This window comes from Kitasatospora aureofaciens, assembly GCF_019192735.1.
In the GTDB taxonomy this organism is placed as follows: domain Bacteria; phylum Actinomycetota; class Actinomycetes; order Streptomycetales; family Streptomycetaceae; genus Kitasatospora; species Kitasatospora aureofaciens_A.
The window spans coordinates 112,900-223,750 of record NZ_JAHTKP010000005.1 but is presented as its reverse complement, the minus strand read 5'-3'; the positions used below and the strand labels follow the sequence as shown (position 1 = coordinate 223,750).

Annotated in this window: 109 protein-coding genes and 4 pseudogenes (2 of these 113 running past the window's edge); 43 read left to right on the top strand and 70 right to left on the bottom strand. The window is 73.8% G+C overall.

Annotated elements, in window-relative coordinates; genetic code table 11:
• From KV557_RS42365 to KV557_RS08140, 7 genes are all read right to left on the bottom strand, one after another.
• Positions 1-455, bottom strand: partial view of a DoxX family membrane protein gene (locus tag KV557_RS42365; RefSeq protein ID WP_308129805.1) — the 5' portion only. The gene continues 1,234 nt to the left of window position 1, outside the view; only the first 455 of its 1,689 coding nucleotides appear in the window; the start codon lies at positions 453-455; its stop codon lies beyond the left edge, outside the window.
• A gap of 217 nt (positions 456-672) precedes the next feature.
• Positions 673-1,662, bottom strand: coding sequence for a 23S rRNA (guanosine(2251)-2'-O)-methyltransferase RlmB (rlmB, locus tag KV557_RS08165; protein WP_218199080.1), 990 nt, complete (start codon positions 1,660-1,662; stop codon positions 673-675).
• 134 nt (positions 1,663-1,796) lie between these two features.
• The gene (cysS, locus tag KV557_RS08160) at positions 1,797-3,191 is read right to left on the bottom strand and encodes a cysteine--tRNA ligase (RefSeq protein ID WP_218199079.1); all 1,395 of its coding nucleotides are present in this window, start codon (positions 3,189-3,191) and stop codon (positions 1,797-1,799) included.
• 69 nt (positions 3,192-3,260) lie between these two features.
• Entirely contained in the window at positions 3,261-3,656 is a 396-nt protein-coding gene (locus tag KV557_RS08155; RefSeq protein WP_218199078.1) for a PPOX class F420-dependent oxidoreductase, read from the bottom strand.
• 161 nt (positions 3,657-3,817) lie between these two features.
• On the bottom strand, positions 3,818-4,339 hold the full coding sequence (ispF, locus tag KV557_RS08150; RefSeq protein WP_218199077.1) for a 2-C-methyl-D-erythritol 2,4-cyclodiphosphate synthase: 522 nt from the start codon (positions 4,337-4,339) through the stop codon (positions 3,818-3,820).
• Between the two features lie 19 nt (positions 4,340-4,358).
• On the bottom strand, positions 4,359-5,114 hold the full coding sequence (gene ispD / locus KV557_RS08145) for a 2-C-methyl-D-erythritol 4-phosphate cytidylyltransferase (RefSeq protein WP_256177118.1): 756 nt from the start codon (positions 5,112-5,114) through the stop codon (positions 4,359-4,361).
• A gap of 256 nt (positions 5,115-5,370) precedes the next feature.
• Positions 5,371-5,853 carry a CarD family transcriptional regulator gene (locus tag KV557_RS08140; protein ID WP_030244332.1) on the bottom strand — a complete coding sequence of 161 codons (483 nt, stop codon included), beginning with the start codon at positions 5,851-5,853 and terminating at the stop codon, positions 5,371-5,373.
• Between the two features lie 447 nt (positions 5,854-6,300).
• Here KV557_RS08140 and KV557_RS08135 point away from each other — a divergent pair, with 447 nt between their 5' ends.
• A complete protein-coding gene (locus KV557_RS08135) occupies positions 6,301-7,005 on the top strand; it encodes a DUF461 domain-containing protein (RefSeq protein ID WP_218199075.1) in 705 nt (234 codons plus the stop codon).
• Positions 7,006-7,108: 103 nt separating this feature from the next.
• On the opposite strand, the gene KV557_RS08130 is transcribed toward KV557_RS08135, so the two are convergent.
• Positions 7,109-7,804, bottom strand: a complete 696-nt coding sequence (locus tag KV557_RS08130) for a response regulator transcription factor (protein ID WP_218199074.1) — start codon at positions 7,802-7,804, stop codon at positions 7,109-7,111.
• A 2-nt stretch (positions 7,805-7,806) separates the two neighbouring features.
• Positions 7,807-9,213 carry a sensor histidine kinase gene (locus KV557_RS08125; protein ID WP_218199073.1) on the bottom strand — a complete coding sequence of 469 codons (1,407 nt, stop codon included), beginning with the start codon at positions 9,211-9,213 and terminating at the stop codon, positions 7,807-7,809.
• A 305-nt stretch (positions 9,214-9,518) separates the two neighbouring features.
• Between KV557_RS08125 and phoU the strand changes: the two genes are divergently transcribed.
• Both phoU and KV557_RS08115 read left to right on the top strand, forming a co-directional pair.
• Entirely contained in the window at positions 9,519-10,199 is a 681-nt protein-coding gene (gene phoU / locus KV557_RS08120; protein ID WP_218199072.1) for a phosphate signaling complex protein PhoU, read from the top strand.
• A 183-nt stretch (positions 10,200-10,382) separates the two neighbouring features.
• A complete protein-coding gene (locus KV557_RS08115) occupies positions 10,383-10,562 on the top strand; it encodes a hypothetical protein (RefSeq protein WP_218199071.1) in 180 nt (59 codons plus the stop codon).
• 124 nt (positions 10,563-10,686) lie between these two features.
• On the opposite strand, the gene KV557_RS08110 is transcribed toward KV557_RS08115, so the two are convergent.
• Together KV557_RS08110 and KV557_RS08105 are read right to left on the bottom strand one after the other, a co-directional pair.
• Entirely contained in the window at positions 10,687-11,274 is a 588-nt protein-coding gene (locus KV557_RS08110; protein WP_218199070.1) for a lytic polysaccharide monooxygenase auxiliary activity family 9 protein, read from the bottom strand.
• 259 nt (positions 11,275-11,533) lie between these two features.
• Positions 11,534-12,292, bottom strand: coding sequence for a phosphoglyceromutase (locus KV557_RS08105; RefSeq protein ID WP_218199069.1), 759 nt, complete (start codon positions 12,290-12,292; stop codon positions 11,534-11,536).
• A 149-nt stretch (positions 12,293-12,441) separates the two neighbouring features.
• Here KV557_RS08105 and KV557_RS08100 point away from each other — a divergent pair, with 149 nt between their 5' ends.
• The gene (locus tag KV557_RS08100) at positions 12,442-13,785 is read left to right on the top strand and encodes an MDR family MFS transporter (protein ID WP_218199068.1); all 1,344 of its coding nucleotides are present in this window, start codon (positions 12,442-12,444) and stop codon (positions 13,783-13,785) included.
• A gap of 7 nt (positions 13,786-13,792) precedes the next feature.
• Here the strand turns inward: KV557_RS08100 and KV557_RS08095 are convergent, their stop codons facing one another.
• Positions 13,793-14,305, bottom strand: coding sequence for a YbjN domain-containing protein (locus KV557_RS08095; protein ID WP_218199067.1), 513 nt, complete (start codon positions 14,303-14,305; stop codon positions 13,793-13,795).
• A gap of 60 nt (positions 14,306-14,365) precedes the next feature.
• Positions 14,366-15,736 (bottom strand): D-inositol-3-phosphate glycosyltransferase, encoded by a 1,371-nt coding sequence (gene mshA, locus KV557_RS08090; protein WP_374106603.1) that lies wholly within the window; start codon positions 15,734-15,736, stop codon positions 14,366-14,368.
• A gap of 232 nt (positions 15,737-15,968) precedes the next feature.
• Between mshA and KV557_RS08085 the strand changes: the two genes are divergently transcribed.
• On the top strand, positions 15,969-16,799 hold the full coding sequence (locus KV557_RS08085; RefSeq protein WP_218199066.1) for a class I SAM-dependent methyltransferase: 831 nt from the start codon (positions 15,969-15,971) through the stop codon (positions 16,797-16,799).
• 205 nt (positions 16,800-17,004) lie between these two features.
• Here the strand turns inward: KV557_RS08085 and KV557_RS08080 are convergent, their stop codons facing one another.
• Positions 17,005-17,580 carry an O-acetyl-ADP-ribose deacetylase gene (locus KV557_RS08080; RefSeq protein WP_218199065.1) on the bottom strand — a complete coding sequence of 192 codons (576 nt, stop codon included), beginning with the start codon at positions 17,578-17,580 and terminating at the stop codon, positions 17,005-17,007.
• 235 nt (positions 17,581-17,815) lie between these two features.
• Here KV557_RS08080 and KV557_RS08075 point away from each other — a divergent pair, with 235 nt between their 5' ends.
• The gene (locus KV557_RS08075) at positions 17,816-19,312 is read left to right on the top strand and encodes a PP2C family protein-serine/threonine phosphatase (RefSeq protein WP_218199064.1); all 1,497 of its coding nucleotides are present in this window, start codon (positions 17,816-17,818) and stop codon (positions 19,310-19,312) included.
• 111 nt (positions 19,313-19,423) lie between these two features.
• On the opposite strand, the gene KV557_RS08070 is transcribed toward KV557_RS08075, so the two are convergent.
• The 9 genes from KV557_RS08070 to KV557_RS08030 form a co-directional block, all read right to left on the bottom strand.
• Positions 19,424-19,777 carry a DUF2516 family protein gene (locus KV557_RS08070; RefSeq protein WP_218199063.1) on the bottom strand — a complete coding sequence of 118 codons (354 nt, stop codon included), beginning with the start codon at positions 19,775-19,777 and terminating at the stop codon, positions 19,424-19,426.
• A 119-nt stretch (positions 19,778-19,896) separates the two neighbouring features.
• Positions 19,897-20,424, bottom strand: coding sequence for a hypothetical protein (locus KV557_RS08065; RefSeq protein ID WP_218199062.1), 528 nt, complete (start codon positions 20,422-20,424; stop codon positions 19,897-19,899).
• Positions 20,425-20,442: 18 nt separating this feature from the next.
• Positions 20,443-20,859 carry a helix-turn-helix domain-containing protein gene (locus tag KV557_RS08060; protein WP_218199061.1) on the bottom strand — a complete coding sequence of 139 codons (417 nt, stop codon included), beginning with the start codon at positions 20,857-20,859 and terminating at the stop codon, positions 20,443-20,445.
• Positions 20,847-21,545, bottom strand: coding sequence for a deaminase (locus KV557_RS08055; RefSeq protein WP_218199060.1), 699 nt, complete (start codon positions 21,543-21,545; stop codon positions 20,847-20,849). Before KV557_RS08055 ends, KV557_RS08060 begins: the two co-directional genes overlap by 13 nt.
• Positions 21,546-21,590: 45 nt before the next feature.
• Positions 21,591-22,742: a DNA polymerase III subunit beta family protein gene (locus KV557_RS08050; protein ID WP_218199059.1), complete on the bottom strand. Its 1,152-nt coding sequence runs from the start codon at positions 22,740-22,742 to the stop codon at positions 21,591-21,593.
• A gap of 34 nt (positions 22,743-22,776) precedes the next feature.
• Positions 22,777-23,679 carry an RNA polymerase sigma-70 factor gene (locus KV557_RS08045; RefSeq protein ID WP_218199058.1) on the bottom strand — a complete coding sequence of 301 codons (903 nt, stop codon included), beginning with the start codon at positions 23,677-23,679 and terminating at the stop codon, positions 22,777-22,779.
• Complete coding sequence (locus tag KV557_RS08040; RefSeq protein ID WP_218199057.1) at positions 23,676-24,233, bottom strand: carboxymuconolactone decarboxylase family protein; 558 nt, start codon at positions 24,231-24,233, stop codon at positions 23,676-23,678. The genes KV557_RS08045 and KV557_RS08040 overlap by 4 nt, the downstream gene beginning before the upstream one ends.
• A gap of 140 nt (positions 24,234-24,373) precedes the next feature.
• Positions 24,374-24,592, bottom strand: coding sequence for a hypothetical protein (locus KV557_RS08035; RefSeq protein ID WP_218199056.1), 219 nt, complete (start codon positions 24,590-24,592; stop codon positions 24,374-24,376).
• Positions 24,589-27,771 (bottom strand): DEAD/DEAH box helicase, encoded by a 3,183-nt coding sequence (locus KV557_RS08030; protein WP_218199055.1) that lies wholly within the window; start codon positions 27,769-27,771, stop codon positions 24,589-24,591. The genes KV557_RS08035 and KV557_RS08030 overlap by 4 nt, the downstream gene beginning before the upstream one ends.
• Before the next feature lie 184 nt (positions 27,772-27,955).
• On the opposite strand from KV557_RS08030, the gene KV557_RS08025 reads away from it, so the two are divergent.
• Positions 27,956-28,561 (top strand): YceI family protein, encoded by a 606-nt coding sequence (locus KV557_RS08025; protein ID WP_218199054.1) that lies wholly within the window; start codon positions 27,956-27,958, stop codon positions 28,559-28,561.
• Between the two features lie 166 nt (positions 28,562-28,727).
• Here KV557_RS08025 and KV557_RS08020 read toward each other — a convergent pair whose 3' ends face one another.
• A complete protein-coding gene (locus KV557_RS08020; RefSeq protein ID WP_218199053.1) occupies positions 28,728-29,693 on the bottom strand; it encodes a LysR family transcriptional regulator in 966 nt (321 codons plus the stop codon).
• A gap of 125 nt (positions 29,694-29,818) precedes the next feature.
• Here KV557_RS08020 and KV557_RS08015 point away from each other — a divergent pair, with 125 nt between their 5' ends.
• A complete protein-coding gene (locus KV557_RS08015) occupies positions 29,819-31,072 on the top strand; it encodes an MFS transporter (RefSeq protein WP_218199052.1) in 1,254 nt (417 codons plus the stop codon).
• A gap of 9 nt (positions 31,073-31,081) precedes the next feature.
• The gene (locus KV557_RS08010) at positions 31,082-31,561 is read left to right on the top strand and encodes a macro domain-containing protein (protein ID WP_218199051.1); all 480 of its coding nucleotides are present in this window, start codon (positions 31,082-31,084) and stop codon (positions 31,559-31,561) included.
• A 10-nt stretch (positions 31,562-31,571) separates the two neighbouring features.
• Here the strand turns inward: KV557_RS08010 and KV557_RS08005 are convergent, their stop codons facing one another.
• Positions 31,572-32,108, bottom strand: coding sequence for a GNAT family N-acetyltransferase (locus KV557_RS08005; RefSeq protein WP_218199050.1), 537 nt, complete (start codon positions 32,106-32,108; stop codon positions 31,572-31,574).
• Positions 32,109-32,291: 183 nt separating this feature from the next.
• Here KV557_RS08005 and KV557_RS08000 point away from each other — a divergent pair, with 183 nt between their 5' ends.
• Positions 32,292-33,131, top strand: coding sequence for a TetR/AcrR family transcriptional regulator (locus KV557_RS08000; RefSeq protein WP_374106602.1), 840 nt, complete (start codon positions 32,292-32,294; stop codon positions 33,129-33,131).
• 81 nt (positions 33,132-33,212) lie between these two features.
• Here KV557_RS08000 and KV557_RS07995 read toward each other — a convergent pair whose 3' ends face one another.
• On the bottom strand, positions 33,213-34,493 hold the full coding sequence (locus tag KV557_RS07995; protein ID WP_218199049.1) for a GNAT family N-acetyltransferase: 1,281 nt from the start codon (positions 34,491-34,493) through the stop codon (positions 33,213-33,215).
• A 79-nt stretch (positions 34,494-34,572) separates the two neighbouring features.
• Here KV557_RS07995 and KV557_RS42360 point away from each other — a divergent pair, with 79 nt between their 5' ends.
• Complete coding sequence (locus KV557_RS42360) at positions 34,573-34,695, top strand: hypothetical protein (RefSeq protein ID WP_256177076.1); 123 nt, start codon at positions 34,573-34,575, stop codon at positions 34,693-34,695.
• 45 nt (positions 34,696-34,740) lie between these two features.
• Here the strand turns inward: KV557_RS42360 and KV557_RS44420 are convergent, their stop codons facing one another.
• From KV557_RS44420 to KV557_RS07965, 6 genes and pseudogenes are all read right to left on the bottom strand, one after another.
• The gene (locus KV557_RS44420) at positions 34,741-35,988 is read right to left on the bottom strand and encodes a C40 family peptidase (RefSeq protein ID WP_218199048.1); all 1,248 of its coding nucleotides are present in this window, start codon (positions 35,986-35,988) and stop codon (positions 34,741-34,743) included.
• A 321-nt stretch (positions 35,989-36,309) separates the two neighbouring features.
• Positions 36,310-37,431: a hypothetical protein gene (locus tag KV557_RS07985; RefSeq protein WP_218199047.1), complete on the bottom strand. Its 1,122-nt coding sequence runs from the start codon at positions 37,429-37,431 to the stop codon at positions 36,310-36,312.
• A gap of 78 nt (positions 37,432-37,509) precedes the next feature.
• Positions 37,510-39,360 (bottom strand): threonine/serine exporter family protein, encoded by a 1,851-nt coding sequence (locus KV557_RS07980; protein WP_308129803.1) that lies wholly within the window; start codon positions 39,358-39,360, stop codon positions 37,510-37,512.
• A gap of 119 nt (positions 39,361-39,479) precedes the next feature.
• Positions 39,480-39,851: pseudogene (locus KV557_RS07975) on the bottom strand (VTT domain-containing protein); the annotation flags it as partial.
• A gap of 33 nt (positions 39,852-39,884) precedes the next feature.
• Complete coding sequence (locus KV557_RS07970; RefSeq protein ID WP_218199046.1) at positions 39,885-42,242, bottom strand: hypothetical protein; 2,358 nt, start codon at positions 42,240-42,242, stop codon at positions 39,885-39,887.
• A gap of 70 nt (positions 42,243-42,312) precedes the next feature.
• Positions 42,313-44,229 (bottom strand): ATP-binding protein, encoded by a 1,917-nt coding sequence (locus tag KV557_RS07965; RefSeq protein WP_218199045.1) that lies wholly within the window; start codon positions 44,227-44,229, stop codon positions 42,313-42,315.
• A gap of 332 nt (positions 44,230-44,561) precedes the next feature.
• Here KV557_RS07965 and KV557_RS07960 point away from each other — a divergent pair, with 332 nt between their 5' ends.
• Complete coding sequence (locus tag KV557_RS07960) at positions 44,562-44,885, top strand: hypothetical protein (protein WP_218199044.1); 324 nt, start codon at positions 44,562-44,564, stop codon at positions 44,883-44,885.
• 105 nt (positions 44,886-44,990) lie between these two features.
• Here the strand turns inward: KV557_RS07960 and KV557_RS07955 are convergent, their stop codons facing one another.
• Positions 44,991-46,154, bottom strand: coding sequence for a TetR/AcrR family transcriptional regulator (locus KV557_RS07955; protein WP_218199043.1), 1,164 nt, complete (start codon positions 46,152-46,154; stop codon positions 44,991-44,993).
• A gap of 192 nt (positions 46,155-46,346) precedes the next feature.
• Between KV557_RS07955 and KV557_RS07950 the strand changes: the two genes are divergently transcribed.
• Positions 46,347-47,504 (top strand): acyl-CoA dehydrogenase family protein, encoded by a 1,158-nt coding sequence (locus tag KV557_RS07950; RefSeq protein WP_218199042.1) that lies wholly within the window; start codon positions 46,347-46,349, stop codon positions 47,502-47,504.
• Positions 47,505-47,585: 81 nt separating this feature from the next.
• On the opposite strand, the gene KV557_RS07945 is transcribed toward KV557_RS07950, so the two are convergent.
• Positions 47,586-47,855, bottom strand: coding sequence for a hypothetical protein (locus KV557_RS07945; protein WP_218199041.1), 270 nt, complete (start codon positions 47,853-47,855; stop codon positions 47,586-47,588).
• Positions 47,856-47,963: 108 nt separating this feature from the next.
• On the opposite strand from KV557_RS07945, the gene KV557_RS07940 reads away from it, so the two are divergent.
• The gene (locus tag KV557_RS07940; RefSeq protein ID WP_218199040.1) at positions 47,964-48,326 is read left to right on the top strand and encodes a cupin; all 363 of its coding nucleotides are present in this window, start codon (positions 47,964-47,966) and stop codon (positions 48,324-48,326) included.
• Here KV557_RS07940 and KV557_RS07935 read toward each other — a convergent pair.
• Complete coding sequence (locus KV557_RS07935; RefSeq protein WP_218199039.1) at positions 48,316-48,906, bottom strand: TetR/AcrR family transcriptional regulator; 591 nt, start codon at positions 48,904-48,906, stop codon at positions 48,316-48,318. The two genes, KV557_RS07940 and KV557_RS07935, sit on opposite strands and share 11 nt — an antisense overlap.
• Before the next feature lie 110 nt (positions 48,907-49,016).
• On the opposite strand from KV557_RS07935, the gene KV557_RS07930 reads away from it, so the two are divergent.
• Positions 49,017-50,567 carry an MFS transporter gene (locus tag KV557_RS07930; protein WP_218199038.1) on the top strand — a complete coding sequence of 517 codons (1,551 nt, stop codon included), beginning with the start codon at positions 49,017-49,019 and terminating at the stop codon, positions 50,565-50,567.
• An 81-nt stretch (positions 50,568-50,648) separates the two neighbouring features.
• Here the strand turns inward: KV557_RS07930 and KV557_RS07925 are convergent.
• Positions 50,649-50,756: pseudogene (locus KV557_RS07925) on the bottom strand (prevent-host-death family protein); the annotation flags it as partial.
• Positions 50,757-50,869: 113 nt separating this feature from the next.
• Between KV557_RS07925 and KV557_RS07920 the strand changes: the two are divergent.
• The gene (locus KV557_RS07920) at positions 50,870-51,505 is read left to right on the top strand and encodes a class I SAM-dependent methyltransferase (RefSeq protein WP_218199037.1); all 636 of its coding nucleotides are present in this window, start codon (positions 50,870-50,872) and stop codon (positions 51,503-51,505) included.
• Between the two features lie 218 nt (positions 51,506-51,723).
• Positions 51,724-52,008, top strand: a complete 285-nt coding sequence (gene tatA / locus KV557_RS07915; RefSeq protein ID WP_218199036.1) for a Sec-independent protein translocase subunit TatA — start codon at positions 51,724-51,726, stop codon at positions 52,006-52,008.
• 213 nt (positions 52,009-52,221) lie between these two features.
• Here the strand turns inward: tatA and KV557_RS07910 are convergent, their stop codons facing one another.
• The 4 genes from KV557_RS07910 to KV557_RS07895 are packed head-to-tail and all read right to left on the bottom strand — an operon-like array spanning position 52,222 to position 53,244.
• A complete protein-coding gene (locus KV557_RS07910) occupies positions 52,222-52,395 on the bottom strand; it encodes a hypothetical protein (protein ID WP_218199035.1) in 174 nt (57 codons plus the stop codon).
• The gene (locus KV557_RS07905; protein WP_218199034.1) at positions 52,392-52,637 is read right to left on the bottom strand and encodes a hypothetical protein; all 246 of its coding nucleotides are present in this window, start codon (positions 52,635-52,637) and stop codon (positions 52,392-52,394) included. The genes KV557_RS07910 and KV557_RS07905 overlap by 4 nt, the downstream gene beginning before the upstream one ends.
• The gene (locus KV557_RS07900; protein WP_218199033.1) at positions 52,625-52,879 is read right to left on the bottom strand and encodes a hypothetical protein; all 255 of its coding nucleotides are present in this window, start codon (positions 52,877-52,879) and stop codon (positions 52,625-52,627) included. Before KV557_RS07900 ends, KV557_RS07905 begins: the two co-directional genes overlap by 13 nt.
• Complete coding sequence (locus tag KV557_RS07895) at positions 52,879-53,244, bottom strand: ATP-binding protein (protein ID WP_218199032.1); 366 nt, start codon at positions 53,242-53,244, stop codon at positions 52,879-52,881. The genes KV557_RS07900 and KV557_RS07895 overlap by 1 nt, the downstream gene beginning before the upstream one ends.
• Positions 53,245-53,489: 245 nt before the next feature.
• Between KV557_RS07895 and KV557_RS07890 the strand changes: the two genes are divergently transcribed.
• Positions 53,490-54,353, top strand: a complete 864-nt coding sequence (locus tag KV557_RS07890) for a helix-turn-helix domain-containing protein (protein WP_218199031.1) — start codon at positions 53,490-53,492, stop codon at positions 54,351-54,353.
• Positions 54,346-54,537: a DUF397 domain-containing protein gene (locus tag KV557_RS07885; RefSeq protein WP_218199030.1), complete on the top strand. Its 192-nt coding sequence runs from the start codon at positions 54,346-54,348 to the stop codon at positions 54,535-54,537. The genes KV557_RS07890 and KV557_RS07885 overlap by 8 nt, the downstream gene beginning before the upstream one ends.
• Positions 54,538-54,816: 279 nt before the next feature.
• Here the strand turns inward: KV557_RS07885 and KV557_RS07880 are convergent, their stop codons facing one another.
• The 6 genes from KV557_RS07880 to KV557_RS07855 all read right to left on the bottom strand — a co-directional run bounded on the left by KV557_RS07880 (position 54,817) and on the right by KV557_RS07855 (position 62,041).
• Complete coding sequence (locus tag KV557_RS07880) at positions 54,817-55,188, bottom strand: VOC family protein (RefSeq protein WP_218199029.1); 372 nt, start codon at positions 55,186-55,188, stop codon at positions 54,817-54,819.
• A gap of 27 nt (positions 55,189-55,215) precedes the next feature.
• Positions 55,216-56,727 carry a protein kinase domain-containing protein gene (locus KV557_RS07875; protein WP_218199028.1) on the bottom strand — a complete coding sequence of 504 codons (1,512 nt, stop codon included), beginning with the start codon at positions 56,725-56,727 and terminating at the stop codon, positions 55,216-55,218.
• Positions 56,728-56,739: 12 nt separating this feature from the next.
• Positions 56,740-58,902 (bottom strand): bifunctional polysaccharide deacetylase/glycosyltransferase family 2 protein, encoded by a 2,163-nt coding sequence (locus KV557_RS07870; RefSeq protein WP_218199027.1) that lies wholly within the window; start codon positions 58,900-58,902, stop codon positions 56,740-56,742.
• 222 nt (positions 58,903-59,124) lie between these two features.
• Positions 59,125-59,874, bottom strand: a complete 750-nt coding sequence (locus KV557_RS07865) for a hypothetical protein (protein WP_218199026.1) — start codon at positions 59,872-59,874, stop codon at positions 59,125-59,127.
• Between the two features lie 305 nt (positions 59,875-60,179).
• The gene (locus tag KV557_RS07860; RefSeq protein ID WP_218199025.1) at positions 60,180-61,226 is read right to left on the bottom strand and encodes a hypothetical protein; all 1,047 of its coding nucleotides are present in this window, start codon (positions 61,224-61,226) and stop codon (positions 60,180-60,182) included.
• Positions 61,223-62,041 carry an RNA polymerase sigma factor gene (locus KV557_RS07855; RefSeq protein WP_256177110.1) on the bottom strand — a complete coding sequence of 273 codons (819 nt, stop codon included), beginning with the start codon at positions 62,039-62,041 and terminating at the stop codon, positions 61,223-61,225. Before KV557_RS07855 ends, KV557_RS07860 begins: the two co-directional genes overlap by 4 nt.
• A 531-nt stretch (positions 62,042-62,572) precedes the next feature.
• On the opposite strand from KV557_RS07855, the gene KV557_RS07850 reads away from it, so the two are divergent.
• Together KV557_RS07850 and KV557_RS07845 are read left to right on the top strand one after the other, a co-directional pair.
• Entirely contained in the window at positions 62,573-63,310 is a 738-nt protein-coding gene (locus tag KV557_RS07850) for a VC0807 family protein (RefSeq protein WP_256177075.1), read from the top strand.
• Between the two features lie 106 nt (positions 63,311-63,416).
• Entirely contained in the window at positions 63,417-64,154 is a 738-nt protein-coding gene (locus KV557_RS07845; protein WP_218199023.1) for a tyrosine-protein phosphatase, read from the top strand.
• Between the two features lie 94 nt (positions 64,155-64,248).
• On the opposite strand, the gene KV557_RS07840 is transcribed toward KV557_RS07845, so the two are convergent.
• Complete coding sequence (locus tag KV557_RS07840) at positions 64,249-64,842, bottom strand: GNAT family N-acetyltransferase (RefSeq protein ID WP_256177074.1); 594 nt, start codon at positions 64,840-64,842, stop codon at positions 64,249-64,251.
• A gap of 105 nt (positions 64,843-64,947) precedes the next feature.
• Between KV557_RS07840 and KV557_RS07835 the strand changes: the two genes are divergently transcribed.
• On the top strand, positions 64,948-65,703 hold the full coding sequence (locus KV557_RS07835; protein WP_218199022.1) for a Clp protease N-terminal domain-containing protein: 756 nt from the start codon (positions 64,948-64,950) through the stop codon (positions 65,701-65,703).
• Between the two features lie 61 nt (positions 65,704-65,764).
• Here the strand turns inward: KV557_RS07835 and KV557_RS07830 are convergent, their stop codons facing one another.
• On the bottom strand, positions 65,765-66,256 hold the full coding sequence (locus KV557_RS07830) for an NUDIX domain-containing protein (protein WP_218199021.1): 492 nt from the start codon (positions 66,254-66,256) through the stop codon (positions 65,765-65,767).
• A gap of 174 nt (positions 66,257-66,430) precedes the next feature.
• Between KV557_RS07830 and KV557_RS07825 the strand changes: the two genes are divergently transcribed.
• The gene (locus KV557_RS07825; protein ID WP_218199020.1) at positions 66,431-66,757 is read left to right on the top strand and encodes an STAS domain-containing protein; all 327 of its coding nucleotides are present in this window, start codon (positions 66,431-66,433) and stop codon (positions 66,755-66,757) included.
• Here the strand turns inward: KV557_RS07825 and KV557_RS07820 are convergent.
• The 5 genes from KV557_RS07820 to KV557_RS42350 all read right to left on the bottom strand — a co-directional run bounded on the left by KV557_RS07820 (position 66,653) and on the right by KV557_RS42350 (position 70,267).
• A complete protein-coding gene (locus tag KV557_RS07820) occupies positions 66,653-67,642 on the bottom strand; it encodes a sigma-70 family RNA polymerase sigma factor (protein WP_218199019.1) in 990 nt (329 codons plus the stop codon). The genes KV557_RS07825 and KV557_RS07820 overlap by 105 nt on opposite strands.
• A gap of 69 nt (positions 67,643-67,711) precedes the next feature.
• Positions 67,712-68,938 carry a serine hydrolase domain-containing protein gene (locus tag KV557_RS07815; protein WP_218199018.1) on the bottom strand — a complete coding sequence of 409 codons (1,227 nt, stop codon included), beginning with the start codon at positions 68,936-68,938 and terminating at the stop codon, positions 67,712-67,714.
• A 194-nt stretch (positions 68,939-69,132) separates the two neighbouring features.
• A complete protein-coding gene (locus tag KV557_RS07810) occupies positions 69,133-69,405 on the bottom strand; it encodes a hypothetical protein (protein ID WP_218199017.1) in 273 nt (90 codons plus the stop codon).
• 178 nt (positions 69,406-69,583) lie between these two features.
• On the bottom strand, positions 69,584-69,850 hold the full coding sequence (locus KV557_RS07805) for a UBP-type zinc finger domain-containing protein (RefSeq protein WP_218199016.1): 267 nt from the start codon (positions 69,848-69,850) through the stop codon (positions 69,584-69,586).
• A 150-nt stretch (positions 69,851-70,000) separates the two neighbouring features.
• A complete protein-coding gene (locus KV557_RS42350) occupies positions 70,001-70,267 on the bottom strand; it encodes an MmyB family transcriptional regulator (protein WP_308129802.1) in 267 nt (88 codons plus the stop codon).
• A gap of 110 nt (positions 70,268-70,377) precedes the next feature.
• Between KV557_RS42350 and KV557_RS44415 the strand changes: the two genes are divergently transcribed.
• A complete protein-coding gene (locus tag KV557_RS44415; RefSeq protein WP_218199015.1) occupies positions 70,378-72,978 on the top strand; it encodes a lysylphosphatidylglycerol synthase transmembrane domain-containing protein in 2,601 nt (866 codons plus the stop codon).
• A gap of 26 nt (positions 72,979-73,004) precedes the next feature.
• On the opposite strand, the gene KV557_RS07790 is transcribed toward KV557_RS44415, so the two are convergent.
• The gene (locus KV557_RS07790; protein WP_218199014.1) at positions 73,005-73,202 is read right to left on the bottom strand and encodes a hypothetical protein; all 198 of its coding nucleotides are present in this window, start codon (positions 73,200-73,202) and stop codon (positions 73,005-73,007) included.
• Between the two features lie 198 nt (positions 73,203-73,400).
• On the opposite strand from KV557_RS07790, the gene KV557_RS07785 reads away from it, so the two are divergent.
• From KV557_RS07785 to KV557_RS44820, 7 genes and pseudogenes are all read left to right on the top strand, one after another.
• The gene (locus KV557_RS07785) at positions 73,401-73,868 is read left to right on the top strand and encodes a carboxymuconolactone decarboxylase family protein (protein WP_218199013.1); all 468 of its coding nucleotides are present in this window, start codon (positions 73,401-73,403) and stop codon (positions 73,866-73,868) included.
• A gap of 136 nt (positions 73,869-74,004) precedes the next feature.
• Positions 74,005-74,646, top strand: a complete 642-nt coding sequence (locus tag KV557_RS07780) for a class I SAM-dependent methyltransferase (protein ID WP_218199012.1) — start codon at positions 74,005-74,007, stop codon at positions 74,644-74,646.
• Positions 74,643-75,212: a TrmH family RNA methyltransferase gene (locus KV557_RS07775; RefSeq protein ID WP_218199011.1), complete on the top strand. Its 570-nt coding sequence runs from the start codon at positions 74,643-74,645 to the stop codon at positions 75,210-75,212. The genes KV557_RS07780 and KV557_RS07775 overlap by 4 nt, the downstream gene beginning before the upstream one ends.
• A gap of 127 nt (positions 75,213-75,339) precedes the next feature.
• A complete protein-coding gene (locus KV557_RS07770; RefSeq protein WP_218199010.1) occupies positions 75,340-76,260 on the top strand; it encodes an ABC transporter ATP-binding protein in 921 nt (306 codons plus the stop codon).
• Entirely contained in the window at positions 76,254-77,918 is a 1,665-nt protein-coding gene (locus KV557_RS07765) for an ABC transporter permease (RefSeq protein WP_218199009.1), read from the top strand. Before KV557_RS07770 ends, KV557_RS07765 begins: the two co-directional genes overlap by 7 nt.
• A 169-nt stretch (positions 77,919-78,087) precedes the next feature.
• Complete coding sequence (locus KV557_RS07760) at positions 78,088-78,585, top strand: hypothetical protein (protein WP_218199008.1); 498 nt, start codon at positions 78,088-78,090, stop codon at positions 78,583-78,585.
• Positions 78,586-78,606: 21 nt separating this feature from the next.
• Positions 78,607-78,723: pseudogene (locus KV557_RS44820) on the top strand (RICIN domain-containing protein); the annotation flags it as partial.
• 104 nt (positions 78,724-78,827) lie between these two features.
• Here the strand turns inward: KV557_RS44820 and KV557_RS07750 are convergent.
• From KV557_RS07750 to KV557_RS07705, 10 genes are all read right to left on the bottom strand, one after another.
• A complete protein-coding gene (locus tag KV557_RS07750; RefSeq protein WP_218199007.1) occupies positions 78,828-80,138 on the bottom strand; it encodes a hypothetical protein in 1,311 nt (436 codons plus the stop codon).
• A 10-nt stretch (positions 80,139-80,148) separates the two neighbouring features.
• Positions 80,149-80,913 carry a hypothetical protein gene (locus KV557_RS07745; protein WP_218199006.1) on the bottom strand — a complete coding sequence of 255 codons (765 nt, stop codon included), beginning with the start codon at positions 80,911-80,913 and terminating at the stop codon, positions 80,149-80,151.
• Positions 80,906-82,840 (bottom strand): hypothetical protein, encoded by a 1,935-nt coding sequence (locus KV557_RS07740; RefSeq protein WP_218199005.1) that lies wholly within the window; start codon positions 82,838-82,840, stop codon positions 80,906-80,908. The genes KV557_RS07745 and KV557_RS07740 overlap by 8 nt, the downstream gene beginning before the upstream one ends.
• Positions 82,821-83,144, bottom strand: a complete 324-nt coding sequence (locus tag KV557_RS07735) for a hypothetical protein (RefSeq protein ID WP_218199004.1) — start codon at positions 83,142-83,144, stop codon at positions 82,821-82,823. The genes KV557_RS07740 and KV557_RS07735 overlap by 20 nt, the downstream gene beginning before the upstream one ends.
• A gap of 157 nt (positions 83,145-83,301) precedes the next feature.
• Complete coding sequence (locus tag KV557_RS07730) at positions 83,302-85,041, bottom strand: lantibiotic dehydratase C-terminal domain-containing protein (protein ID WP_218199003.1); 1,740 nt, start codon at positions 85,039-85,041, stop codon at positions 83,302-83,304.
• 95 nt (positions 85,042-85,136) lie between these two features.
• Positions 85,137-87,098 carry a TOMM precursor leader peptide-binding protein gene (locus KV557_RS07725; protein ID WP_218199002.1) on the bottom strand — a complete coding sequence of 654 codons (1,962 nt, stop codon included), beginning with the start codon at positions 87,096-87,098 and terminating at the stop codon, positions 85,137-85,139.
• On the bottom strand, positions 87,095-88,762 hold the full coding sequence (locus KV557_RS07720; protein WP_218199001.1) for a hypothetical protein: 1,668 nt from the start codon (positions 88,760-88,762) through the stop codon (positions 87,095-87,097). Before KV557_RS07720 ends, KV557_RS07725 begins: the two co-directional genes overlap by 4 nt.
• A complete protein-coding gene (locus KV557_RS07715; protein WP_218199000.1) occupies positions 88,759-89,910 on the bottom strand; it encodes a hypothetical protein in 1,152 nt (383 codons plus the stop codon). Before KV557_RS07715 ends, KV557_RS07720 begins: the two co-directional genes overlap by 4 nt.
• Positions 89,907-92,585, bottom strand: a complete 2,679-nt coding sequence (locus KV557_RS07710) for a lantibiotic dehydratase (RefSeq protein WP_218198999.1) — start codon at positions 92,583-92,585, stop codon at positions 89,907-89,909. Before KV557_RS07710 ends, KV557_RS07715 begins: the two co-directional genes overlap by 4 nt.
• A gap of 133 nt (positions 92,586-92,718) precedes the next feature.
• Positions 92,719-92,895 (bottom strand): thiazolylpeptide-type bacteriocin, encoded by a 177-nt coding sequence (locus KV557_RS07705; RefSeq protein WP_218198998.1) that lies wholly within the window; start codon positions 92,893-92,895, stop codon positions 92,719-92,721.
• A gap of 423 nt (positions 92,896-93,318) precedes the next feature.
• On the opposite strand from KV557_RS07705, the gene KV557_RS07700 reads away from it, so the two are divergent.
• Genes KV557_RS07700 through KV557_RS07685 form a run of 4 tightly spaced genes read left to right on the top strand, consistent with a single transcriptional unit; the run spans position 93,319 to position 96,356 of the window.
• Entirely contained in the window at positions 93,319-94,260 is a 942-nt protein-coding gene (locus KV557_RS07700; RefSeq protein ID WP_218198997.1) for an ABC transporter ATP-binding protein, read from the top strand.
• Positions 94,261-94,315: 55 nt separating this feature from the next.
• Positions 94,316-95,053, top strand: a complete 738-nt coding sequence (locus KV557_RS07695; RefSeq protein WP_218198996.1) for an ABC transporter permease — start codon at positions 94,316-94,318, stop codon at positions 95,051-95,053.
• Between the two features lie 2 nt (positions 95,054-95,055).
• On the top strand, positions 95,056-95,754 hold the full coding sequence (locus KV557_RS07690) for a sensor histidine kinase (RefSeq protein WP_218198995.1): 699 nt from the start codon (positions 95,056-95,058) through the stop codon (positions 95,752-95,754).
• Positions 95,751-96,356, top strand: coding sequence for a response regulator transcription factor (locus KV557_RS07685; RefSeq protein ID WP_218198994.1), 606 nt, complete (start codon positions 95,751-95,753; stop codon positions 96,354-96,356). Before KV557_RS07690 ends, KV557_RS07685 begins: the two co-directional genes overlap by 4 nt.
• A gap of 90 nt (positions 96,357-96,446) precedes the next feature.
• Here the strand turns inward: KV557_RS07685 and KV557_RS07680 are convergent, their stop codons facing one another.
• From KV557_RS07680 to KV557_RS07660, 5 genes are all read right to left on the bottom strand, one after another.
• Complete coding sequence (locus KV557_RS07680) at positions 96,447-97,151, bottom strand: response regulator transcription factor (protein ID WP_218198993.1); 705 nt, start codon at positions 97,149-97,151, stop codon at positions 96,447-96,449.
• Entirely contained in the window at positions 97,151-98,296 is a 1,146-nt protein-coding gene (locus KV557_RS07675) for a sensor histidine kinase (protein ID WP_256177073.1), read from the bottom strand. Before KV557_RS07675 ends, KV557_RS07680 begins: the two co-directional genes overlap by 1 nt.
• 220 nt (positions 98,297-98,516) lie before the next feature.
• Entirely contained in the window at positions 98,517-100,790 is a 2,274-nt protein-coding gene (locus KV557_RS07670; protein ID WP_218198991.1) for a TOMM precursor leader peptide-binding protein, read from the bottom strand.
• Entirely contained in the window at positions 100,787-100,981 is a 195-nt protein-coding gene (locus KV557_RS07665; RefSeq protein ID WP_218198990.1) for a hypothetical protein, read from the bottom strand. Before KV557_RS07665 ends, KV557_RS07670 begins: the two co-directional genes overlap by 4 nt.
• A gap of 580 nt (positions 100,982-101,561) precedes the next feature.
• The gene (locus KV557_RS07660) at positions 101,562-102,317 is read right to left on the bottom strand and encodes a GbsR/MarR family transcriptional regulator (protein ID WP_218198989.1); all 756 of its coding nucleotides are present in this window, start codon (positions 102,315-102,317) and stop codon (positions 101,562-101,564) included.
• Between the two features lie 262 nt (positions 102,318-102,579).
• Here KV557_RS07660 and KV557_RS07655 point away from each other — a divergent pair, with 262 nt between their 5' ends.
• The 5 genes and pseudogenes from KV557_RS07655 to KV557_RS07635 all read left to right on the top strand — a co-directional run bounded on the left by KV557_RS07655 (position 102,580) and on the right by KV557_RS07635 (position 105,821).
• Entirely contained in the window at positions 102,580-103,242 is a 663-nt protein-coding gene (locus KV557_RS07655) for a DUF4097 family beta strand repeat-containing protein (RefSeq protein WP_218198988.1), read from the top strand.
• A gap of 337 nt (positions 103,243-103,579) precedes the next feature.
• Positions 103,580-104,584 (top strand): annotated as a pseudogene (locus KV557_RS07650) (serine hydrolase domain-containing protein); the annotation flags it as partial.
• A 114-nt stretch (positions 104,585-104,698) separates the two neighbouring features.
• Complete coding sequence (locus tag KV557_RS07645; RefSeq protein ID WP_308129810.1) at positions 104,699-105,202, top strand: cupin domain-containing protein; 504 nt, start codon at positions 104,699-104,701, stop codon at positions 105,200-105,202.
• A complete protein-coding gene (locus KV557_RS07640; RefSeq protein ID WP_218198987.1) occupies positions 105,199-105,597 on the top strand; it encodes a VOC family protein in 399 nt (132 codons plus the stop codon). The genes KV557_RS07645 and KV557_RS07640 overlap by 4 nt, the downstream gene beginning before the upstream one ends.
• Positions 105,576-105,821 (top strand): hypothetical protein, encoded by a 246-nt coding sequence (locus KV557_RS07635; RefSeq protein ID WP_218198986.1) that lies wholly within the window; start codon positions 105,576-105,578, stop codon positions 105,819-105,821. Before KV557_RS07640 ends, KV557_RS07635 begins: the two co-directional genes overlap by 22 nt.
• A 438-nt stretch (positions 105,822-106,259) precedes the next feature.
• Here the strand turns inward: KV557_RS07635 and KV557_RS42340 are convergent, their stop codons facing one another.
• The gene (locus tag KV557_RS42340; RefSeq protein ID WP_256177132.1) at positions 106,260-106,394 is read right to left on the bottom strand and encodes a hypothetical protein; all 135 of its coding nucleotides are present in this window, start codon (positions 106,392-106,394) and stop codon (positions 106,260-106,262) included.
• Positions 106,395-106,495: 101 nt separating this feature from the next.
• Here KV557_RS42340 and KV557_RS07630 point away from each other — a divergent pair, with 101 nt between their 5' ends.
• The 3 genes in view from KV557_RS07630 to KV557_RS07620 are tightly spaced (each overlapping or abutting the next) and all read left to right on the top strand, a layout consistent with a single transcriptional unit that may run on beyond the window.
• A complete protein-coding gene (locus KV557_RS07630; protein ID WP_218198985.1) occupies positions 106,496-108,103 on the top strand; it encodes a TIGR02677 family protein in 1,608 nt (535 codons plus the stop codon).
• Entirely contained in the window at positions 108,100-109,278 is a 1,179-nt protein-coding gene (locus KV557_RS07625) for a TIGR02678 family protein (RefSeq protein WP_218198984.1), read from the top strand. Before KV557_RS07630 ends, KV557_RS07625 begins: the two co-directional genes overlap by 4 nt.
• Positions 109,275-110,851: the start of a TIGR02680 family protein gene (locus KV557_RS07620; RefSeq protein ID WP_218198983.1), read on the top strand. Its footprint extends 2,557 nt past the window's final position; the window shows 1,577 of its 4,134 coding nt (coding positions 1-1,577); the start codon lies at positions 109,275-109,277; the stop codon falls past the right edge of the window. The genes KV557_RS07625 and KV557_RS07620 overlap by 4 nt, the downstream gene beginning before the upstream one ends.

Here is a 110,851-nt window from a genome sequence, read left to right as displayed (position 1 = left end):
GCCTCGGCCAGGCCGACGCCACCGCCTCCCGAGGGAGGACCGGTCAGCCGGACGGCCTCCAGGAGCCGGGTGGCCGCGAGGTCCCCGGGGGGCGCCTGGCCGGTCCAGGTGACGGCGGTGACCCGGCCCTTGCGGCGCGGCCCGCCGGCCCCGGCGGCCCCCGCCATCGCCGGGACGGCGGAGGCGGGCACGACGACCTGCGGGGTGACCAGCGGACGGCGGATCAGGCCCTGGCTCGCGTACGGGTCGCCGAACGCGGCACCGGTGGACAGCAGTCCGGCCGGGGCCTCGATCAGCGGCGCGACCGGGCCGCCGAGCCGGAGCCGGAAGCTCGCCTGGGTGCTGCTGAGGCGCGAAGGGTCCGACGGCACCTTGACGGTGTTGAGGCCGGGGCCCGCGTCTATCCCGGTGCTGCCGTCGCCGAACAGGGGGCGCCGAGGTGTTCTGGTGTCCACGCCCGTCTAACCGGGTGACGGCCGCTTAGGACACTCTCCCGAGTGGATATCCGGCGCCCACTTGAAATGATCATGAGAAAAGCGATCGGACCCGGTCGGGCCCGATCGCTTTTCACCCGGATTGCGGAGAATTCAGAAGATCTCCTGCGCCCCGGCCACTACCTGTGCTCTCGCTACCGAGCCGCTTCGGCTACCGAGCAGCTGCCGCTCCCGCGCCTCAGCGCTTGGCGCGCAGCCGCGCGGCCTCGTACAGCACGATGCCCGCCGCGACACCGGCGTTCAGCGACTCGGTCAGGCCCGACATCGGGATCCGCACCCGCATGTCGCAGGTCTCCGAGACCAGCCGGGACAGGCCCTTGCCCTCGCTGCCCGCGACGATCACCACCGGGCCGGTCAGCAGGTCCAGGTCGCCCAGCTCGGCCTCGCCGTCGGCGGCCAGGCCGACCACCATCAGACCGGCCTTCTGGTAGGCCTCCAGGGTGCGGGTCAGGTTGGTGGCGCGGGCGACGGGCAGCCGGGCCGCGGCGCCCGAGGAGGTCTTCCAGGCACCGGCGGTCATACCGGCCGCGCGGCGCTCGGGGATGACCACGCCGTGCGCGCCGAAGGCGGCGGCGGAGCGGACCACGGCACCGAGGTTGCGCGAGTCGGTGACACCGTCCAGCGCGATGATCAGCGCGTCCTGCCCGGCGTCGGAGGCATCGACCAGGAGGTCCTCGGGGTGCGCGTACTCGTACGGCGGCACCTGGAGCACCAGGCCCTGGTGGTTGAGCCCGCCGGTCATCTGGTCCAGCTGCGCGCGCGGGGCCTCCATCAGCGGGATGCCGCGGTCGTTGGCGGCCTGGAAGGCGTCGCGGACCCGGTCGTCGGTGTCGATGAACTGCATGACGTACAGCGCGTTGGCCGGCACGTCGCCCTGCAGGGCCTCGACCACCGAGTTGCGGCCGAAGACCAGCTCGGCGCTGCCCGCCCCGCCCCGGCCGCCGCGGCCGGCCCCGGCGCGGCGCATGCCGGCGCGAGCCTTGGCGTCCCGCTCGCGCTTGACCGCGGCGTTGGCGGCGCGCTGCTTCGGGTGGCCCTTGCGCGCCTCGCCGGGCGGGGTCGGGCCCTTGCCCTGGAGCGCCTTCCGGCTGTGGCCGCCGGTACCGACAGACGCGCCCTTCTTCGATCCGGGGTTGCGGCGGTTCCTGCGTGCACTGTTGCCGGCCATGGCTGTACTTCCTGTCTGTCCGGCATGCCCGGCCGCCCCGCTCTGGCGGCGGCGGCCGATGGCATGCGCTACGTCATGCGGGAGGGCCGCACCGGTCCGGTACGGCCCACCCTCACCCCGATCGTCAGATGGGGTTACTGGCTGTTGATCGTCCAGCGCGGGCCGGACGGGGTGTCCTCGATCGCCAGCCCGGCCAGGCCGAGCTGGTCGCGGATGGCATCCGCGGTGGCGAAGTCCTTGCGTTCGCGGGCGGCCTGCCGCTGGTCCAGGACCAGGCGGACCAGCGAGTCGACCACACCGTGCAGGTCGTCGCCGCGCTCCGTCCCGGCCCAGTGCGGGTCGAGCGGGTCGAGACCCAGCACTCCGAGCATCGCACGGACCTCGGCCAATCGCGCCACCGCGTTCTCCTTGTCGTCCGCGTTCAGGGCGCTGTTGCCCTGGCGGACGGCGGTGTGCACGACGGCCAGCGCCTGCGGCACACCCAGGTCGTCGTCCATCGCCTCGGCGAAGGCCGGCGGCACCTCGGGCGCCGCGTCGACCGGGCCGCAGCGCTCGACGGTGCGCTGGATGAAGCCCTCGATCCGGCCGAAGCCGGCCTCGGCCTCGCGCAGCGACTCCTCGCTGTACTCGATCATCGAGCGGTAGTGCGGGGCTGCCAGGTAGTAGCGCAGCACGATCGGCCGCCAGCGCTGGACCATCTCGGAGACCAGCACCGAGTTGCCGAGCGACTTGCTCATCTTCTCGCCGGCCATGGTGACCCAGGCGTTGTGCACCCAGAACTTGGCGAAGTCGTCGCCGTAGGCCTTGGACTGGGCGATCTCGTTCTCGTGGTGCGGGAAGATCAGGTCGAGCCCGCCGCCGTGCACGTCGAAAGCCGGGCCGAGGTACTTGTGGGCCATCGCCGAGCACTCCAGGTGCCAGCCGGGGCGGCCACGGCCCCACGGGGTGTCCCAGCTCGGCTCGCCCGGCCTGGCGGCCTTCCACATCGCGAAGTCGCGCGGGTCCCGCTTGCCGGTCTCGCCCTCGCCCTCGGGCTGGCGCAGGTCGGCCAGCTTCTGGTTGGAGAGCGCGAGATAGTCCGGGTACGACTTCACGTCGAAGTAGACGTTGCCGTCGGCCGCGTAGGCGTGCCCCTTCGCGATGAGCCCCTGCATCATCTCGATCATCTCGGGGATGTGCCCGGTGGCCCGCGGCTCGACGGTCGGCGGCAGGCAGCCGAGCGCGTCGTAACCGTCGTTGAACGCGCGCTCGTTCTCGTAGGCGATCTGCCACCACGGCGTACCGAGCTGGCGTTCCTTGGCGATGACCTTGTCGTCGATGTCGGTCACGTTCCGGGCGAACGTCACCTGGTAGCCGCGGTGGGCGAACCACCGCTGCATGATGTCGAAGTTGAGCCCGGACCGGATGTGCCCGATGTGTGGCGCCGACTGGACGGTAGCGCCGCACAGGTAGATCGAGACACAACCCGGTACAAGCGGGACGAAGTCGCGTACCTGGCGGGTGCTGGTGTCGTACAGGCGAATGCTCACAGCGTCAAGCGTAGTGGGCACGAGGGGGTGCCCCGCGACATTCCCGGGGAATGGCAGGCCCGACGACGGTCAGATGCTGCCGACCACCTTGCGCGGGGTGATTCGCACGACGACGCGGACGTCCTCCGGGCCGTCCCAGTTGTAGACCTCCTCGCCGCGGTACTTGAGCGCGAGCTCGTTGATCAGCTCACGGCCGCCCTCGGTGGTCAGACTGACCTCGCCGCGCACCTCGAAGTACTCGTACGGGCTCTCCGGAGGGTTGACCACGAGCGTGATGCGCGGGTCCTTGACCAGGTTGAGGTGCTTGCGGCGCCCCTCGACGGTGGAGAACAGGATGTCCTCGCCGTCCCGCTTGACCCAGACCACCGAGGACTGAGGGCTGCCGTCGGGCTGGATCGTGGAGACCACGGCGAAGCTCTTGCCGTCGATCAGGGCCTTGGCACGGTCGGAGAGTTGGGCGCTCATCGGGAACCTCTTCTCGTCAGCGTGGGTACGGACCCAGCGGAGGACAGTCTGCGTGGGCCCGCGCCGAACACTATCGACTCGGGCCCTCGCGAAGCCTGTTGAACACTCGTCAGCCGCGGGTTATTCCCGACCGACCGAGCGACCGACCGAGTGGTCCGGTGTCAACGCCGTTCGTACACCAGGGCGGTGGCGATCGCCGCCAGCCCCTCGGCCCGGCCGGTGAGGCCCAGGCCGTCGGTGGTGGTGCCGGAGACCGACACCGGCGCGCCGGCCGCGGCCGACAGCGCGGCCTGCGCCTCGGCCCGCCGCTTGCCGATCTTCGGGCGCACGCCGATCACCTGGACCGCGATGTTGCCGATCTCGAAGCCCTCCTCGCGCACCAGCCGGGCCGCCTCGCCGAGCAGCTTCACCCCGGACGCACCGGCCCACTCCGGGCGGTCGGTGCCGAAGTGCGCGCCCAGGTCGCCGATTCCGGCCGCCGAGAACAGCGCGTCGCACGCGGCGTGCGCGGCCACGTCGGCGTCCGAGTGCCCGGAGAGCCCGAACTCGGCGTCCGGCCACTCCAGTCCGGCCACCCAGAGCGGGCGCCCGGCCTCGAAGGCGTGCACGTCGGTGCCGACCCCGACGCGGGGGATGATCGGGCCAGTGGGCAGCGGATCGGCAGGCAGCGGATCAGTCGACATCGGATCAGCAGGCAGCGGATCAGTAGGCATCGGCGGCCCTCCGGCGGGCGAGTACGGCCTCGGCGAGCACGAGGTCCAGCGGACGGGTGACCTTGAACGCCTCCTCGTGGCCGGGCACCACGACGACCTTGCCGCCGAAGCGCTCGACCAGACCGGCGTCGTCGGTGACCGGCGGTGCGCCGGTACCGCCGGCGGCCTCCTCGGCCAGCGCCTTGGCGTGCACCTCGACGAGGGTCGCCCGGCGGAAGCCCTGCGGGGTCTGCACCGCGCGCAGGGTGGACCGGTCGGGCGTGTCGAGGACCGGCTCGGGGCGGCCCGGGTTCGGCTCGACCCGCTTCACGGTGTCGGCCAGCGGCACCGCCGGCACCACCGCCTCGGCCCCGGCCCGGACGGCGGCCGCGACGGCGTCCACCACCTCGACCGGGACGAGCGGACGGGCCGCGTCGTGCACCAGGACGATCTCCACGTCGGCCGGGATGGCGGCCAGGCCGAGCCGGACCGACTCCTGCCGGGTCGCGCCGCCGGCCACCACGCGGATGTCCTTGCCGTCCAACCCGTGGCTGTCCAGCAGGGCGACCACCTCGGCGACCCCGTCGGCCGGCGCGGCCACCACGACCAGGCCGACCGCCCGGCTGCGGGCCAGCGCCCGGACGGCGTGCACCAGGAGCGGCACGCCGCCCAGTTCCCGCAGGGCCTTCGGGGCGCCGGGCCCCAGCCGCTCACCGCGTCCGGCGGCGGGCACCACTGCTGCTGCGACTGCTGCTGACGCGTTCAGGTTTCACTCCTTCGGGGAAGTGGGTATGGCCATGGCGTGCACGACGGGCGCACGGACCCCTTCCGAAGAACCACCGGTCCCTGGCCCCCAGAGTTCCGCAGAAACGGTCTTGCAGGCCTGGACCGGCTCGGGCGGGAGGTGTCGTCCGGACACGCCTCAGCGCCCGAAGTGCCACTGCACCACTCCCGGAGGATTCCTCCAGGGAGCGGCGCGCCGGCACCGGGCGCTGTGAGCGATGGGCGGCAGCCCGACTGCACTACGAGGCGAGGACCTCGTCGAGCAGCGTCTCCGCCTTGTCCTCGTTGGTGTTCTCGGCCAGCGCAAGCTCGCTGACGAGGATCTGGCGCGCCTTGGCGAGCATCCGCTTCTCGCCGGCCGAGAGGCCGCGCTCGCGCTCGCGGCGCCAGAGGTCGCGCACAACCTCGGCGACCTTGATAACGTCACCCGAGGCGAGCTTCTCCAGGTTCGCCTTGTAGCGACGGGACCAGTTGGTCGGTTCTTCGGTGTACGGTGCGCGCAGCACCTCGAAGACCCGGTCCAGACCTTCCTGGCCGACTACATCGCGCACGCCGACGAACTCCGCGTTCTCGGCGGGCACGCGGAGCGTCAGGTCTCCCTGCTGCACCTTGAGCACCAGGTAGGTCTTGTCCACACCTTTGATCTGGCGAATTTCGATGGCCTCGATCAGCGCGGCCCCGTGATGGGGGTAGACCACCGTGTCGCCAACCTTGAACGTCATGTGACAGGACCCCTTCCGTGGCTTTCCAGAATAACACGCTTTTCGGCGCACCCGAAGGGCGTTTTCGCAGGTCAGGGCAGGTCTCGGGGCTTGACAAGGACCCCCATGACGTGCTGCGACCGGTGTTCGAGAGAGGCTTCCCGCAGGTCGGAGGCGGTTCCGGCGCCCGGCGAAACCTTGCACAGCAGTCCCGAAACCGTGATTGGATCTTGAGTTTTCACCGTTTATCGGGCCGTATCCGCATCGTTATTCGATCTTGGTCGAAGCTTGTCCTTCGCGTGGCCCGGACACGTCAGGAGTGCGGCCGGACGGACCCCCGGTCGACCCCGGGAGTGCGACACGGGGACCACCCCGTGAGGAGCGCATAAGTGAGGTCGATAATCTGAGTCCTGACCTACCGATCCGAGACCTGACCAACCGACACGTGACCTAGGAGAAGCCGCCGCCGTGAGCCGCAGCCTTCGACGCGGCAGCATCGCCGCCCTTGCCGCCCTCGCCATCGCCTCGCTGTCCTCCTGCGCGGCCGGCACCCAGCCGGACACCCTGCAGATCAAGCCGGACACCGCTGCGGCGACGCTCGGCACGAACGTCCGACTGAACAACATCGTCGTCGTCACCGGAACCGACACCTCGGGCGACAGCACCGGCCCGGCCAACGTGACGGTGAACATCGCCAACACCGGGGCCGACGCGGTCGAGCTGCAGTCCATCGCCGTCGGCAGCGGCGGCACCGCCACCTTCGCCGACGCCGCGGGCGCCCCGCTCAGCAGCATCGTCGTCCCGGCCGGCAGCGCCGTGCTGATCGGCGGCGACGGCAACCCGTCCGCCAAGATCGCCTCCGTGGGCGTCAAGGTCGGCGGCGTCGTGCCGACCACCTTTTCCTTCAAGGACGGCCAGAAGGTCGACGTGCAGGCCGGCGTGAGCCCGGACAAGGGCCTGTTCAAGGGCTTCGGCCCGACCCCGACCCCGATCGCCGTGCCCACCAAGAGCGCCTCCCCGGCGGCCACCACCCCGGGCGCCACCACCCCGGCGGCGGGCGCCACCGGTGCCGCCACCCCGGCGGGCACCACCGCCCCGGCGACCCCGGTTGCCGGCGCCACCGGTGCCGCCACGCCGTCCGGTGCGGCCACGCCGTCCGCCGGCACCCACTGACGCACCACAGAGCGTCTGCCGGGCCCGCCAGGCCCGGCAGGCGCAACCGCGAAGGCCCCCTTCGGCAACTGCCGGAGGGGGCCTTCCGCGTGTCCTTCGCGGTTTACGGCTCGAACTTGTAGCCCAGGCCGCGGACCGTGACCAGGTAGCGCGGGGCGCCCGGGTCCGGCTCGATCTTCGCGCGCAGGCGCTTCACGTGGACGTCCAGGGTCTTGGTGTCACCGACGTAGTCCGCGCCCCAGACCCGGTCGATCAGCTGCATCCGGGTGAGCACCCGGCCCGCGTTGCGCAGCAGCATCTCCAGCAGGTCGAACTCCTTCAGCGGCAGGTCGACCTTGGCGCCGTCCACCGTCACCACGTGCCGGTCCACGTCCATCCGGACCGGGCCGGCCTCCAGGGCGCCCGGGCCGCCGCCGTTGTCGCCGGCGCCGCCGTCCTCGCCGCGGCGCCGCAGCACCGCGCGGATCCGGGCGACCAGCTCACGGGTGGAGTAGGGCTTGGTGACGTAGTCGTCCGCGCCTATCTCCAGACCGACGACCTTGTCGATCTCGCTGTCCTTGGCGGTCACCATGATCACCGGGACGCTGGAGCGCACCCGGAGCTGGCGGCAGACCTCGGTGCCCGGCAGGCCCGGCAGCATCAGGTCGAGCAGGACGAGGTCGGCACCGTTGCGTTCGAACTGCTCCAGCGCGTCGGGGCCGGTGGCGGCCACGGCCACCTCGAAGCCCTCCTTGCGGAGCATGTACGAGAGGGCGTCGCTGAACGACTCCTCGTCCTCGACCACCAGTACTCGGGTCACGATCAGGCCTCCGGGGCAAGCTGGGTTGTCTTTGACAGGGGTGCTTCCCGCTCCCCGGCGGGGAGCGACCGGTCCGTACGGTCCGTACGGTCCGTACGGTCCGTGATGTGGGTTCGGGGTGCTGTGGCGGGCTCAGCGGCGTCGACGTCGGGCTCGTCGATGTCCGGCTCGTCGACGTCGGGCTCGTCGTCGGCGGGTGCCTGTCCGGCGGGCAGGCGGACGGTGAAGGTCGAGCCCTGGCCCTCGACGCTCCACACCGAGACGGTGCCGCCGTGCGAGGCGGCCACGTGCTTGACGATGGAGAGGCCGAGGCCGGTTCCGCCGGTGGCCCGGGAGCGGGCCGGGTCGACGCGGTAGAAGCGCTCGAAGACCCGCTCGCGGTCCTTCTCGGAGATGCCGATGCCCTGGTCGGTGACCGAGATCTCGATCAGCTCGCCGTCCGCCTCCCCGAGCGCGGCGGCGCTGGAGATCCGGCGGGTGGCGATCGCCACCCGGGTGCGGGGCGGGCTGTAGTTCACGGCGTTCTCGACCAGGTTGCCGAGCGCGGCGGCGAGCTGGCCGCGGTTGCCGTGCAGATAGAGGCCGGCGATGCCGCCGGCGGCGATCAGGATCTGCTTGGCGGCGGCCTGCTGGCGGCAGCGGTCGATCGCCTCGGCGATCAGCTCGTCCACCGCGACCGGCTCCGGGTCGACCATCAGCCGGTCGTCCTGGACCCGGGAGAGGTCGATGATCTCCTGGACCAGGCTGGCCAGCCTGGTCGCCTCGATCTGCATCCGGCCGGCGAAGCGCTGGACCGCCTCCGGGTCGTCGGCCGCGTCCGCGACCGCCTCCGAGAGCAGCGACAGGGCGCCGACCGGGGTCTTGAGCTCGTGGCTGACGTTGGCCACGAAGTCCCGGCGGACGGCCTCCACCCGGCGGCGCTCGGTCTGGTCCTCGACCAGCACCAGGACCAGCCGGGAGCCCAGCGGGGCGACCCGGACCGAGACCGCGAGCGGCTCGGCCGCGCGGGCCGCGCCGGGGCGCGGCACATCCAGCTCGACCTGGCGGATCTCGCCGTCCCGGCGGGTGGCGCGGGCCAGCGCGAGCATCTGGTCGACGGCGACCGCGCCGCCGCGCACCAGGCCCATCGCGTAGGCCGCCGAGCTGGCCTTGACGACCTCGTCGGCCTCGCCGAGCACGATCGCGCAGGAGCGCAGCACGGAGAGCACGGTGTCGACCCCCGGCGGCAGCGGGGGTTCCTGGGCGACTGCGCCCAGATTCTGGTGCCGTCCGTAGTTCCTGCCGTTGGTGCCGCTGTACCTGCCCTTGGCCTGCTCGCGCTCACTCCAGCGGAAGGCGATGGAGGCCGTGAGGCCGACGCCGAGCCCGGCTATGGCGCAGGCAGCGGCGGCGGCCACGTTCACGTCCATGTGGCCAGCGTAAGCGCATGGCCTGGGCCTTCCCCAAGGGTCGGATGAAGGCATCGGCCTGGCGTTGCCGAGAATTCACCTTCACGTAGCTGCCGATTCACCGCACGGGTCGTGCGTGGTCGCCCTGGCGACGGAAAGTTGGCCACGCAGCCCGTGTGGGAGTGGGCGGCGTGCCGAACCCGCAGCCGCCGCCCCGGGGTGCGCGTACCATTCGCGCACCAGCAGCGGTCATACGTACGACGTGCAGACGGTCGGACGGGATGACCGGTCGGCACCGCCACCGACACAGCTACTGAGGAGAGAGCATGCGCGACGCGTACCACGAGGAACTCGATGCGATCGGCGACAGCCTGATCGAGATGGCCCGGCTGGTCGGCTCGGCCCTGGGCCGGGCGACCACCGCACTCCTCGACGCGGACCTGGCGCTGGCGGAGAGCGTGATCGCCGCCGACGAGAAGATCAACGACCTCCACCACGAGCTGGAGAACCGCGCGATCGACCTGCTCGCCCGCCAGCAGCCGGTCGCCACCGACCTGCGCATCGTCGTCACCTCGCTGCGGATGAGCTCCGACCTGGAGCGCTGCGGCGACCTCGCCCGGCACGTCGCCAAGGTCGCCCGGATGCGCTACCCCGAGTCGGCGGTGCCGAGCGACCTGCAGTCCACCGTGCTGGAGATGGGCCAGCTCGCCCAGCGCCTGGTGGCCAAGGCCGGCCTGGTGATCGCCACCAAGGACGTCGACAAGGCCCTGGAGATGGAGCAGGACGACGACGCCATCGACACGCTCCACCGCGAGCTGCTGTCGCACCTGATCGACGACCGCTGGGACCACGGCATCGAGACCGCCGTCGACATCACCCTGGTCGGCCGCTACTACGAGCGCTTCGCGGACCACGCCGTGTCGGTCGCCAAGCGCGTCGTGTACCTGGTGACGGGTGAGCACGTCGCGGACTTCATCGCCTCCTCGGAGGCCGCGGCCGCGGAGTGAGCCTCCGTGACCCGGCGCTGCGCTCACCCCGAAGGGTGAGTAAACCTCGGACGAGGGTGGTGCGGGCGCACGGTTCTCCGAACGTCCCACCACTGCACGCCTGTTGACGCTCCCTCCGAACGGCAGGTTCACTCGAAGCTGTAGGCACCGGAAGTGTGCCCGTCACAAGGAGGGTTCAGCACGATGAAGGCCAACCCGACCCGACCGGCGCCGGCACACGACACCGTCGAGCCGCCCACCCCGAAGCTGCTGCCCGTCCTCGCGGCCGGGTGCGGCTGCGGCCCGGGCTGCGGCTGCGGCTGCCAGTCCGGCGCGCCCTGCCAGTGTGGCGGCGCGGACGGCGGCTGCTGCGGCGGCCACTGAGGCATCGCCGTGGTGCCCGGCCGCTCGTGACGGCGGCCGGGCACCACGGTTCTCGGAACTTTCAGTCCTGTCAGAACTGTCCGAACTGTCCGAGCCGCCAGTACTGCCAGATCTGTCCGAGCTGTCAGAACTGGACGTCGGTGCAGGAGTAGAAGGCGTTGCCGGTGTCCGCGATCTCCCAGACCGACACGACCACCTGGTGGCCGGTGCGCCCGCTCGGCAGGGTCGCGGTGTGGCTGACCGTGCTGGGCACCTGGGAGCCGTCGTAGGGGACGGTCAGGAACGGCGTCAGGTCCAGATCGGCCCGGGTGACCGGGCGGCTCGGGTCGTAGCCCTGCTTGGTCAGGTAGTACGTGAAGCCCGTGGTCGCGTGCCGCGCGGTGAACGTCCACGTGAACGTGAGGTCCTGCCCGGCCGCCACCGGCGTGGTGGGCCAGGTGCCGCCGCGCGGGTCGTCCAGCTCGGCGAAGCGCCCGTTGCCGCCGGCGCAGATGGTGCCGTCGGCCGGACCGCCGCCCGGGAAGCCCTTCGGCCCCTCGACGCTCTGCGGCTCCCACTGGATCTCGCCGCAGTCCTGGACCGCGCCGGCGCCGCAGAGCGCGGCCCGGCTGGGGGGCGTCGAGATGTAGCCGTGGGACTGCGCCGGCAGCGCGAAGGTGAGCGGGATCGCCAGCGCGGCGACGGCCGCCCCGACGAGATGACGTTTGCGCATGGTGCTCCTCCGTGGGGGTGGATGGAGTGCGCCGGGCGCAGACGCGCGCGTGGGGGTGCGCGGCCGGACCGGGGTCCTTGGCATGCCTGCGCCAGCCCGATGCCCACACCGTAGGAGCGCCCACCCATGCCCGTCAATGGTCTGAACCACTTTCGGGGCGCCGAACTCCCTTGCCGAGCAGGCCGGTTGGGCGGTTACTGAACAGCAGAAGGCCCCGCCGCCCGGCGAGCCGGGCGACGGGGCCTACGTGCGTTCGGGCTTACTTCTTGCCCTGATTCTTGACCGCCTCGATGGCGGCGGCGGCGGCCTCCGCGTCGAGGTAGCGGCCACCCTTGGCGACGGGCTTGAAGTCGGCGTCGAGCTCGTACACCAGCGGGATGCCGGTCGGGATGTTCAGGCCGGCGATGTCCGCGTCGGAGATGCCGTCGAGGTGCTTGACCAGCGCGCGCAGGCTGTTGCCGTGGGCGGTGACCAGGACGGTCTTGCCGGAGGCCAGGTCCGGGACGATCGCGTCGTACCAGTACGGGAGCATCCGGTCGACGACGTCCTTCAGGCACTCGGTGCGCGGACGCAGCTCGCTCGGGATGTCGGCATAGCGGGCGTCGCCGGCCTGCGAGTACTCGGCGTCGTCGGCCAGCACCGGCGGCGGGGTGTCGTAGGAGCGGCGCCAGAGCTGGAACTGCTCCTCGCCGAACTCGGCCAGGGTCTGGGCCTTGTCCTTGCCCTGGAGCGCGCCGTAGTGCCGCTCGTTCAGACGCCAGCTGCGGCTGACCGGGATCCAGTGGCGGTCGGCCTTGTCCAGGGCGATCTGCGAGGTGCGGATCGCGCGGCGCAGCAGCGAGGTGTGCACCACGTCGGGCAGCAGACCCTCGGCGGCCAGGAGCTCGCCACCGCGGGCGGCCTCCTTCTCGCCCTTCTCGTTGAGGTCGACGTCGACCCAACCGGTGAACAGGTTCTTCTGGTTCCACTGGCTCTCGCCGTGGCGGAGGAGGATGAGTCGGTACGTCGTGTCAGCCATGGCGCCCAGCTTAGTGGAGCCCGGAAAACCGCTGGTGGGGACCTTCCACCGTGTGTAATGTGTGCCACGCGCAATTGCCACTTACACCTGTCGGCTGAGCGGACCTGCCCTTGCCGCTCGGCGGACGCCTGCCCTCGGGAGCCCCCCACATGCTCTTCCACGTGCTCGCCAACCCCCGGTTCCGAAGAATGTTGCGGGAGACGATGGGCGGGCTGCCACGGCAGTTCTGGTGGCTCTGGACCTCGACGCTGATCAACCGGCTCGGCGCATTTGTGGTCACGTTTTTGGCCCTGTACCTGACCAGTGATCGCGGCTACTCGGCGTCCTACGCGGGCCTGGTGGCCTCGCTGTTCGGCCTCGGCTCCGCGATCGCGGCCCTCGGCGCCGGGGTGCTGACCGACCGGATCGGGCGCCGCCCGACCCTGGTCGCGGCCCAGCTCGGCACCGCGCTGTTCACCGCCGTACTCGGCTTCACGGACGGCCAGGTGGCGATCGCGGTGGTGGCCTTCCTGGTCGGCCTCTGCAACAACGCCTCCCGGCCGGCCACCTCGGCGATCATCGCCGACCTCGTCCCGGCCGAGGACCGGGTCCGCGCCTACGCGCTGAACTACTGGGCGATCAACATCGGCTTCGGCCTCTCCGCCGCCGCGGCCGGTCTGATCGCCACCCACGGTTACCTCACGCTCTTCCTGCTGGACGCGCTCACCACGCTGGTCTGTGCGGTGGTGATCTTCATCCGGATCCCGGAGACGAAGCCGGAGGCCGATGCGTCGGGTTCGGGTTCGGCCGCGGGTTCGGGTTCGGGTTCGGCCGCAGCGAAGGAGCCGGCCATCGGCCTCGGCGCGGTGTTCCGGGACGGCCGGTTCATGGTGGTCGTCGCGCTCAACCTGCTGCTCGCCCTGGTCTTCCAGCAGGGCAGCACCACCCTGGCCGTCGACATGGGCGGCGCGGGCATCACGACCACCGAGTACGGGCTGGTCATCGGCCTGAACGGAGTGCTGATCGTGGTGCTGCAGATCCCGCTCACCCGGTGGATGGAGGGCCGCTCCCGGACCGGCCTGCTGATCGCCAGCTGTCTGTTCGCGGGCTGGGGCTTCGGGCTGGCGTCGCTGGCCGGGTCGTCCGCCTGGATCTTCGCCGGCTCGGTGGCGGTCTGGACGATCGGCGAGATCCTCAACGCGCCGACCATGATGAGCCTGGTCGCCGAGCTGGCGCCGACCCACGCGCGCGGGCGGTACCAGGGCGTCTACTCGCTCTCCTGGTCGCTCGCCTCGTTCCTCGGCCCGGCGGCCGGCGGTGTGCTGCTGGAGCATGCCGGCCCCTCGGTGTTGTGGGGCGCATGCGCGGTCTGCGGCAGCGTCGCGGCGCTCGGACACGTGGTGCTCGGCCGGCGGACGCGTGCGGCGGCAGCGGTGGTGCCGGAGGTGTCAGAGGTGCAGGAGGTGCGGCCGTCGGAGCCCGCCGGGGCCGCGAAGGCTCCGGCGGGCTCCTGAGGTCCGGCTACTCGGCCGCCGGGGCGGCCAGGTGGGAGAAGGCGGCCAGGTTGCGGGTGGACTCTCCGCGCTTGGTCCGCCACTCCCACTCGCGCCGGATCGCCGAGGCGAAGCCCAGCTCCAGCAGCGTGTTGAAGGGCTCGTCGGCGTTCGCCAGCACCGTCCCGAGCAACCGGTCCACCGCGTCCGCGGTCAGCGCCGCCAGCGGCAGGCGACCGGCCAGGTAGACGTCACCGAGCGGGTCGATCGCGTAGGCGACGCCGTAGAGCCGGGTGTTGCGCTCCAGCAGCCAGCGGTAGACGGCCTCGTGGTTCTCGTCCGGGCGGCGGATCACGAAGGCGTTCACCGAGAGGGTGTGGTCGCCGACCCGCAGGGCGCAGGCGGTGCTCAGCTTGCGGGTGCCCGGGAGCGTCGCCACCAGCGTGTACGGGTCGGTGGCGGCCGGCTCCCAGGCCACCCCGGCGTCGTCCAGGGCGGTGCGCAGGAGGGTCAGGGCCTCGTCCTTGGTGCGGGTTGCCATGGGGGTGACGTTACTCGGCGGTACCGGTGCGCGCAGCAGGCGGTGTCGGGCCGGGCGGTGTCAGGCCAGGCGCCGCCGGGCCGCGGCCAGCCGCCCCGCCGGGCGGGCCAGACTGCCGGCGTACACCTCGACGGTGGTCGCCGCCGCGGTCTCCCAGCCGAAGCCGGCCGCGTGCCGGGCCGCCGCCGCACCCTGCCGGGCGACCAGGCCCGGGTCGGTGACGTACGGCTCCAGCGCGTGCGACCAGTCCCGCGGGTCGTGCCCGCGGACCAGCGTGCCGGTCACGCCGTCCCGCACCGCAACCGGCAGCCCGCCGACCGCGGCGGCCACCACCGGGGTGCCGCAGGCCTGCGCCTCCAGGGCGACCAGCCCGAAGGACTCGCTGTACGAAGGCATCACCAGGGCCGTCGCGGCCTGGTACCAGTCGGCGAGCTGCGCCTGCCCGACCGGCGGGTGGAACCGGACCACGTCGCAGATGCCCAGCTGGGCGGCGAGCTTGTGCAGGCTCTCCGGCCGGGAGAGCCCGGTGCCGGACGGCCCGCCGACCACCGGGACGACCAGCCGCTCGCGCAGGCCGGGGCGACGGTCCAGCAGCTCGGCGACGGCGCGCAGCAGCACGTCGGGCGCCTTCAGCGGCTGTATTCGGCCGGCGAAGAGCAGTACGGCGGCGTCCTGCGGCAGCCCCAGCCGGGTACGGGCCGCCGCCCGCACGTCCGGCCGGCCCGGGCGGAAGACGTCCAGGTTGACGCCGGGGTGGACGACGGCGAGCTGGTCCGGCCGGGCGGCGTAGTGCAGCGCCAGCTCGGCGGCCTCCTCGGTGGTGTTCGCGATCAGCCGGTCGGCGGCCTCGACCACCTGGGTCTCGCCGATCACCCGGGCCGCGGGCTCGGGTGTGTCGCCCTCGGCCAGCGCGGCGTTCTTCACCTTCGCCATGGTGTGCATGGTGTGCACCAGCGGCACACCCCAGCGCTGCGCGGCCAGCCAGCCGACCTGCCCGGAGAGCCAGTAGTGCGAGTGCACCAGGTCGTAGTGGCCGGGGCGGTGGCCCGCCTCGGTCCGCAGCACGCCGTGGGTGAAGGCGCACAGCTGGGCCGGCAGGTCCTCCTTGATCAGGCCCTCGTACGGCCCGGCGGTGACGTGCCGCACCAGCACGCCCGGGGCCAGCTCGACGGTGGGGGCGTCGTCCGAGCAGGTCGCCCGGGTGAACACCTCGACCTCGACGTCGAGCGCGGCGAGGCGCTTGGCCAGCTCCACGATGTAGACGTTCATCCCGCCCGCATCCCCGGTGCCGGGCTGGTGCAGCGGCGAGGTGTGGACGCTGATCATGGCTATCCGGCGCGGGCGGCGGCGGCCCGTGACGAGCGACTGGAACCGGCCGCGCCCGGGCGCGGCCGACTGGGCACGGCGTACCGAACGGACGGGGTGCTGGATCACCTGGCTGAAGCCTCCTCGTGTGCGGCCCGTCTCCCGGCGGCCCGCGCACGGCCCGCCCGCTGTCCGGTGTGCGCTGCCCCGTCCGGGCACACATCACCGCCAGTGTGCCAACCACCCGGCCGATGTTCGGCATTCCCGGATCGGCGGACCGGATCGCCGGCCGGGCATCACCGCAGGTGGGAGATGGTGGCCGAACCCCGGGGGCGCCCTTCTCGGTACCCTTCTCGGCATGGCTGCCTCCTTCGACTCCGCGACCACGCCCGCCCGTGGGCGGACCGGGCGGCCGGTGGGGACGGTCACCCGGGGGACCACCAACACCAACCGGCTGCGGCGGATGGACCGCTGGATCGCCCACACCCTCGGCCGCGCGCTGCGCGCCGCCGCCCGGCCGCCGGTGGCGGTCGACCTCGGCTACGGCGCCGCGCCCTGGACGGCCGTCGAACTGGCCGGGCGGCTGCGCGCGGTGCGGCCGGACGTCCGGGTGGTCGGGATCGAGATCGAGCCGGAGCGGGTCGCCGCGGCCCTGCCGTACGCCGAGCCGCCGCTGCTCACCTTCCGGCGCGGCGGCTTCGAGGTGCCGCTGGACGGCGGCGCGCCGGCCCAGCTGATCCGGGCCGCCAACGTGCTGCGGCAGTACGACGAGTCGGCGGTCGCCGCGGTGTGGGAGCGGCTCTGCGCGCGGCTGGCGCCGGACGGGCTGCTCGTCGAGGGCACCTGCGACGAGATCGGGCGGCGGCACGTCTGGGTCGCGCTCGGCCCGGAGGGGCCGCGGACGGTGACCTTCGCGGCCCGGCTGGGCGGCCTCGGCCAGCCGTCGGACCTGGCCGAGCGGCTGCCGAAGGCGCTGATCCACCACAACGTGCCGGGCCGGCCGGTGCACCGGTTCCTGGCCGACTTCGACCGGGCTTGGGCGGCCGCCGCGCCGTACGGGGCGTTCGGGGCGCGGCAGCGCTGGGTGGCCGCGTGCACGGCGCTGGCGGGCGACTGGCCGCTGGTGGACGCCCGCGGCCGGTGGCGGCAGGGCGAGGTCACGGTGCCCTGGACGGCGCTCGCGCCGTAGGACGGGGCTCGCGGGGCCGTGCTTCTACGGTGCTCGCGGGGCCGTGTTTCTGCGGTGCCGGCTGGGCAGTGGTCGTGGTCCGACAGCGACCCGCCGGTTTCACTCGAACGAGTTATCGAATTCCTCTGGCGCGTTGACGCCCCGTCACGCCACGATGGAGGCCACCGAACGGCGATCACCACCGCCGCCCGGCGTTCGCCCTGCCTCAGCCCTCGCCCGCCTCCCGCGGCTCCCGCAGCACCTGCCACGCCCGCTCGAACACCTCGTACATCTCTGCCCCGAACAGCACGAACCGCACCTCGTCCAGCCCAGCCCCGGCCCGTTCGTCACCGCCGTCCGCCACCTCGGCGACGGTGGAGAGCGCGATCCGGGCCGCGTCGGCCGGCGGCCATCCGTAGATTCCGGCCGACACGGCCGGGAAGGCCACCGTGCGCGCACCCAGCTCCGCCGCCGTCCGCAGCGCCTCGCGATAACAGGAGGCCAGCAGCTCCGCCTGCTCCTCGTACTCCTCCGCCCGGTACACCGGCCCGACGGTGTGCATCACCCACCGGGCCGGCAGCCGCCCGGCCGTCGTCGCCACCGCCCGCCCGGTGGGCAGCCCCTTGCCCCAGTGCGAGGCGCGCAGCCGGCGGCACTCCTCCAGAATCTGCGGCCCGCCCTTGCGGTGGATCGCACCGTCCACCCCGCCGCCGCCCAGCAGGGACGAGTTGGCGGCGTTCACCACGGCGTCCACCTGCTGTTCCGTGATGTCACCCTCGACCAGGGTGATCCGTGTCACCATCGTGTACCCCTCTCCCCGCCCACCCCGGCAGCCGCCGGGAACGGGCCCGAGCCGTCGTCCGAGTCCGATCACCACACCGCCACCGGCGTGGCACCAACCACAACGGTGCCGGTGGGTCAGAGAAATCCCCGGAGATCACGTTATGGTCGCGAGAAGTTCCCCGACGCAGGGTGCCAGGCGGGCACTGCGGACGGACCTCGGCCGTTACGCACTCGGGGAAAGGGAGGAACCACCGATGCCCGCAACGGGAGACGGGCGGGCACCTGGTGCCGCGGACCCGGCGGGCGCCCTCGACGGCGCCCTCCCCCGCCATGCCCTCGGCCGCCCGGCCACGGCCGTCCCGCTGACGGACGCTCCCCCGATACCTCACCCCCGGTCGCAGGCGGGAAACGTTCCGGCACCCGGCGAGGCCTCCACCGGCGCCGCGCCGCTCAAGCTCCTGGTGATCGAGGACGACGCCTCCGACGCCCAGCTGATCAAGGCGGCGGTGGCCGACAGCGGGGCCTCCATCGAGGTCCACTGGGTCCGCGGCCTCGACCAGGCCACCGGCCTGCTGGCCCCCGCCCCGAACGGAAACCGGCGCGGGCGCTCCCGCACCAACGAGTTCAGCTGCGTCCTGCTCGACCTCGCCGCCCCGGCCGACCTGCCGCACCCCGAATGGGGGCACCGCCCAGCCGCCAAGGCTGGGGGCCCCTCGGACGGGCTGGAAGGGCTGCACGAACTGCTCCGCCGCGCCCCGCACACCGCCGTCGTCGTGCTCACCGACGCGGCCGGCGCCGAACTGGGCGCCGCCGCCGTCGCCGCCGGTGCCCAGGACTTCCTGATCAAGCACGAGACGGACGGCCCGCTGCTGGCCCGCGCCCTGCGCTACGCCGTCGAGCGCAAGCGTGCCGACGAATCGCAGCGCCGCCTGGTCGAGGCCGAACTCCGCGGCCAGGAGAACGCCCGACTCCAGCGCCACCTGCTGCCCACCCCGCTGCTCGACGGCGCCGGCCTCTCGTTCACCCGGCGCTACCGTCCCGGCCGCCGCCGCGCCCTGCTCGGCGGCGACTTCTACGACGCCGTCCGCACCGACGACGGCACCGTCCACGTCGTGATCGGCGACGTCTGCGGCCACGGCCCCGACGAGGCCGCGCTCGGCGTCGCCCTCCGGATAGCGTGGCGCACCCTCGTCTTCGCGGGCCTCACCGGCGAGGCCCTGCTGACCACCCTCCAGCACGTCCTTGAACACGAGCGGCGCAGCGACGAGATCTTCGCGACGCTCTGCATGCTCGTCATCGAACCCGGCGGCGACTGCGGCGAACTCGACGCGCTCGGCGCCTGCGAGCGGGCCCGTCTCTATCTCGCCGGACACCCGGCGCCGCTCCTGCTCGGCCGGGACCACCAGCCGATGTCGCTGCCCTCCGACCTCGCCGGGCCCGCGCTCGGGCTCCTCCCGTGCGACGACGGGCAGGCCGCCTGGCCCGCCCACCGCCTCGAACTCCGGCCCGGCTGGCGGCTGTTGCTCTACACCGACGGGCTGATCGAGGGCCGGGTCGGGGCGGGGTCGCGGCGCCTCGGGCAGGACGGGCTGGCGGACCTGGTCGGCGACCACCAGTCCGCCGGGCTGACCCGCGGCCGGCTGGTCGACAGCGCCATCGCCGAGGTCGAGGAGCTGAACGGCGGCGCGCTGACGGACGACGTCGCGGTGCTGCTGCTGGAACGGAACCCGGTGCAGCTGATCCTCGGGTGAGGGCGTCGTGCGGGAACGACCCCGCCCGGGCAGGTGCTTCACCTGCCCGGGCGGGGTCGTTCTGTCGGCGGTCGTTCTGTCCGAGCTCGTGCTGTCCGTGCGGCTCGCGGTCTACCAGGGTCCGTACGGCCCCATGTTGTTCCGGCCGCCGCCCCGGCCGCCGCGGTTGGTCAGCTCCCGGATCGCCGGGCGCACGTCCACCATGTAGACGATCGAGGCGACCAGGCCGGCGAGCGTCCCGATGCCGGTGAAGAAGTTCGCCCCGAACAGCAGGTCCCAGCCGAACGCGATCGCCAGGATCGTCAGCCAGAACGGCTTGGTCTTCTTGTCCGCCGCCCGGTAGGCGTCCTCGCGGCGCGAGGCGCCGTCGAGCAGGGCGAACAGTTTGAAGCCCAGGATGGCGACGGACAACCACCAGATCGGGTTCAGATAGGCCAGGTCCAGAATCTGGGCCACTCCGCCCATCGCGGTCTCCTCTGTCTCTCGGCTCCGGCGTGTGGGCCGCCGTCCATCCTGGCACGGCGAACCGTTCGCCCAGGTGTCAACGTTCCGCGGTCACCGGATGTGCCCCGTTCGGCGGCGCTTCACTCGCCGCCGTCGACGCCCTTCCGGGCCCGGGCGTTCTTCTTCGGCACGGGCTCGGCGTCGGCCTCGACCACCTCGTCCTCGGCCATCTCGTCCGAGACCACCTCGGCCTCCAGCAGCTCGGGCTCGGCGGGCACGTCCGGCGAGCCCGGGCGGGTGCGCTCGACCACGACCTTGCCGCGCTCGGCCAGCTCGTCGTACGTCTCCTTCGCCTTCACCGCCAACTCGACCGCGCGGCCCACCTGCTGGAGGGCGAAGTCCTGGGCGCGCTCCTGCAGGGCCTTCAAGTCGGTGGGGAGCATGGTGACGGTGTCCGTGACCCTGGCCTGCGCCTCGGCCAGCTTCGCCTGCGCCTCCTGGAGCTTGGCGCCGGCCTTCTCCTGCGCGCCCTTGCGGTCCGCGGCCAGCGCCTCGACCCTGCCCGGCACCTCGCGCAGTTTCTCGTAGGCGAGGTCGCCGGCGCCGGCGAGGGCGTACAGCGGGGTCGGGTCGGTGAGGGTCTTCTTGATCTCGTCGGTGATCGGCATGACCGGTCCTCCCGGTGTCTAGGTGGCTGAGCCGTCGGTCGGAGTGGCGGTGTCGGCCGCAGGTTCGGCGTCGGCCACCGTGCCCCGCAGGGCGGCGTTCTCCTTGAGAAAGGCGTCGTAGACCGCGAGCAGCGCCTGCTTCTGCTGCTCGTTGATCAGCGGATCGGCCAGGATCGAGGCCCGCAGCTCCAGGCCCTCGCCCCGCCGCTCCTCCAGAATCCCGGCCTGGACGTACAGCGTCTCCGCGGAGATCCGCAGCGCCTTCGCGATCTGCTGGAGGATCTCCGCACTCGGCTTGCGCAACCCTCGCTCGATCTGGCTGAGGTAGGGGTTGGACACGCCGGCGGCCTCCGCCAACTGCCGCAACGAGTACTGCGCGTTCCGGCGCTGCTCGCGGATGTACTCGCCCAGCGAGCCGACGTTCAGTGAGGCCATACCCACAGCGTGCAACACAGCGCTTGCAAATGCAAGCAGGCCGCTAGCAGCAGCAAACGGGTCCTGGACCCTAGCGGGTGGCGGCCTCGGTGATGCGGGGCCAGAGGGTGGTGAGGAGGGTCGGGAGGTCGGGAGGAAGGTCGGGGGTGGTCGCCGGGTGATGGCCAGGCGGGTGGTCGGTGGGTCCGCGGCGAGGGCGGGGCCGGCGGTGCGGACGGTGTCGGCGAGGGAGAGGGCGGTGGCCACCACCGCCGTCCAGCGGTCCTCGGCGGGGCCGAGGAGGGGGACGGCGGCGGTGGGCCGGTGGCCGGCGGCGACGGCCACGGGTCGTCGGCGAGGTAGCGGACCGTCCCGACGCCGGTGAAGGCGGCCGCCGCCGCACACATCGCGCAGGGGCGGTGGCTGCTCCACAGGGTGTGGGTGGCGAGGTCCCAGCCGGTCCGGGCGCGGGCGAGCGCGTTCAGTTCGGCATGCGCGGGCGGGGTGCCCTGGAGGGGGTCCGGCCCGCCCGGGGGGTCGTAGGCGCGGTTGCGGCCCTGGGTGACGATCGCGCCGGCCGCGTCGGTGAGCACCGCGCCGACCGGCAGGCCACCGTGGCACCAGGCCTGGTGGGCGAGTTCCAGGCAGCGGCAGGCGGCGGGCGCGAGTGCCGCCCAGGCGGTGACGGAGTCCCCCGGGGTTCCCATGCCGACGAGCCCAGGAAGTACCGGACGTCCGGATCACTCGGCGGATCACACGAGTTCGGGCACCCGGACCGGCATCAGGATGGAGAAGGTGCCATCCCGGCCGGGCGTGCGGATCGCCAAGGGGGCGATCGGGCCGCCGAGTTCGAGGACCAGCTGCTCGGGCCGGCCGGCCCGCAGGGCGTCCAGCAGGAAGTCCCGGTTGACCGCGACCCGGACCTCGCCGGGTGCGGGCTCGGTATCCGCCGGGGCGACCGCGAGACGGCCGTCCGGGCCGAGGGCGAGGACGGTGACCACGCAGTCCTCGCCGTGCGGGCCGGACGGCAGGGTGCGGGTGGCGCCGGACTCGACGGCGCCGCGCAGGGCGGCGGCGGGCAGGCCGACCCGGTGCTGCGGGTCGAGCCGGGTGAGGACGCGGTAGTCGGGGTAGTCGAGGTCCAGGGTGGCGCCCTCGATCCGGTGGCCGCCGGTCCCGGCGCGGAATTGGCCGCCGCCGAGGGTCAGTTCGGCCTCGGCGGCGCCCGCACCGAGCAGGGCGCGGAGGGCGTCCACCAGGGCCGTGGGGACGATCGCGCCGGCGGGCGGCGCGGTGTCGGGCACAGCGGTGTCGGGCACAGCGGGGAGAGGCACGGCGGGGAGAGGCAGTTCGGGGAGGGGCACTTCGGCGAGCGCCATCCGGTACCGGTCGGTGGCGACCAGGCGCAGCACCGCACCGTCCAGGTCGAACAGCACCCCGGCGAGGACCGGGAGTTCGGGGTCGGCACCGACCGCGTGGCGGACCGCGTCGAGGGCGGCCGCCAGGTCCTGGGCCGGGACGGTGAGCCGGAGTTCGGCGGGGGCGGTGGTCATCGGGTTCTCCCTCTGGTCGATCAGCGTGCGGATCAGGGAGAGCTCGCGGCGGGCGTCGGCGAGGCCGTCCTCCAGGCGGCGCAGGTGGGCGTCCACCACCCGGTGGGCCTCGCCGGAGCCGGGGGCGGCGCCGAGCACGGCGCGGATCGCGGCCAGCGGCAGGCCGACGCGGCGCAGCCGGGCGAGTAGCCGGGCGTCGGCGAGCTGCCGGGGCCCGTACCAGCGGTAGCCGGTGTGCGGGTCGACCCGGGCGGGGGTGAGCACGTCGGCGCCGTCGTAGTAGCGCAGGGTGCCGACGCCCAGGCCGCTGGCGCGGGCCAGTTCGCCGATGCTGTGCAGGTCGCTCTCCATGCCGGTGACTCTGGTGGCTCGACCAGGTCGAGGGTCAAGCCCCGCTTCCGCCGGTGGTGAGGTGCGTGAGCTTGTGCGGGTTGCGGACGGCACGCATCGCGGCGATCCGCGGCTCGCCGTCGGGTCCTTCGACGAAGTCGAACACGGTGACGGAGTCGACCGCGCCGTCCAGGGTGAGCAGCAGGCCGGGCTGGCCGTTGACGAGGACCGGGCGGGCGGCGGCGTGCTCGCCCAGCTTGCGGAACAGCCCGAGGATGAAGCGGGCCACCTGGTCGGCGCCGTGGATCGGGCGGCGCGCGGCCTGGACGACGCCGCCGCCGTCGGTCCACGAGGTGACGTCGGGGGCGAGCAGTTCCAGCATCCGGTTGAGGTCGCCGCCGACGCAGGCCGCGAGGAACTCGTCGGTGGCCCGGCGGCGCAGCTCCGGCGGGGCGTCGTAGCGCGGCCGGCCGGCGTGGACGTGCGCCTTGGCGCGGCTGCCGACCTGGCGGCAGGCGGCCTCCGTGCGGTCCAGGGACTCGGCGATCTCCTTGTAGGAGAAGCCGAAGACCTCCTTGAGTACGAAGACCGCCCGCTCCAGCGGGGAGAGGCTCTCCAGCAGCACCAGCACGGCCAGCGAGACCGTCTCGGCCCGTTCGACGTCCTCGGTCGCATCGGGCTCGCTGACCAGCGGCTCGGGCAGCCACGGGCCGACGTAGGACTCGCGGCGGACGGCGGCCGAGTCGAGCCGGTTGAGGGCGAGGTTGGTGACCGTCCGGGCCAGGTAGCCGCCCGGGTTGGCGACCGGGCCGGTGACCTGGCTCCAGCGCAGCCAGGTGTCCTGGACCAGGTCCTCGGCGTCGGCGATGCTGCCGAGCATCCGGTAGGCGATGCCGAAGATCATTCGCCGGTGCTGCTCGAAGGCCTGCAGATCGGGTGCGCTGGAGGTGTCCGTCACCCGGCCGACGGTACCGCACAGGCATCGGAGAAGCCCTGGCTGGTGAGGCCGAGGGCGCTGTTCATCCGGGAGCGGAGGTTCTCCAGGGCGATCATGACGGTCAGTTCGACGAAGGCGGCCTCGCCGAGGCAAAGGAGCAGTTCCTCAGCCAGCGCGTCGGTGACGGCCGGTTCGGTCTCGCACATCGCGTCGGCGTACTCCAGCACCAGCAGCTCCAGCGGGCCGAAGGCGTCGCGATGCTCGCGCCACTGCGGCACCTTGGCGATCTTCTCGGGGGACAGGCCGAGCTGCGTGCCCTCCCAGTAGCCGAAGTCCATGCACCAGGAGCAGTTGATCCGGGCGGCGGCGGCCATCACGGCGAGGTGCTTGAGCCCGGGGTCGAGCGCCTTCCAGCCGGCGGCGCGGCGCTCCAGGGAGAAGTAGTCGCGCAGCACCCGGGGGTTGTGGCCGAGGGCGAGGCCCGGGTCGAGCACCTTGCCGTAGGAGCGGCGGGAGTACCACTCGGCGAGGCGCAGCAGCGGAGTGCGGGGCGGGGTGAGCGAGATGCGGGCCATGGCGGATCTCCTCGGTCGTCGCGTGGGCCCACCCGGTGGTGGGCTCTCACCTGGACGACCGGGCGGCGGCTGCGGATGTGACATCCGGGCGGGGGCTGCGGGAGCGGAGGGTGTTGTAAGCCCTGTCGAGCAGGGCGGGGTCAGCCGCGGAAGGTGTCATACGCGGGGGCGAGCAGGGCCGCGAGGTCGCGTCCGCGCACGGTGATGCCGGACGGGCCGAGGCGGCGCAGCGAGGGTTCGCCCTCCTCCTCCGGCTCCTCCGCGCGCAGGGTGAAGTCGCCGCGCCAGTAGGCGGCGACGTTCACGGCGGCGACGTTCACGGCCGGGGCGTTCACGGCTGCGGGGTCGTGCTCGGTCATCCGTCCTCCTCCTCGGCCACCGCGTCGTCGCGGGTGAGCTCGACCAGTTCGCGCAGTGCGTCGGCGGGCAGGTCGGTGAGCCAGCGCTCACCCTCCCCCACCACCGTGTCGGCCAACGAGCGTTTGGCGGCGAGGAGTTCGTCGATCCGCTCCTCGACCGTGCCGACGCAGACCAGCCGGCGGACCTGGACGTCCCGGCGCTGGCCGATCCGGAACGCGCGGTCGGTGGCCTGCTCCTCGACCGCCGGGTTCCACCAGCGGTCGAGGTGGATCACCTGGGTGGCGGCGGTCAGGTTGAGGCCGGTACCGCCGGCCCGCAGCGAGAGGATGAACACCCTTGGCCCGTCCGGGGATTGGAACCGCTGGACGAGTTCCTCGCGGCGGCCCCGGGAGAGCCCGCCGTGCAGGTAGAGCACCTCCTCACCGAGCCGCCGGGCCAGGTACGGGCGGAGCATCGCGCCGAACTCGGCGTACTGGGTGAAGACCAGCGTGCGATCACCCTCGGCGAGCGCCTCTTCGAGGAGTTCGGCCAGCCGGGCGACCTTGCCCGAGCGCTCGCCCAACGCCGAACCGTCGTGCAGCAGTTGGGCCGGGTGGTTGCACACCTGCTTGAGCTTGCCGATCGCGGCCAGCACCGTGCCGCGCCGCTCCACGCCCTTGATGCCCTCGACTCGCTGCAACAGGTCGGCCACCACCGCCTGGTAGAGGCCGGCCTGTTCGGCGGTGAGATTGCACCAGACGGTCATCTCCTGCTTGGCGGGCAGCTCGGCCGCCAACGCCGGGTCGGTCTTGAGCCGGCGCAGGACGAACGGGCCTGTGCGGCGCCGGAGTTCGGCGGTGCGGTCGGGGCTGCGGTGCAGCTCGACCGGGATCGCGTAGCGCTCCTTGAAGCGCTCGGCCGGGCCGAGCAGCCCGGGGTTGGCGAAGTCCAGGACGGCGTGCAGCTCGGACAGCCGGTTCTCCACCGGGGTGCCGGTCAGGGCGATCCGGTGGACGGTGACGGGCAGCGCGCGGATCGCCCGGGCCTGGGCGGTGCCGGCGTTCTTGACGTGCTGCGCCTCGTCGGCGACGACCCGGCGCCAGCGGACCTTCCGGAGGGCGGCGAGGTCGCGCTGGACCAGGCCGTAGGTGGTGATGACGAGGTCGGTGTCGCGGACGGCGGCGGCGAGTTCGTCCGGTCCGAGGCGGCCGGAGCCGTGGTGGACGTACCGGCGCAGGCCGGGGGCGAAGCGCTCGGCCTCGCGCTGCCAGTTGCCGACCAGGGACATCGGGCAGACCAGCAGGGTCGGGCCGTGGCCGGTGCCTTCGGCTCGGTCAGTGCGCTCGGCCTGCTCGGTGCGTTCCGCCTGCTCGGCGGCCAGCAGGGCGAGGGTCTGGACGGTCTTGCCGAGGCCCATGTCGTCGGCCAGGACGGCCCCCAGGCCGAGCCCGGCCATCGTCCGCAGCCAGGCCAACCCCCTTTCCTGGTACGGACGGAGGGTCGCGCGGAAGTCCGGCGGGAGGACGGGGGCCGGGGCGGGGGCGGACCGGCCCGCGAGCAGGTCGCCGAGCGGGCCGTCCGCCCGGACGGCGGTGACGGGCAGCCCGGCGACCGTGGCCTCCGGGTCAAGTGCCAGCCGCAGCACCTGTGTTGTGGCGAGGGCGCCGTCCCGCTGGTGGCTGAGGAAGGACAGCGCAGCGGCGATCTGCGCCGGGTCGGCCTCCAGCCAGGTGCCCCGCACCCGCACCAACCCCTGCTTGGCGGCAGCGAGTTCGGCGAGCTCCCGCTCGCTGAGCGGATCGCCGTCCGGGCCGAGCGCGGCCTGCCAGCGGAACGCGACCACGGCGTCCCGGTCCACCTGGCTGGTGACGGCCAGCGAGCCGGGCGCGGGCGGGGTGGTGACGCGCAGGGCGAGCCCGAGCCGGGGCTTCCGGCGCCACCAGGCGGGCAGCAGCACACCAAAGCCGCTCTCCGCCAGGGCTGGGGCGGCCACGCGCAGGAAGTCCAGCGCCCCGGCCCGGTCGAGCGGGAGGCCGGACGGGCGGGAGCGGTGGCGCAGCCCGTCCAGCTCGGGCCATCGGTGGGCGGCGCGGGCGAGTTCGGCGGCCAGTACGCCGGCCGGATCCTCGGCCTTGCGGGCGAGGGCGGCGAGCGCGGCGCCGCCCTCGTGCAGGTCGGCGGCGCGGACCAGCAGGGAGGGCTCGTCGACGGCCTGGAGCAGGAACTCCACCTGCCAGGCGTCGTCGGACGGGCGGCCCTCGGGGTCGTCCGCGTCCGGCCCGAGGGGCTCCAGCAGGCGGAAGCAGAGCCGCAGCGCGGGGTCGGCGGGCTCGGCGGCGGCATACCAGGCGGAGATCCGGCGGTGCAGTTCGGCGAGGTCCTCCGGGTCTGCGGTGAACGTGCCGTCCGGGGTGGACAGGGCCGTCAGCCAGTGCTCGGCCGCGCCCGTCGCGGTGGCGGCGCCGCGCAGCAGCGGCGGCGCGGCGGCGAGGGCGGCCCTGGCCTCGGCGTCCGCCAGGGCGGTCAGCGCGGCGTCCACCAGCGCCTCGCCGGTGACATCGGTGGCGGGCCACTCCCCCAGCGCGAGCGGCGGACAGCCGGCCGCGAGGGCGGCGGCCTCGCGGCGACCGGCGGGCGTCAGGTCCGGCCGCCAGCGCGCCTGCGGGGCACCGTCCGCCACGACCGGCAGCGGCAGCACCCGGCCGCCGCCGACCGTCCGCCAGGCGAGGTCGTGCACCCCGGTGAGCCAGCGCAGCGACGGCCCGTAGATCACCTCGACACGCCCGGCGCCGGGCAGATCCGTGCCGGTCACGGCCCAGTGCGGGTCGAAGACCTCACCCAGCAGCTGGGCCGCCGCCCCGGCGTCGAAGACCAGCGCGGGCACCCGCCAGGGCGCGAGCGCCGCCCCGCCGCGCACGGGAGCGACCGACAGGTCGGGCGAGGGCGCGGGCAGGCCGCCGACGGTGGGCAGCAGCAGGGTGGCCCAGCGCTCGGGCGCCTGGCCGGCCAGCCAGCCGAGGCCCGGCCCGATCCCGCCGAGCACGGCGGCCACCTCGGTGGCCGGGCAGGCGTAGGGGTGGGCGCGCGGGGCCGGCCGGGCGGGCGGCTCGCCGGCCGTCGCGGTGGGGTAGCGGCGGGCGTCCTCGGCCCAGAGCGCCAGCCGGCCGTCCGCGCGCCAGAGCGCGTGCAGGACGAACATGGGCGGGCCTCTCTCGGGGGCGGCTGGGCGGGGGGCAGCGGGGCGGCGGGGGCGTCCTCGAAGACTAACTGCGGGGTCCGACACGTCCGAGCTCCGATGTGGTTGAAGTTTGAACGAAGTGGGTCTATGGTGGAGTCCAGAAAGTTGAAGCCTAAACAAGTGGCTTCGAACCCGAGGAGGAGCCATGGGCCTGTTCAACCGCACCAAGACCACCACCGTCGCCGTCGCCGAGACCCCGGCCGGCCCGACCCTCGCCCACCTGACCGGCGACTGGGCGATCGACACCACGCACAGCGAGATCGGCTTCTCGGTCCGCCACGCGATGGTCACCAACGTCAAGGGCCGCTTCACCGACTACGACGGCAAGTTGCACCTGGACGGCACCACGCCCGGCAATTCCTCCGCCGAACTGGTGATCAAGGTCGCCAGCATCGACACCAACCAGGCCCAGCGCGACGAGCACCTGCGCACCGGCGACTTCTTCGCCGCCGACTCCTTCCCGGAGATCCGCTTCCGCAGCACCTCCACCGAGCGGCTGCGCGGCGACTCCTACCGGATGAGCGGCGAGCTGACGATCAAGGACACCACCCGCCCGATCGTCCTGGACCTCGACTACACCGGCAGCGCCACCGACGCCTACGGCGCCGAGCGGGTCGGCTTCGAGGGCACTGCCGTCGTCGACCGCACCGACTTCGGGCTGACCTACAACGCGGCGCTGGAGACCGGCGGCGTGCTGATCGGCGAGAAGGTGAAGCTCAGCTTCGACATCTCCGCCGTCAAGGCGGCCTGACCCGGCCACCCACTGCCGCCACCCCGGCGTACCCGCACCGCCCCTGCCGCCCCCCGAGCGGCAGGGGCGGTGCGCGTCTCCGGGCACAACAACCGCCGGGGGCCCGGTAATTCCGATGCGGGGGGGCGCAGGGCGGGCGGCGGCGCGGGGGCAGCGCCGGCCGGGCTCAGCCCGGGAGCAGCGCCGCGTCCGCTGTCGGCAGCCAGCTGCCTGCGGGGCGGCGCAGCCAGGCCTCGGCTGCGCCGAGGGCCGCTGCCGCATCGGCCAGTGCGGTCAGGCCGGGGTGCCGCAGGCCCGGGCGGTGGACCAGGCTGACCAGGCTGAGCGGGACCGGTTCGACCAGGGGCACGTTCACCGCGCCCGGGATGTGCGGGCCGCCGACCGTGGTCAGCATCGGGTCGCCGTGCCGGGCGAGGTACCGGGCGGTCTCGTCCACGCCCACCGGCGGCACGTACGGCGCCGCCGCCGTCAGGCCGTGCTCGCGCAGCAACCGGGCGCCGAGGTCGGCCCACTCGGTGGTGGCCGGGTTGCCCGCGCAGATGTCGACGGGGTGCCCGGCCAGGTCGGCGAGGCGCAGCACCGGGCGGCCGGCCAGCGGGTGGGTGTCCGCCATCATCACCGACATCCGCTCCAGCCGGACCGGCAGCTGGGCGAGTTGGCCGCGCAGCTCGGCGGTCAGCCCGGCGAAGCGGCCGAACGAGACGTCCAGCCGGTGGGCCAACAGTTCGACGGCGGCCGCCGCGAGGCCGCCGTGGAAGCGGGCCAGCAGGTCGCCCTCCGGCCGGGCGGCGCGGGCCCGGGCGAGGACCCGGTCGGCGGTGAGGTCGGGGCCGGTGACGTCGCTGTTGAGGTCCAGCAGCAGCGGTCGCTCGGCGGCGCCCGCGACGATCTCGTCGTGCAGGGCGAGGAGTTGGCGGGCTTGGGGCAGCAACCGCAGCCCGGCCGGGGTGAGTTCGACGCTGCGGGTGGTGCGGGTGAACAGGGCGTCGCCGAGCAGCCGCTCCAGCATGCGGACGTCCCGGCTGAGCGCCTGCTGGGCCACGTGCAGCCGCCCGGCGGCCCGGCCGAAGTGCAGCGTCTCGGCGGTCGCGACGAAGCCGCGGAGCAGGCGGGGGTGCAGGTCGACGGGCATGGCGGCAGATTAACAACGCGGCGGATTGACAACACCGTGTTGTCAGTGCGGCGGAACAGGTGTTGGACCGGCGGCGGACGGCCGGGCGAGGCTGGGGGCATCCCCCACGTCTCCCCAGGAGCCCCATGCCTTCGCATGCCCTTTTCGCGTCCTACCGGCGGCTGTTCGCGGCCCCCGGCACCGCCGCCTTCACCCTGGCCGGGCTGCTCGGCCGGCTCGCGCTCTCGATGACGGGCGTCTCGCTGGTGGTGCTGATCGCCGAGCGGCGCGGCTCGTACGCGCTCGCGGGCACCGTCGCGGCGGCCGGGCTGGCCACCGGCGCGATCGGGATGCCGCTGCTCGGGCGGCTGGTCGACCGGTACGGGCAGGCGCGGGTGACCGTCCCGGCCACGCTGTACAACGCCGTACCGCTCCTCTGCCTGCTGCTCTGCGTCCGGCTCGGCGCGCCCGACTGGACCCTCTACGCCTGCTGGGCGGCCGGCGCGGCGGCGCCCAACCTGGGCGGCATGGCGCGGGCCCGCTGGGCGCACCTCTACCGGGCCGACCCGGCCGCCCGGCACCTGGCCAACTCCTTCGAACAGTCGCTGGACGAGCTCTGCTTCATGGCCGGGCCGGCCCTCGGGATGCTGCTGTGCACGACGGTCGCGCCGGAGGCCGGACTGCTCACCGCCGGGACGATAGGCACCACCGGCGCCCTGCTGTTCGCCGCCCAGCGCCGCACCGAACCGCCCCTGACCGGACTCTCCCCGCAGGGACGCCAGGGCTCGCCGCTGCGCGTGCCCGGGCTGCGCGTCCTGGTGCTGACCTTCCTCGCCACCGGCGCGGTCTTCGGCTCGATGGAGATCACCACCGTCGCGTACGCCGACGCGCTCGGCCACAAGCCGGTCGCGGGAGGGCTGTTGGCGCTGGTGGCGGCCGGTTCCTGCGTCGCCGGGCTGCTGTTCGGGCTGCTGGCGCCGCGCGGGGCACCGGGCAAGCGCTTCCTGCGCGGGGTCGCGGCGATGGCCGCGCTGCTGCTCCTGCCGCTCGCCGCCGGGCTGGGCGGAGCCGGCCTCGGCCTGCTCGGGGTTGCGCTGTTCGCGGCCGGCACGGGCACCGCGCCGACCATGGTTACCGGCATGACTCTGATCCAGGAGCTGCTGCCGCAGCGGCAGTTGAACGAGGGCATGGCGGTGGCGGTGTCCGGCATCGTGGTCGGCATCTCGGCCGGCGCCGCGCTCGCCGGGACGGTCGCCGAGCACGCCTCGCCCGGCACCGGCTACGTGCTGCCCGCCGGGGCGGCCGTTCTCGCCGTGCTGATCGCCCTCGCCGGGCGGCGCCACCTGACGGGCTCCCGGGCGCTCGGAAATTCCGAACGAACTGTCGGCGTGGCGCGTTAGCGTTCGAGCATGTCGACGATCACGTACGTCCGAGGCGACGCCACCGCGCCCCAGGCCAAGGGCGTCAAGGTGATCGCGCATGTCTGCAACGACCTCGGCGGCTGGGGCAAGGGCTTCGTCGTCGGGATATCGAAGCGCTGGCCCGAGCCCGAGGCGGCGTACCGGCGCTGGCACCGGGAGCGGGCGCGGAACGACTTCGGGCTGGGCGCGCTCCAGCTGGTGCGGGTCGAACCGTACGTCTGGGTGGCCAACATGGTCGGCCAGCGCGGTATCCGGACGGCGCGTTCGACGGGCGTGCCGGTGCGGTACGAGGCCATCGACGCCGCGCTGACGGCCCTGGGCGAGCGGGCGCTCGAACTCGGCGCCTCCGTCCACATGCCGCGCATCGGCTGCGGCCTGGCGGGCGGGCGCTGGGAGCGGGTCGAACCGCTGGTCGCGGCCCGGCTGGTGGAGCGGGGGGTGCCGGTGACGGTCTACGACTACAACTGATGACGCCTGACTACGGCTGCGCCGCCGGCCAGGTGTACACGTACTCGGGCAGCAGGTGGCCGCCCGGGAACGCGCCCTCCTGCGTCGCCGTCCGCCGGCCGCCCTCGCGCTCGTAGAAGGCGACCGCGCGGGTGTTGTCCTGCAGCACCTCCAGGTACAGCTCGGCACCCGGGTGCCGCTCCGCGACGTGGGCGCGGGCCTCGGCCAGCAGGGCGCGGCCGATGCCGCCGCCGGTGCGACCGGGGTGGACGTGCAGGTTGTCGAGCAGCACCCGGCCGTCCCACTGCGGGACGAGGTACGCGAACCCGACGACCTCCCCGGCCTGTTCGGCGATCAGCAGCTCGGGCGTGTTGGCCGGGTCCCCGTAGTCGGCGGCGAGCCGCAGAGCCCACAGCTCGCGCCGCTCGGCGGCCAGCCCGTCACCGATCGCCTCGGCGGGGACGATGTCGCGGTAGGTGGTGCGCCAGCTGAGGGCGTGCAGGTCGGCGACGGCCTCGGCGTCGTGCACCCCGCCGCGCCGGATGGTGGTCTCATCGGAACCGATCATGTGACGAGCCTCCCACACACCCGGAGTTGAACATGTTCAATCCAACGCGCTACAGTTCCGGCATGCTTTTGAACACGTTCGAAATGAACGGGGGCGGAGCGGCAGCACCGGATGCGGAGGGGGCATCCGGTGCTGCGCGCACCGACACCGGCTGGAGTCTGGTCTCCGGCTAGGCTCGTGCTCGTGGACGACCTGGAAGCGACGAACGGACCGAACGGAACGGACGGCACGAGCGGCACGGCCGAGGCGGCAGCCGCACCCGGCACGGAGAGTGGCGCGGCGGCGACAGCGGTCGCACCGCCCGTCGAGCCCCGGGGCAGCCGCGCCCAGCCGAAGACCGACAAGAGCGAGGCCACCAGGGCGCTCATCCTGGAGACCGCGATGCGCCTCTTCCGGGAGCGCGGCTACGACAAGACCACCATGCGCGCCATCGCCGCCGAGGCGGGCGTCTCGGTCGGCAACGCCTACTACTACTTCTCGTCCAAGGAATTCCTGATCCAGGGGTTCTACGACCGGATGACGTACGAGCACGCCGCCGACGCCCGGCGACGGCTGGCCGGCACCCGGGACTTCGCGGAACGTCTGGAGATCGCCGTCGCCTCGTGGATCGACTGCGCGACGCCGTACCACGAGTTCGCCGCCCAGTTCTTCCGCACGGCGGCCGACCCGAACAGCGCGCTGAGCCCGTTCTCCAACGAGTCCCACCCGGCGCGGGCCACCGCCGTCGAACTGTTCCGCGAGGTGCTCACCGGCTCCGACCTGGCCCCCAAGCTGGACGCCGAACTCGCCGAGCTGCTGCCCGATCTGCTCTGGCTGAACCTCATGATCGTCGTCCTGTACTGGGTGTTCGACCGCACCGAGGACACCGAGCGCACCCGGCAGTACGTGCACCGCTCGACGCCGATGGTGGCCCGGATCATCAACCTCTCCCGCTACCGGGTGTTCCGCCCGATCGTCCGGGACGCCAAGGGGCTGATCCAGGACTTCATCCTGCCGACCATCGGCAAGACGGCCGTCAAGTAGGCACTGGGCGCGGTACGTTGAGAAACGCCGAGAGCCGGCCCGCAGCTCAGCGGGCCGGCTCTCGGCGCAAGGCGGGAAACCTCAGAAGTTGTCCGGGTTCCAGGCCAGCAGCGGTGTGCGCAGCAGCAGGTCCGCCGCCGCGGCCGCGCCCGGGCGCAGCTCGGTGATCAGGCCGGCCGCGGCCAGCCGCGGGACGGTCTCGCCGCCCAGGTAGAGCGTGCCCAGCCCGGAGGCGTCCAGGGCGAGGTCGGCCGCGTCCTCGGTGGGGGTGCAGCGGCCGGTGCCGTCGGCCGCGACCTCGATCGCCCAGCGACCGGCCGCGAAGCCGAGCCGGTCCTCGACGGCCAGCACCACGCGCCCGGGCGCGCCGTACGTCCGGGCGTTGAACGCGGCCTCGACGTCGAGCACCCGCAGCCAGGTGAAGTCGGCGTTGTCCACGTACGGGGTGGCGGCGCGCGGGTCCTGGAGCAGCAGGGGCAGCGGGTCGTCCGGGCCGAGGTTCTCGACGACGACCTTGCGCACCCAGTCGACGGAGAGTACGAACCGCCACAGCTCGGCGGCCGAGGCCCGGTCGAGGGCGAGGAAGTCGACCACGGTGAGGGTGCAGTTCGGGTAGCTGCCGTCCCAGGCGTCGTCGACCCGGTAGGCCACCGCGCCGGTGGCGGTGCCCTCGGCGTCCCGGTGGACGGCCACGAACGGCTCCTTGAACTCGAAGCCCGGCACCCTGACCTCGCCGGTGTTGCGCTTCCACCACAGCTCGTCGCGGGCGAGCGCGCCGGGCTGGGTGAGCCGCCAGCGGTCGTGCAGCTCGGCCCCGGTCTTGCGGGCCTCCTCCATGGTGACGAAGTCGATCCGGCCACCGGGCACCGTGGGCAGGCCGTCGCGCAGGCCGCGGGTGCGGTTGAGGTCGACGTTCCAGCCGTGGCCGCGGGTGGCCGGGCCGAAGCCGTACCGGCCGTAGATGTTGTACTCGGCGGCGATCAGGACGGCCACCGCCGAGCCGCGCCCGCGGGCCTCGGCCAGGTCCCGCCGCATCATCGCGCTGAGCAGACCGCGCCGGCGGTGGGTGGCGCTGACCGTGACGGCGGTGATGGCGTCGGCCTGGACGGTGGCCCCGCCCGGGACCGTCAGCTCGACGTCGAAGCTGCGGAAGGTGGCGATGCAGCGGCCCTCGTCGAAGCCGCCGAGCACCCGCCCCGGCTCCCACTGCAGGCGGCGGTAGTCGGCTGCGCTCTCGGCGTGCGAGCGCAGGAAACCGAGGGCGAGCGCGCGGTCCCACGCGGCGACCTCGTCCTCGTCGATGGCACGGATCCGGATCCCGTTGACCGTCTCGACGGCCCCGTCATCGGTTGTGTTGCCCATTGGGCCACCGTACGACCGGCTCCCGATGACGTCATCTCATTTATTCGTTCCCGACCCGACGTTGAACTGCGACGACCGCATGGCCACGCGGACCCGCGAGGCGGTCTGTGTCTCCGTCCTGACGCTCCCGCTCTCCGCCGCCTGGATCTGGAGCGGAATCCTGCTCCGCACTCGCCGGGAGGAGCCGGCGTCCTACAACTGACCAGGACCGGCCCGATGGTGGCCGCCCCGTTCGAGGCGCTGACCGCTACGGACGGGCGTAGAAGTCGGGAGTGCCCATGATCCAGAGGCTGGCCTTTTTGATCGGCATGCCGACGCGGGGCGCCTCGATCATCTGGTCGTCGCCGATGTAGAGGCCGACGTGGTGGATGTCGGCGGCGCGGCCGGTGTCGGTCCAGAAGACCAGGTCGCCGGGGCGCAGGTCGCGGTAGCGGATCGGGGTGCTCTGGGCGTACTGGTCGGCGGCGAAGTGGTTGAGCTGTCTGCCGCCCTCGCGCCAGGCCATCATGGTCAGCCCGGAGCAGTCGTAGCCGGCCGGGCCCTCGCCGCCCCAGATGTACGGCAGGCCGATCTTGGACCGGGCGAAGGCGACGGCGGCGGCCGCGCCCTCGGCGGACCAGGGGCGGGCGGGCGGAGCCGCCGGACCGGCCTGGGCCGCAGCGGCGGCAGCGGCTTCGGCGGCGGCCTGTTCCGCCGCCGCCTTCTCGGCGGCGGCGCGGGCGGCGGTCGCCTCCAGGGCCTCGCGGCGCTGCCGCTCCAGCTCGACGGTGGTGTGCCGTGCGGCGGCCAGATCGGCGAGCAGCTGTTCGCGGCGGCGGCCGATCGCGGCCACCTCGCTCTGCTGCGCTGCCAACCGCGCCTCCGCCCGGCCCTTGGCCGCGCCGACCTCGACCGCTGCCTTCCCCGCTGCCTCGGTGGCGGCCCGGGCGGTGCCGGAGGCCCGGCTCGCGGCGGCGGCCGTGGAGGTGGCGGCGTCGAGGATCTGCCGGGTGCGGTCGCTGGCGACGCCGACCACGGCGGCGCGGCGGCCGGCCTCGCGCGGCCCGTGCGCGCCGAGGAGGGCGTTGAGCGCGGACAGTTCGGCGCCGGCGCCCTGCCGGTACGTTTCGGCGGCGAGCTGGGCGGCGGCGTCGGCCGCGGCGACCCGGTCGGCCTCGGCCGCGGCGGCCCGCCGGGCGGCGGCCGTCTCCTCAGTGCGGGCGCGGGCGAGGGCGAGCTGGGCGCCGTTGTAGGCCTCGACGGCCTGTTCGGCGCTCCGTCCGGACCGGTCCAGCTCGCCCCTGGCGGCGGTGAGCCCGGCCTCGATGCCGGCGATCGAGGCCGCCTTCAGGTCGGCCTCGGCCCGGGCCCGGTCGACGTCGTCGGCGGAGGGGTACGGGTCGGCGGCGGGGCCGGCGGCCGGTTCGGGGTCCGCCGGGGCGGCCTGGGCGGCGGGGAGCAGCCCGAGCAGGGCGGTGAGGGAGAACAGGAGGGTCGGCAGGAGCCTGCGCGCCACGAGACTTCCCTTCTCACGGGTCGGACGGGTCACGCGGTGGGACGGGTCATTGACCGGGAGCGGCAGCGACCGGGCAGTGGCAGCGACCGGGCAGCGGCAGCAACCGGGTAAGGCAGCGGCCGGGCGGTCCGCGGCACTCGGTGAGGAGGCGGCCGGGCGGGTGGTCCGACGAAAGTGTCCTATTGCGTGACAGAACGGTCACTCATCGCACATGGTCTCAAGTCCGGCGCTTTTCACACCCGGAACGCGCTCCACCAGCCGGGTGACCATCGGATGATCCGACCGGAACTCAACTCCGGCCGGGCGCACAAGGTATACGAACTACCGGCGGATCCGGGGGGTGTGCGTCCGCACGTGGGGGTGTCGCTCGGACCGGGGCTCCAGCCCGGTCGGCCGGACCGCGTACGTCCGACTGCGCCCGGCCCGGACCGTCCGGCGGCGCTGCTGCGCCCGGCGCCCCCGGCCGTGCCCGCTCCCGGACACCCCGTAGCTCCCTGACGCCCCGTAGCCGGAGCCCTCGTGCGGGGCAGCCTGGCCCTGCCCGGCCCCGGCCGGCCCGGCGGCACCCGCGGCGGCGGCCGAACGCCGGTCGGCCAGCCGCGCGGAGCGCCGGGCCAGCGCCCGAGCGGCGTGGGCGTCGAGGTGGGCGGTGGCCCTGGCGGCCATCTGCTCGGCCACCCGGTGGGCGGCGGGGTGGTTGGCGGACACCTTGTCGGGCGCGCCGGCGATCAGGTCGAAGAGCCAGGTGCGGGCCCGGTCCGCACGCCGGTGCAGCAGGCGCTCACGCCGGAGCGCACGCGCCCGGCGGCGGGGTCGCGTGGCGTACCGCCAACGGGCCCACGGGCTGGTCGGCCGGGCCAGCCGGACCGCGCCGATCCAGGACAGGCCCGGGACCATGATGCCGAGCAGGCCGCTCCACACCTTGCCCTTGAGCAGGGTGATCACCGAGGCCAGCGCGTTGACCGAGATCACGGTGATCAGCCCCCACCGGGTCTCCTCCCCGGGCACCACGCCGAGCGGCACGTACCCGACCAGCAGCAGGGCGGTGAACAGGATGCCGAAGATCACCGCGTCCACCGACTTGCGGCCCTGCTCGCTCCAGTAGACGTCGTCCAGGTGCAGGATCAGCGCGAACTCGTCCAGCACCAGGCCGCAGCCGATGCCGAAGAGCAGCCCGAACCAGTCGATCCACGGGTGCCCGCCGTAGGTGGCGAACACCCCGACGCCGCCGGCCAGCAGGAAGCCCAGGCCGAACACCATGTGGTGGATGTGCAGGCCGCCGGGGGTGACGTTGCCGGGCCACCAGCGAACCTGGGCACGGATCATCCGCACGCTGAACCGGATGAAGACGAAGGAGGTGATGAATCCGACCAGCAGCAGGAACAGCGGCTGTTTGTGCGCGGCGATGATGTGCTCGCGGTAGCCGTCCAGCAGTGTGGTCATGGGTCTTACCTTCGTTCCTGGTCCTGCGTCCTGCCTGCCGCGACATGGACCGGAGCCCAACACCGGTCCAACGCGCGGTCAGAAGCCCCGGGTGCGCTTGGCGGCCCGGCGCGGGACGACCGGGTACAGCGAGGGACGCTCCGCGCTGACCGGCAGCTTCATGAACAGCCGGGCGATCTCGCCACCCAGGTTCACACCGATGGCGAGCGCCATCGCGATCGCCGCCGCCCGGGAGACCGAGACCAGGCCGGCGCTGGAGTGCCCCTGGGCGAAGGAGAGCATCCCGAGGTAGAGCGCCGAACCGGGCATCAGCGGGCCGATCGCCGCCGTCACGTACGGCAGCGCGGAGCCGTTGCGGTAACGCGCCATCAGCTGGCCGAAGAGGCCGACCAGGCCGGCCGCGACCCCGGTCGCGACGATCGGGGACAGGCCCCCGTTGTAGGCCAGCACGCCGTAGCTGGCCCAGCCGATGCCGCTGTTCAGGGTGACCAGGGCGAGCGAGCGGCGGTCGGTCTGCAGCAGCATCGCGAACGCGAGGGTCAGGAGCATCGCGGCCACCATCTGGACCGGCGGATAGCTGATCCCGACCAGGCTCTCGTCCGGCCGGAGCTTCGCCTCGAAGCCGACCCCCAGGTAGAGGATCAGCATCACGCCGATCACGATGCCCGCGACCAGGTAGATCACTTCCAGCAGCCGGGCGGCGGCCGTGATGTAGAAGCCGGTCAGGCCGTCCTGGACGGCGGCGACCAGGGCCCGTCCGGGCAGCAGCGCGAACAGCCCACCGGTGATCACGACCGAGCCGCGCAGGCCCCAGTCGTTGAAGGACAGGACGATCCCGGAGGCGGCGGCCGGCATCGCGGCCGCGACGAACTGGTAGAACTCCGGCAGCCGGCGCCGGGCGAGCGCGGAGGCCAGCCGGTCGCCCAGCACGGCCGCGATGAACGCGCTCGCGAAGACCAGCCAGGCCTTGTCGTCGATCCGCCCGCCGACCAGGAACGTCGCCGCGCCGGCCAGCAGGCCGGTGGTCAGCGCGAGCACCCAGGCCGGGTACGGGTGCCGGTTGCGGCGGATCAGGGCGAGCCGGCGGTAGGCGTCGTTGACCGAGACCTTCTCCGCGGTGATGTCCGCGACCAGCTCGTAGACCGCGCTCAGCCGGGTGTAGTCGGAGGTGCGGCGGCGCACCACCCGGTCCGCGGTGATCGGCGGCTCGACCAGCGACGGCTGGTGCGAGATGCCGATGAGGGTGAAGGTCACCTGCGGCTCGCAGTGGTCCAGCCGGTAGGCGTGCGCGATGCCGAGCATCGCCGCCTCGACGTCCTCGGCGGCCTCGCCGGTGGCCAGCAGCAGCTCGCCGATACGCAGCGTCAGGTCGAGGATGCGGGGGACGTTCCGGGCCGCCGAGGGGTGCAGCTCGCGGGCGGTGCGTTCGAAGGCGGGGCGCTCGGACATCGGGGTGCGCAGCAGCGTGCGCATCCGGTCCGGCCAGGGCGCCTCGCCGGGCGCGCCGGGCATCAGCTCGGGGGCCGGGATGCCGGTGGGCGGGGTGTAGCCGGCGGCCCGCCACTCCTCGGGGGTGAGGGTGTCCTCGGCGACCGAGCGGCGGTACGGGGACGCGTCCTCGGGCGGCTGGTCGGTCGCCTGCTCGGACGCCTTTCCGCCCTTCACCGTCGACGGCAGCGCCAGGGACGGCGACAGCTGCGGCTCGGGCGTGGGCTCCGGGGCCAGCAGGCCCTTGGTCTCCACGATGGGCGGGGCGAGCGGGACGACGGTGGTCGGCTCGACGACCGGGGCGGGGTGGCCGAGCAGGCCCTCGGTGGGCGGCGCGTCGGCGGGGTGGACCGGCCGCGCCGGCGGCGTCTGCCGCGCCTGACGGACCGCCCGGCCTCCCCTCGCCCGCTTGCCTCCGCCCGGTCGGCCCCGCTTCGGCACTTCCGCTCCTTGCCACCCCTGGTGGCTCCGGGCCACCGTTCGATCTCCGGTTACACCTTGCCTGATCGAACTGCCGAACGCACATGTACGTGACGTCCGGTGACGGGGGCGGCGGACGCCTACCCGGCGCGGTGCCGGGCGCGGGCCGCCGCGCCGGAACGGCGGGCCCGCAGCAGTTCGGCCGCCACGGGGATCACCGAGACCAGCACGATGCCGACCAGGATCGCCTCGATGTTGTCCCGGACGAAGGGGATCCGGCCGAGGAAGTAGCCGAGCACGGTGACGCCGGCGCCCCACAGCACGCCGCCGACGAGGTTGAAGATCACGAAGCTGCGGTAGTTCATCCGGCCCACCCCGGCGACGATCGGGGTGAAGGTCCGCACGATCGGCACGAAGCGGGCCAGCACGATCGCCTTGGGGCCGTGCCGGTCGAAGAACGCGGCGGCCTTTTCGACGTTCTCCTGGTGGAAGAGCCGGAGCCCCGGGGAGCGCCCACGCCCGGTGGGGGCGAGGGCGCCCGCCGGTCAGAGGCCGTAGCGCTCGGCGATGTCCTCGTGCCGCGCGACGTCCGTGCCCGCCGCCTCGGCCAGGCCGAGCCAGGCGAGCGGATGCGGCCAGTCGGCCGTCAGGCGGTGCAGCAGCGCGTCGGCCTCGGCGGCCGAGGCGGTCGGGGGCACCCCGACGGCGGCATAGATGCCCGGCAGCAGACCGTCCTCCTCCGCCGGGTCGGTGACGCTGTACTGCTCCCCGCTGTACGCCCACACCGCGTGGCCGGACTCCCGCAGGCCCTCCCGCAGGGCGGCCCAGGCCTCGTCGCCGGGCCAGGCGCCGTCCATCCAGTACGTCGTGTACCCGGCCGGGTCGAGCAGCGTCAGCATCTCGAACGCCGGCCGCCAGCGCACCCGCTCCGCCTCGGGGGCCTCCTCTCCCGGCGGGTCCTCCAGCAGCGCCGGGGCGAAGACGACGACGTCGCCGTGGTTGAGCGTCAGGTCGTCGCCGAGCACCGGCAGGAGCCGGGCGGTGGCCGGGCCGGTGCGGAGGGCGGGCAGGTCGGCGGTCGCGCCGTTGGTCCGGGTGGCGCGGACGGTGACCAGCTGCCACTCCTCGTCCACCGGCCCCTCGGACTCGTCGAACTCGATGCCGAGCAGCTCGCCGGTGGAGCGGACCACGGCCCAGTCCCGGTTGGCGGTGGCCGCGGTGACCAGGTGCCAGAGGTCGGGCTGCTGGACCGTCCGGTGGAGCTGGTCCTCGGGGGTGCCCTCGGTGGGCAGGGCGTGCTCCAGGATCTCCTGGTACAGCCGCTGCGCGGTCGCGTGGTCGCCCAGCTCGGTGGCCGCGGCGGCGGCCAGCCGGCGGGTGTTGATCCGGTCCGGGTGGTCGGCCAGGATCGCCGCGCAGTGCTCCACCACCTCGGCCCAGCGGCTCTCGGCGGCGGCGAAGCGGGCGCGCACCCAGTGCCCGTCGGCCGGGCTGGTCGAGGCCAGCCGGTCGGCGAAGCGGCGCACGCCCTCGCCGTCCCCGGCGTCGATCAGCAGGGCGCCGAGCACGCCGGTCAGCAGCTCACTGGCCGGGTCCGCGTCCAGGCGCTCCCACAGCAGGTCGGCGGCGGCCCGGGAGTGGCCGAGGCTTCCGAGTGCGGCGGCCAGGTCGACCGCCAGCTCGGTGGCGCCGGCCTGCTCACCCCGGTACCGGTCCAGGGCGACGGAGAGCAGGTCGGCGCCGGTCTCGTGGGGCACCTGCGCCTCGGCGAGGTGCGCCGTCAGTTCGCCCGGCGGGACGGGCAGCTCGGGTGCCGGCAGTGCCTCGGCGGCGGCCCGCAGTGCGGCGATCTCCCCGGCCACGCCGTCGGTGCGGCGCAGCTGGGCGAGTTTACGCTCACCGGTCGCGGCCAGGGTCAGCGCCACCGTCCGGGCTCCGCGGGCCAGGGCGAGCCGACCCGCCGCCAGCAGCAGGTCGACGCACGGGCGGTGGGCGCCGGTGCCGTCGAGGTAGCCGACCCAGCCGGCCAGGACGGCGCCGAGCTCGGCGTCGTTCTCCCTGGCGCCGGCCGCGACCAGCAGCTCGACCGTCTCGGTCCAGTTCGCCCGCAGGTCGGCGTGGCGCTCGGCGTCGTCCCGGGCGGGCAGCAGCGCCAGCGCCTCCTCCGCGCGGCCGAGCGCGGCGAGCGCGCGGGCCCGCAGCAGGGCGCCCCAGAGCCGGTCGTTCTCGCCCAGGTCGCGCCCGCCGGCGCGGGCGGCCTGCTCGGCGGTGTCGAGCAGCGCGAGGACCTCCTCGTACCGGCCGAGCTTGTGCAGGGTGCCGGCCCGGGAGTGGTGGAACTCCAGCGAGAGCCGCTCGCCGGCCGCCTGCATCCGGGCGGCGGCGGTGTCCAGGTGGGCCAGCGCCTCCTCGGCACGGCCGTCGTCCTCCAGCGCGTCGGAGTACTCACGGGAGAGGCAGTCGAAGCAGGAGCGGGCGGGCTCGATCCGCTCCAGCGTCTCGCCGAGCACCGCGAGCCGCTCCGGCGCGTAGCCGGGACCGTCGACCCGGGCGTGGCAGATCGCGAAGTCCTGCACCACGCAGACGGACTGCGGGCAGCCCGCGGTCTCCTCGCGGTGGGCGAACTCCAGCAGGTCGACCGCCTCGGGCAGGGCCTGCTCGCCCTGGTGGCGCTTGTTCAGCAGGTTCTGCATCCGCCAGTGCCGCAGGTAGACCTCGACCCAGGGCAGGCCGAGCGAGCGGGCGGCGGCCAGCGCTTCCGGGAAGGCGGCGTCGAGCTGCTCGTTGCGCCCCTCGTTGGCGTGGCCGGGGAGCTCGTAGATGGCGTCGGCCAGCCGCCCGTGGCCGGCCTCGGCCAGCTGCTGGTGGGCGTCGTGCACCCAGGCCCAGATGTCGGTCGTCATCGTGTTCCCCCCTGCGTCGTGCTGATGAAGAGTCTGCCGCCTGCCACTGACAATCCGTCCGGGAGGCCGGTCACGCTTCCTCCGAGAGGGCGCCGGGGGTGTCCGGGACGTCCGGCAGGCCGGCCGGGACGGCGGCGGTCAGCGCGGAGACCGCGGTGCCGACGCCGGACAGGGCGGCGGTCAGGTCCCCGCCGGACGAACCCGACGTGCCCGCCGGACCCGCCGCGGCCATGATCACCTTGAGCGAGCGGAGCAGCCCGGCCGCGGTGGCGCTGCCGGTGTGCCCGGCGCGGTAGGCGGCGAGCAGGTCCTGGACGGCCGGGCAGGACAGGTTGAGGTAGAGCCGGGCCCGGACCTCGCCGTCGGTACGGGCTGTGAACGCCCGGGCCAGCCGCAGCGCCGCGGACGGGATGCGGGCGTCGGCCCGGTCGTCCTCGATCCGCGCCTTCCGCTCGGCCTCCCGGTCCGGCACCAGGACCAGCGGCAGGCCCGGCGGGTCGAACCGCGCCGGGACCAGCTGCTCGCCCGGGTCCGCGAGGGCGCCGGCCAGCCAGGCGGCCTCCTCGGCGGGCAGCGGGCGCTCCGGGTCGCGGAACATCGCGCGGTCGCCGTGCTCGCTGCCCAGCTCGACCAGGCGGCAGCCGCGCAGCCGGGCGTACCGGCGCAGGAACGGCAGGACGGCGTACCGGTCGCCGCGCGCGATCGGCACCTGCATCGCCCGGTACAGCATCTCCTCGAAGCCGCCGCCGCTGCCGAGCGCGACGTGCACCGCTCCCCCGCCCGCGGCCCGCAGCGCGCCCGCCGTCAGGTCGCCCTGCGAGGTGGGCACCGGGACGTCGTCGGCGAGCAGGGTGAACAGCCGCTCGTCGCAGAGCGCGGCGCCGAGGAGGTCCTGGCCGTGCCGGGTGAGGATGCGGCGCCACGTGGCGGGCCGCAGCCGGGCGGTCTCGTACAGGCCGTCGACGATGGCGTCGGTGAGGGTCTGCCGGAGCGCGCGGTAGTGCTCGTCGCGCTGGAGGTCCTCGCGGCTGGCGGTGGGGGTGAGCCGGCTGGACTCGACGACGCCGCCGATGAACCCGGCCCAGCCGGGCAGCAGGTCGCGGGCGTCCTCGGCGAGCAGCATGCCGCGCAGGTAGACGGCGAGGTCGCGGTTGTCGCTGCTGCCGTAGGTGCCGCCGTCCTGGACCCAGAGCAGGCCGATCGCGTCGGTGCCGCCCTCGACCGGGTTGACCGGGAAGGCGGTCAGCGGCTCGAAGCGGCGGCCGAAGGCGGTGGCGAAGCGCATCCGGGCCTCGTGCGGGTCGCCCTCGGGATGCTGGCGCCAGGGCACCTCGACGGCGTTGACGGGTTCGTCGTCGTCGCCGACGAAGACCGGGATCGGCAGCAGCACGCAGTACCGGCCGAGCACCGCGCGCAGGGCGTCCTCGTCGGCGAGGTGGGCGTGTTCGGCCTTGAGCGTCAGCTCGACGACCGTGCCCGGCTGCGACCTGGCCGGCACCGGCTCGACCAGGTACTGCTCGCCGCCGCGGCTGCGGTAGCGGTGGCCGAGCCCCGGTTCGCGGTGCGAGGTGGTGGTGACGACGACCTCGTCGGCCACCGAGAACGCGGAGAGGAAGCCGAGCCCGAAGGCGCCGATCAGCTCCTGGTTGCCGGTGAGTTCGCGCAGCATCCGGGTGTAGCCGGTGCCGACGGTGGCGAGGTAGGCGTGGATCTCCGGCTCGGTGAGGCCGGCCCCGGTGTCCTCGATGCCGACGGTCCGCCGGGCGGCGTCGCCGCGCACCCGGATCAGCGGGCGGTGGTCGCCGTCCGGGTCCTCCAGCAGCCGGCGGGTGTGCGAGTCGTGGGCGTTCTGAACGAGTTCGCGCAGGGCGACCAGCGGGGTGGAGTACAGGTGGGTGGCGAGGACGCTCACCAGGCCGCCGAGATCGACCTCGGTCGTACGCAGATCCTCGGCGGGGACGGGCTCGGGCGGGAGACCTTGAGACATGGGAACCCAGTGTGCCAGTGCGACTATCCGGCGACCATTTCTTTCTCTCTGACGACCCTCGGTCAACTCGGTATTGACAGTCGGGGTTTGTCGACACCATTCGACTCCCCCTCCAACTCTCCACTCTTCACGGACACTTGACCTTCACTGCCGGAAGTCGCACGAACCCCGGATATGCCCGCGCCATGACACCATCGGGCGAATTGCCACCCATTCGGTGGAGTTCGTCCACATCGGTGGTGAATGCTGATCGTGCGACGTCAGGCAACGGCGCCACGGAGCGGCCACTCCGGATCGCGCCACATTTCGCACTCCAGCTCAGGGAGACCAGCGTGTCCCGTATTCGCGCAGCCGCCGCCGTCACCGCCCTCGGGGCCTTCCTCCTCGTCGGTGTCGGTGCCGCCACCGCGCACGCCGACAACGGCGCCGGTGCCATCGACCACTCCAACAGCAGCGTCGTGAGCAACACCGGCTCCAACAACATCATCGGCAACGTCCATGGCAACGTGGTCAGCACCCAGCAGACGGCCACCGGTTCGGGTGCGAGCAACCAGAACAACGGCCTCGCCGCGACCGGCAACGGCGGCAACATCGGCGCCGTGCAGGGCAACGGCAACTTCGACGCGCGCGTGTACTACCCGCACGTCCTCTACTAGGCCGCGCCCTGCCCCTGGCGCAGCCTCACCCCCACGGGCCGGGTGCCCGCCCCACCAGCGCGGGGCGGGGGCCCGGCCCGGCGGCGCGTCAGGAGAAGCCGCACGTCAGGACAGGCCGAGGACGGCCCGGGCGAGGCGCAGGAGGCAGTCGCCGAGGTCCGGGCGGGCGCTGTGCGGGCGGTTCCGGACACCGTCGTTGACCACGGCGAACAGGGCGTGCACCCGGATCCGGGCCTCCACCGCGTCGTACTCCGGGCGCACCCGGCGCAGCAGGCCCACCCAGGTCCGCAGGAAGTCCCGGCGGAAGTCCACCGCGACCCGCCGGTCGGGCGGGGCCAGCCGCTCCGTCTCGCTGAGCATCGCGCCCAGATAGTCGCCGTTGCGCCGGGCGAAGCCGACGTACGCCGCCAGGCCGGCCGCCAGCGCCGCGTCCGGGTCGGGCGCGGCCGAGATCGCGCCGTCCACCTCGTGCCACAGGCGCTCGCGGCTGCGCACCAGCGAGGCCGCGAGCAGCTGCGCCTTGCTGTCGAAGTGCCGGTACACGCTGGGGCCGGAGATGCCGACGGCGGCGCCGAGCTGGTCGGTGCTGACGTTGTCGAAGCCGCGCTCGTGGAACAGCCGGACGGCCGCCGCGAGCAGCTCCTCGCGCCGCGCCTGCGGCCGGGGCCCGGGGACGGCGACGCGCGGCTGCGGGCCGGCAACGGTGCCGGCGCCGGTGCCGTCGAGGGAGACCGCGAGGACGGCCGCGACCACCTCGCGCAGCACCGCCTCCGCGCGACGGGGCTGCGGCGCGGCCGACTGGTAGGAGAGCCCGGCGCAGGCCGAGAGCGCCGACCAGCAGAGCAACTCCACGTCTTCGCAGGACAGTTCGGGACGCTCCGCGCGCAGGACGGCGACCATCAGCGCCGCGTCCGCGCGCAGTTCGCGGCGCAGGGCCGCCCGCCGGGCCGGCGGCAGCAGCCGCGCGTCGCGCTGCACCAGGGTGCCGAGCGGGCGGTGCCCGACGGCGACGGCCGCCAGGGCCTCGCCCAGCCCGTCCGTGGAGTCGGCCGCGCGGAGCCCATCGGCCAGCGCGTCCAGGCCGAGCCGGACGGCGCGGTCGAGGAGTTCGGGCTTGCCGCGGAAGTGCCGGTAGAGGGCGGGCGCGGTGATGCCGACCCCGGCGGCCACCTCGGTCATCGAGACCTGGTGGTAGCCGCTGCGGTGGAAGCGGTCGGCCGCCACCGCGAGGATCTGGGCGCGCCGCCCGGGCGGCCGTCGGACCACCATGCCATGCCCCTCCCGGTTCGCGCCGCTTCGCCGAACGAAGGCTAGCAAGGATTCACTTGTCCCGGCTCGGGACCGGTGATCACCGGACTGTTCCGGGAGCGCCGACCCTGGACAGCCGAAGCTACCCGGGATTAACTTGTGAGGCCACCACCTGGCCGGATCACCGCTGGTACCACCGAAGGGAGCGCCGCCGTGCGCCGCACCGTGTTCACCGAGGACCACGAGGCCTTCCGGGAGACCGTCCGGGACTTCATCGCCAACGAGGTCGTCCCGGTCTACGAGAGCTGGGAGGCCGACGGCCACCCCCCGCGCGACTTCTACCGGCAGCTCGGCGCGCTCGGCGTCTACGGCATCGAGGTGCCCGAGGAGTACGGCGGCGCGGGCGAGAGCGGCTTCAAGTACCAGGCGGTGATCGCCGAGGAGACCGCCCGCGCGGGCGTCAGCTTCGGCTCGTCGGGCGTGCACACCGGGCTGGTCCTGCCGTACCTGCTGGAGTACGCGACCGAGGAGCAGAAGCGGCGCTGGCTGCCCGGCTTCGTCTCGGGCGACATCATGACCGCGATCGCGATGACCGAGCCGGGCGCCGGCTCCGACCTCGCGGGCATCACCACCACCGCACGGCTCTCCGAGGACGGCACCCACTACGTCCTGAACGGCGCCAAGACCTTCATCACCGGCGGCGTGCTGGCCGACCTCGTCCTGGTGGTGTGCCGCACCTCCCCGTACGACCCGGAGAACCGCCGGGCCGGGCTGTCCATCCTCTGCGTGGACACGGCCTCCGAGGGCTACACCGTCGGCCGCAAGCTGCAGAAGATCGGCCTGCGCACCTCGGACACCGCCGAGCTGGCGTTCAGCGACGTCAAGGTGCCGGTGGAGAACCTGCTCGGCGAGGAGGGCAGGGCCTTCTCCTACCTGACCCACAACCTCGTGCAGGAACGGCTGGCGATCGCGGTCAGCGCGTACGCGGCCGCCGCGGCGGCGGTGCGGTTCGCGGTCCAGTACGTCAAGGACCGCAAGGTGTTCGGCAAGGCCGTCGCCGAGTTCCAGAACACCAAGTTCACCCTGGCGGACTGCGAGGCCCAGGTGGTGGCGCAGCAGTCGGTGGTGGACCGCGCCCTGGAGCTGTACCAGCACGGCGAGCTGACCGTCGCCGACGCGGCCGCCGCGAAGCTGTTCTGCACCGAGTCGGCCTCTACCGTCATCGACAAGTGCCTTCAGCTGCACGGCGGTTACGGCTACATCCTGGAGTACCCGATCGCCCGGCTCTACACCGACAACCGGGTCTTCCGGATCTACGGCGGCACCAGCGAGGTCATGCGCAGCATCATCGCCAAGTCGCTCGGCCTGTAGGTAGGTTCACAGCTGCGGCGGGCCGCACCCCCATGGCGGCCCGCCGCTCCCCGTCCACCCCATGGGCCGGACGGGTGAAGGTCAGTTGGGCGACCCGTGCTCGGCGCGCCAGGCCTCCCAGCCCGCGACCGACGCCACCTTCGCCTCGTGCAGCGCCCGTTGGGCCAGTGCGGTGGGCGGAGTCTCCAGGCTGCGCACCCAGCTGCGGCCGGCCGTGGCCAGCGCCGCGCACACCATCGCCGCCCCGGCCGCGCCGAGCACCGCGCCGATGCCGGTGAGCACCGCGCCGCCGGTCAGCAGCGAGCGGTTGACCTGGAACCCGCTGAGAAATCCCTCGTTGGTCGTCGCCATGCCTCCACGATGCGGGCACTCGGCGGGGCCCGCACGCCGAGCGGCTCCGGGTGCGCGAGCCGACCGCGTCCGCGACGCTGGGGGCACGCAGGGTCAGGAGGACGCGCGATGGCCGATCCCGGAAGGGCCGACCCCGGCAGGGCGGATCCCGACAGGGCCGATCTCGAACAGCTCGCCGTGGAGCACGCCGCGAAGGCCGCCGAGAGCCCGCACGGGCGCAGCGCCCGTCTCGTCCTGCACGACGGCCTACTGCGGCAGACGGTGATCGCCCTGACCGGCGGCACCTCGCTGGACGAGCACACCCCGCCGACCGCCGGCAGCGTCCAGGTGCTGCGCGGCCGGGTCGCGCTGACCGTGGCCGGCCGGCGTCAGGAGCTGTCGGCGGGCGAGCTGGCGCCCGTCCCGCAGGAGCGGCACGGGCTGCTGGCGCACGTCGACTCGGTGGTGCTGCTCACGGTGGTCACCGCGTAGCGGGCTCCAGGACGCTCTCGCTGACCAGCCGCAGCCCGCGCAGGAAGTCCCGTCCGCTCGGCGCGAGTTCGGGGGCGGCCAGCCACTGGGCGACGTACCCGGCCAGCAGCGTCTGGTAGAAGGCGCCGCGGGCGAGTTCCTCCTCGGTGTCCGGCACCTCGGGCAGACCCTGGAACAGCGCGGCGAGGCCGAGCCGGCCCTCCTTCTGCGCCTCCGAGAACGCCTGCGCCAGCTCGGGGGCGTGCGCGGCCTGCGCGAGCGCCTCGAACTGGGCCGCCCAGAGCCCCCGGTGCTCGACGAAGACGCCCTTGAGGCCCTCCCACACCGCGACGAAGCGCTCCTCCGGGTCCTCGGACGTCCGGTTCGCGGCGACGACCACCGCCCCCAGAGCCACCCCCATCTCCCCGATCGCCTCGATCATCGCGGCGTTGAGCAGCGTGTCCTTCGAGCCGAAGTGGTAGCCGATCGCGGCCAGGCTGACGCCCGAGGCGGTGGCGATGTCCCGGGCCGTGGTGCGGCCGTAGCCCTTCTCGTACAGGCAGCGCTTGGCGCCCGCCATGAGGTCTTCGCGGTTTCCCATGCCCCCGATGCTACGGAAGATCTGGACGGTCGTGTAGCACGGCCGAGTAAGACGATCGATTCAGACGAAGGATCTAGACAAACGTCTGACACGTCCGTACCGTCTTCCTCATGACCGCAACCACCGGCCGCGCAGGCCGTCGCGAATGGATCGGCCTGGCCGTCCTCCTTCTGCCGACACTCGTCCTCGCCATGGACATGGGCGTGCTCTTCTTCGCCGTCCCCTACATCTCCACCACGCTCGCCCCCAGCGGCACCCAGCAGCTGTGGATCATGGACATGTACTCGTTCCTGCTCGCCGGGCTGCTCATCACCATGGGCTCGCTGGGCGACCGGATCGGCCGCCGCCGGCTGCTGATGATCGGCGCCACCGGCTTCATCGGCGCCTCGCTGCTGGCCGCCTGGGCCCACGACGCCGACCAGCTGATCGCCGCCCGCGCCCTGCTCGGCGCCGCCGGGGCCACCGTGATGCCCTCGACCCTCGCGCTGATCCGCAACATGTTCCACGACCCCAAGCAGCGGCAGATCGCCCTCGGCGCCTGGGGCGGCATCCTCACCGCCGGGGCCACCCTCGGGCCGGTCGCCGGCGGCCTGCTGCTGGAGCACTTCTGGTGGGGCTCCGCGTTCCTGCTCGCCGTCCCGGTGATGGCCGTGGTGCTGCTCACCGCCCCCGTGCTGCTCCCCGAGTACCGCTCCGGCGCCCGCACCGGCCGCTTCGACCTGCTCGGCGCCGCGCTCTCGATCGCCGCGATCCTCCCGCTGGTCTACGGCGTCAAGACCCTCGCGGTGGACGGGTGGAGCCTGCTCCCCGCCCTCGCCCTCCCGGCCGGGCTGCTGCTCGCCGCCGCGTTCGTGTGGCGCCAGCGCACCGCCGCCGACCCGCTGCTCGACCTGAGCCTGTTCCGGATCCGCACGTTCAGCGGGGCGATCAGCGTCAACACCATCGCGATGTTCGCGATGATGGGCTTCTCCCTCTTCACTTCGCAGTACCTGCAACTGGTCAAGGGGATGAGCCCGCTCACCGCCTCGCTCTGGTCGCTGGTGCCGAGCCTCGGCGTCGGCGCGGCGGTCGGGATCAGCTCGGCGCTCGCCGGGAAGGTCCGTCCGGCGGTCCTGATGGGCGGCGGCTTCCTGGTCGGGGCGACGGGCTTCGCGATGATGACGCAGGTCGGTGCGCACTCCCCGCTGGCGCTCATCCTCACCGCGGCGGGCGTGCTGGCCGCGGGCACCGTCGGCACGATGACGATGACCGCCGAGATGGTCGTCTCCGCCGCCCCCGTCGAGCGGGCCGGTGCCGCCTCCGCCGCCTCCGAGACCGCGGTCGAGCTGGGCAGCTCGCTCGGCATCGCCCTGCTCGGCGCGGCCGGCGCGGCGGTCTACCGCCACCGGCTGGACGGCGCCCTCCCGGCGGGCGTGGACGGCGAGGCCGCCCGCGCCGCCCAGGACACCCTCGGCGGCGCGGTCACCGTCGCCGCCCACCTGCCCGGCCGGCTCGGCGCCGACCTGCTGGAGACCACCCGGGCGGCCTTCACCGACGGGCTGCACGTCGCCGCGGTGGTCGGCCTGGTCTTCGCCCTCGGCGCCTCGCTCCTGGCCTACCGCCTGATGCGCCACCTCCCCGCCGCCACCCCCGCCCCGGAACCCGCACCCGCCGCCGCCTGACCCCGGCCGCCCCGGCACGATCCACGCGAGTCATCGAGAGCCCCCGCCCCCGGGCGGGGGCTCTCCGCCGTTCAGGCGCAATCAGCCACGGTGTGCGCGCAGCATGGCTGCCATCTCCTCCAGCGAGACGGAACCGTCGAGGCCCTCGGCCTCCGCCGCGTCCGCCAAGCGGCTCAGCCACTCGTCCTCGGCCTCCGCAGGGCCCCGGTGCTTGGTGATCCCGATCGCCGGCTCGTTCATGCGTCGAAGGTACCGCCGGAATTCAGCGCCCGGGCGCGGCCGGGCGTGTCAAGGTGGGCGGCATGGTTGCTGATCACGGGCGGGTGCGCGGGAGTTACGACACCGTGGCGGAGGAGTATCTGGGGCGGATCGGGGGTGAGCTGGCGTACAAGGCGGTGGACCGGGCGCTGCTCGGGGTCGTCGTGGAGGAGGCGGCCGGCGGGGTGGTCGCCGACCTCGGGTGCGGGCCCGGGCACGTGGCCGGGTGGCTGGCCGGGCGCGGGGCCGAGGTCGTCGGCATCGACCTCTCGCCCCGGATGGTGGAGCTGGCCCGGCGGGAGCACCCGAAGGCCGCGTTCCGCACCGGCGACCTGCTGGAACTCCCCGCCGAGGACGGCGAGTTCGCGGCGGCCGTGGCCCTGTACTCGGTGATCCACCTGGAACCGGCCGAACTGGCGCCCGCGTTCGCCGAGATGCGGCGGGTGCTGCGGCCCGGCGGGGTCCTGCTGGTCTCGTTCCACCTGGGCACCGAGGTGCGGCGGATGGACGAGTGGTGGGGGCACCAGGTCGACGTGGACTTCCACTTCCTGGAGACGGACGCCGTCGCCGCGCGACTCGCCGAGGCCGGATTCTCGGTCGAGGCGCGGCTGGAGCGGGACGGCCTGCCGGAGGAGGCCCCGACCCGGCGCGGGTACCTGCTGGCCCGTCGGATGGGCTAAGGCTCCACCCGGGGGTGGACCCGTGCGGGCAGCCGGCACCCGGGGTCTGTTTCCGGCCGAACCCGGGTGCCGACACGCGCACTCCGCTCCCGCGGCACCCGGTTTTTGACCAGCGTTTCCCGGCCGGTGTATCCGTTCGTCGCCGCGGCCAGGCATACTGGCCAGCGTGGGCGCTAGCCCTCCCGTGACTCTAGACAAGAAGGGACCGGTGGCCGGGGATGCTGCGGAACGGTCTTGAGCCCTGGCACCTCCTGGTGGTGCTGGCGATCGTAGTCCTGCTGTTCGGATCCAAGAAGCTGCCGGAGATGGCCCGCGGCCTCGGCAAGTCGATGCGCATCCTCAAGGCGGAGACGAAGGCGCTGCGCGAGGACGACGCCCCGGCCGACACCGCCGCGGCGGGCACCGCGCAGAGCACCGCCCAGCAGCCGGCCGACCGCCCCGCCGTCACGCCGACCAACGTGACCAAGGCGACCGAGACCAAGCGGCCCGAGACGACCACCTGAGGCGCCTGAGTCCCGCAGATCTTCCGGAGGCCCCCGGTTCCGTCCGACACGACGGAGCCGGGGGCCTCCGTCGTGCCCAGCGTCTGCCGACTGGCTGTCCGTGGTGATCCCGCAGCAACGTGGCGGGCCGGATCCGGCGGCGGGGTTGATCCGGCAGGGCTGATCCAGCACGGCGGGCCTGTGCACGCGTACCCGCCGTGCTGATGCCCGGGCTCAGCCGGGTATGCCGTTGCGCTTCCGGTCGGGAGTGGGCGGCCGGTGGTGGTCGTCGTCCGGGCGCGGCATCCTCAGGGTCGCGATGACGCCGAGCACGACGGTGGCGAGGGCGAGGGCGAGGAGGGCCACGAAGGCCGCGCCGATCAGGAAGTCGGCGGTACCGGGCCTCATCGGCGGAGCCTGATCGGCGTGTTGAAGCCGAGGCGGGCGGCGAGGGAGAAGAGCAGGTCCTCGGCCTGGTCGCGGGTGAGCGGGAAGGCGAGGTGGGCGCCGGGGGCGGCGTGGACGTCGAGGTCGACGGCGACCCGGAGCTGGACGGTGGCGTCGGGGACGGGCTCGGCGGCGAGCTGGTGGACGGTGGTCCGCTCGGTGTGGGCGGCGGGGGTGGTGACGAGGGGGATCAGGACTCCCACGGGTCACCCCGCTCGGCGTCGAGGAGGAGGGAGAGGAGGTTGAGCAGGGTTGTGGCGGGGGCGGTGTTGAAGCGGACGAGCACTCGACCGTCGAGGGTGCGGTCGGTGGTCGCGGAGGGCCAGACCAGGCCGAACTTGCGTCCGCGCTCGTTGACTTCGGCGATGAGCGTGCGGATCTGGTCCTCGGTGTAGAAGCGGACGCGAGGGTCGGTCGGCTTCATCGGGTGGCGGTGGATGGGCATCAGGCGGCGTCCAGCTCCAGCTCGAACCAGATGAACTTGCCACGCTTCTGCGGGTCGACACCCCAGCGGTGGGTGAGGCCCTCGACGAGCTGCAGGCCCCGCCCGGACTCGGCGAGGGGGGCCGGGGTTCGCTGCTCGGGGAGCTTGGGGCTCTCGTCGGCGACGGAGACCCGGAGGGTGTTGTTGACGGCGAGGATCTGGACGACGGGCGCGGGGGTGTCCCCGTGCCGCCAGGCGTTCACGAGCAGCTCGACGAGGGCGAGTTCGGCGTCGGCGATGGCGGAGGGCGACCAGCCGACGCGGGTCATCGCGTCGTGGAGGGACTGGCGGGCGATGGCGAGGGAGGGCGTGTTGAGGTGACGCATGGGAGGTCTCCCGGGCGTTGTGTGGAGGGGTGAGTCGACGGATACGTCGCCGTGAGCCAGGCCAGGGCATGGCTGCTCTGCGGTGCGACAGGGCGTTACTGACGACCCGTCGGATCGATGTGAGATCGACCATAGCGCACAGAGTCTCAAATTTGAGACCACTGTCCAGAAGTTCCCCCGAACGTGACTGCCACCGCCTCCGAGGCCTGCGGCACACTGATCTCATTACCCGCAGAGAGGACGCCATGGCCCTTCGATCGAACCCAACCTTGCGCCAGCGGCGGCTGGGAACGGAGTTGCGGAGGATCCGGGAGCAGGCCGGCCTCGGCGGTAGCCAGCTGGCACGCGAACTCGGCATCCACGCTGCCCAAGTCACACAGATGGAGAGCGGGAAGAGTGGGATCAGCGTCGAACGCCTGCGGACCATCGCCGCCGTATGCATGTGCACCAACCGGCCCTTGATCGATGCGCTAGCCGACATGGCCTCGGAGCGCGGGAAGGGCTGGTGGGAGGAGTACCGCAACACCCTGACCGTCGATTTCCTTGAGGTGGCAGAGCTTGAGGGTCACGCCAAGCGAATCACCTTCTGCAACACGGTCTACATGCCTGGCCTGCTCCAGACCAGCGCCTACGCATCCGCAGTGTTCGCCCGGCTTGTTCCTCCCCTGTCCTCACAAGAGATCGACACTAGGACGACCTTTCGACTCAGGCGCCAGGAAGTTGTTCGTTCCGGGGCAACTCCCCTCCGAGCTTTTGTCCACGAGGCCGCTCTGCGAATGCAGTTCGGCGGTCCCATGGTGCTCGTGGATCAACTCGCCGCCCTGCTTGATGACTCCGAACAGCCCGGAATCTCCGTTCGAGTGGTGCCGTTCGCCGTTGACACCTTCCCGGGCGCCGGCGAGAACCTGACCTACATCGAGGGGCCGGTCCCTGAGCTGGACACCATCGAGATGGACGTTTCCCAGGGCGCTCTGTTCTTTGACTCACCGGCCAACCTGGCCAAGCACCGAACCATCTTCTCCAGTTTGGACTCCACTGCTCTTTCCGAAGAACAATCGCGCGACTTCATCCGATCCATCATGAAAGAAATGAAATCCACCTATGCCTAGCTCAGAGTGGCAGAAGTCCAGCTTCAGCGCCTCAAGCAATGAATGTGTGGAGGTGCGCGCCGTCAACGGGCTGGTCGAACTTCGCGAGTCCGACGAAGACCACCTCATCATCCGCACCGCGCCCACCACGTTCGCCGCGTTCCTCCAAGCCATCAAAGCCGGCCAATTCGACCACCACGCCTAAACCCAGCGGCCCTTCGCGCGAACTCGCGCGAAGGGCCGCCGCACTGCCAGGTCCTTCACCTACCGATCGGACAGGGAATCACAGGCCCGTGGACTCCACGAGGCGGGCACGACACCGCCGCCCGGTAGACGACCGCACCGGAGGGCATCCACACGAACCACACCACGTCATTCCCCTGCCCCAACTGCTCCCGTGCCGACTCCCCGCGAGTCGGCACGGGCACAGTCGGCCGATCCGACTTCCCGCTCCCTCCACTATCCACAGGCTGTGGACAACGAATCAGCCGTGCGCGGTGTCGATGACGCAGAAGCGGTTGCCGTCGGGGTCGGCGAGGACGACGAAGTCCGGGTCCTCGGGGTAGAGGTCCCAGGCGACCTCCTGCGCGCCGAGGGCGAGCAGGCGCTCGACCTCGGCGGCCTGGTCGGCGGCGTCCTTGGCATAGAGGTCGAGATGGACGCGCGGGTGCTCCTGGACGGGCGACTCGCTGAAGCCCAGGGCGAGTTGGACGCCGTTCCCGTCGGCGGGGACGAGCACCGTCCAGTCCTCCTCGACCACACCGTTGCGCGGGGCGTAGCCCAGCGCGGCCGTCCAGAAGGCGACCGCGCGCGGCATGTCGGAGACGCCGAGGACGAGGGATCCGATGGTCAGCACGGGCCCATTGTGGCCCCGGACGTCCCGTCAGTCGTTCTGGTTGTCGGCCGCCGTGTGCAGGGCGCTGAAGAGGGCGCCGAGCCGGGAGTTCCAGTTCTGGGTGGTGGGGCCGTCGATGGCGTGCTTCTTGCTCAGGTCGCGGACCAGCTTCTGGGCGTCCTTCAACCCCTGGGCGGCGTCGTCGGGATTGCCCTCGTTGAGGCTCGCAGCGGCGCTGTCGAGAACGCGCAGGAGCTCCATCTGGCGGTCGCGTTCCTTGCCACCGATCGGCGTCTGGGCGACGGCCTGGCGGAGGGCGTTCAGCTGGACGGCCGGGGGCTGGTTGCGCGGGACGGTCGGGCTCGGGGCGGACAGGCCGGCCGCGGTGGTGGGGGCGGCGCTCGGGGTCGGGGTGGGCGTCGCAGCGGCGGGCGCGGTGGCGGCGGCCGGGGGCTTGGCGGCGGCGTTGCCGGCGGGCTCGTCGAAGGCGGTGAGGGCGATGGCGGCGACCCCGGCCAGGCCGGCCACGCCCAAGGCGCCGAGGACGAGGGGCTTGCGACGGCGGTCCCGGGTGGGGGGCACGGGCGGGGCGGCCGGGACGGGGGCCATCAGGGAGGTGGCCGGGGCCTGGGGTGGGAGGAGGGTGGTGTGCTGCTGGTCCGAGTTCACCGGGGCAATCGGCGGCAGCATCTGGGTCGGGGCTGCGGTCGCCAGCAGCTCCGCCGTCGGGTCTCCGACGGCCAGGCCCGGGACGGTGGCCAGCAGCTCGGCCCGCGCCGCTGCGGCGTCCGCCGGCCGGTCGGCGGGGTTCTTGGCGAGAAGGCGGAGGACGACCCCGTCCAGCGCGGGCGGCAGCCCGGGGCGACGGGTGGACGGCGGCAGCGGCTGCTCGCTGACGTGCTTGAACGCGATCGCCACCGGGGTCTCGGCCGTGAACGGGGTCTCCCCCGTCAGCATCTCGGTCAGCACGCAGCCGACCGCGTAGAGGTCGGTGCGGCCGTCCAGCGCGGAGGCGGTGGCCTGCTCGGGCGACAGGTACGCGGCCGTGCCGAGCACACTCGCCGTCTGGGTCAGGTTGCTGGACGACCCGGCGCGGGCGATGCCGAAGTCGACGACCTTCACCCCGCCGTCGTCGGTGATCATGATGTTGCCGGGCTTGATGTCCCGGTGGACCAGCCCGGCCGCGTGCGCGACCGCCAGGGCCTCGCAGACCGCCGCCGCGATGCCGACGGCGCGTTCCACCGGCAGGGTCGGCTGCTGCGCCAATACCGCGGCCAGCGAGCGCCCGTGCACCAGCTCCATGACGATGAACGGCGTGCCCTGGTCGACGCCCGAGTCGAAGACCATGACGATCCTCGGGTGCACCAGCATCGCCGCGTGCTGCGCCTCCCGGCTGAAGCGCTCGGCGAAGCGCGGGTCGTCGGCGAGGCCCCCGTTGAGGACCTTGACGGCCACCTGGCGTCCCAGCACGCGGTCCACCCCGCGCCAGACGGTGGCCATGCCGCCGACGCCGAGTATCTCGACGAGTTCGTACCGCCCGTTGAGCGCCCGTCCGATCACCTGGAACTCCCCTCACGTGCCGTGCCCGGGGTTCCGGGCCGCCTCGTGCACCTGTGCACGATAGCCGCCCACCCCGACCGGCTCCGGAGGAGTGTCCGCGGCGACGGGCACCTGGAGGCTGCCGTACCGCTGCATCCGCTGCCAGCGCAGCCGGGAGCCGGCCAGCGCCGTGAACACCGACTGGATCACCACCAGGTACATCAGCTGCCGGTAGACGAACTGCTGCAGCGGCAGGCTCCACAGCGGTCCCAGCCGCTCCTTGTCGAGCCGGAACGCGTACGCGCCCATCAGCATCTGGATCAGCAGGAACCCGGCCCACACGCCGATGATCCGGACCGGGTCCAGGAACGCCACGCCGTACAGCGCGAAGACGTCCACGACCGGGGCGAGCAGCGGCAGCAGCACCTGGAACATCAGCAGGTAGAGCAGGCCGCGCCGGCCCAGCTTGCCGGCCTGCCCGCCCTGGGCCAGCGCGCCGCGGTGCTTCCACATCGCCTGCAGGGTGCCGTAGCACCAGCGGTAGCGCTGCCGCCACAGGGCGCTCAGCGAGGCGGGCGCCTCCGTCCAGGCCTTGGCCCGCTCCTCGTACACGACCCGCCAGCCGTCCCGGCAGAGGGCCATGGTGAGGTCGGTGTCCTCGGCCAGGGTCTCCTCGCCGACCCCGCCGACGGCGAGCAGCGCGGAGCGGCGGAAGGCGCCGACCGCGCCCGGGACGGTCGGCATGCACTCGCCGAGGTCGAACAGCCGGCGGTCCAGGTTGAACCCGACCACGTACTCGATGTGCTGCCAACGCCCCAGCAGCCCGCCGCGGTTGACCACCTTGGCGTTGCCCGAGACGGCACCGACCGCCGGATCGGCGAACGGCTGCACCAGCATCCGGACGGCGTCCGGCTCGAAGACCGTGTCGCCGTCCACCATCACCAGCAGCTCGGCCCGGGCGGCGGCGATCCCGGTGTTGAGGGCGGCCGGCTTGCCCGCGTTCTCCTGCCGGATCACCCGGACGTACGGCAGGTCCAGCGACTCCACCAGGTCGGCGGTGCCGTCCGTGGAGCCGTCGTCGACCACGATCACCTCGACCGGGTGGTCCGAGGCGAGCAGCGAGCGCACCGCCGGCTCGATCCCGGCCACCTCGTTGTACGCCGGCACGATCACGCTCACCGGCTCGGTCACCGGCGGGCCCCAGCCGCGGCGGCGCAGCCGCTTGTGCCGGGCCGCGGCCACCAGCACGGCCACCGCGCGCAGCACGCTCACCGCGCCGGCCGCCCACAGCAGCCAGCCCAGCACGCTGAGCACCCAGTTGCCCGCCCGCATGAGCCAGATCAGGGCCAGGCCCTGCCAGTGGTCGCCCGCCCCGGCCGGGCGGACCGGGTCGGGCAGGCCGACCGCGTCGCTCACGGTGGTGAAGCGGAAGCCGCGGGCCTTCAGCGTGGACAGCACACCGTCCAGCGCGGCGACGCTCTGCGAGCGGTCGCCGCCGGCGTCGTGCATCAGCAGGATCTGGCCCTGGTTGCCGGGCCCGCCGGTGGCGTTCTTGACGATCTCGCCCACGCCGGGGCGGCGCCAGTCCTCGCTGTCCTGGGTGGTCAGCACGGTCAGGTAGCCCTCGCGCCCGGCCTGCTGGACGGCGGACCAGCCGGGGTCGTCCAGGGCGTCGGCGGTCGAGGAGTACGGCGGGCGCAGCAGCGAACTCGTCACGCCCGCCGCCCCGGCCAGCGTCAGCTGGGCCTCGCGCAGTTCCAGCGTGCGGCGCCAGGCGGGCGCGGCGCCGAGATCGGTGTGGGTGAAGGTGTGCACGCCGAGCTGGTGGCCCTCGGCGATCATCCGCTGCACCAGTTCGGGGTGGGCAGCGGCCTGGGTGCCGACCACGAAGAAGGTGGCGTGGACCCCGGCCCGGTGCAGGACGTCGAGGATCTTCGGGGTCCACCGCGGGTCCGGGCCGTCGTCGAAGGTGAGGGCGATCGTGCCGGGCTTGGGGGTCGCGCTGCGGGGCTTGCCGTCGACGGTGTCGATCACCGGGCCGCCGGTGTGGATCGCCTCGGGGACGGTGCCCGCGGCGGCCGGGGTGGCGTCCCCGTCGGGGCGGTCGTCGTACAGGTGCTGGGTGTAGCCCTGGAACAGCAGGGTGGTGACGAGGGTGAACAGCAGGACGGTCAGCAGCAGCCAGTGCGTGCGCATCGGCCGCTGACGGGGGATCCCGCGCCGGCCCCGCCGGGCGGGCGAGGCGGGTGCGGGGCTTCTTCGGCGGCGGGCTGCGCTCACGGGGCGGGTGCTTTCGGGAGGGGACGGAGGGGTTTGGGGCACGACGGACCGGCGCAGCGCGGACGGTGCGCTGCGCGGACGGGGGGGAGCCGGGCGTCAGGGGGTCGGCGTCACGGGGCCGGCGTCAGGGGGTCGGCGTCAGGGGGCCGGAGCGGGCTTGGTCGGCTTGCCCGGCGCGCCCGTCGGGTGTCCGTGGCCGGGCGGCGGGCCGACGGTGGGAGCGGCGGTGCCGGTGCTGGTCCCGCCGTGTGTCGGAGTGGCGGTCGCCGCCGGCGGCTCGGGAGCGACGGGCACGCCTCCGGGCGCGGCCGGTGCGGCCGACGGGGCAGGGGCCGCCGGGGTGGTGGGGTGGTGGGCGACCGTCGTCGGCCGGACGGGGGCCGGCTGGACGGAGTCCGGGCGCGCCGTCCCGAGGTCCGTCGGCGCCGGCTCGCTCGGCGCGGTGGTCGCCGTGGGCTCGGGCGCGGGGGCGGCCGCCGCGGGCGGCTGTGGCAGCGGCAGGAACGGCGCGCTGACGGTGGGCCCGCCAAGCACCGTGCTGACCAGCAGCACGAGGTAGCCGGCCGCCGGGACGGCGAGCAGGACGGCCAGCCGGCGGATCCGCCGACGGCGGCGGCCGGAGGAATCCACGAACACCGGGGCGGCGGCGATCTCGGCCGCTTCCGGGGATGGCGGCTCCAGGAACGGTGACTCGGGGGACGGTGACTCGGGGGCGGCGGAGGCCGCGACCACCGGAAGTTCGGCGGTATCGGCGGTATCCGCGGGCGGGTAAACCACGAACGCCGGAAGGAAGGCGGTCTCGACGGCCTCGGGAGAAGGTGAGGCGGCCGGGGAACCGGGCAGCGGATCCCCGACCGCCGGCTCGTGGTCGTACACAGTGACGGTCACGGTCGGTCCAGGTGTGGTCTGGGTGGAGCACAGGGTGTGTGTGGCCCGCCCGGACTGCGGGCGGGCGGGCCACACGTTCCGGGCCGGCCGGGCCGGCGGCGCGTCCGGGGTGAGCGCCTGCCGGTCCGGCCGGGGGCCGGCCGGGTGGACGGCGGGCACGGGGGAGCCGACCGGCCACCCGGGGTCTTCGGGTGGGTACTGCGGTTACTGCGGGTGCTGCGGCCTTGCGGGGTACGGCGGTGGTTCGGTCCGGATGGGCGGCGAGCCCGGGGGGAGTCGCTCGCCACCCACCCGGAGTTCTGGGCTCACCTCTGGGGCGGTGAGTTGTCGGGTTTGGTCTGGTGCACGTCGGGCGGCGTGGGCAGCGCCGTCAGCGGGAGGCCGGTGGCCCCGCCCTTGCCGGGCTTGCCGCCGCTGCCGTCTCCGGTGCCACCGCCGCCGTTCTTGCCGGCGCCGCCGTCACCGTTGCCCTTTCCGGCATCGGTCCCGTTTCCGGTCCCACCGCCGGGGTCGGCGCTCGGGCCCGGACGGCCGGGATCGTGCGGCTGCGGGGTGGCGCTCCGGGGGGCGTCGTTCGCCGCCCGGCCGAGCGCCGCCACGCAGTAGTCCTCCACCTTGTCCGGTCCGCCGGCCTCCATGACCAGTGGGCCGAACAGCGGGTCCGTGACCAGCCGGGCCGGGTGTTCGCCCTTGCCCGTCCGGTCGGCGAACGTGTGGCAGAGGGCGACCACCGCGGGCGAGGCCGGCGGAGTGCCGTGCCCGTCCGCGGAGGACGCTCCGGGCGACGGCGTGGCCGACGGTTTGAGCGCCTGCGAGCCGCCGCCGGACGAACCGGTGGCGGACGAACCGGTGCCGGACGGGCGGCCGGACGGGGTGCCGGTCGAGGCGGTACCGGTCCCCGCGGCGGACGAGGTACCGGGGGTGCCGACCGGAGCGAGCGAGTGCTCGGGCTCCGAGGGGCCACCGTCCAGCGCGGAGGACAGGTTGCCCGTACCGGCGGCGACCGCGACCCCGCACAGCGCGGTGGCGCCGAGCACGGCGGCAGCGGCCTTCGCGCTGAAGGCCCTGGCCAGCGTGGCGGTTGCCATCGATCGTCTCCGGACGGGTGCGGTCATCTGTACGGGGTCGGGCGTGAGACGGGCCTCCCGGAACGCGGTCAGGGCGGCCTCCTCCCCGGCCAGCTCGGCGGCCGTCGCGGGAGCGGCGGCCGCGGCGAGTACGCGGGCAAGCTGCCCGGTACCGTCCGATCCGGTGAGCGAGGCGTCCTGCCCGGCCGACGGGCCGCCCACGGCACCGCCGAGCAGCTGCTCGGCAGTATCACGGTCGATCCGACGGGATCGGTTGGTGCTCATCTCATGTCCTTCAGCGTCGCGGCCCGGCGTTCTGTCACACCCTGCGGAGGAATTTCTTTCGCGGATCTCCCGGCGGCCTTGCCGGTGCCCTTCCCGGCCGCCCCCAGGGCCCGGTCCGCCACCTGCGCGGCCGGGATCCCCGTCCCCGCCCCGAACGGCTGCTCCAGCAGCTTGGCCAGCCGCCGCAGCCCCCGGTGGGCGGCCATCCGGACGGTGCCGGCCCGCTTGCCGAGCACCTGCGCGGCGCTCTCGGCGTCCAGCTCCATCACCACCCGCAGCAGCACCGCCTCCGCCTGGTCGCGCGGCAGCCGGGAGATCAGCGCCAGCGCGTCGCCCGTGCCGACCCGGGCCAGCGCGGAGCCGGCGGTGTCGTCCCCGGCGGACAGCTCGGCCAGGTACTCGAACGGCAGGTCGGCGACCGGACGGCGGCGCCGGGCGCGCAGGTGGTCCAGCGCGCGGTTGCGGGCGATGGTGGCGGCCCAGCCGCGGAAGCCGTCCCCGTCGCCGGAGAAGTCGCGCAGGTCGCGGGCGATCTGCAGCCAGGCCTCGGAGGCGATGTCCTCGGCGTCCTGCGCGTCCTCCGGGCGTCCGCCGACCAGCACCCGCAGATAGCGGAGCAGGCCCGGCTGGACGGTCCGGAACAGCAGCCGGAAGGCCTCCTCGTCGCCGCGCTGTGCGGCCTGGACCGCCTCGGCCAGGTCGGTGGGGGCAGGGGCCGGGCCCGGTGGTGGGCCGGCAGGGGGTACTGGTCCGGACCGGCCGACGGGGTTGCCGGTGCCCGCTCCGGGGCGCTCTGCACTCTGCACCCGCCACATCATGCGCCATCCGGGCGACGGGAACGGGCCGAGTCCTCGGACCACGGACGGCCGGGCCCAAGGTCCCGTGGACGGCTGCCGTTCGCCCACAGCCCGGCCGGGCCCTCCCAGCCCAGGTTGTCAGTAGACGAAGCAATCGGGCCCCGTTTCCAAGGCGGCCTCCCACGTCCGGACCACGCCGTCAGCATGACGCCCCCCGCGCCCGGCCCGCCACCGATCCGTACCCCACCCCCTGCCGGCCGACCGCCCGGGAAGGACCGCCATGACGACCGCCCGGGAGTTCCACGCGGAGGGACTGCGCGACCACCGCAGCGTGCGCTGCGAGGACACGCCGGGCCGCGAACTGTGGACCTTCACGGCGCCGACGCAGGAATGACGTCGCAGCTCGGAGGCGGTGTCACGGCGCGCACCATGACGTCTGTCATACGGATCCGGCAACGGACGACACTGCTCTGACGGAGGGTCGCCCCGGAAAACTGGAGGCACGACGCGGGCACCGGCCCGTGGCCACCAGCCGGGGAGGAACCCACCATGAGCCAGACCCTCAGTGCCGCCGCCACCGTCGCCCCGGCCGAGGCCGCCCCGGCCGCCGCGAAGCACGCGAAGAAGGCACCCAACCCGCTGGTCTCCGCGCTCCGCCCGCTCGCCCTGGACGTGGCCGCCCCGATGGCCGGCTACTACCTGCTGCACTCGGTCTGCGGCCTGAGCGAGTTCGCCGCCCTGGCCTGGAGCAGCGCCGTCCCGGCCGGCCGGACCGTCCTCGGCCTGCTGCGCGAGCGCAAGCTCAACCTGTGGGCCTCGCTGATGCTGGCCGTCAACCTGGCCGGCCTGGCGCTCACCTTCGTCACCGGCGACGCCCGGCTGATGATCGCCAAGGACGGCGGGCTGAGCGGCACCGTGGCGCTGGCGATCCTGGTCTCCGCGCTGCTCCGCCGGCCGGTGATGACCCCGATGCTGATGCCCTTCGTGACCAAGGGCAACCGCGACCGCGCCGCCGCCTGGCAGCGGCTGGTCGAGGGCCGGGCGGCCGGCTCGCGCGCCTTCCGCCGCTGCGAGCGTCTGTTCTCGGCGATCTGGGGCACCGCGCTGCTGGCCGAGTGCGTGGCCCGGGTGGTCGGCGCGTTCACCCTGCCGGTGGCGACCATGGCCTGGCTGTCCACCGTCTTCCTGATCGGCGCCATCGTGGGCGGTTCGATGCTCGGTCAGATCGCCGTCGAGCCGATGGAGAAGCTGGTCCGCGCCGAGGCCGACGCCCCCACCGCCGCCTGAACGGCAGGTTCCGACGACTCGAACGCCGAGGAACCATCCGGATCTCCCGGGAGTCCTTACATAACGAGGGGGTAACGGGCCCCCGGTCGAGGAAACGGGGAACCCCATGAGGACGCACGCGCTGACCACCGCCGAGGATCGCACCCTCGTCTGGGACGGCTGCCTCAACGTCCGCGACCTGGGCGGACTGCCCACCGCCTCCGGCCGCCCGACCGCCCGCGGCGCGATCGTCCGGGCCGACAACCTCGACCGCCTCACCGCCGAGGGCTGGGACGCCCTCCGCGCCCACGGTGTCCGCACCGTCGTCGACCTGCGCAACACCGAGGAGTACAAGCCGCTCCTCCCGCTCCCCGAGGGCATCGACCTGATCCGCGTCCCGCTGGACGAACTCGCCGGCCCCGCCTGGTGGGAGACGCACGGTCGGCTGGACGGCACCCCGCTCGCGCTCCGCCCCTACCTGGACCACTGCCCGCACGCCGCAGCCGAGCTGATCACCACCGTGGCCGGCGCCCGGCCCGGCGGCCTGGTCGTCCACTGCGGCGCCGGGCGTGACCGCACCGGTCTGGCCGCCCTGCTGCTGCTCGCCCTGGCCGGCGTCGAAGCGGCCGCGATAGCCGAGGACTACCTGCTCAGCGGGCCCAACGTCCGCCCCCTGTACGGGATGCTGGGCCTGCCGGACCAGTACCGCCGGATCGACGCGGTGCTCGCCGAGGCCGGCACCACCGCCGAGGCCGCGCTGGCCGCCACGCTGGACGGCTTCGACCCGGCCGGCTACCTGCTCTCCGCCGGGGTCGCGCCCGCCGCCATCCACGCCGTCCGGGCCCGCCTGCTGCCCGAGGCGTAGGCGGCCACCGCCGTACGCGGCCACCCGTCGCAGGCACCCGTCGCAGGCACCCGTCGCAGGCACCCGTCGCAGGCACCCGCCAGAGCTTGTCGATCTACCAGAGCTTGTCGATCGTCCCGGGGTGGAGGGCGATCCGGCTGTGCGGGAAGTCCGCCCGGTGACGCTCGGCGTGCGCGGTGAAGAAGGCCGCCATCGTCACCTTGTCGAAGCCCTCCCGGTCGCTGGGGAACGGCTCCTCCGCCGTACCCCCGACCAGCACCGCGCCCGGCAGCGACCCCCAGCCGGCGCTCTCGTAGAAGCCCTGGAGCCCGCGGTCGCAGGTGAACAGCCCGAGGTCCGCGCCGCCGTCCCGGGCGGTGGCGCGGGCCGCCGCCACCAGCCGCCGCCCGTGGCCGAGGCCGCGGCAGGCCGGGTCGGTGACCACGGTGGACAGCCCGCTCGCCGCGTACGTCCGGCCGGCGTGGACGAGGTCCTTGGAGAGCACGTCCAGCGCGGCCACCACCCGGGTGCCGTCCAGCAGCAGCATGGAGAGCGGGCGCAGCGCCGGATCGTGCACGGGCCCGGCGGACGGACCGGACGGACCGGGCGGGCCCGGCCAGGCCAGGTCCTGCAACTCGGCCACCCGGAGCTTGAGTTCGGCCGGCACCTCGGCCTCGGGCAGGGTGAGGATCCGCAGCTCGGCAGCCATGTCCGACACCTTCGCTCCGTCCTGTCACCCGATTTCTCGAAGCCTACCCGGAAACATCGTCAACTATCGGTTGACGATATGGCATCGACAACCTACGGTTGACGCATGGAGAATCCCGTTGTTCCCAGCACGACTCCGCTGCGCCTCGACGACCTGATCGCCGCGATCAAGAAGGTCCACACCGACGCGCTCGACCAGCTGTCCGACGCGGTCATCGCCGCCGACCACCTGGACGACCTGGCCGACCACCTGATCGGCCACTTCGTGGACCAGGCCCGCCGCTCCGGCGCGTCCTGGACCGACATCGGCCGGAGCATGGGCGTGAGCAAGCAGGCCGCCCAGAAACGCTTCGTCCCCAAGGACCCGGCCACCCCCGACGACCTCGACCCCAGCCAGGGCTTCGCCCGCTTCACCGACCGGGCCCGGCACGTCGTCGTGGTCTCGCAGGAGGAGGCCAGGACGGCCGGCAACGCCGAGATCACCGCCGAGCACCTGCTGCTCGGCCTGATCGCCGAACCCGAGGGCATCGGCGCCAAGGCGCTCACCGCCCAGGGCATCAGCGCGGAGGCGGTCCGCACCGCGACGGCCGCCGTCCTGCCGGCCCCCGCCGACAAGCTACCCGCGCTGATCCCGTTCGACGCGCAGGCCAAGAAGGTCCTGGAGCTGACCTTCCGCGAGGCGCTCAAGCTCGGGCACAACTACGTCGGCACCGAGCACATCCTGCTCGCCCTGCTGGAGCAGGAGAACGGCACGGGCGTGCTCGCCGACCTGGACGTGGACCGGGCCGAGGCCGCGACCTTCATCTCGGAGGCCATCACCGCCATCATCGCCGCCCGGAACGAGGACCCGAGGCAGCCGTGAACCGCGGACGGGCCCCGGGACGGTCGACCGCCCCGGGGCCCGCACCGCTCGCGACCGCCCGTCAGAATCCCGAGACGTTCGTGGTGACGATCCGCACCCGCCCGTCGACAGCGGCCTCCATCGCCGCCCGCAGCCGCGCCGAGCGGGACGGGCCGAGCAGCACGAGCGCCTCCTCGTCGGAGACCCAGCGGTAGTCGTCGAGCTCACCGGCCGGGACGGTCACGGGGGTGCCGTCCGGGACGGTGCCGAAGTCGAAGAGCAAGTGCTCGGCGGGGTGGTCGAGTTCGGCGGAGGGGTGGGTCCAGGAGATGGCCAGCAGGTCGCCGGCGGCCTTGACGATGCCGGTCTCCTCCGTCAACTCCCGTGCGGCGCACTCGGCCGGGCCCTCCCCGAGGTCGATCGTGCCGCCCGGGAACTGCCAGTGCTCGCGGTACCCCGCCTTCACGATCAGGATCCGGCCGGACTCGTCCCGCAGCAGGCAGCCGGCCGCCGCGTAGATCCGGGGCAGGGACGCCAGCCACTCTTCGCGGGACTTCATGGGCTCGGCCGACACGGCGGGTCCTCCTCGGGCACGGGGGTATCTGCGGCCCCTACTCTGCCACCGGCCGGGCCGTTCTCACCCCTGGCCATTTCTCGCCCCGAGTCGTTCTCGCCCCGGACCGTTCTCGCCCCGGACTGTCCTCGCCCCGGACCGATGAGCCGGGGCCCTCGGAGCAGTCCAATCTGCATGGAGACCAAACGAATCAGCGCCCACCCCACACTGACCTGTGACCTCGGCGCCCTCACCGCCCCCGACCTGGCCGTCGTCGACGCCCTCGCCCGGCTCCGGCTCGCCGCCGCCCGGCACGGGGTCGGCGTGCTGCTGCTGAACGCGAGCGGCTCCCTGCGGGAACTGCTCGCGTTCAGCGGACTGGCCGACGTCCTGCCCGTGGCGCCGGAACCTGATGCCCTACCTGCCGGCCTCCTCGGCTTCGAGCCGGGGCGGGAGGCCGAACAGCGGGAACACCACGTCGGTGTCGAGGAAGTTGGTGAACCCGGTGATCCGGCCCGCTGACACCTCCGGCACGATCAGCGCCCAGGGCTCGTGCCCGCCCGCCGGGCTCGGCCGGTACTGGCCGAAGGCCGGGCCGCCGTTGGCCGTCACCGGGATCAGGCGGGAGCCCCGGCAGCCGTGGCCCGGGCCGAGCATCCATGCCCGGATCTCGTCCCGGCCCTGCAGCCACATCGCGTACGGCGGCATGTTGAGCGTGACGTCCTCGTGCAGCAGCGCGGCAAGGCCGTCCATGTCGTACGCCTCGAAGGCGCTGACGTAGCGGTCCAGCAGCGCGCGGTGGTCGTCGTCCAGGGCGGGGGCCGGACGGGCGGCCTCGCCGTCCGCGGCGAGCACCGCGCGCGCCCGCTGGAGCGCGCTGTTGACCGAGGCCACCGTGACGCCGAGCAGTTCGGCCGCCTCGGCGGCCTTCCAGCCGAGCACCTCGCGCAGGATCAGCACCGCCCGCTGCCGGGGCGCGAGGCGCTGGAGCACGGCGACGAACGCCAGCTTCACCGACTCGCGCTGGGCGGCCACCTCGGCCGGGTCCCCGGTCTCGGGCAGTACCCGGCCGTCCGGCGCGGGGCCGATCCAGGTCACCTCGGGCAGCTGGGTGTCGCTCGCGGTGGCCACCGTCACCGGGCCGGCCAGGTCCATCGGGCGGGCCCGGTTGTTGCGGCCGTTCAGCGCGTCCAGGCAGACGTTGGTGGCGATCCGGTACAGCCAGGAGCGCAGCGCGGCCCGGCCCTCGAAGCCCTTGTGGCCGCGCCAGGCGCGGACCATGGTCTCCTGGACGGCGTCCTCGGCCTCGAAGACCGAGCCGAGCATCCGGTAGCAGTAGCCCGTCAGTTCGGTCCGGTACCGCTCCAGTTGGAGCTCGACCGGCTCCTCCGTGATCACGTCGGCCATCGTGTGCCCCCGTCGTCCTGCCGTGCCCTGTGAACGGCACGAACGTACCGCAGGCCACCGACACTGACCTCAGTGGGAGCCGTATACCTGGCCGGAGCCGAACGAGGCGGTCGCCAGCTTCCACAGGGTCGGGAACTCCTCGCCGTTGAGGCCGGTCGGGTTGAGCGCGATCACCGCGGTGCGGGAGAGGTCGCGGGTGGCGAACACGCCGCTGCTGTAACCGGGCCGCGCGCCGGTCTTGCCCCAGATCTCCGTGCCGTTCGGCAGGGTGGCGCGCATCAGGCCCTTGCTGAAGCACGCGTGCCCGGCCGTCGGGCCGATCTCGCAGTTCTTGTTGTGGTTGTTCGGCAGGTCCGGGACGTTGAACAGTTCGGCCTGCTGGGCGGGCGGCAGCAGCCGGCCGCGGAACAGCGCGGTGAGGAAGCGCTCCAGGTCGGCGGGGGTGGAGATCATCCCGCCCTCGGCCCACGGGTACGGGCTCTGCTCGGTGACGTCCGCCCGGGTCGTCGTCCCGTCGGCGGCCGGGACGTCCACGTAGCCGGTCGCGTGCGGGTCCGGGAGGTCGAGGTCGTCGGCGGCCGGGACGTACGTGTCGCGCAGGCCGAGCGGGCCGGCGATCCGCCGCGCCACCTGGTCGGCGAACGTGTCGCCGGTGACCTTCTCGATCACCATCCCGGCGACGTAGGTGTTGTTGCCGTTGTACTGCTGGGCCGTACCGGGCTGGAAGCTCATCGGCTGGGTGAGCATGTCGGCAACCACCTGCTCGGGTGTCCAGCCGTCCGCCTTGTGCGCGACGAACCACTGCGCGCTGCCGTCCCCCGACGTCATGCCGCCACCGCCGGGCAGGCCGCTGGTGTGGTCGAGCAACTGGCCGACGGTGACGGGCGGGTAGCCGGCCGGCAGCAGCCCGGGCAGGTACTGCTGCACGGTGCCGTTCAGGTCCACCTTGCCCTCGGCGGCGAGTTGGAGCATCACGGTGGCGGTGAACACCTTGGAGATGCTGCCGATCCGGAACCGGGCGTCCGCCGGGACGTCCTCCCCCGACGTGCCGCGCCAGTGCGCGCCCCGGCCGCCGACCCGGACCAGCGCGCCGGTGATGTTCGCGGGCAGGGCGTCGATCGTGCTCGCGAGCGTGTCCCGGTCCAGCGGCCCGGCCTCGCCCGTGGCGGCGGCGACGGCGACCGGCGTCCGGTCCGCCGCCAGGGCGGGCGTCGCCGCCCCGGCCGTGACGGCGGCCAGCAGGGCCCCCGTAGCCGCGAGGACGGTCCAACGACGGCTGCGCGTACGGGTGTTCATGCAGATCGATCTCCAACTGGGGCTCGCCCGGCGAGTGGTGGCGCCGAGTGGCGGCGCTTACCGGACGAGTCTGTGCGAGAGCGGCGGCCCGGCCCATCCGGGACGGCCCCCGATCCGACCCTGAAAGCCGACCCTGATCGCACGTCAGGGGCGGACACCCGAATCGGGCGCCCGCCCCTGCACTGCAGGACCGTTCAGTGTGCGGAGTGCTTCTCCGCGCCCCGGTGCCGGTGGCCCTTGAGCTCGGCGTGCATCGCCGGGGCGGCGTGCGCCGCCGACATCCCCGTCTCGCGTCCGCCGTGCCGGAAGGGGTCGCCGGCGGCGAACCCGGCGGTGGCGGCGGGTGGGGCGTTCATGCGCAGCCGTGGCACGAGCGGCTTGGGGCTGCTCGCCATGCCGCGGCGCTCCAGCAGTTCCTGGGTGCCCCGGCGGAGCTTGTCGGTGCTGCCCGATGTTCGCTTGGTCATCGTCGGCCTCCCTTCGGCGGTCACCGGCCGGACGGACGTCGGCCGGAGGGCCGCACGGGCGTTATGTCCGGATTTTATCCGGGTTTCATCCCGGTGCCACCGGAAACGGCACCCCTGCGCCCTCGGCCGCTCAGCTGCTCAGCTGCTCAGCCGCCCAGCCGCCCAGCTGCTCAGCCGCTCAGCCCATGACCTCGTGGACGAAGCACCATCGCCAGTCCTCCCCCGGCTCGTACGAGCGGATCACCGGGTGCGAGGTCGCATGGAAGTGCGCGGTGGCATGCCGCTGCGGCGAGAAGTCGCAGCAGCCGATGTGGCCGCAGTCCAGGCAGATCCGCAGGTGCACCCAGTCCCGGCGGCCCTGGGCCAGGCACTCGGCGCAGCCGTCGGTGGGCGGGAGGGGATCGATGGTCCGGGGGGCCATGGCGAGGTCTTCGCAAGCGTTCATGGACGCACGGTTTCGCAGGCGCTCATGGACGCAGAGTAGTGACGGCGGGCCCGGGCCACACCTCAAGACACGCGCGCCCGCTCACTCCGCCCGTACAGGGCTGCTGTCCGCCGTCCAACTCGCGAGCAGCGCGAGCTTCTGCGCCGTCGGCTAGCCGGCCGGCGCCGTGAACGCCACCAGCAGCTGGTCCGGCGCGCCGTTCACGCTCAACGTCTCGCAGCCGAAGTCCGGTTCACCGACCAGCGGGTGGTGGATCAGCTTCACCCCGTGGGTCTTCTCCCGCACCTGGTGGTCCGCCCAGAGCCGGCGGAACTCCTCGCTGCGCACCGAGGGTTCGCCGACCAGCGCGCTCAACCGGGCGTCCTCCGGGTACAGTCCGGCGTCCCGGCGCAGACAGGCGACGGTCTCATCGCCCACACCATCAGCCGCCCCCGGCACGTCAACCTGCGGCACCTGGTCGCCCTGCCGACCCGGCAGGCGCAGGGAGCCCGGCCCGGTCCTCAGGACGGCATGGGAGCATGCCCCCCGTGGCGATCGTGACGGGGAGAACGGACGGCGGCACCGGCGGTGGCGAGACCGCAGGTGCGCCGGGGCAGATACGTGTGCACGGTCCGCGCGGACCGCGGGGCCCGCGCGGACCGGTGGCCGGCACCGGCCGGATCCGGCAGCCGGTCGCCCTGATCCGGCTGCTCACCGGCCTCTTCGGCATCGCCCTCGCCCTGCTCCTCGCCGACTACGCGCGCGCCACCACCGGCGGCGTCGCCGCCGACGTCGCCGAGGCCACCGAACTCGTACCCCGCCCGCTGGCCGGCCTCGCCGGCGGCCTCACCACCGCCGCCGTCCTGCTCCTCCCGGTCGGCCTCGCCGCCCGCCGCCTGCTCGGCCCCGACCGGCGGCGCGCCCTCCAACAGGTCTCCGACGGCCTGCTCGCCGCCGTCCTCGCCTACGGTGTCTCGCTCGCCCTCGACCTCTGGGCCGACGGACTCGCCCCGGCCTCCCTGACCGCCGCGCTCACCCAGCCCCTCCCCGGTGGCCACCTCGGCCACAGCGAGCCGGTGTACGGCTACCTCGCCCCCGTCCTCGCCTTCATCACCGCCTCCGGCAGCCGCGAACGGCGCGTCCCCCGGGCCGTCCTCGCCCTCTCCGGCCTCGCCGGACTCGCCGGCGGCTACGCCACCCCCACCGCCCTGCTGCTCGGCCTCCTCCTCGGCTGGACCGCCGCCCACGGCGTCCTCTACGCCGTCGGCAGCCCCGACCCCCGGCCCCGGCCCGCCGAGATCCGCCGCAGCCTCCGCGAAAGCGGCCTCCGCCCCACCGACGTCCACCCCACCGGCCCCGACCGTTACCGCGTCCACCAGGCCGACGGCCACCCCGACCTCGACGTCCAGCTGCTCGACCGCCAGGCCGTCACCGCCGCCGCCGTCCACCGCGCCTGGCGGCGCCTGCGACTGCGCACCGCGCCCCACCCGCGCGCCCTGCGCTCCCCGCGCACCGGCCTGGAACACGAGGCCCTGGTCTCGTACGCGGCCATCGCCGCCGGCGTCCGCACCCGCCGCATCGCCGCCACCGCCGGCCTCGGCCAGGACACCGCCCTCATCGCCTACGAGCACCTCGCCGGCCGCACCCTCGACGAACTCGCCGACGAGGAGATCACCGACGCCCTCCTCACCGACGCCTGGCGGCAGCTCGCCCTCCTCCAGCGCCGGGAAATCGCGCACCGGGCGCTCGTCCCCTCCGCCCTCCTGGTGGACGACGCGGGCGCGGTGCACCTGACCGACTTCGCGGACGGCGACATCGCGGCGAGCGAACTGGTCCTCCGCTGCGACATCGCCCAGCTCCTCACCACCCTCGCCCTCCGCACCGGCGCCGCCCGCTCCGTCCGCACCGCCGTCACCACCCTCGGCCCCGACCCCGTCGCCGCCGCCCTCCCCCTCCTCCAGCCCATAGCCCTCGCCCCCACCACCCGCCACTCCCTCAAACGCCGCACAGCAGCCCCGCCAGCCACCGAGCGGGCAGCCAGCCGGCGCAATCCCGCCCCAGTCCTCCCGCGCCAAGCCACCACCGCACAGTCACCAGCGGCCGACCCCACCACCCCCGCCGAAGCCGCCGCGCCTCCCACCGATCTGCTCGACGCCATCCGGGCCGAGGTGCTGCGGATGCGGCCGCAGGCGCCGGTGCGGGCGGTGAAACTGGAGCGGCTGCGGCCTCGGACGCTGCTGGCCGTGGCGGGTGGCGTGGTGGCCGGGTGGCTGTTGATTCCGCAGCTGTTCTCGGCGGAGCAGAATCCGATCGCCGCCGTGGCCGACGCCGATCCGGTGTGGCTGCTGCTCGCCCTGGTCGCGGCGGCGGCGAGCCACGTGACCGCCGCGATGGGGTTCGTCGGCTTCGTGCCGGAGCGGTTGGACTTCCGGAACGCGGTGTTCGCGCAGGTCGCCGGGTCGTTCGTGAAGCTGGTGTCCCCGGGCGGGGTCGGCGGGGTCGCGTTGAACACCCGGCTTCTGCAGCAGTCCGGCATTCCGACCGCACAGGCGCTGTCCAGTGTCGGCGTCGGCCAGCTGATCGGCCTGGTGCTGCATCTGCTGCAGCTGGGCGCGTTCGTCTATCTGCTGGGCCAGGAGCCGGGCGGCTCCGAGCTGGACGCGCTGCCCGCCGTGGCGGGCGGTCTGGCCGGGGCCGCGGTGCTGCTGGCCGCGGTGTCGGCCGTGCCGCCGGCCCGGCGGTGGCTGGCGGCGCGGCTGCGGCCGCTGACGGCCGAGGTGCTGCCCCGGCTGCTGGAGCTGCTGCGCAATCCGGGGCGGCTGACGGTCGGGATCACCGGGCAGTTGCTGGTCTCGATGTGTCTGACCACCTGCCTGTACTGCTGTGCGCGCGCGGTGGGCCGGGAGCCGTCGTTCGCGGCGGTCGCGGTGGTGTTCCTGACCGGCAGCCCGGTCGGCAACGCGGCGCCGACGCCGGGCGGGGCGGGTGTGATGGACGGGGTGCTGGTCGGCCTGCTCCAGTCGGCGGCGTCGATGGAGGAGGGCGGCGCGGTGGCCGCCGTGGTCCTCTACCGTTCGCTGACGCTGATCCTGCCGGTGCTGCCGGGCTGGGCGGCGTTCGCGTGGCTCCAGCGCCGCCGCGCCCTGTAGCCCGGCGGCCCGGTGGCTCGGTAGCCCTACTCCCGGTACTCGTCCTCGTCGAGCTGGACCACCCGGCTCTGCTCGGCGGCGTCCGCGACGTCGGTGGCGGGGTCGGCGCCGAGGGCCCGGCGTTCGGCCACTTCGTCGTACTCGTCGCCCTCGGGTGCCTCGTCGTCGGGCTCGACGGTCTCGACGGCCTCGTCGATCAGGTAGTCCTCGTGATTCTGCGGCATGGCGTCCGTCCTCGCTGTTCGGAGGCTCCCACGGGCCCGGATGGCGGTACTCAGTATCCGCCGCCGGGCGCCCGGACGCGACGTGCCGACGCCGCCCCGGCGTGTTGCCCGGTCACCCGTCTCCCCCACAATTGACCCACGAATCCAGTGATCGAATGACCCATAGCCATGGTGCATTCCCTCCCTAGAGTCGTAGTCATGACGACGAACGAGATCACCGAAGCCCCCGCCCGCCTCAACTACGCCCGCACCGTCCCCAAGGTGTTCCGCGCGATGATCGCCCTGGACGCCGCCGCCCGCGAGGGCCTGGACCCGGCCCTGGTCGAGCTGGTGCAGATGCGCACCTCGCAGCTGAACGGCTGCGCGTACTGCCTGGACATGCATGCCAAGGACGCCCGCAAGGCCGGCGAGACCGACGAGCGGATCTACCTGCTGCCGGTGTGGCACGAGGCTCCGGCCGGGGTGTACTCGGAGCGCGAGCGGGCCGCCCTGGCGCTGGCCGAGGAGATCACCGCCATCGGCGGGGGCGTCTCGGACGCGGTGTACGCACGGGCCGCCGCCCACTTCGGCGAGGAGGAGCTGGCCCACCTGATCTCGGTGTGCTTCACGATCAACACCTGGAACCGGATCAACGTGGCCACCCGCAAGACCCCGGGCACCCTGTAACCGCCCGACCGGAGGGGCCGCACCCGGCCCGCGCCGGGACGCGCCTCGGGCCGCCGGGGGTACGATCGGTGCCGTACCAGGGCTTACCCACACCCACCCGGTGGCCCCGAGGCCCTTACGAACGACGGGGAACAGCATGTCCGGCTCGCACTACTTCACGGGTGCACCCGAGGTCGCCAGCGAGCGCCGGCCGATCACGGTCTCCCTGCCGGACGTCACCCTGGAACTGACCACCGACGCCGGGGTGTTCTCGCGCAGCCGGCTCGACCCGGGCACCCGGATCCTGCTGGAGCACGCCCCGCCGCCGCGCGTCCGCGGCCCGATCCTGGACATCGGCTGCGGCTACGGCCCGATCGCGCTCACCTGGGCGACCCGGCGCAAGCGCCTCCCGGTCTGGGCGGTGGACGTCAACGAGCGCGCCCTGGAGCTGGTGCGGCTGAACGCCGAGGCGCTGGGGCTGGGCAACGTGCAGGCCGCGCTGCCCGACGACGTCCCCGAGGACGTCCGCTTCGCGACCATCTACTCCAACCCGCCGATCCGGATCGGCAAGGCCGCGCTGCGCCGGCTGCTGACGCACTGGCTCGGCCGGCTGACCCCCGACGGTTCGGCGTTCCTGGTCGTGCAGAAGCACCTGGGCTCGGACTCGCTGCAGCAGTGGCTGAACGAGCAGGGCTACCCGACCTCCCGGGTCACGTCGGCCAACGGGTTCCGGATTCTGGAAGCGCGGCCCCGCCCGGCGGGCGAGGGCTCCGAGAGTGGACGAGGTACGACGTCGTGAAGCAGCTGCGCGGGACCGAACTGAAGCGTCTGCACCGCTCGTGGCGGCGCAGCAACGAGTTCCGGCTCGCGATAATCCTGGAGAACCTGCAGTCGCCGTTCAACGTCGGCTCGGTCGTCCGGACCGGCGCGGCGATGGGCGCCGAGAAGCTGTACCTGACCGGGGACACCCCGTCGGTGCGCTCGACCGGTGCGCAGAAGGCCGCGATGGGGACCGACAAGTACCTGAAGGTGGAGCACTTCCCGACCGCGGCCGAGGCGGTGGCGGCGGCGAAGGCGGACGGCTTCAAGGTGGTCGGCCTGGAGCTGGCGGACGAGGCGGTGCCGATGTTCGCGGCCGAGCTGACCCCGGCGGTGGCCTTCGTGCTGGGCCACGAGGACCGCGGGATCACGCCCGAGGCGCTGGCGCTCTGCGACCAGGTGGTGTTCGTGCCGCAGCTGGGCCGGGTCGGCTCGCTGAACGTGTCCGCCGCCGCGACGGTGGCCTGTTACGAGGCGCGCCGCCAGGGGTACGCGATCAGCGGCACCCCGGACGGCAGCGACGTCGGCGGGCTCGACGACGAGTAGGGCCTGAGCAGTACGGGGAGGGGTGTGCCTTTCGGCACACCCTTCCTTCGTTTACCGCCGTTTTCCCGCGCTCATATCTGCCGAACGGCAGATGTGCCCGTCCGCCACCGCCGGAAGCATGGCGGGCATGAAGACGCTCCGGATCCACGACCTGACCAAGGAGTACCGCGGCGGCAAGCGCGCCGTGGACTCCTTCTCGCTGACCCTGCGGCCCGGCGTCCTCGGCCTGCTGGGCGCCAACGGCGCCGGCAAGTCCAGCCTGATGCGCATCCTGGCCACCGTCACCCGGCCCACCTCCGGGCAGGTGCTCTGGGAGGGCACCGACATCGCGCGGCGGCCCGGCCCGCTGCGCCGCACGGTCGGCTACCTCCCGCAGGACTTCGGCGTCTACCCGCAGCTCACCGCCCGCGAGTTCCTCGGCTACCTGGCCGCCGCCAAGGGCCTGCGGCGCCGCTCCGCGAAGGCCCGGATCGACGAACTGCTGGACCTGGTCAACCTGTCCGGCTCGAGCCGGCAGCGGCTCGGCGCGATGTCCGGCGGGATGCGCCAGCGGGTCGGCATCGCCCAGGCGCTGCTCAACGACCCGCGGCTGCTCATCGTCGACGAGCCCACGGTCGGGCTCGACCCGGAGGAGCGGCTGCGCTTCGGCAACCTGCTCACCGGGCTCGGCGCGGAGCGGATCGTCATCCTCTCCACCCACATCGTCTCCGACGTGGCCGCCACCGCCGACCGGATCGCCGTCATGGGCGGGGGCCGGCTGCTGCACCATGACACCCCGGAGGGGCTGCTCCGGGCGGCCGAGGGCCGGGTGTGGGAGCTGACCGTCGAACCGGGTCAACTTCCGCTGCTTCGCTCGCGGTTCCTGCTCGGCGGCACCACGCGCACCCCGCAGGGCGTCCGGGTCCGGATCCTCTCCGGCGAACGGCCCGCCCCGCAGGCCGAACCGGCCGAGCCCCGGCTCGACGACGCGTACCTGCTGCTCAGCTCCGCCCCGGCCGCCCCAGCCGCCCCAGCCGCCCCGGCCGTGAAGGAGGCGATGGCATGGTGACCACCGGCGCCCTCGGGGCCCTCGCGCTCGCCGACTTCCGGGAGCGCCGACGCCGCCCCGCCTACCTGGTCGTCCTGCTCGGCACGCTCGCCCTCGGGCTGCTCGCCGCGCCGGTCGGAGACTCCCGCTGGCAGGTCTTCCAGGTCAGCGACTTCCACGGCCGCTACACCAGCGGCTACGTCGGCACCGTGACCGCGCTCGGCGGCGCGGTCTGGCTCTCGCTGGCCGGCTTCGGGATCACCCGGGGCACGATCGGGCGGGACGAGCGGAGCGGCGTCGGGCAGATCCTCGCCGCCACCCCGCTGAGCCGACTCGCCTACCTGGCCGGGAAGTTCCTCAGCAACCTGATGGTCCTCGGCTCGATGCTGCTCGCCCTCGCCGGGACGGCGCTCGCCGTGCAGCTGATCAAGGGCGACTCGGACCGGGTGGACGTGGTGCGGCTGCTGCTGCCGTACGTACTGATCACGCTGCCGCTGCTGGCCGCGGTCGCCGCCTGCGCGGTGCTCTTCGACACCGTGCCCGGGCTGCGCGACGGCTTCGGCGCGCTGGTCTGGTTCGTGGTCTGGCTGGTCGGCGTGCTCGGCGCGCAGGCGGGCGGGGGCTACGACCTGCTGGGCATGCACCGGATCACCGCGTCGATCCGGGAAGCCATCGCGGCGGGCGGGCACCCGGCCGACACGGTGGAGTTCGGAGTCGGGCTCACCGCCGACAACCGGGTGCTGGGCACCTTCGACTGGCCCGGCCTCGGCCCGGGCGAGGCGGGCGGTCTGGCGGCCGACGCGGGCCTGCTGGTGGCGGTCGCGGTGGCGCTCGGGCTGGTCGGGGCGATGTGGTTCCACCGCTTCGACCGGGCCGCGGCGCGGGCCGGGGGCTCCCTGCCGGCCTCCCGTCTCCCCTGGCCCTTCCGGCCCTTCCGTCCCTTCCGGCCCTCCGATCTCTCCCGTCCCTCCCGTCCCTCCCGTCCCTCCCGTCCCGGCGAGCCGGCGCCTGACGCCGGGCGGCGGCCCAGCGCCGACTCGCCCGCCTTCGTCCTCGATCCGGCCCGGATGACCCCGGCCCGGCCGGGTGGCACCGTACTCGCCGCCCTCGTCGGCGAACTGCGCATCCTCGTCCAGGGCAAGCGCCTGTGGTGGGCCGGCGCGCTCACGCTCGCCCTGCTCGCGGCGGCCGTGCCACCCGACGGCCCGACCCACCCCGTGTTGCCCTTCGCCATGCTCTGGCCGGTGCTGCTCTGGTCCCGGATGGGCAACCGGGCGGACGGCGGCAGCATCGACGACCTGCTCGCCGCCTGCCCCTCCCCGGCCCGGCGCCTGCTGGCCGGCCTGCTCGCCGGGGTCGTCCTGGCCCTCGCCGTCGCCGCCGTCCCGATCACCCGGCTGCTCGCCGCCGGCCACACCCGAGCCGTCGCCGCCGCCCTGGCCGGGGTGCTCCTGGTCCCCGCCCTGGCCCTGCTCTGCGGCACCGTCACCCGCGGCCCGCGACTGTTCCAGTCGCTCTACCCGATGCTCTGGTACGGCATGATCAACCACCTCGCCGGCCTGGACTTCCTCGGCGTCACCCCGGACCACGGCCCCACCCCGATCGCCGTCGCCACCACCGCCGCAGCCCTCACCCTCGGCGCCCTCGCCCTCGACTCGATACGCGAGGCCACCCGGTGACCGCCCAGTTCCCCCGCGCGGGGGAGCCGGCCCGTTCTTGCGGCGGACGTTCAAGTCCGGTCCCCACTCGGATCTTTGAGGCACCAAAGGGCGAGGATCCCAACTCCCTTGCGAACGAGAAGGAACGACCATCCGAAAGCTCATCGCCGGCATCGCGCTCACCGCCGCCGTGGCCGCTGCCACAGCGGTTCCGGCCCAGGCCGCCGAAGCCACCCGTCCCCACCACCAGAGCCTGCACGCCTGGGCTCTCCTCAACGAGCACGGCCCGGGCCCCAACCCCGGCGAGCGGCTCACCGCGCGGGTCGACGCCCGCACCACGAGCGGCCACGAGGCGCGCGGGCACGCCACCGTCCAGCACGTGTTCCCGGGGAACCACATCGTGCGGGTCGAGATCGACATCGACTGCCTCACCACCGACGGCGACGCCGTCACCGTCACCGGTCCCGTTGAGTCGATCCACTTCACCGTGCCGGAAGGCGAGACTCCTCCGCCCCCGGCGCCGAGCACCTGGCACCCCGAGACCGGGCTCACCTTCTACCCCGCCGACGAGAGCGGCGAGCAACGGGTCGGCTGGGCGGGCGCCAACGCCCGGGACTACAGCGCCCCGGCCCAGGCCACCAAGTGCGGGCCCACCGCCCCCAGCGACTGGGTCATCCAGGGCGGCTGAGCGAAATGCGTCGAACTCCGCGTCACCTCCAGCGGCAAGTGCCTCGAAGTCGCCGACTGGCGCACCGACAACGGCGCCCCTGTCCGCCAGTGGACCTGCACCGGCGGCGACAACCAGCGCTGGACCCTCACCGGCTGACCCCGGCACCCCACCGCCGCCCCCGGCCCCAATGAACGGGTCGGGGGCCCAACAGCCCCACCAACAAGTCGACAGGCACCCACCCACCGGGCAGAACCCACACTTCAGCGGAACGGCAGGCAGCTGCTCGGGAGGGAGAGCTCGACGTAGCGGCTGCGTCCGCCGAGGAGGGTCAGCAGGATCACCTCGTCGGGCCGGAGCCGGGCTGCGTCGGCGAGTTCGGGCGCGCGGATGCTCCGGACGGGCCGGAGGAAGTAGCCGTGGGCGCCGGCTGCCAGGGCGAGCCGTTGGTAGCAGGCGCCGGCCGCCAGCAGTGCACCGCGGACGGCGGCGGGTCCGGCGGCCCGGTCCCGACGGCCGACCAGCAGAAAGGCGGTGTCGCAGGCCGCCGCGTCCACCCGGTGCGCGGGATAGGTGAAAGCTGCGGCGACGGCAGCCGGGGAGACCGGCACCAGTCGCAGCGGCGCGTCCTGGCCATCCGTCAATTCGATGTCCGCCGCAACCGCCCGCAGCAGGCCAGGGAGCGCCTCCGCTCCCCGAGGGTCGGGCCTGCGGCTGGGCGCCAGCCCGAGCGGCCCCCGCCCGGCACTCCGGCGGCACAGCACGTCCAGCACCCCGAGCCCGCCGAGCAGGTCGCCGAACGGGCGGGTGAAGCGCTCGGGGTCGAGCGGCCAATCCGCCGCTGCCGCCGGCTGCGGCGAGGTACCCGGAATGCCGGGCGCATGCCACGCGGAGACCTGGAACGGACGGGCGGAGCCAACCGGCCCGCCCGCGGCCGTCGCTTGCTGGTCCGAGGCCCGGGACGCACGAGCCGAACCGTCGGAGTCGGGCAGCCCATCCGCTGCCGCCGGCCGGTCAGGGACCGGGGCCGGGCCGGCGGAGCCGACCCATCCCGGCAGCAGCAGACCGGTGAGCCACGCCGCGGTGGCGTGGTGCATGCCCGCCTCCAGGAGGCCGACGACCTCGCGCACGGGCGCGTAGCCCTCCGGGACCCGGTCGAGGTCCGCTTCGAGGCGAAGGCCGACCGGCGCGAAGGAGTCCCTCGCGGGTACCAGGGCGTGGCGTGCCGGGTCGTACTCGGCGGTGTGTCCGTCGGCTCCGATGACGGACAGGCGTGCGACGCGGACGCCTCGGATGGAGGCGGTGGCGGCGTGCGGTCCGACGAGGTCGTGGGGTTCGAGTCGGCGCACGCCGAGGGTGCCGTCGACGATCGCGGTCAGGGCGGTGAGCGTCGACAGATGCCGTGCCGCCGCAACCACCCGGGCCTCGGTCTCGGCCAGCGGATCCGTTCCGGGGTACGGCAGTTCGAGGGCGGCGCCGGGCAGCGAAGCCGGCCGGGTGTAGGCGGGTCGGCCCTGGGGGCGGCCGCTCGCGACGAGGTCCCACAGTTCTTGGCCGGTGGCGGTAGCGGGCATCGGGAAGCTCCTAACGGCTGGACGTGCCCGCGGCACCGGTGAGGGTGAGGGTCCGGGGGTCGATGGACACCGGGATCTCGGGCCAGTGCCATCCGCCGGGCCCGGACGCGAGGGCGAGCGCGGCGTGCAGCACGGCGGCCGCGGCAACGGCCCGGACGGGCGGGGCGATGGTGGGCGGCAGTTCGGCGGCCGGACGCTCCGCCCCCACGAGCTCGACCAGCAGGCCGCCCTTCGCCTCGATCATCCGCAGCGCGCTGCCGACGCCACCCGTCCGCACCGACAGCGTCAGTCCAGGACCCGGACGGGCAGGGAGCACCCCGGGCAACCCCCACTCCCGCGCAGCGGCCTGCACCGCGCCGGTCTCCACCCGGCCGCCGACCGCCTCCCACGCCGTCCCCGCGATGCGTTCGATCGCGGCGGCCGGGTCGGCGGCCCAGGCGAGGGCATACCGGTGCCAGGGCAGGTCCGAGGCGGCGAGGCCGGGGGGTACGAGGACGGCCGCCCCGGTGTCGAGGAGGGCGTCGACGAGAGAGCGCGGCAGCCTTGCGGGATCGATGCCGGTTTCGAGGTGGCCGGCGAGTCGCGGCCACGTCCGGCCGAGGGCGGGCGCGTCGAGGGTGTGTTCGCCGCGGAGGGTACGGACGAAGAGGCCGTCCGGCGTCGGCACCGCCACCGTGGCGGGCCTCAGCACCACGAGGCGTTCGGCCGAGAGACGTTCGTCCAAGCGGCCTTCGTCCAAGCGGCGTTCGGCCGAGGCCGTCTTTCCGTCAGCCATGTCCTTCTCCGTTCTGGTGCCCCACCACCAGGCCGATCAGCGCCGCCCGGTCGATCAGTCCCCCACCGAGCCGCTGGGCGGCCGCGACCGGCACGAGGCCGTGCACCAGGCAGGAGTGCAGCCCGAGTTCGCCGCCGGCGAGGGCGGTGAGGGCCAGCAGGGCCGCCGCGTCGCGGAGGACGTCGGGGTCGGTGCGCCGGGTGAGGTCCGTGTGGGCGAGCAGGAGGGCGGCCCGCCCGGGCAGGCCGGGCTGCATGAGGACGTCGGCGGCCGTGCCGGGCGGGAGCAGCGTCAGCCGGATGCCGCTGCCGTCGATCCCGGCCGTGCGGGCGCGGGCCCGGGCGCGCCGGAGGGCGAGGGAAAGGTGGCCGCGGTCGGCGGGCCGCCAGGTGAGGTCGCGGCGGCTGCGGCGGGCCCGCAGTCCGGCTTCGGCGAGGGTGTTCCGACGACCTCCCGGCGTGATCTCGATACCGCCGAACGCCCTTATTCCGGTGGGTAGTTCTGGCATGAACAGCCGATCGGCGAGCCGGGCCCGGAGGCCGACCGCCGAGGCGGCCGTGACGATCTGCGCGAGCAGCGCCCCGGCCTCGGCGGCGGCGATCCGCTGCCCGGCGGTGCCGTACTTGCCCACCAGCCGGGCGACATCGACCGCCACCCCGAAGCCGCCTTCGCCCAACTCGCCCGGAAGCACTGCCGCTTGGAGCGCCGATGGATCGTCCGACGCCAACCGCGGCTGGACGAGCAAGGCGCCGTCGCGCCCTGGTGCGATCAGCGCGCCCGCGCCGAGGTTGCCCGCCGACGGGGCCCAGCGGTCGATCGCCGGGTCGGCGGAGCGGCGGCCGGCGACCTTGACGAGGAACTCCGTCCAGCGCGGGTCCGCCGGAGGCGCCAACCGGTCGGCGGTCAGCGGCTCACCGGGGACGGCCGCGTGCTGGAGGCCGACGGCGGCCTCGGTGTAGTGGACCTCCTCCCCGGCCTGTGCGCGCCAGCGGCGCGGCGGCGCGGCGGCGAGAAGCACCGCGGGGAGGGCCGCGGCGGCCTCGCGGGCCCGGTCCGGACGGGCCGGACGGCCCGCGCAGCGCGCGCAGTCGGGGTCCGGGCCGAGGCCGCGGGCGCGGGTGGTGCCGGTGCCGGGGGTGTGCTCGACCACCAGGCCGGGGCGGGCTCCGCGGCCGATCCCGGCGACAGTGTGGACGACCTCGGCGACCGCCAGGGCGGCGAGCAGCCCGAGATCGCCCGTGACCGGGCCGATGGCGGGCGGACGGTGGGCGACGCAGGACGGGCACGGCGTCTCGCCGGGCTCGGTCCACGGACCGATCGAGACCGTCCCGCCCCTGGCGGAGACCGGGAGTTGGGGCCTGGTCTCGGCCGGGTCCGGACGGCGGTCGACGACCAGCAGCAGCTCGCGGCCGCCCGTCGCGTCGGGCCAGCTCGCCGCGAGTTCCCGGACCAGTGCCCGGGCCAGCGCGGAATCCCCCACGACGACCGGCCGGACCTGCCGCCAGGCCTCCACCGCACCCGCACCGGAGGAGTGGTGACGCGTGGTCGACGCCCAGCGCCCGCAGAACCGGAGCGCCGCGTCCAGGACGGCGGGGTCGCCGAAGGCACGGGCGGCCGGTGTGGCGTCGGCCGGTGTGGCGCCGTCCGCCTCCCAGGGGTCATCCGCCTCCCAGAGGCCGAGGGCATGCAGCAGCTCGGCTTCACGGTCGTCGGCCGCCCGGCCGCGCAGGACCTCGCCGAGCCGGACGCCCGCCGCGCCGCCGAGCCGCCAGGTCCGGGGCCCGCCGGTGACCAGCAGCCCGTCGGGGCCGTGCCCGACGCCGAGGCCGGCGGACGGCCGGCCGGGAACGGGGCGCGCCGGCAGCCGGCCCCCGCGAACCGCCGCCAGCAGCGCGGGGATGCGCTGATCAGCCGAGATCCGGGGCACCGTGGCCTCCTCGCAGCCGCTGCCCGTCGAGGTCGAGGGCGTACCAGCCGCCCGGCCGGCCGCCGTCGAGCTGCCGCAGCAGCCCGGCGGCCACGGCCGCGTGATGCGGCAGGGCGCCGGTGGGGACGGGCCGGTCGTCGCCGGCGAGCGCGGCGTCACCGACCACCAGCCAGCCGGATCGTTCCACCACCGCGAATCGCGCCTGCACGCGGTCCTCAGCAGCGACGAACCGACGCCCGTCGACGCGGGCCGCGAGCAGCCGGCGCAGATCGGGATTGGGCACGGCGACAACGAACCGGTTCACCGTCCCACCCCTGCCTGCACGCAATCCCCGGCGCCGACCGACCCGCGCCCGTCCACGCGGGCCGCGAGCAGCCGGCGCAGATCGGGGTTGGGGACGGCAACGACGGCCGGCACCCCCACACACCGATCGCCGCCGGGAACGCCGACCACGCCCCGGCTCACCGCCCCACCCCCACCGGAACGACGTACACCGGCTGGGCGACCAGCCCGTCCCACCCCGCGGCAACCGCGAGCTCGTCGTCGTAGAACCCGCCGATCGGAAGCGTCTTGAGGCCCAGGGCCGTCGCGCCGAGCAGCAGGTTCTGCGCGAGGTGCCCCGCCTCCAGCAGCGCGAAGCGGATCCCGCGCTGCCCGTACCTGGGCGTGATCGCGCCGGGCGCGATGCCGAGCAGCAGCAGGACCGGCGCCTCCTCGGCGGCGACCGGCCGCAACCCGCCCTCGCGCGGCTCGGTGTACGGGGACGCGCTAAGCAGGGCGGCGGTGTCCACCGCCGTGCGGGGGGCGAGGGCGTGCGGCCCGGGCAGGTAGCGATAGCTGCCGGGGGCGATCCCGGCCACCCGCTGCACGATGACGTCGAGCAGCACCGGCCGGACGGCGCCCGCCGAGGGGTGCGCGTGCAGATCCAGCCGCATCGGCCGCCCGTCCTCCTCGACGTCGACCGTGGCCGTCACACCCGCCGCCAGGCCGAGCAGCGTGCCCAGGTCGGCGGCCGCCAGCTCACCCTCGAACCGCCCGTAGGCGCTGCGGCGCAGCCCGAGGGCGCCCGCCAGGTCGGGGGTGGTGAGCCGGGTCGGGTCGGCGGGCGGCAGTCGGACCTGCCCGCCGGGGAGCAGGTCGCGGCCGGCGGCCGGGTCGGGGCGGGCCGCCGCCTTGCGCGGGGCCTGGCGGTCCATCGAGCCGCGCCGGAACTTGCTCGCCTGGAGGAAGTCGGTGGCGGCGGTGCGCCCGGTGGCGTGCATGGCCTCCGGGCCGCCCGCGCCGGCTAGCGCGAGACTCGCCAGCCAGGCGAGGAAGGACTCGTCGGCGACCGGCACTCCGAGCCGGTTGGCCAGCATGTGCCACTGGCTGGTCAGTGCGGGCCACACGCCGTGGTGCAGGTCGTCGCCGAGCGACGCCAACTCCCGTGCGTACGTCCCGACAGCGGCGGCCCACCGCCCGGGCAACCCGGTCCCGGCCCCGGTTCCGCCCTGCCCGCGCAGGCGCGCCACGGCCGTCCGGAACTGCTCGGGCCGCAGGTCGTGTTCCCGCTCGGCCCGGGTCCGGGCGGCCGCCACGTCCACCCGGGGCGCGCCGGGCAGCGCGGCCCAGGAGAGCGCGTACCGGCGCAGCACGGCCGCGACGGTGAGCTCGTCGTGTCCCGCGTCCAGCAGCCCGGCGACGTGCCCGGCGAGCAACCCGAGCGCGACGCCGGTCCGCGGGGCGCCGGCGAGCACACCGGGGAGCGCGGCAGCGGCCAACTCGCTGGAACGCTGGAACAGTTCCTCGCCCAGCGGCAGCGCCCGCGGCCCGCCGTAGCGTTCCACCTCCGGCTCGTACGCGGGCCGCAGGACGGTGCCGGACGTCTGCCAGCCCAGGGTGGCGGCGCCGTCCGGGTCCGCGGTGTGGGCGTAGAAGGCCCCCGCGTCGAGCGGCGCGGCACCCGGAAGGGTGCCGGTGGCCGCCGCGAGACGGTCGGCGACGGCGTCGGCGACGCCGGGTTCGGCGTCCCGCAGCCGCAGCCGGACGTGCGGCCCGCCCTCCCAGTACCGCAGGGCGAACCAGCCGGTGGCGAGGCCGTCGTCCACCGCCTGCCGGCCCTCCGCCGCGGCGGCGAGGTACAGGTGGTCGGCGGCGGTGCGGTCGCCGTGGGCGAAGACGTGGAGCGACTGCCACGCGACGGTGGCCGTGACACTGGGCATGGGCTTCCTCAGGAAACAGGCCTGCAAGAAACAGGCCTACGAGAAACGGGCCGACGAAAAACGGGCCTGAAAGAACGGGCCTGCAGGAAACGGACCTACGGGAACGGGTGCGGCAGCGGCGCACCGCGGTGCCCGGTGCGGGCCCGGGCGCGGTCGAGCCGGGGCAGGCCGGTGGTGCGGTGGTGGACGTGCCCGAAGGTCACCGGCACCGCGCCGGGTGCGACGAGCTTGACGGTGCTCAGGCCGAGCGCGGCGTCCCGGCGGCTCGTCAGGTCGACGATCACCGGCGGCATCCCGGCCGCGGCCATCTCGTCCAGCACCCGGGTGAGCAGACCGGTCAGGTCGTCACTGCGCCGGGTCTGCTCCCACGCCTCCTGACGGTTACTCAGATCGGTAGCGGGAAGGCCGGATTCCAGCAGGTAGTCGAAGCGGTGCAGCGCTTCGGGGAGGGTGTACAGGGCGACGTGGTCCTCCATGTCCTTGACCAGCGTGGGATCGTCCAGCATCCGCAGCCGCTGCTCCCGCTCGACCGTGGGCCGCCGCCCCTGCAGCAGGATCATCACCACGACCTCCAACAGGGCGGCCCGGGCCGCCCGTTGGGGATCGAAATGGGCGCCGGCGGCGGAGAAGCTGGCGGCGTCCGGGCGGTCGGGGGCGATCGCCAGCGCCTGGACCACCGGCACACCGGTGTCCAGGGTCGCGTCGAAGAGGTGGACGGTGTACCCCTCGGCCTGGGCGCGCTGCCGGAAGAGCAGCGCGGTCGGGTCGGTGAGCGCCTCGGGGACGATCGGCGGCGCGGCCTCGCGGGCGTACCAGCGCAGCAGGAAGGCGTCCCGTTCGAGCACCTCCAGGGCCGCATGCAAGGTGGCCTCCTCACGGTTGGAGCCCACCGCGCAGCCGTTGGAGCACTCGTAGACGAACATCGCCTGGTCCGGCCGCGAGGGCACCCCGTAGTGCGCCACGTGCTCCGGGACCAGGACGTGCCGCTGCTCCGCGTGCGCCCAGGCGGGCACCCAGGTGGTGACGGTGCCGGGGCGGTACGGGTCGAGGATCGTGGCGGGGTGGGCCTCGTACTCCGCGGCGGGCAGGCCGAGCAGGGCCGGGTCGAGGGCCAGGTCGCCGAGGTCGCGGTAGCTCGCGGTCACCTTCCGGTGCCGGCGCTGCGGGCGGCAGCCGCTCTCGCGCTCGACGGCCTCCAGGAGGCCGACCGTGCGGGCGCCGGCGTGGTCGTCGCCGCGCCCGTAGCCCCAGAGCCGCCGGTGCACGCCGGGCAGGGCCACCTCGACGCCGACCAGCGCGCCGGGGGCGAAGGCGTCCCGGTAGGCGCGGCGCATCGGGCCGAAGCGGTGGTCGACCAGCAGGCGTTCCAGGCGCTCGCCGTCGGGCGCGGCCTGGCAGCGCAGGGAGCCGGGGCCGCTCATGGTCCGCGGCACGAAGGGGCCTGGCTGCGGGTCCTCGGCGCCCCGGTCGCAACCGCGGCAGCCGACCACGGGGGTGAGGCGGTGCCAGGTCAGCGTGCCGGTGACCAGGTCGAGGCAGAGCACCGGACGGCCGGTGGCCTCGTCGCAGGCCTCGGTCCGCCGCCACAGCTCCGCCAGGAGGGCGGGCACCGCGGGCAGCCAGTGCGCGCCGGGCAGGGCGCGGCCGAGGTCGTCGGCGACCTCCAGCCCGGCCTCGGTGACGGTGGGGTTGAGGCCGGTGTCGTCGAGCACGGCCCGGTGCCGGCTGTCCGCGCAGAGCAGGCAGGCCCGGCCGTCCGGGGGCAGGATCGGCCCGAGCTGGAGGACGTCGCCGATCAGGCGGGCCGCCAGGGTGGTCCGGCCCTCGTCCCGGGCGGCGTTGTCGAGCAGGCTCGCCTCCGCGGCCGGGGCGTCGTCGAGGCCGACCACGGCGATCTGCCCGACCACGGCGATCTGCCCGGCGCCGGCGCCCTGCCCTGCGACGGCGCCCCGCCCGACGACGGCGCTCTGCCCGGCGGCCCACTCGCGGAGCACGTCCAGAAGCCGCTCGGGCGACGAAACGGCCGCCGCCGCAGGCTCGGTTGCCAGAAGACTCACGATGCACCTACCCATCCCACGTGAACGGCGGCTTCCTGCCACCGCGGCCCGACCAACAGCTGGCGGACGGTCGTGCCCGGGAGCGCCGTGCCGAGGCGGTCCAGGGCCTGCCGGTACGCCCCGGCCTCGCCGGTCTCCAGGCGGGCCACCAGTTCCGCGTCCCCGGCCAGCGCCGCGAGCGCGGTGGCGCGCGGGTCGACGACCTCCGCGGAGAGGTCGGCCTCGGCGTCCCCGTCCCCGACCAGCAGCTGGGTCCGGGCGGTGGCCAGGCGGAGCGCCTCCGCCACGGCCGTGTCGGCGTCGGCGGCGGCCGCCCGGTGCCGGATCGGCTCGGCCTCCCCCGGCAGCCACAGCTCGGCCTCGGCGACCGGCAGCAGGCCGCCCCGGTGGAGCCGGACCTCGCCGAGGCGCGGCTGGGCGGCCTCGGCGGACCAGCGGGCCAGGACCGCCATGCCCTCCGCCCAGCGGATCCGGGCCGCGTCCGGCAGCCGCTCGACGCGCTGCCACTGCTCCGGCGCCTCGGCGACGGCGGGCGCGAGGGTCACCGCCGACCGGGCGGCGAGGTCGGCGACCAGGCCGAGGTCGCCGAGCCCGGCCACCGGGTACGCGCCGGGCGGGGCGATCGCGGCCGCGGCCTGCCGGGCCGCGCCCAGGGCCGCCGCCACCCAGGCGGCGTCGTGGGTGTCCCCGAGGCCCACCACCGTCCGCTCCCCGGCCGGGAACGGGCCCGCGGAGGGGAGGGTGCAGGAGGTCAGGGCGGTCGGCATCTGCAACAGCCGCCCGGGGTGCGGCTCGCGCCACGGCCCGAGCTCCGGGTCCCAGTCCACCGAGAGGCCGTCGATGACCGGGCCGAAGTCGTCCGGCGCGGTCCGCGGGTCGGCGCCGAGCGAACGCGGGGTCCGGGAGACGAGGTCGGCGGGCGCCGGCAACGCGCGCAACTGCACGCCGTCACGGGTGACGCAGTGCCACAGATGCGGCTGCACCTGCCCGGCGAGGGCCCGCAGCACGCGGTGGACAGCGACGGCGGCCGCCAGAACAGGCAGGACCTGCGTCGCATCCGACGCATCGGCACCACCGTGCCGACGCGCCCAGCGGGCAAGCCCCTCGGGCCCGTCGACGACCGCGACGCCGTCCCCGTGCGCCAGCACCGCCGCCTCGCCGACCGGCCGGTTCGCGGCATCGCGGGCCGTCAGGCGCAGCAGCAGGCCCGGTTCGGCGGCGAACGTGGCGACCCGGGCCGGCACGGCCTGCCCGGCGAGGGCGACCTGGGCGGCATCCGTCCACTCCGGCTCGCCGCTCACCTGCCAGTGCAGCTCGGCGGGATCGTGCCAGCCGTCGTCCGCGGCGAGGGCGGCGGTCTGGGCCGCCGTCGGGGTGGCCTCCCGGCGGACCAGCAGGCGGTGCTCGTCGAGCAGCCCGGTGAGCACGGAGCGCGCCCGGCGGGCGCCGTCCGCCACCGGCTCGGGGCCGGTGACGAGATCGAGCCCGGCGGCCCGCCAGAGGGCGGGCAGGCCGGGGGCGGTGCGCAGCCGTACGGTGCTGCCGGCGCGGTGCAGGATCAGTCCGTCGTCGACGGCCCTGACCTGGGCGCCGGGCCGGAGCCGCGGGGCGTCCGCTGGGATGGACGAGGTGGACGAGGTGGACGAGGTGGACGATGTGGTCATGAGCGGGCCTCCGCCCCGGTGGCGAGGAGTTCGCGCCAGTCGACGCCGAGCAGCCGCTCGACCGAGTCGCACAGCGCGAACGCCGCGAAGTAGCGCTCCACCGGGGACACGTCGAGCAGCGGGACGGTGCGCAGGAACTGGTTGACGACGAAGCGGTAGGCGGCGAACTCGGTGACGTGGACGCGCTCCGGCAGGTGGTCGAGCCGGCGCAGGGACCGGTGGAACTCGCTGTAGCCGCGGTCGTCGCCGAACTCCCAACGGGCCTGCTCGGCGGGCCAGTGCCGGGCGGCCCGGGCGGCGTACCCGGGGCCGAGGTCCTCGCCGAGTTCGCCGCGCTCGGCGGCGGCGGTCGCGTGCCCCAGGGCCCGGCCGAAGGCGGCGGACCAGGCGGCGGTCACCGGGTCGGCGCCGGTGTACGGGCCGCGCCGGGCGCCGTCCGGGTGGTCGTCGTCGATGCCGTCGAGGACGGCCGCCACGATCCGGTCGACGGGCTCCGCGACCCGGGCGTGCTGCTCGGCGAAGCGGGCCCGCAGCAGTCCGTCGGGGTCGTGGAGGTGGAGGTACTCCTCCAGGTGGGAGCGGTAGGTGAGGTGTCCGGAGCGGACCCCGCCGACCGGCCAGGTCGCGGCCAGCGCGACCATCGGCGCGATCGCCCTGATGCCGCCGGGCAGGTCGCCGAGGCCGCGGGAGACCGCGAGGGCGGGCAGGAACTCGGCCATCACCTGCTGCTTGAGCCGGAAGCCGGCGGTGCCGATGAGCCCGGTGATCTGCTCGGCGGGCAGCTCCTCGGCCGCCACGGTGTTGTCGGGGCGCAGCGGACCGTACGGTCCGGGCACCAGCTCGGCCCGGCCGAGGGCCTCCGAGCGGGCCAGGTAGCCGGCCTCGTCCAGCGGCTGCGGCGAGCGGTGCCGGTCGAGCACGGCCCGGGCGCGGGCGGCCACGGCGTCGAGCCGGTCCCCGGCACCCCAGATCCGGATGTGCGGGCCGTGCAGCCAGTGCCGTTCGAGGCCGAGCCCGGCGCCCTCCGCGAGCGGCCCGGTGCCTTCCGCCAGCAGCTCGGCGGCCAGGTCGGTGGTGAGCGCCAGTTTGCTCTCGGCGTGGTGGGAGAGCACCAGGACCGGCACTCCTGCGGGTCGGTCGTTGGTCATGATTCCTCACGGGGGACGGGTCCGGCGGCCACGACGGTCTCCAGGACGTACTCGGTGCAGCGGTCGCCGGCCAGGAGGTCGGTGGGCCGGTCCTCGGTGTCGGGCAGGGCCTCGGTGACCCGGATCCGGGCCGCGCCCGCCGTCCAGGCGGGGAGCGAGCGCAGGTCGAGCATCGAGCGCAGGTCCACCGGCACGGGCTTGGTACGCATCGCGACGAACTGCTGCCAGGCGCCCTCGGCCTGCGGCTCGGCCCGGACGAAGACCCGGGCGGGGATGTCGTGGCGGCGCCGGAAGGCCTCCATGGCGAGCAGCGCGGTGGTGTCGTCGTCGCCGGGGCGCCGGACGGGGAACGCCTCGACCGGCATGGTCCAGGCCCGGCGGGTCACCACGACCCGGCCCGCGGTCACCCGCGGGTGGTGGACGATCTCCGCCGGGTCGCTCTCCCGCTCGACGTCCGCGCCGAGGTCCATCCGGACCAGCGGGCCGCGCCCGAGCATGTAGAGGGCGGCGTCCCGGGCGGGCAGCAGGAAGGGCACCAGGAAGCCGAAGTAGGCGGGGTGGACGGGCCGTCCGTCCGCGTCCTCGGCGCTCAGGGTGCCGGCGCCGACGCGCACGCGCAGGCTCAGCGGATCGAGCACGGCCTCGCCCGGGACGTCCGGGTGGGGCCGGTCGGTGGTGCCGAACGAGCGCTCCAGCAGCGGCGGGTGGACGTTCGCGTTGAAGCCGTGCACCGGCCGCAGTTCGACCGCCTCCGGGCCGAGCAGCTCGGCGAGCCGGGCCCGGATCGCGGTCACCACCTCGCCGTCCCAGCCGCTGAGGAAGCGGGAGGTCATCTGGGCGTAGCCGTCGTGGACGGCGTTGAGGACGGCCCCGTCGATCCGGGGCGTGCCGTCGGGCCGCGTGTGCTGTCCGGTGGGCTGGACGAAGTAGGCCAACGCCTGCCGGTCGCGGCGAAGTTCGGGCGGTACGGCCTCGGCCCAGCGGCGCAGCCGGGCCGGGGTCCAGACCACCTCGCGCCGGCCGGCCCGGCCCGCGGCGGCGAGTTCGGCGGCGGCCTTGGCGCGCAGCTCGACGAGCGTCGCGACGGCCGGGTAGTCGGCGCAGACCTCGGCCACCAGGCGGTCCCGGTCGAGGGTCTGGCCGGCCAGGAACTCGGGCAGCCGGCGGGCGAGTTCGGCGAACGGGATGGTCCCGCCGACGCCCACCTCGGCGGCCAGCGAGCGGTGCAGGATCGCGTGCCCGATGTGGGTGTTGTCGAAGATGTCGGCGACGGCGGTGAGGTCGGCCAGATCGGCCTGGACGTCGGCCCAGGCCGCACTGGGGAAGGCCACCGGCCGGGCGGCGGACACGTCCTCGTACGCGGGCCGGGCGGGCGTGGCCCCGGCGGCGCTCCACGCGTCGGTGAGCGCCTCGACGGCGGCGGCACGGTCGCCGGAGCCGTGCCGCGGGTGCAGCGCGTCGGTGGCGGCGGCGATGGCGTCCAGGTCGTCGGCCAGCGCGGCGGCGCCCGGGAGGTCCAGGGCGCGCAGCCGGGCCGCGGCGGCGCGGACGGGGTCGGTGTCGTCGGGGTCGACCGGGTCCCAGGTGCGCAGCGCACCAGCCGTCACCAGGCTGTCGACGAGCGCGGCGGCCCGCGGGGCCCGCTCGGGGTCGCCGCCGGCGAGCAGCCCGGCCAGCTCCGCGCGCGGGCGCGGCCCGGCGGCGAGCACGTCGAGGACGGCCCGGACGGCGGCGGAGGCGCGCAGGGTGACGGTGCGGCTGCGGCCGTCGACGATCCGGGACTGGCCGCCCGCGTCGTCGACGGGCTGCTGGAGCCGGAGCGTCTCGCCGTCGTCGGCGGTGACGTGCGCGGCGGTGAGCGGCTCGGCCGCGCCCAGCGCGGCGAGGCGGGCGCGGACCAGCCGGTGCAGCGCGGCGAGGTCGGTGGTCAGGCGGATGCCCAGGCCGGTGCCGGGGTCCAGGTCGAACGGTCCGTCGGAGACCCGGATGTCGCCGGACCGCCGGTCGTCCCAGGCCAGGCCGACAGCGGTGTAGTGGGAGAACGGACTGGTGCGGTGCAGGGCGCGCGCGGCGGTGCGCAGCAGCCGGGGTTCGCGCTTGCGCAGTTGCTTGTCGGGCCGGCCGGCGGCGGAGGCGTAGCGGCGGGCGGTGGCCGCCAGCGAGGCGCTGGACATGGTGGCCGCGAGCTGGAGCGCCGGATCGGCCAGGGTCTCCGACAACCAGGCGCGCTCGCCCGCGAGTTGCTCGGCGAGCAGGCCGGAGAGCCGGGCCAGGGCGTCGTGTTCGTCGGCGAGGGCGGCGCGCCAGCGCTCGGCGGCCTCGCGGACGGCTTCGGGCAGCGCGTCCGAGGGCGCCTGCGGCACGGCGGGAGCGACCGCGACGGCGTCCAGGTCGCGCTGCACGCGCCGGGCCAACGCCACTGCCGCCCGGCGCAGTTCGGGCTGCTGTTCGCGGCTGCCCAGGGGGTACAGCGCGGCCAGCAGTGCGCGGGCGTCCCGGTGGCGGCCGGTCCGGAGCCGGTGGATGGTCTCCAGTTCGGGGTGGTGGAGTCGGGGGCGGGGTGGCGCGGTCACGAGATTGGCACGCACCAGGACCCAGGGCGCCGCCCCGGTCCGAGCTGCCCCGGCCGTGGGCACGTCGGGCCCCGCCGGCTGGGTGGTCGCTGCACGCGGCATGCGGGGTCTCCTTGATGTGAGCGGTCTGCCGACGATGTGAGGGGTCTGCCGACGGCGCCCCCTCGGGGGCCGGCAGGGCGTGCCCCGCCGGCTCCCGAGTGAGGTCATCCGCGGTCGTCGTCCGTGGGGAGGATCAGACGCAGCAGGTGGAGGTCGAGCCGCAGGTGGAGTGCGAGTCGCAGCTGCTGCTGCCGGAGGAGGCGCCGGTCTCCGGGAGCTGCACGGCGTCGCGGACCTCGCCCACCTCCAGGACCTCCAGGTCCAGGCCGTCGAAGTCGATGCCGGCGGCGGGGTTGATGTTGTTCGACATGGTGTCTCCTCTTTAGAGAATCGCGAGAATCGCTGACACAGCGAGAATCTCGGGAATTGTGCGGAGCGGGTTCGCCCCACACTTTCCGGCCTTTCCGGTTTTCGTTCTCCCGTTCGGCCGGTGACACATTTCTCGCACCCCATCGGCCACCCGGTCAACCATTCGGTGATTCCAGTGACAACTGTCAGAGGAGCGCGGTGACAGAGCAGCCAGAAATCACCCGCGGGCCGTGACAGCTGTCATTCCCGACCCCTGACAGACCTGCCAGAACGCGCCCCCGAAGGGGATTTCCGGCCGACTCGCCGCAGACCCGTGACAACTGTCATGACGCAGTGACGACAAGTGGCCCTGGGCATCCCCATATCGGGCGGAATAGGCTCGGAATCACCCACACATGCAGGATGGAGCAGAGGAATGGCAGTCATGGCAGCGGAACGCGTGAACACCACAGCGGAGCCGGATTCGGGAATTCTCGCGGTGGACGTGCGCGGCCTGGATGTCCGTTATCCGGGCGCGGACGTCAAGGCCGTGGACGGCGTCGACTTCCAGGTGCGCCCGGGCGAGATCGTCGCGCTGCTCGGCCCGAACGGCGCCGGCAAGTCCACCCTGATCGGCACCCTGCTCGACCTGATCGAGCCGAGCACCGGCACGGTGCGGGTGTTCGGCTCCACCCCCCGCGCCGCGCTGGAGGCGGGCCGGGTCGGCGCGATGCTGCAGACCGCGGGGCTCGCCGAGCAGGTGACGGTCAAGGAACTGCTCTCCTTCGTCGCCTCGCTGCACCGTGACCCGATGCCGGTGGCGGAGGTGCTCGCCGCGGCGTCGCTGGAGGACATCGCCGGCCGCCGGGTCGAGAAGCTGTCCGGCGGCCAGCGCCAGCGGGTGCGGTTCGGGCTCACCCTGGTCGGCCGTCCGCAGCTGCTGATCCTGGACGAGCCGACCAACGAGATGGACATCGCCTCCCGGCAGTCGTTCTGGGCGCAGGTCCGGGCCGCGGCGGCGGACGGCCGGTCGGTGCTCTTCTCCACCCACCACATGACCGAGGTGGAGCACGCGGCGGACCGCGTCGTCGTCATCGCCGGCGGCCGCACGATCGCCGACGAGACCCCGCACGAGCTGCGCCGCCGGTCCGGCGGGTCGACCGTCCGGTTCCGCTCCGCCCGGCCGATCCCGGCTGCCGAACTGCTCTCCCTGCCCGGCGTCACCGGGTCCACCGACGGCCCCGACGGCCTGACGCTGGCCACCGTCGACCCCGACGCGACCGTCCGCGCCCTGGTGCTCCGGGTGCCGGACGCCTCCGACCTCCAGGTCCAGGCCGTGGACCTGGAGGAGGCCTACCTGTCCGTGGTCGCCTCGGCCGCCGGCTGACGCCCACTCACCCCGCCGTCACCCGTTTCCCATCCCTCCCGGAGGCTCAGCCCCCATGGTTTCCTACCTGCTCTTCGAGGTGCGCCGCACCCTGCGCAACCCGCGCTTCCTCGTGATGACCCTGCTCATGCCGGTCATGATGAACATCGTGTTCGTCCAGCTCAACAAGGGCCGGATCGGCGACACCTCGCCGGCCACCTTCGCGTCGAACTACATGATGAACATGGCGGCCTTCGCCACCGTCTCCGCCTGCCTCTCGACCGCCGGCCACCGGCTCTCCCAGGAGCGCGGCAGCGGCTGGTTCCAGCAGCTGACGCTGACTCCGCTGACGTCCGCCCAGGTGGTGCTGGGCAAGCTGCTGTCGGCGGTCTCGGTCGGCGTCCCGGCCGTGGTCGCGGTGTTCGCGACCAGCGCGCTGGTCAACGGCGTGCACCTGTCGCCGGCCCGCTGGGCGATGGCCCTCGCGGTCGTCGCCGTCGGCTCCTTCGCGTTCAGCGCGCTGGGCGTCGTGATCGGCCTGCTGACCAGCGGTGAGACCTCGTACGCGGCCAGCATGGTCGCGCTGATGTTCTTCGCCCTGCTCGGCGGCCTGTGGCTGCCCACCGAGATCCTGCCCGCCTGGGTCGCGAAGCTGACCCAGGCCACCCCCTCCTTCCAGATCGCCGATTCGGGCCGGACGCTGATCGCCGGCGGCCTGCCGGGCTGGCAGACGCCGACCGTGTTCGTTGCCTGGACCGCGGCGTTCGCGGCCCTCGCGCTGGCGGCGTTCCGCCGGGCCGCCCGGAAGCGGTGATCGTGTCCTGGTACCCCCGGTGGCGCCGCCGGCCGGCCCGCGCGGCCGACCCGGTGGGCGACCGGCTCGCCGCGCTGGCCGGCCGGCTCGGGCCCGCCCGGGAGCGGGCCGCCGCGGACCCGGCCCGGTCCGCGGAGTTATCGGCGCTGGAGCGCTCACTGCGGTCGGTCCTGCACGACGTCCGGTTCGAGGCGCCCGGCTACCGCCAGGTCCGCCTCGGGGCGGCGCTCGACCGCGCGACCGACACGCTGCGCGCGGTGGGCATCCAGGTCGACCGGGAGGTCGACGTCCCTCAGGTAACGCACGCGACGGACGGGCGCGCCGTCCTGGACGGCCTGGAGCCCCGGGCGTCCGACGCGCTCGGCTGGATGCTGCGCGAGTGCACCGCCAACATCCTGCGGCACAGCACCGCCGACCGGGTGCGGATCGCGGTGCGCGTCACCGGCCGTGACATCCGGCTGGCGATCGCCAACAACGGCGTTCCGCCGGCCCGCCCGGACGGCCCGGACGCCCTGGTCGGCGGCGGTGCGGGCAGCGGGCTGCCCAGTATGCTGACCCAGGTCTCGGTGCTGGGCGGAACGCTCCGGGCCGAACACTCCGGCACGGTCTTCGAGATCGTCGCGCGGGTGCCCGCCCACGGCCCGCCCGCCGACCTCGCCCCGGCCCCCGGGGCGTCCCGACAAGAGGAGGACCTCCGGTGATCACCGTTGTACTCGCGGACGATCAGCGGGTCATCGCCGACGCCCTCGGCCAACTGCTGGACCAGGAGGAGGACATCTCCGTCCTCGCCATGGCCTGCGACGGCGACCAGGCGCTCGCCGCCATCCGGCGGCACCGGCCCGACGTGGCCCTGCTCGACATCGACATGCCGGGGCAGGACGGCCTCGCGGTGACCGCCCGGGTCAAGCAGGAGCTCCCGCAGTGCCGGGTGATCGTCCTGACCTCCTTCGGCCAGCCCGGCTACCTCACCCGCGCCCTGGCCGCCCAGGCCGACGGGTTCCTCGCCAAGGACGCCGGCGTCCAGGAGATCGTGCAGACCGTGCGCCAGGTGGCGGCCGGCCGGCGGGTGATCGACCCGTCGGTGGCCGTGACGGCCCTCACCGCCGTCCCCAATCCGCTGACGCCGCGCGAGCGGGAGGTCCTGGAGGCCGCGGAGTCGGGGGCGCCGCTCTCCGAGGTCGCCGCCCGGCTCCACCTGGCGCACGGCACGATCCGCAACCACCTCTCCGCGGCGATGGCGAAGACCGGCAGCCGGACCCGCGTCCAGGCCGCCAGGGCGGCCCGGGAACGCGGCTGGCTGTAGGCCGACTCAGGCCGGCGGTAGGGCCGTTCAGGCCGGCGGTAGGGCCGTTCAGGCCGGCGGTAGGGCCGTTCAGGCCGGCTGTGGGGCCGCTCAGGAGATCCAGCCCGCCTCACGGGCGATCCTGATCGCGTCGACCCGGTTCCGCCCGCCGACCTTGACCACGATCGACGTCAGGTAGTTGCGTACGGTCCCCTCCGACAGGTGCAGGGCCCGCGCGATCTCGCCGACACCAGCGCCCGGCGAGGCCAGTTGCAGCACCTCGGTCTCGCGGCCGGTGAGCGGGCACTCCCGGCTCTCCCACACCGACATCGCCAGCTGCGGGTCGATCACCCGCTGCCCGGCGGCCACCGACCGTACCGCGGCGGCGAGTTGCTCCGGCCGGGCGTCCTTGAGCATGTATCCGGACACCTGCGCGTCCAGGGCCCGCCGCAGCGTGCCGGGCCGCCCGAGGCTGGTGAGCATCAGCGTGCGGCAGGACGGCAGTCGGGCGGCGAGCTGCGCGGCGGCGGCCAGCCCGTCGATGCCGGGCAGGTCGACGTCCAGCAGGGCCACGTCGGGCCTGTGCAGCAGCGCCGCGGGCAGGATCGCGTCCCCCCGGTCGACGTCCGCGACCACCTCGAAGTCGGGCTCCAGCCCGAGCAGGGCGACCAGGGCGCCCCGGACGATGTGCACGTCCTCGGCGAGCAGGATCCGCACGACGGGCGTCACGGACCCGGACGTCGGGTGCTCGGATGTCCGGTGCTCGGATGTCCGGTGCTCGACCGTCCGGTGCCGGTGCGTCACGGTCTCGGGCATCAGGCGGCCATTCTTCTCGACAGCTTGCGCAGCACCTTCAGCGGCTGGAGCTCCGGTCCCGGGGACGCCGGCGCGGCCTCGACCGGCACCGTGGCGATCAGCTGGAACCGCCCGTCCGGACGCAGCCCCGAGGTGAGCGTGCCGCCCATCGCCTCGACCCGCTGGCTCAGGTTGCCCAGCCCGCTGCCGCCGTGCGGATCGACCGGGCCGACGCCCGCCTCGACACCGTCGTTGACCACCGACAGCCGCACGGCGCCGTCCTGCTGGACCGCCTCGATGACGCAGCCGCGCACCCGGCTGTGCCGGAGCAGGTTGGTCATCCCCTCCCGCAGCACGGTCGCCAGCACGGTGTCCACCGCGGGCGGCAGGTCGCTGACGGAGACCGTCAGGCTGGCGTCCACCTCGGCGGCCCGGAGCACCTCCCGCGCGGAGGCGCACTCCTGGACCAGCGACATGTCCCGGTAGCCGCTGGCCACCAGCCGGACGTCGGCGAGCGCCTGACGGGAGATGTCGAGGACCCCGGAGACCTCCTCACGGGCGCGCTCCGGGTGGGCCGGCAGCAGCCGGCGGATCAGCTCGCTGCGCAGCGAGATCGCGGAGAGGCTGTACCCGAGCAGGTCGTGCAGATCGCGGGCGAAGCGCAGCCGCTCGTTGGCGACGGCGAGCCGGGCCAGCTCGTTGCGGGCCTCGTGGACCACGGCGACGAGTTCGGTGAGCCGGGTGATGCCGTAGACCACCAGGCCGGTGAGCCAGGTGGACTGGCCCATGTAGAAGACATCGGCCACCGGCATTCCGGCGAACCCGGCGTAGAGCATCATCAGCACGCCGGTCAGGCCGTACAGCGCCCAGCCGAACCGCGCGGGGAGCAGCAGCAGGCAGGAGGCGGCGAAGAAGCCGCCCATGCTGCCCCACTGCCAGTGGAGAACCGTCAGTGGCAGAAAGGTCAGCGCCGCCTGGACGGCGAGCGGGACGAGCCGACGGCGCAGCGGGGCGCGGCGCAGGTCCGGTGCGGAATGCAGCAGTTGGAGCGCGAAGACCCCGAGCACACCGGCCATGCCGGCGAGCACGGCGAGCGGTCCGAGGCCTTCGCTCAGAATGTTGAGCAGGGTGATCAGTAGATAGGACGCCAGAATTGCATGGAGCATGACACGTGCCAGTCTCGGCGCGATGCTCTCGGCGGCGTCGACCAGTCGCTGCGGTGGCTGGGCGCTCTGGTCATCGTTCAATCCGGGCCCCCTCAGTTCCCCCGTCCGCATGACGGACCGGAGCATATGACATGGGACCTGTCCAGGGAAAGAAGCGGAATCTCTCCGTCCGTTCTACCCTGACGCCCGCTCTGACCAGCGGCCTCCTTCTCCTGGCGGTCTAGACAAATAGCGGAATCGGATTCAGGTTCTCGAAGGCGGTGGGCCGTTCCAACCGCCCCAGCGCCACCGGCACGTCGTACAGCCGCCCGGGGCCGAACCGGGCCCAGAAGTGCCGCAGGCCCGGCACGATCACCTTGGCCACCGGCAGCCCGAGGTCAGGCCGGGTCTGGTCGAGCACCAGCACCTCCAGACCCCGGCCGCGCGCCAGCTCGACGACCGCGTCCAGGTCCTCCTTGAGATCCGTCCGCGGCGTGTACGCCCAGCCCCCCGGGCCCCGGGCGGGCTGCGTCCGGTCCGGCAGCAGGTACGGCTGGCGGGCCACCGTCTCGGTGGTCCACCAGGTGTACGGCTCCTCGTCCCGCAGGGCGTACCCGGTCCCGTCCGCCCGGGCGTCGGCGACGGCGGGCAGCAGCTGGCCCATCTCCGTCATCGCCCGGCGCAGCGCCACGCCCGGGTCGAGGTGTGCGCCGAAGCCGAACAGCACGTCCTCGGCGGGCTTGTCGGTCCGCCGCGACAGTGCCGCCATCACGGGGATGCCCAGATCCGCGGTGAGGTCCAGGACCCAGACCTCGCGGTGGATGCTCCGGTAGTCCTCGCGCAGCCGGCCCAGCCAGGGCTCGCTCGCGCCGAAGGCGTCCAGGTCGACCGCGGGCTGCCGGGTCCGGTTGTACCACCAGAGCGCGACCGCGTCCCGCTCCACCAGTTCCAGGAACCCCTGCAGGATCGCGTCCTCCAGGGTCCCGCCCGCCGCGTTGCCGTTCGAGTCGGCCCGCGGCACCCGTGGCCCGTCGCCGCCGGCCGAGAAGTACAGCAGGGAGGTCGGCACGAGGCGCTGCCGGCCCGCGGTCAGCGACCAGACGGGGGTCCAGTCCACCGGCTCGTCCTCGTCGAACTTCTCCGGGACATGGTGGAAGGCGGAGTGTGCGGCGTTCCACCGCTCCCGGCCGCGGTACTGCCGCTCGTCGTGCAGCTGGATCTCCGCAGGGTGCACGGCGACCGGGCCCAACTCCCGGTAACTCGCGCGCAGCGAAGGCTCGTCCCCGTGCCAGGACCCCGAGTACCGCTCCACCGCCTCGCACAGCGCGCTGACCTTCGCCTGCTCGGCGGTCAGCCCCTTGCCGCCCGACAGCGCGCGCAGCCCCGCCCGGAGACCGCCGAGGGTCTCCGGGGCGAGCGCCAGGTTGTGGCCGGACACGTAGCTGTGCACAAAGGCCGGACCGCGCGGATCGCGCCGCACGTCCTTGACGATCCCCGTCACCGCATCGATCAAGTGCCCGTACTTGTCGAGCATCTGACGTGACGTCAAAGCGCGATGCCCGTTCCCCTCCCCCTCCGGGCGCTTGGGTTGCGCGGACAGCTCGACCGGCCGGCGCACCCGGCCCGCCACCAGCCCGCCGTCCCCGCACTCCGGGCACTGCGGCCGGCGCACCACCGGGTGCAGGCCGCCCCGCAGGGTCAGGGTGTCCAGCGCGTGGATCCCGTCCTGCCCCTCGTACCGGTACCCGGCCAGCCACTTGGCGGCCTCCAGGACGGCGGTGTGCAGACCGACAGCCCGCCCCGCGTCCAGCGAGGCCTCGGCCCGGGCCAACGGAGCCGCCGTCCCCAGCGCCTGCTGCAACGGCAGCTCGGACCTCCGGTGCCCCCGCAACCGGGTGGCGACGCAGTGCCAGCAGGCCCCCTGGCCCGGCCGGAAGACCGGCCCCGTCCACGGCTCGGCACCGACCGGCCGGGCCAGCAGCCACGGCCGGCCCGCCGCCCGCTGCCGGGCGTCCACCTCGGCGAGCTCCGGGTCGAGGTAGTCGGCGCAGAGCACCAGCGTGAGCCCCGCCTCCTCGCCCTCCCCCACCACCCGCAGACCCGACCGGCGGCACGCCTCCTCGGCGGCCCCGGCATCCACCCCGCCCAGCGCCAGCACCCGCACCCCGGCCGCCCCCTCGCCGGCCCGACCCCCGTCGAGACCGGCCAGGTCCCAGTACGCCTCGGCCGCCTCGTCCGCCGATTCCCCCACGGTCCGCACCAGACCCGCGGCGATGAACCTGCGGAGCGCCAACACCGCCTGCTCCTGCGGCAGTTCGCGAGCCGCCTCGGCAACGATCTGCGCACACGTCCGGCTCCCGTCCAGCAAGGGCGCCAGCACTTCCGCCGGCCGCCCGCGCACCGCCGTCACCGCCCGCGGCGACACCAGATACGCCGCCTCACCCGGCACCACCGCCGACCGCAGATGCCGCTTGAACCCCAGCGGCATCTCCCCGACCCCCGTCCCGCGGCTCATGCCACGAGCCCGGCAGACCCCGCGGTGTGCGCCTGCTGCGCGGCCAGACAGAACGTGAGCAGTGCGACCGACTCCAGCCCCACGCCGTCCAGGTCCTCGATGACGACCCCGTACTCGGCGTCCTTCCGCCCGTACCCCTCCGGCATGCCCATGCCCAGCACCGGAAGCGCGAGAAGCGTGGCGACGTCCATGATCGATCTCCCCCAGTAGTGACGACCCGCAGGTCAGCGGGCCTCTCTCTGCCGCAGAGTCTTCACGATCACTCGGGCCCGTCACCAGTTCCCGGCCCTCACGTTCCCCCTATGAATTCCTCATACCGCCACCCCACCCCACCCTCCCCCGGGCAACAAAAAGGCCCGGATCGGAGATTCTCCGACCCGGGCCTTCCACTTCTGAGCCGCCTGCGGGATTCGAACCCGCGACCTACGCATTACGAGCCCGGGAGTGATCATGTTGGCTGCTGCCAGCATCGATCGCTTGGTGATGAGCCCGCAGGTCAGGGCGTTGCGCTGTGATCCACAATCTCGCCCGAAGCGCCACGTGTTGCTTCGTCCGCTCACGCATCGCTCACGCAGTTCGGCCGTTCCCGGCTCCAGCACGGCTGCCCGCCGCGGTGCTGGCCCATGCCGACGAGGGGGCCCGTACACGAGTGGACTTGTCGACCTCACCGACCTCTGCATGAACGAGGCCACCTGGCGGAGGCGCGAGGGGGCGGCTCTGGATGAAGGATCCGGCGCGGGCACCACTGGCTGTGACCATCGAGACGGCTGTCTATGCGCGATCCGAACGTGGTGTGTCGGTGCCGTCCGGGGTCGTTTCGGTCCTGGTGTAGAGGACCTCGCGACCCTGCTCCGCGGCACGGATGAGCCCTTCGCTGACGAAGTCGAGGAAGCGGGAGGCACTCTCGAGGCGGGTGGCGGCCGGGGTGCCGCGGCCGAGGATGCCGATGCCCTGTCGCGCGGTCTCGATGAACTGGTCGTTGGCCCGGGCGCTGCGGATCATCGACCGGTACCAGAGGTCGTCGTCGACGACGTAGCGCTCGCGGCGGCGCTGGTCGCGTTCCCGGCGGACGAGGTCCAGGCTCTCGAGGAACGTGATCGCTTTGGAGATGGAGGCCGGGCTGACCTGGAGGTGCTGGGCGAGTTCGGAGGCGGTGAGGCTGCCGGTGTCGGTGGTGTAGAGGCAGCCCAGCACCCGGGCCATCATCTTGGGCAGGCCCGAGGTCATGAAGACGGTGGTGAGGGTCTCCTCGTAGTCGCGCACGGCCTCGGCGTCGCGTCCGTAGGGTTGCGGGAGCGCCTGCGGCCCCTGGGGCGTGGCCTGCCCGCGCCGGTGGGTGCGCTGCTGGGTGGCGCGGTGGGCCAGGTCGGCGCGGTAGCCGGTGGGGCCGCCGTTGCGCATCACCTCACGCGTGATCGTCGAGGTCGGACGGTCGAGACGTCTGCCGATCTCCGCGTAGGCGAGGTTGTCGGCCAGCCCGACCGCGATCTGCTGGCGCTCCTGCTGGGTGAGCCTGCCTCCCGGCATCACGACCCCTTTCATGCCCCACGGGTGCTCCATGGTGCTGCTCGGCGTTCCCTGACGCCTCCACCATAGCGTTCACCTTCAATGCATTGCAACGGTCGACTGTTCCATCGTTGCGTTAAGCGAGAGGGCGTTGCAATGATTATTGCGCTCCCACCTGCATAGATGCTGCTTCTTGGCAAAGATCTTGTTGTGCGGACTTGGAAAGCAACGTAGTGTTTCCAGTGTTCGGAAACAACGAGCCGCAAGCACAAGGGAGAGCACGATGCACAAGTTCGACACCCCCGCCCCGATCTCCGCCGTCCTGGACATCCCCGCGGGACGCGTCCAGTTCATCGCCGCAGACCGGGCCGACACCGCGGTCGAGATCCTGCCTGTGAACGCCTCGAAGGGCCGCGACGTGAAGGCAGCGGAGCAGACCACGGTCGGATACGCCGACGGAGTCCTGCGGATCGAGAATTCGGCGAAGACCCAGTACCTCGGCCCCTCCGGATCCATCGAGGTGACGGTCAAGCTGCCCGCCGGTTCCCGCATCGAGGCCAAGGCGGTCGGCGCCGAACTCCGGACCGTCGGCCGCCTCGGCGACGTCGCTTTCGAGGGCGCGTACCGCCGGATCAAGCTGGATGAGGCCGCGAGCGTCCGTCTCACTGCGGTCGACGGCGACATCGAGGTCGGCCGGCTGGGCGGGGCCGCGGAGATCAGCACCGCAAGGGGCGACATCCGGATCGCCGAGGCCATGGGCGGCACGGTCCAGCTCAGCACCCAGTCCGGCGACATCACGGTCGGCGCCGCCGCCGGCGTGTCGGCCGCCCTGGACGCCGGCACCGGCCACGGCCGCGTCAGCAACGCCCTCAAGAACGACGGCACCACCGATCTCGACATCCGCGCCACCACCTCCCACGGCGACATCACCGCCCGCAGCCTCTGACCCGCTCCCTCCGAAGGAACACCCCTCAACACCAGCCCCGCCATCGGGGCGAACGGGCTGCGCACCCCTACGGCGACAAGACCGTCCGAGGTGCCCCCAAGATCACGGGCAGGTGCAACCGGACCTGACCACCACGGTCCCACCGGGCCGAACCCGCGAACGCCGGGGAGGCCGCGCCGGGGAGGCATCCCGCACAGCGAACGCAGCACGGCCACCGTCGACGCGCTCGCCCACGCACGCCCACGCCCTCGGCGGCCGGCACCACCTCATCGCCGCCCTGGGCAGCCACGCACCCTCACCGCAACAACCACCCACGCATCCCATAAGGAGCACAGCCATGTCCCTCCCCCCCACTGGGCAGGATCGCCCGGAGCTGCAGAAGGCCATCGAGGAGATCGTCGATTCCGGTTTCGCCGGGGTGCAACTGCGCGTGAACGACGAGCGGGGCGAGTGGGTCGGCAGCGCCGGGGTGCGCAAGCTGGGCGAGAGCGCCAAGCCGCCGACCGACGGGCGGTTCCGGATCGGCAGCACCACCAAGACCTTCACCGCGACCGTGGTGCTGCAACTGGTGGCCGAGGGCAGGATCGGGCTGGACAGCCCGGCGGATGACTACCTGCCCCGGTTCGGGCTGGACCGGCGGATCACGGTGCGGATGCTGCTGCAGCACACCAGCGGGCTGTTCAACTACACCGGCGAGTACTACGACGACGGGACGGTCGCGCCGGGGATCCCCTGGCAGGGCCAGGAGTACGTGGACAACCAGTTCCACACCTACCAGCCGGATGAGCTGGTACGGCTGGCGCTGTCCAAGCCGGCGCGGTTCGAGCCGGGAACGGACTGGAGCTACTCCAACACCAACTACGTCCTGGCCAGGCTGCTGGTCGAGAACGTCACCGGCCGCTCGTTCGCCGAGGAGATGCAGCGGCTGATCCTGCAGCCGCTGGGATTGTCGGGCACCGTGGTGCCGGACGCCTCGCCGGAGATCCCCGAGCCGCACGCCCACGGCTACTACCGGTACGAGCACGCCGGCCAGTGGAAGGTGGTCGACGTCACCCGCTTCAACGTCTCCTGGGTCTCCGCCGCCGGTGACATGATCTCGACCACCAAGGATCTCCACACGTTCATCTCCGCGCTGATGAGCGGCAAGCTCCTGCCGGACTCGCTGCTGGCCGAAATGCGCACGCCGCACCCCAAATTCGGCTACGGCCTGGGGTTGTTCGTGGAGGAGACGGACGGCGGCACCGTCCTCAACCACAACGGCGGCTTCTGGGGTTGGGGGGCGCTGATGTACAGCACGCCCGACGGCAGCAAGACCCTGACCGCCTCACTCACCACCGGGGACGCCGAACTCGACTTCGCCGCCACGGCCGAGGCGTTCCAGAAGGCGCATCAGAGGCTCGTCAAGGAGGTGTTCTGCAGTGGGCAGGCCGAGCCGGCTCACAAGGCGGCCGAGCCCATCGGGTTCTCGTCGGCCGCGCCGTTCGAGCCGGTGCTGACCCGTCACACCGAAGCCGAGACCTGTGCCGATCCCAGCAGCGTGATGACACTGCTCGCCGACTCCGACCGCACTGCCGATGGCTTCACCAGTTACCGGTCCACGTTCGCCAAGGGCGCCGTCGGGGCACCCGCGCACTGCCACACCAAGGCGACCGAGCTGTTCTTCGTCATCAGCGGCTCCCTCAGGGTACTGGTGGGCGAGGAGATCACCGTGCTCAACGCCGGCGACTTCCTGGCCGTGCCGCCGCACACCCCGCACGCCTTCGCTGCGGCGCCCGGCTGCGAGGCGGACGTCCTGTTCGTGTTCACCCCCGGCATGGGCCGGTTCGACTACCTGCGGCTGCTCGGCCGAGTCATGCGTGGCGAGGCCGACGCGAAGGAGATCGCCGAGTCGGCGGAACGTTTCGACAACCACTACGTCGACAGTCCGCTGTGGCGTGCGGCCCTGGAGGCAACGGCATGATCGACCCCAACGCCCATGTCCGCGTGGCCCGCCCCTCGCGCGACCTCGCGACCGCCGAACGCTTCTACGTGCACGGCCTCGGCTTGGAAGTCCTATGGCGCACCACCGAGCGCATCCCGGGCGAGCACGACCTGCTGATGGTCGGCCCGAAGGGCGGAGCCTGGCACTTCGAGCTCACTCACGACCCGGAGCGCCCGCTTGAGCCCACCCCCACCGTGGACGACCTGTTCGTGGTCTACCTGGGCAGCCCGGTCGACGAGTCCCTGATCGACCGTCTGATCGCGGCCGGCGGCACCCGCGTCCCCGCACACAACCCGTACTGGGACGAGCACGGAGCAACGATCGCCGATCCGGACGGTTACCGCCTGGTGTTGTGCTCCCGCACCTGGGCCTGAACCTCCTGCACGGGCACTGCAACAGCCCGATCGCCGGACACGCACGCGCGTTCGATGACGGCTGCCTCGCCCTACGGGCCATGGTCTTCACCCCCGGCGACGCAACCACGCTCACCGCCAGCCGCACCAGCGACCGGCTCACCCCGCAGGCCATCGGCGAAGCCGTAGCCGAGGCACTGATCCGCGCCGGCGCCCGAGAGATGATCGACGCCATCGCACACTGACCAGCTCTCCACTCCGCCGCTCGCCGGGGGTCGTCATCACGACCGCGGGGTGCTTGCGTGGTCCCGGATCACCTCCAGGAAAACCAGCCACCTGCCTCGTCATCATGTCCGAGCCCGGCCGCGGTCCGCTTGTTGGGTCGCTACAGATCACCACTCGGCTCCGCCGCTGCGCGATTCAGGCCCATGTCCACCGGCGTGCACGCTCGCTGCACCATTGCCCACCGAATGTCCACCGGGAGCGGTCATAAAACGCTTCCCGCCCACACAGGCCCCACACGAAAGGCCCTGGGAAGGCAAAAGGCCCAGGTCAGGGGCTATCTGACCTGGGCCTTCACTGAGCCGCCTGCGGGATTCGAACCCGCGACCTACGCATTACGAGCCCACCTGGGTTCGTGCTACGTCATGCCGCCCTGTGCCACCGAATGACGTCCTTGCTGATCAGAGCATGCGCGGCAGGTTGGGCTGTGCCGCCCCGTGCCGCACCGGCCAAAGGCGTCCGTCCACCGGCTGTCCACCGGCGGCCATCTCGGCACCGTAGGCCGCCTTGTCGACCGCGTTGTCCTTGTTCCACAAACCGCCGCTGCGAAGCGTCTCAATTTACCCGGGCAGGCGTCCGGCCAACCGATTTTCCTGCCCCGCCCACGCAGACAACCGGATCTGCAAGACTGGAGTGCGTGTCCAGCGCTCCGCAGCCCCAACCGTTCGCCTACCTCCAGGCTCCGAACGCGGTCCTGTACGGCCAGGTCCTGGCGGTCTTCGCCCAGGCGAGAGAGCGGTTCATCGTCCATCTGCGGCCGGAGGACGTCGCCGCCGAGCTCCGTCGGGACGCGGCGGCGGAGGCGTCTTCGGCGGTCGCGTCGATCGAGGCGGTCGGCGGCGCGCTGGAGCAGTTGGTCGGCTGGGGGAATCTCCGCGCGGACGCCGACACCGGCCGGGTGACATCGGTCGAGGACTTCCATCGGGCCCGCTACCTCTACCAGTTGACCCAGCACGGCCAGGCCGCCCTGCGGGCACTCGCCGTGTACGAGCAGGCGCTGGGCCGGCGCGGCCAGTTGCAGTCGGTCGCGCTGGCGGACATCGCCGAGCAGTTGGGGTCGTTGCTCGTCCTGGCGGAGCACCCTGATCCCGATCCGGGAAAAGCACATCTGCTGCTGCTCCAGATCGCGGAGCGGTTCGGCAGTCTCGCGGACAACGCCCAGGCGTTCATGGCCTCGCTGCGTCGCACCATCGACTTCCAGGACGGTGACGAGGCGGCGTTCATCGCGTACAAGGACCGCCTCGTCGAGTACATCGAGCGGTTCATCGCCGATCTGGCGAATCGCGGCGCGCAGATCGCGAACCTGCTCACCCGGCTGAACGCGGCCGGTGTGGAGCGGCTGCTGCTGGCCGCGGCGCAGCGCGAAGCCGGGGATGCCCTGCCGGATGCCGTACCGGAGGCCGACGTGGACGGTCGGCAGGCGGAGCAGGCCCGCGCAGCGGCAACGAGTGCCGCGCTGACCGCCTGGGAGAACCGATGGCGGGGCCTCACCGACTGGTTCCTCAGCCGCTCCAGCAGGCAGCCCTCCCAGGCGAAGCTGCTGCGCGGCGCGGCGGTCAGCGCGATCACCGCGCTCGTCAACACGGTCGCCGCGCTGAACGAGCGGCGCGGCGGACGCTCGGACCGGTCGGCCGACTTCCGGGCGCTGGCCCGGTTCTTCGCGCAGACCCCGGATGACAACGCCGCGCACCGGCTCTGGCGAGCGGCCTTCGCCCTCACCCCAGCCCGGCATCTGACCGTGGACACCGCCACCGAGGCCGCCTGGCAACAGGCCGATCTCCCGGCCGGTACGCCCTGGGCGCAGGCCCCACCGCTGGAGATCAGCCCCCGGCTGCGCGAGACCGGCACATATGAACGGCGCGGCATGCCCAACCGGGTCGCCGACCGGGCGGCCGAGCGGCAGGCGCTGGCCCGGCAGGTCGAGCTGGAGGCCGCCCAGACCGCCGCCGCCCGGGCCCGGCTGGCCACCGACGGCCCGGTCCTGCTCTCCGAGCTGGCCGGCCCGGACGGCCTCGACCCGCACACCTTCCAGCTGTTCCTCGCGGTCCTCGGCGACGCCCTCTCGGCCCGGGTACCAGGCGAGAGCGAGTCCTCGGCGATCACCGGCGACGGCACGATGGAGGTCCGGCTGAAGCTGGTGGACCCCGACACGGTGGTGCGGGTCCCGACGGCGGACGGTGTGCTGCACGGGCCCGAGCACATCATCGAGATCATCGACCTCGCGCCCGCCGGGAGCGCGGTATGACCGACGCCACCGACCTCCAGGCCGAGCGCCGGCGCGCCGCCCGCGCGCTGCTGGCATCGCCGCTGATGACCAGTGGCAACGACGACTTCCGGCTGGTGCGCAAGCACGCCGGCGAACTGGCGGCCTGGTTCACCCAGGAGACCGGCTGGCGGCTCGTGGTCGACACCGAGACCGCGCGGCTCTACAAGACGCCGGCCCGCCTGGACGACGCGACCAGGCCCGCCCGCGCCCCGCGTACCAAGGTGCCGTTCACCCGCCGCCGTTACGTGGTGCTCTGCCTGGCGCTGGCGACGCTGGAGCGGGCGGACGCACAGATCACCCTCGGCCGGCTGGCCGACGGCGTGCTGACGGCAGCGGGCGACCCGGCGCTGGCTGCCGCCGGGATCGAGTTCCGGATGGACCGCCGTGAGGAGCGCTCCGATCTGGTGGCCGCCGTCCGGCTGCTGTTGGAGTGGGGGGTGCTGCACCGCGTGGCGGGCGACGAGGAGGCGTACCTGTCGGAGGCGTCCAACGACGTGCTCTACGACGTTCGCCGCCGCGTCCTGGCCACGCTGCTCGCCGCGACGCGGGGCCCGTCCACCGTCGAGGCCGTCAACCCGGACCACCGTCTTGCCGCGCTCACCGCCGAGGTCGCGCCGGACACCGATGAGCTGCGGCTCCGCGCGCTGCGTCACCGGCTGACCCGCCGGCTGCTGGACGATCCGGTGGTGTACTACGCCGAGTTGCCCGAGGACGAGCGCGCCTACCTGGTCTCCCAGCGCCACGCGATCACCCGTCGGATCACCGAAATCACCGGCCTGGTAGCGGAGTTGCGCACCGAGGGGATCGCCATGGCGGATCCAGACGACGAGCTCACCGACGTCCGGATGCCCGAGCAGGGTACCGACGGCCATGCCACCCTGCTGGTCGCCGCCCACCTCGCCACCGTCCACGGCCCCTGTACCGAGCCGCAACTGGTGGATCTGGTGAGGCAGCTGGCCGTGCAGCACCGCTCGTACTGGCGCAAGACCGCCGCCGAGCCCGCAGCCGCGGCCGAGTTGCTCGCCCAGGCGCTGGACCGGCTGACCGCGCTCGACCTCATCACCCGCAACGGCGAGTCGGTCACTGCCAAGCCCGCGCTGGCACGATACGCCCTGGCCGCCCCGACCATCCGAAAGGCCCGCTCCCGCTCATGACCCTGCCGCAGCCCACCAAGAACCGCTGGCAGCCGCTGCGCGCGGGGCTCGTCGACATCTTCCACTACGACGCCGAGGAGTTCCGCTTCCACGACGGGCGACTGCTGCTGCGCGGGAACAACGGCACCGGCAAGTCGAAGGTGCTCGCCCTCACCCTGCCCTTCCTGCTCGACGGTGAACTCGCCGCCCACCGCGTCGAACCGGACGGCGACCGCGCCAAGCGCATGGAGTGGAACCTACTGCTCGGCGGAAAGCACCCGAACGACGAACGCACCGGCTACACCTGGTTGGAGTTCGGCCGGATCGACGAGGACGGACGACCGCAGTACCGGACCATCGGCTGCGGCCTGAAGGCGGTCAAGGGCCGCGGCATCGCCAAGCACTGGTTCTTCACCACCACCCTGCGCATCGGCCCCGATCTGCCACTGCTGTCCGCCACCCGCGTCCCGTTCACCCGGGAGCGGCTGCGCGACGCACTCCAGGGCCACGGCCTGGTGCACGACACCGCCGCCGAGTACCGCCGCGCCGTCGACGAGCAGCTCTTCGGCCTCGGCCAGGGCCGCTACGAGGCCCTGGTCAACCTGCTGATCCAACTGCGCCAGCCGCAGCTGTCGAAGAAGCCGGACGAGAAGCTGCTCTCCAAGGCGCTCACCGAGGCCCTGCCGCCACTCGATCCGGCCCTGGTCGGCGAGGTCGCCGAGGCGTTCCGCGGCCTGGACGAGGAGCGGCACGCCCTGGAAGCGCTGGCCGAGGCGTCCGGCGCCGCCGCCAACTTCCTCGCCCACTATCGCCGTTACGCGCAGATCGCCGCCAAGCGGCAGGCCGGCGTGCTGCGCGTCGCCCACAGCCGGTACGAGCACCTCGGCCGCGACCTCGGCGAGGCCGAGACCGAACACGCCACCGCCGAAGAACAGTTGACGCAGGCGGAAGCCCGTCTGGAAGAGCTGGAGGACAGCCGGGCGACCCTGGCCGCCACCCGTGACGCCCTGAACCGCAGTCCGGAGATGGACGCCGCCCGCGAGCTGGAACAGGCCGCAAAGACCGCCGAAGCGTTGCGCGCCGCCGCCGACGACCGCGCCGACGCTTGCCGCACCGCCCGCCGCCAGGCCGACGACTGGCAGCGCCGCGCCGCCGGCGCGCACGCCCAGCACGACACCGACCAGGCCGCCCTCGCCGGGGCCGACTCGGCCGCCGGGCAGGCCGCCGAGGCCGCCGGGATCGACCACACGGCCGTGGCCGAGACCCTGGAACGGGACCGCGCGCCGTTCCCGGAGACCCGCAGGGTCGGCGAGCGCGCCGTCGAACGCCGCCGCCAGGCCGTCGCCGGCCTCACCACGCTGCTCACCACCGCCGGGCGGGCCCGCGGGCAGGCCCTCGCCGCGCAGGCCGAAGCCGCCCGCCGCGCCGCCGACCTGGAGGCCGCCCGGGAACGCTCGGCCGAGGCCGGACAGGCAGTCACCGAGCGGGGCACGGACCTCGTCACGGCCTGGCGGACCTGGGCCGCCGGTACGGTCGAGCTGCGCCTGCCCGACCCCGACCACGCCCTCTCGGCACTTGAAGCCTGGACGGACGC

Excerpts from the sequence above, each read along its gene's own strand:
- KV557_RS07770 (WP_218199010.1), top strand. The coding sequence starts at position 75,340 with ATGAAGACGCTCCGGATCCACGACCTGACCAAGGAGTACCGCGGCGGC.
- KV557_RS08010 (WP_218199051.1), top strand. The coding sequence starts at position 31,082 with ATGTCGACGATCACGTACGTCCGAGGCGACGCCACCGCGCCCCAGGCC.
- KV557_RS07935 (WP_218199039.1), bottom strand. The coding sequence starts at position 48,906 with ATGGGAAACCGCGAAGACCTCATGGCGGGCGCCAAGCGCTGCCTGTAC.
- KV557_RS08065 (WP_218199062.1), bottom strand. The coding sequence starts at position 20,424 with ATGCCGATCACCGACGAGATCAAGAAGACCCTCACCGACCCGACCCCG.
- KV557_RS07855 (WP_256177110.1), bottom strand. The coding sequence starts at position 62,041 with ATGTGGCGGGTGCAGAGTGCAGAGCGCCCCGGAGCGGGCACCGGCAAC.
- KV557_RS07870 (WP_218199027.1), bottom strand. The coding sequence starts at position 58,902 with ATGCGCACGCACTGGCTGCTGCTGACCGTCCTGCTGTTCACCCTCGTC.
- KV557_RS08020 (WP_218199053.1), bottom strand. The coding sequence starts at position 29,693 with ATGCCCGTCGACCTGCACCCCCGCCTGCTCCGCGGCTTCGTCGCGACC.
- KV557_RS07885 (WP_218199030.1), top strand. The coding sequence starts at position 54,346 with ATGCCTAGCTCAGAGTGGCAGAAGTCCAGCTTCAGCGCCTCAAGCAAT.
- KV557_RS07840 (WP_256177074.1), bottom strand. The coding sequence starts at position 64,842 with ATGGCTGCCGAGCTGCGGATCCTCACCCTGCCCGAGGCCGAGGTGCCG.
- KV557_RS08155 (WP_218199078.1), bottom strand. The coding sequence starts at position 3,656 with ATGAGCGCCCAACTCTCCGACCGTGCCAAGGCCCTGATCGACGGCAAG.
- KV557_RS07955 (WP_218199043.1), bottom strand. The coding sequence starts at position 46,154 with ATGGTGGTCCGACGGCCGCCCGGGCGGCGCGCCCAGATCCTCGCGGTG.
- KV557_RS08030 (WP_218199055.1), bottom strand. The coding sequence starts at position 27,771 with ATGTTCGTCCTGCACGCGCTCTGGCGCGCGGACGGCCGGCTGGCGCTC.
- KV557_RS07845 (WP_218199023.1), top strand. The coding sequence starts at position 63,417 with ATGAGGACGCACGCGCTGACCACCGCCGAGGATCGCACCCTCGTCTGG.
- KV557_RS08110 (WP_218199070.1), bottom strand. The coding sequence starts at position 11,274 with ATGCGCAAACGTCATCTCGTCGGGGCGGCCGTCGCCGCGCTGGCGATC.
- KV557_RS08075 (WP_218199064.1), top strand. The coding sequence starts at position 17,816 with ATGCCCGCAACGGGAGACGGGCGGGCACCTGGTGCCGCGGACCCGGCG.
- KV557_RS07860 (WP_218199025.1), bottom strand. The coding sequence starts at position 61,226 with ATGAGCACCAACCGATCCCGTCGGATCGACCGTGATACTGCCGAGCAG.
- KV557_RS07780 (WP_218199012.1), top strand. The coding sequence starts at position 74,005 with ATGTCCGGCTCGCACTACTTCACGGGTGCACCCGAGGTCGCCAGCGAG.
- KV557_RS08025 (WP_218199054.1), top strand. The coding sequence starts at position 27,956 with ATGGGCCTGTTCAACCGCACCAAGACCACCACCGTCGCCGTCGCCGAG.
- KV557_RS07705 (WP_218198998.1), bottom strand. The coding sequence starts at position 92,895 with ATGTCGAACAACATCAACCCCGCCGCCGGCATCGACTTCGACGGCCTG.
- KV557_RS08005 (WP_218199050.1), bottom strand. The coding sequence starts at position 32,108 with ATGATCGGTTCCGATGAGACCACCATCCGGCGCGGCGGGGTGCACGAC.
- KV557_RS07785 (WP_218199013.1), top strand. The coding sequence starts at position 73,401 with ATGACGACGAACGAGATCACCGAAGCCCCCGCCCGCCTCAACTACGCC.
- KV557_RS07750 (WP_218199007.1), bottom strand. The coding sequence starts at position 80,138 with ATGCCCGCTACCGCCACCGGCCAAGAACTGTGGGACCTCGTCGCGAGC.
- KV557_RS42360 (WP_256177076.1), top strand. The coding sequence starts at position 34,573 with ATGGCCACGCGGACCCGCGAGGCGGTCTGTGTCTCCGTCCTGACGCTC.
- KV557_RS07675 (WP_256177073.1), bottom strand. The coding sequence starts at position 98,296 with ATGCTCCATGCAATTCTGGCGTCCTATCTACTGATCACCCTGCTCAAC.
- ispF (WP_218199077.1), bottom strand. The coding sequence starts at position 4,339 with ATGTCGACTGATCCGCTGCCTGCCGATCCGCTGCCCACTGGCCCGATC.
- KV557_RS08085 (WP_218199066.1), top strand. The coding sequence starts at position 15,969 with ATGGCTGCCTCCTTCGACTCCGCGACCACGCCCGCCCGTGGGCGGACC.
- KV557_RS07820 (WP_218199019.1), bottom strand. The coding sequence starts at position 67,642 with ATGGCCGACGTGATCACGGAGGAGCCGGTCGAGCTCCAACTGGAGCGG.
- KV557_RS07790 (WP_218199014.1), bottom strand. The coding sequence starts at position 73,202 with ATGCCGCAGAATCACGAGGACTACCTGATCGACGAGGCCGTCGAGACC.
- KV557_RS08140 (WP_030244332.1), bottom strand. The coding sequence starts at position 5,853 with ATGACGTTCAAGGTTGGCGACACGGTGGTCTACCCCCATCACGGGGCC.
- KV557_RS08050 (WP_218199059.1), bottom strand. The coding sequence starts at position 22,742 with ATGGAGAGCGACCTGCACAGCATCGGCGAACTGGCCCGCGCCAGCGGC.
- KV557_RS07890 (WP_218199031.1), top strand. The coding sequence starts at position 53,490 with ATGGCCCTTCGATCGAACCCAACCTTGCGCCAGCGGCGGCTGGGAACG.
- KV557_RS07850 (WP_256177075.1), top strand. The coding sequence starts at position 62,573 with ATGAGCCAGACCCTCAGTGCCGCCGCCACCGTCGCCCCGGCCGAGGCC.
- KV557_RS08105 (WP_218199069.1), bottom strand. The coding sequence starts at position 12,292 with ATGGCTGACACGACGTACCGACTCATCCTCCTCCGCCACGGCGAGAGC.
- phoU (WP_218199072.1), top strand. The coding sequence starts at position 9,519 with ATGCGCGACGCGTACCACGAGGAACTCGATGCGATCGGCGACAGCCTG.
- KV557_RS08080 (WP_218199065.1), bottom strand. The coding sequence starts at position 17,580 with ATGGTGACACGGATCACCCTGGTCGAGGGTGACATCACGGAACAGCAG.
- KV557_RS07895 (WP_218199032.1), bottom strand. The coding sequence starts at position 53,244 with ATGCGTCACCTCAACACGCCCTCCCTCGCCATCGCCCGCCAGTCCCTC.
- KV557_RS07920 (WP_218199037.1), top strand. The coding sequence starts at position 50,870 with ATGGTTGCTGATCACGGGCGGGTGCGCGGGAGTTACGACACCGTGGCG.
- rlmB (WP_218199080.1), bottom strand. The coding sequence starts at position 1,662 with ATGGCCGGCAACAGTGCACGCAGGAACCGCCGCAACCCCGGATCGAAG.
- KV557_RS08035 (WP_218199056.1), bottom strand. The coding sequence starts at position 24,592 with ATGACCGAGCACGACCCCGCAGCCGTGAACGCCCCGGCCGTGAACGTC.
- KV557_RS07940 (WP_218199040.1), top strand. The coding sequence starts at position 47,964 with ATGGCCGATCCCGGAAGGGCCGACCCCGGCAGGGCGGATCCCGACAGG.
- KV557_RS08115 (WP_218199071.1), top strand. The coding sequence starts at position 10,383 with ATGAAGGCCAACCCGACCCGACCGGCGCCGGCACACGACACCGTCGAG.
- KV557_RS07660 (WP_218198989.1), bottom strand. The coding sequence starts at position 102,317 with ATGCCGGGAGGCAGGCTCACCCAGCAGGAGCGCCAGCAGATCGCGGTC.
- KV557_RS07910 (WP_218199035.1), bottom strand. The coding sequence starts at position 52,395 with ATGAGGCCCGGTACCGCCGACTTCCTGATCGGCGCGGCCTTCGTGGCC.
- KV557_RS08055 (WP_218199060.1), bottom strand. The coding sequence starts at position 21,545 with ATGGGAACCCCGGGGGACTCCGTCACCGCCTGGGCGGCACTCGCGCCC.
- KV557_RS07695 (WP_218198996.1), top strand. The coding sequence starts at position 94,316 with ATGGTTTCCTACCTGCTCTTCGAGGTGCGCCGCACCCTGCGCAACCCG.
- KV557_RS08095 (WP_218199067.1), bottom strand. The coding sequence starts at position 14,305 with ATGGCAACCCGCACCAAGGACGAGGCCCTGACCCTCCTGCGCACCGCC.
- KV557_RS08015 (WP_218199052.1), top strand. The coding sequence starts at position 29,819 with ATGCCTTCGCATGCCCTTTTCGCGTCCTACCGGCGGCTGTTCGCGGCC.
- KV557_RS07900 (WP_218199033.1), bottom strand. The coding sequence starts at position 52,879 with ATGCCCATCCACCGCCACCCGATGAAGCCGACCGACCCTCGCGTCCGC.
- KV557_RS07680 (WP_218198993.1), bottom strand. The coding sequence starts at position 97,151 with ATGCCCGAGACCGTGACGCACCGGCACCGGACGGTCGAGCACCGGACA.
- KV557_RS08100 (WP_218199068.1), top strand. The coding sequence starts at position 12,442 with ATGCTCTTCCACGTGCTCGCCAACCCCCGGTTCCGAAGAATGTTGCGG.
- tatA (WP_218199036.1), top strand. The coding sequence starts at position 51,724 with ATGCTGCGGAACGGTCTTGAGCCCTGGCACCTCCTGGTGGTGCTGGCG.
- KV557_RS07640 (WP_218198987.1), top strand. The coding sequence starts at position 105,199 with ATGATCGACCCCAACGCCCATGTCCGCGTGGCCCGCCCCTCGCGCGAC.
- KV557_RS07670 (WP_218198991.1), bottom strand. The coding sequence starts at position 100,790 with ATGAGCCGCGGGACGGGGGTCGGGGAGATGCCGCTGGGGTTCAAGCGG.
- KV557_RS08125 (WP_218199073.1), bottom strand. The coding sequence starts at position 9,213 with ATGGACGTGAACGTGGCCGCCGCCGCTGCCTGCGCCATAGCCGGGCTC.
- KV557_RS07815 (WP_218199018.1), bottom strand. The coding sequence starts at position 68,938 with ATGAACACCCGTACGCGCAGCCGTCGTTGGACCGTCCTCGCGGCTACG.
- KV557_RS07765 (WP_218199009.1), top strand. The coding sequence starts at position 76,254 with ATGGTGACCACCGGCGCCCTCGGGGCCCTCGCGCTCGCCGACTTCCGG.
- KV557_RS07945 (WP_218199041.1), bottom strand. The coding sequence starts at position 47,855 with ATGGCGACGACCAACGAGGGATTTCTCAGCGGGTTCCAGGTCAACCGC.
- KV557_RS07970 (WP_218199046.1), bottom strand. The coding sequence starts at position 42,242 with ATGACGACCGACATCTGGGCCTGGGTGCACGACGCCCACCAGCAGCTG.
- KV557_RS07655 (WP_218198988.1), top strand. The coding sequence starts at position 102,580 with ATGCACAAGTTCGACACCCCCGCCCCGATCTCCGCCGTCCTGGACATC.
- KV557_RS07625 (WP_218198984.1), top strand. The coding sequence starts at position 108,100 with ATGACCGACGCCACCGACCTCCAGGCCGAGCGCCGGCGCGCCGCCCGC.
- KV557_RS07825 (WP_218199020.1), top strand. The coding sequence starts at position 66,431 with ATGGAGACCAAACGAATCAGCGCCCACCCCACACTGACCTGTGACCTC.
- KV557_RS07995 (WP_218199049.1), bottom strand. The coding sequence starts at position 34,493 with ATGGGCAACACAACCGATGACGGGGCCGTCGAGACGGTCAACGGGATC.
- KV557_RS07810 (WP_218199017.1), bottom strand. The coding sequence starts at position 69,405 with ATGACCAAGCGAACATCGGGCAGCACCGACAAGCTCCGCCGGGGCACC.
- KV557_RS07985 (WP_218199047.1), bottom strand. The coding sequence starts at position 37,431 with ATGACCACACTGCTGGACGGCTACCGCGAGCACATCATCGCCGCGCAC.
- KV557_RS07730 (WP_218199003.1), bottom strand. The coding sequence starts at position 85,041 with ATGCCCAGTGTCACGGCCACCGTCGCGTGGCAGTCGCTCCACGTCTTC.
- KV557_RS07835 (WP_218199022.1), top strand. The coding sequence starts at position 64,948 with ATGGAGAATCCCGTTGTTCCCAGCACGACTCCGCTGCGCCTCGACGAC.
- KV557_RS07745 (WP_218199006.1), bottom strand. The coding sequence starts at position 80,913 with ATGGCTGACGGAAAGACGGCCTCGGCCGAACGCCGCTTGGACGAAGGC.
- KV557_RS07965 (WP_218199045.1), bottom strand. The coding sequence starts at position 44,229 with ATGTCTCAAGGTCTCCCGCCCGAGCCCGTCCCCGCCGAGGATCTGCGT.
- KV557_RS07665 (WP_218198990.1), bottom strand. The coding sequence starts at position 100,981 with ATGGACGTCGCCACGCTTCTCGCGCTTCCGGTGCTGGGCATGGGCATG.
- KV557_RS08060 (WP_218199061.1), bottom strand. The coding sequence starts at position 20,859 with ATGGCCTCACTGAACGTCGGCTCGCTGGGCGAGTACATCCGCGAGCAG.
- KV557_RS08040 (WP_218199057.1), bottom strand. The coding sequence starts at position 24,233 with ATGGCCCGCATCTCGCTCACCCCGCCCCGCACTCCGCTGCTGCGCCTC.
- KV557_RS07930 (WP_218199038.1), top strand. The coding sequence starts at position 49,017 with ATGACCGCAACCACCGGCCGCGCAGGCCGTCGCGAATGGATCGGCCTG.
- KV557_RS07805 (WP_218199016.1), bottom strand. The coding sequence starts at position 69,850 with ATGAACGCTTGCGAAGACCTCGCCATGGCCCCCCGGACCATCGATCCC.
- KV557_RS07715 (WP_218199000.1), bottom strand. The coding sequence starts at position 89,910 with ATGACCAACGACCGACCCGCAGGAGTGCCGGTCCTGGTGCTCTCCCAC.
- KV557_RS07710 (WP_218198999.1), bottom strand. The coding sequence starts at position 92,585 with ATGCCGCGTGCAGCGACCACCCAGCCGGCGGGGCCCGACGTGCCCACG.
- KV557_RS08070 (WP_218199063.1), bottom strand. The coding sequence starts at position 19,777 with ATGGGCGGAGTGGCCCAGATTCTGGACCTGGCCTATCTGAACCCGATC.
- KV557_RS07720 (WP_218199001.1), bottom strand. The coding sequence starts at position 88,762 with ATGACCACATCGTCCACCTCGTCCACCTCGTCCACCTCGTCCATCCCA.
- KV557_RS07700 (WP_218198997.1), top strand. The coding sequence starts at position 93,319 with ATGGCAGCGGAACGCGTGAACACCACAGCGGAGCCGGATTCGGGAATT.